The sequence below is a fragment of the Acidovorax sacchari genome, from assembly GCF_042847045.1.
In the GTDB taxonomy this organism is placed as follows: domain Bacteria; phylum Pseudomonadota; class Gammaproteobacteria; order Burkholderiales; family Burkholderiaceae_C; genus Paracidovorax; species Paracidovorax sacchari.
Map to the genome: position 1 here is coordinate 2,549,796 of NZ_AP035783.1, position 113,114 is coordinate 2,662,909.

At 69.2% G+C, this 113,114-nt stretch carries 95 protein-coding genes, 2 tRNA genes, 1 pseudogene and 1 riboswitch (2 of these 99 cut by a window edge); of the genes and pseudogenes, 54 read left to right on the forward strand and 44 right to left on the reverse strand.

All coding sequences use genetic code 11. The features are described 5' to 3' along the window. On the forward strand, positions 1–1,238 hold the 3' portion of the coding sequence (locus ACGHC0_RS11585; RefSeq protein WP_368355347.1) for a 2-isopropylmalate synthase. It extends 301 nt beyond the left edge of the window; only the last 1,238 of its 1,539 coding nucleotides appear in the window; its start codon lies beyond the left edge, outside the window; its stop codon occupies positions 1,236–1,238. Between the two features lie 116 nt (positions 1,239–1,354). After that, positions 1,355–2,470, forward strand: coding sequence for a serine hydrolase (locus ACGHC0_RS11590; protein ID WP_368355348.1), 1,116 nt, complete (start codon positions 1,355–1,357; stop codon positions 2,468–2,470). 174 nt (positions 2,471–2,644) lie between these two features. Here the strand turns inward: ACGHC0_RS11590 and ACGHC0_RS11595 are convergent, their stop codons facing one another. Then, the gene (locus ACGHC0_RS11595; RefSeq protein WP_415268275.1) at positions 2,645–4,144 is read right to left on the reverse strand and encodes a PLP-dependent aminotransferase family protein; all 1,500 of its coding nucleotides are present in this window, start codon (positions 4,142–4,144) and stop codon (positions 2,645–2,647) included. A 109-nt stretch (positions 4,145–4,253) separates the two neighbouring features. On the opposite strand from ACGHC0_RS11595, the gene ACGHC0_RS11600 reads away from it, so the two are divergent. From ACGHC0_RS11600 to ACGHC0_RS11610, 3 genes and pseudogenes are all read left to right on the forward strand, one after another. Beyond that, entirely contained in the window at positions 4,254–5,495 is a 1,242-nt protein-coding gene (locus tag ACGHC0_RS11600; RefSeq protein WP_415268276.1) for a benzoate/H(+) symporter BenE family transporter, read from the forward strand. Further along, a pseudogene (locus ACGHC0_RS11605) lies at positions 5,495–6,073 on the forward strand (hypothetical protein). Before ACGHC0_RS11600 ends, ACGHC0_RS11605 begins: the two are co-directional and overlap by 1 nt. Beyond that, positions 6,070–6,789: a glutamine amidotransferase gene (locus ACGHC0_RS11610; RefSeq protein WP_415268277.1), complete on the forward strand. Its 720-nt coding sequence runs from the start codon at positions 6,070–6,072 to the stop codon at positions 6,787–6,789. The pseudogene ACGHC0_RS11605 and the gene ACGHC0_RS11610 overlap by 4 nt, the downstream one beginning before the upstream one ends. A gap of 296 nt (positions 6,790–7,085) precedes the next feature. On the opposite strand, the gene ACGHC0_RS11615 is transcribed toward ACGHC0_RS11610, so the two are convergent. The 6 genes from ACGHC0_RS11615 to ACGHC0_RS11640 all read right to left on the reverse strand — a co-directional run bounded on the left by ACGHC0_RS11615 (position 7,086) and on the right by ACGHC0_RS11640 (position 10,299). Continuing rightward, positions 7,086–7,898, reverse strand: coding sequence for an IclR family transcriptional regulator (locus ACGHC0_RS11615; RefSeq protein WP_368355353.1), 813 nt, complete (start codon positions 7,896–7,898; stop codon positions 7,086–7,088). A 65-nt stretch (positions 7,899–7,963) separates the two neighbouring features. Beyond that, positions 7,964–8,701, reverse strand: a complete 738-nt coding sequence (locus tag ACGHC0_RS11620) for an arginyltransferase (protein WP_368355354.1) — start codon at positions 8,699–8,701, stop codon at positions 7,964–7,966. Beyond that, on the reverse strand, positions 8,698–9,459 hold the full coding sequence (gene aat, locus ACGHC0_RS11625) for a leucyl/phenylalanyl-tRNA--protein transferase (protein WP_368355355.1): 762 nt from the start codon (positions 9,457–9,459) through the stop codon (positions 8,698–8,700). Before aat ends, ACGHC0_RS11620 begins: the two co-directional genes overlap by 4 nt. Positions 9,460–9,606: 147 nt before the next feature. After that, positions 9,607–9,682 (reverse strand) — tRNA-Asn (locus ACGHC0_RS11630). Between the two features lie 59 nt (positions 9,683–9,741). Beyond that, positions 9,742–9,817: transfer RNA gene (locus tag ACGHC0_RS11635), tRNA-Asn, on the reverse strand. A 68-nt stretch (positions 9,818–9,885) separates the two neighbouring features. Then, positions 9,886–10,299: a YbaN family protein gene (locus ACGHC0_RS11640; RefSeq protein WP_107159733.1), complete on the reverse strand. Its 414-nt coding sequence runs from the start codon at positions 10,297–10,299 to the stop codon at positions 9,886–9,888. Positions 10,300–10,343: 44 nt separating this feature from the next. On the opposite strand from ACGHC0_RS11640, the gene def reads away from it, so the two are divergent. Continuing rightward, positions 10,344–10,883: a peptide deformylase gene (gene def / locus ACGHC0_RS11645; protein ID WP_368355356.1), complete on the forward strand. Its 540-nt coding sequence runs from the start codon at positions 10,344–10,346 to the stop codon at positions 10,881–10,883. Between the two features lie 33 nt (positions 10,884–10,916). Here the strand turns inward: def and ACGHC0_RS11650 are convergent, their stop codons facing one another. Together ACGHC0_RS11650 and map are read right to left on the reverse strand one after the other, a co-directional pair. Next, positions 10,917–13,523, reverse strand: a complete 2,607-nt coding sequence (locus ACGHC0_RS11650; protein WP_415268407.1) for a [protein-PII] uridylyltransferase — start codon at positions 13,521–13,523, stop codon at positions 10,917–10,919. A gap of 103 nt (positions 13,524–13,626) precedes the next feature. Continuing rightward, complete coding sequence (map, locus tag ACGHC0_RS11655) at positions 13,627–14,442, reverse strand: type I methionyl aminopeptidase (RefSeq protein WP_368355357.1); 816 nt, start codon at positions 14,440–14,442, stop codon at positions 13,627–13,629. A gap of 205 nt (positions 14,443–14,647) precedes the next feature. Between map and purL the strand changes: the two genes are divergently transcribed. The 3 genes from purL (at position 14,648) to ACGHC0_RS11670 (ending at position 19,909) form a co-directional block, all read left to right on the forward strand. Next, entirely contained in the window at positions 14,648–18,691 is a 4,044-nt protein-coding gene (gene purL / locus ACGHC0_RS11660) for a phosphoribosylformylglycinamidine synthase (RefSeq protein ID WP_415268278.1), read from the forward strand. A gap of 115 nt (positions 18,692–18,806) precedes the next feature. Then, a complete protein-coding gene (locus tag ACGHC0_RS11665; protein ID WP_415268279.1) occupies positions 18,807–19,457 on the forward strand; it encodes an N-acetylmuramoyl-L-alanine amidase in 651 nt (216 codons plus the stop codon). After that, on the forward strand, positions 19,454–19,909 hold the full coding sequence (locus tag ACGHC0_RS11670) for a hypothetical protein (protein WP_415268280.1): 456 nt from the start codon (positions 19,454–19,456) through the stop codon (positions 19,907–19,909). Before ACGHC0_RS11665 ends, ACGHC0_RS11670 begins: the two co-directional genes overlap by 4 nt. A gap of 53 nt (positions 19,910–19,962) precedes the next feature. Here ACGHC0_RS11670 and ACGHC0_RS11675 read toward each other — a convergent pair whose 3' ends face one another. Beyond that, positions 19,963–21,750 (reverse strand): putative bifunctional diguanylate cyclase/phosphodiesterase, encoded by a 1,788-nt coding sequence (locus tag ACGHC0_RS11675; protein ID WP_368355360.1) that lies wholly within the window; start codon positions 21,748–21,750, stop codon positions 19,963–19,965. Positions 21,751–21,917: 167 nt separating this feature from the next. Here ACGHC0_RS11675 and ACGHC0_RS11680 point away from each other — a divergent pair, with 167 nt between their 5' ends. Beyond that, positions 21,918–22,910: a DUF808 domain-containing protein gene (locus tag ACGHC0_RS11680; protein ID WP_415268281.1), complete on the forward strand. Its 993-nt coding sequence runs from the start codon at positions 21,918–21,920 to the stop codon at positions 22,908–22,910. 102 nt (positions 22,911–23,012) lie between these two features. Beyond that, entirely contained in the window at positions 23,013–23,615 is a 603-nt protein-coding gene (locus tag ACGHC0_RS11685) for an OmpW/AlkL family protein (RefSeq protein WP_368355362.1), read from the forward strand. A 100-nt stretch (positions 23,616–23,715) separates the two neighbouring features. Here ACGHC0_RS11685 and ACGHC0_RS11690 read toward each other — a convergent pair whose 3' ends face one another. Beyond that, on the reverse strand, positions 23,716–25,509 hold the full coding sequence (locus tag ACGHC0_RS11690) for an ATP-binding protein (RefSeq protein WP_368355363.1): 1,794 nt from the start codon (positions 25,507–25,509) through the stop codon (positions 23,716–23,718). Between the two features lie 41 nt (positions 25,510–25,550). Beyond that, on the reverse strand, positions 25,551–26,579 hold the full coding sequence (locus tag ACGHC0_RS11695; RefSeq protein ID WP_415268282.1) for a metal-dependent hydrolase: 1,029 nt from the start codon (positions 26,577–26,579) through the stop codon (positions 25,551–25,553). A gap of 249 nt (positions 26,580–26,828) precedes the next feature. Here ACGHC0_RS11695 and egtD point away from each other — a divergent pair, with 249 nt between their 5' ends. Together egtD and egtB are read left to right on the forward strand one after the other, a co-directional pair. Next, positions 26,829–27,767 (forward strand): L-histidine N(alpha)-methyltransferase, encoded by a 939-nt coding sequence (gene egtD / locus ACGHC0_RS11700; RefSeq protein ID WP_415268283.1) that lies wholly within the window; start codon positions 26,829–26,831, stop codon positions 27,765–27,767. 18 nt (positions 27,768–27,785) lie between these two features. After that, positions 27,786–29,192: an ergothioneine biosynthesis protein EgtB gene (egtB, locus tag ACGHC0_RS11705; RefSeq protein WP_368355366.1), complete on the forward strand. Its 1,407-nt coding sequence runs from the start codon at positions 27,786–27,788 to the stop codon at positions 29,190–29,192. 16 nt (positions 29,193–29,208) lie between these two features. Here the strand turns inward: egtB and ACGHC0_RS11710 are convergent, their stop codons facing one another. Both ACGHC0_RS11710 and ACGHC0_RS11715 read right to left on the reverse strand, forming a co-directional pair. Further along, positions 29,209–30,495, reverse strand: a complete 1,287-nt coding sequence (locus tag ACGHC0_RS11710) for an O-acetylhomoserine aminocarboxypropyltransferase/cysteine synthase family protein (protein ID WP_415268284.1) — start codon at positions 30,493–30,495, stop codon at positions 29,209–29,211. 487 nt (positions 30,496–30,982) lie between these two features. Beyond that, positions 30,983–32,992 carry a peptidase U32 family protein gene (locus ACGHC0_RS11715; protein WP_415268285.1) on the reverse strand — a complete coding sequence of 670 codons (2,010 nt, stop codon included), beginning with the start codon at positions 32,990–32,992 and terminating at the stop codon, positions 30,983–30,985. A 215-nt stretch (positions 32,993–33,207) separates the two neighbouring features. Here ACGHC0_RS11715 and ACGHC0_RS11720 point away from each other — a divergent pair, with 215 nt between their 5' ends. The 10 genes from ACGHC0_RS11720 to ACGHC0_RS11765 all read left to right on the forward strand — a co-directional run bounded on the left by ACGHC0_RS11720 (position 33,208) and on the right by ACGHC0_RS11765 (position 47,789). Continuing rightward, a complete protein-coding gene (locus tag ACGHC0_RS11720; protein WP_415268286.1) occupies positions 33,208–34,368 on the forward strand; it encodes a branched-chain amino acid ABC transporter substrate-binding protein in 1,161 nt (386 codons plus the stop codon). A gap of 158 nt (positions 34,369–34,526) precedes the next feature. Beyond that, complete coding sequence (locus tag ACGHC0_RS11725) at positions 34,527–34,772, forward strand: hypothetical protein (RefSeq protein ID WP_288492769.1); 246 nt, start codon at positions 34,527–34,529, stop codon at positions 34,770–34,772. A 52-nt stretch (positions 34,773–34,824) separates the two neighbouring features. Next, positions 34,825–36,279, forward strand: a complete 1,455-nt coding sequence (gene tadA / locus ACGHC0_RS11730; RefSeq protein WP_415268287.1) for a tRNA adenosine(34) deaminase TadA — start codon at positions 34,825–34,827, stop codon at positions 36,277–36,279. An 88-nt stretch (positions 36,280–36,367) separates the two neighbouring features. Next, positions 36,368–37,354 (forward strand): LD-carboxypeptidase, encoded by a 987-nt coding sequence (locus tag ACGHC0_RS11735; protein ID WP_368355372.1) that lies wholly within the window; start codon positions 36,368–36,370, stop codon positions 37,352–37,354. Between the two features lie 9 nt (positions 37,355–37,363). Then, complete coding sequence (locus tag ACGHC0_RS11740; RefSeq protein WP_415268288.1) at positions 37,364–38,311, forward strand: adenylate/guanylate cyclase domain-containing protein; 948 nt, start codon at positions 37,364–37,366, stop codon at positions 38,309–38,311. A gap of 111 nt (positions 38,312–38,422) precedes the next feature. After that, the gene (locus ACGHC0_RS11745; protein ID WP_415268289.1) at positions 38,423–40,960 is read left to right on the forward strand and encodes a penicillin acylase family protein; all 2,538 of its coding nucleotides are present in this window, start codon (positions 38,423–38,425) and stop codon (positions 40,958–40,960) included. 84 nt (positions 40,961–41,044) lie between these two features. Beyond that, positions 41,045–46,066 (forward strand): RHS repeat-associated core domain-containing protein, encoded by a 5,022-nt coding sequence (locus tag ACGHC0_RS11750; RefSeq protein WP_415268290.1) that lies wholly within the window; start codon positions 41,045–41,047, stop codon positions 46,064–46,066. 2 nt (positions 46,067–46,068) lie between these two features. Then, positions 46,069–46,539: a hypothetical protein gene (locus tag ACGHC0_RS11755; RefSeq protein WP_415268291.1), complete on the forward strand. Its 471-nt coding sequence runs from the start codon at positions 46,069–46,071 to the stop codon at positions 46,537–46,539. Next, positions 46,536–47,489, forward strand: coding sequence for an RHS repeat-associated core domain-containing protein (locus ACGHC0_RS11760; protein WP_415268292.1), 954 nt, complete (start codon positions 46,536–46,538; stop codon positions 47,487–47,489). The genes ACGHC0_RS11755 and ACGHC0_RS11760 overlap by 4 nt, the downstream gene beginning before the upstream one ends. A 12-nt stretch (positions 47,490–47,501) precedes the next feature. Further along, the gene (locus ACGHC0_RS11765) at positions 47,502–47,789 is read left to right on the forward strand and encodes a hypothetical protein (protein WP_415268293.1); all 288 of its coding nucleotides are present in this window, start codon (positions 47,502–47,504) and stop codon (positions 47,787–47,789) included. A gap of 388 nt (positions 47,790–48,177) precedes the next feature. Here ACGHC0_RS11765 and ACGHC0_RS11770 read toward each other — a convergent pair whose 3' ends face one another. From ACGHC0_RS11770 to ACGHC0_RS11790, 5 genes are all read right to left on the reverse strand, one after another. Continuing rightward, positions 48,178–49,452, reverse strand: coding sequence for an acyl-CoA dehydrogenase family protein (locus ACGHC0_RS11770; RefSeq protein ID WP_415268294.1), 1,275 nt, complete (start codon positions 49,450–49,452; stop codon positions 48,178–48,180). Positions 49,453–49,524: 72 nt separating this feature from the next. After that, the gene (locus tag ACGHC0_RS11775) at positions 49,525–50,610 is read right to left on the reverse strand and encodes a phosphotransferase (RefSeq protein ID WP_415268295.1); all 1,086 of its coding nucleotides are present in this window, start codon (positions 50,608–50,610) and stop codon (positions 49,525–49,527) included. A gap of 49 nt (positions 50,611–50,659) precedes the next feature. Then, complete coding sequence (locus ACGHC0_RS11780) at positions 50,660–51,379, reverse strand: Crp/Fnr family transcriptional regulator (protein WP_107129381.1); 720 nt, start codon at positions 51,377–51,379, stop codon at positions 50,660–50,662. 165 nt (positions 51,380–51,544) lie between these two features. Continuing rightward, positions 51,545–52,324, reverse strand: coding sequence for an oxepin-CoA hydrolase, alternative type (locus ACGHC0_RS11785; protein WP_368355379.1), 780 nt, complete (start codon positions 52,322–52,324; stop codon positions 51,545–51,547). 55 nt (positions 52,325–52,379) lie between these two features. Then, a complete protein-coding gene (locus ACGHC0_RS11790) occupies positions 52,380–53,900 on the reverse strand; it encodes a 3-hydroxyacyl-CoA dehydrogenase (RefSeq protein WP_208908930.1) in 1,521 nt (506 codons plus the stop codon). Between the two features lie 73 nt (positions 53,901–53,973). Between ACGHC0_RS11790 and ACGHC0_RS11795 the strand changes: the two genes are divergently transcribed. Next, a complete protein-coding gene (locus tag ACGHC0_RS11795) occupies positions 53,974–56,289 on the forward strand; it encodes a FimV family protein (RefSeq protein ID WP_368355380.1) in 2,316 nt (771 codons plus the stop codon). Positions 56,290–56,310: 21 nt separating this feature from the next. Here the strand turns inward: ACGHC0_RS11795 and ACGHC0_RS11800 are convergent, their stop codons facing one another. The 4 genes from ACGHC0_RS11800 to ACGHC0_RS11815 are packed head-to-tail and all read right to left on the reverse strand — an operon-like array spanning position 56,311 to position 59,368. Then, on the reverse strand, positions 56,311–57,219 hold the full coding sequence (locus tag ACGHC0_RS11800; protein ID WP_368355381.1) for a thiamine phosphate synthase: 909 nt from the start codon (positions 57,217–57,219) through the stop codon (positions 56,311–56,313). After that, positions 57,212–58,021 carry a thiazole synthase gene (locus ACGHC0_RS11805; protein WP_011796146.1) on the reverse strand — a complete coding sequence of 270 codons (810 nt, stop codon included), beginning with the start codon at positions 58,019–58,021 and terminating at the stop codon, positions 57,212–57,214. The genes ACGHC0_RS11800 and ACGHC0_RS11805 overlap by 8 nt, the downstream gene beginning before the upstream one ends. A 34-nt stretch (positions 58,022–58,055) precedes the next feature. Continuing rightward, complete coding sequence (thiS, locus tag ACGHC0_RS11810; RefSeq protein ID WP_092832248.1) at positions 58,056–58,253, reverse strand: sulfur carrier protein ThiS; 198 nt, start codon at positions 58,251–58,253, stop codon at positions 58,056–58,058. Next, a complete protein-coding gene (locus tag ACGHC0_RS11815; protein ID WP_368355382.1) occupies positions 58,250–59,368 on the reverse strand; it encodes an FAD-dependent oxidoreductase in 1,119 nt (372 codons plus the stop codon). The genes thiS and ACGHC0_RS11815 overlap by 4 nt, the downstream gene beginning before the upstream one ends. 71 nt (positions 59,369–59,439) lie before the next feature. Beyond that, positions 59,440–59,539, reverse strand: a riboswitch (TPP riboswitch). A gap of 68 nt (positions 59,540–59,607) precedes the next feature. Here ACGHC0_RS11815 and thiD point away from each other — a divergent pair. The 7 genes from thiD to ACGHC0_RS11850 all read left to right on the forward strand — a co-directional run bounded on the left by thiD (position 59,608) and on the right by ACGHC0_RS11850 (position 70,127). Continuing rightward, positions 59,608–60,507, forward strand: coding sequence for a bifunctional hydroxymethylpyrimidine kinase/phosphomethylpyrimidine kinase (gene thiD, locus ACGHC0_RS11820; protein WP_415268296.1), 900 nt, complete (start codon positions 59,608–59,610; stop codon positions 60,505–60,507). Between the two features lie 31 nt (positions 60,508–60,538). Continuing rightward, the gene (locus ACGHC0_RS11825) at positions 60,539–64,474 is read left to right on the forward strand and encodes a TOMM system kinase/cyclase fusion protein (protein ID WP_415268297.1); all 3,936 of its coding nucleotides are present in this window, start codon (positions 60,539–60,541) and stop codon (positions 64,472–64,474) included. Between the two features lie 24 nt (positions 64,475–64,498). Beyond that, positions 64,499–65,296 carry a BMA_0021/BMA_0022 family TOMM bacteriocin gene (locus ACGHC0_RS11830; protein WP_368355385.1) on the forward strand — a complete coding sequence of 266 codons (798 nt, stop codon included), beginning with the start codon at positions 64,499–64,501 and terminating at the stop codon, positions 65,294–65,296. A 9-nt stretch (positions 65,297–65,305) separates the two neighbouring features. Further along, the gene (locus tag ACGHC0_RS11835) at positions 65,306–66,157 is read left to right on the forward strand and encodes a class I SAM-dependent methyltransferase (protein ID WP_415268298.1); all 852 of its coding nucleotides are present in this window, start codon (positions 65,306–65,308) and stop codon (positions 66,155–66,157) included. Between the two features lie 121 nt (positions 66,158–66,278). Continuing rightward, positions 66,279–68,489 carry a TOMM precursor leader peptide-binding protein gene (locus ACGHC0_RS11840; protein WP_415268299.1) on the forward strand — a complete coding sequence of 737 codons (2,211 nt, stop codon included), beginning with the start codon at positions 66,279–66,281 and terminating at the stop codon, positions 68,487–68,489. A 64-nt stretch (positions 68,490–68,553) separates the two neighbouring features. Continuing rightward, positions 68,554–69,477, forward strand: coding sequence for an FHA domain-containing protein (locus ACGHC0_RS11845; protein ID WP_415268300.1), 924 nt, complete (start codon positions 68,554–68,556; stop codon positions 69,475–69,477). Positions 69,478–69,788: 311 nt separating this feature from the next. Next, positions 69,789–70,127, forward strand: a complete 339-nt coding sequence (locus tag ACGHC0_RS11850) for a hypothetical protein (protein ID WP_368355389.1) — start codon at positions 69,789–69,791, stop codon at positions 70,125–70,127. A gap of 157 nt (positions 70,128–70,284) precedes the next feature. On the opposite strand, the gene ACGHC0_RS11855 is transcribed toward ACGHC0_RS11850, so the two are convergent. The 7 genes from ACGHC0_RS11855 to ACGHC0_RS11885 form a co-directional block, all read right to left on the reverse strand. Next, positions 70,285–71,349 carry an NAD(P)/FAD-dependent oxidoreductase gene (locus tag ACGHC0_RS11855; RefSeq protein WP_415268301.1) on the reverse strand — a complete coding sequence of 355 codons (1,065 nt, stop codon included), beginning with the start codon at positions 71,347–71,349 and terminating at the stop codon, positions 70,285–70,287. A 115-nt stretch (positions 71,350–71,464) separates the two neighbouring features. After that, entirely contained in the window at positions 71,465–71,788 is a 324-nt protein-coding gene (gene fdxA, locus ACGHC0_RS11860) for a ferredoxin FdxA (protein ID WP_011796133.1), read from the reverse strand. Positions 71,789–71,851: 63 nt separating this feature from the next. Next, complete coding sequence (locus ACGHC0_RS11865) at positions 71,852–73,210, reverse strand: sulfate adenylyltransferase subunit 1 (RefSeq protein ID WP_368355391.1); 1,359 nt, start codon at positions 73,208–73,210, stop codon at positions 71,852–71,854. Then, on the reverse strand, positions 73,210–74,142 hold the full coding sequence (gene cysD, locus ACGHC0_RS11870) for a sulfate adenylyltransferase subunit CysD (protein ID WP_368355392.1): 933 nt from the start codon (positions 74,140–74,142) through the stop codon (positions 73,210–73,212). Before cysD ends, ACGHC0_RS11865 begins: the two co-directional genes overlap by 1 nt. A gap of 44 nt (positions 74,143–74,186) precedes the next feature. Beyond that, positions 74,187–74,567 carry a DUF934 domain-containing protein gene (locus ACGHC0_RS11875; RefSeq protein WP_011796130.1) on the reverse strand — a complete coding sequence of 127 codons (381 nt, stop codon included), beginning with the start codon at positions 74,565–74,567 and terminating at the stop codon, positions 74,187–74,189. 32 nt (positions 74,568–74,599) lie between these two features. Continuing rightward, the gene (locus ACGHC0_RS11880) at positions 74,600–76,450 is read right to left on the reverse strand and encodes a nitrite/sulfite reductase (protein WP_368355393.1); all 1,851 of its coding nucleotides are present in this window, start codon (positions 76,448–76,450) and stop codon (positions 74,600–74,602) included. A 26-nt stretch (positions 76,451–76,476) separates the two neighbouring features. Next, a complete protein-coding gene (locus ACGHC0_RS11885) occupies positions 76,477–77,280 on the reverse strand; it encodes a sulfite exporter TauE/SafE family protein (protein WP_288534502.1) in 804 nt (267 codons plus the stop codon). Between the two features lie 396 nt (positions 77,281–77,676). On the opposite strand from ACGHC0_RS11885, the gene ACGHC0_RS11890 reads away from it, so the two are divergent. Next, a complete protein-coding gene (locus ACGHC0_RS11890; protein WP_368355395.1) occupies positions 77,677–78,312 on the forward strand; it encodes an AvrPphF family type III effector in 636 nt (211 codons plus the stop codon). A 220-nt stretch (positions 78,313–78,532) separates the two neighbouring features. Further along, positions 78,533–79,777: an MFS transporter gene (locus tag ACGHC0_RS11895; protein ID WP_368355396.1), complete on the forward strand. Its 1,245-nt coding sequence runs from the start codon at positions 78,533–78,535 to the stop codon at positions 79,775–79,777. Between the two features lie 37 nt (positions 79,778–79,814). Here the strand turns inward: ACGHC0_RS11895 and ACGHC0_RS11900 are convergent, their stop codons facing one another. The 3 genes from ACGHC0_RS11900 to ACGHC0_RS11910 form a co-directional block, all read right to left on the reverse strand. Further along, positions 79,815–80,327, reverse strand: coding sequence for a GNAT family N-acetyltransferase (locus tag ACGHC0_RS11900; RefSeq protein ID WP_415268302.1), 513 nt, complete (start codon positions 80,325–80,327; stop codon positions 79,815–79,817). Between the two features lie 21 nt (positions 80,328–80,348). Then, complete coding sequence (gene mnmC, locus ACGHC0_RS11905; RefSeq protein ID WP_415268303.1) at positions 80,349–82,256, reverse strand: FAD-dependent 5-carboxymethylaminomethyl-2-thiouridine(34) oxidoreductase MnmC; 1,908 nt, start codon at positions 82,254–82,256, stop codon at positions 80,349–80,351. A gap of 131 nt (positions 82,257–82,387) precedes the next feature. Beyond that, positions 82,388–82,660, reverse strand: coding sequence for an oxidative damage protection protein (locus ACGHC0_RS11910; protein WP_013594657.1), 273 nt, complete (start codon positions 82,658–82,660; stop codon positions 82,388–82,390). Positions 82,661–82,867: 207 nt separating this feature from the next. Between ACGHC0_RS11910 and ACGHC0_RS11915 the strand changes: the two genes are divergently transcribed. The 9 genes from ACGHC0_RS11915 to ACGHC0_RS11955 all read left to right on the forward strand — a co-directional run bounded on the left by ACGHC0_RS11915 (position 82,868) and on the right by ACGHC0_RS11955 (position 90,585). Further along, complete coding sequence (locus ACGHC0_RS11915) at positions 82,868–83,890, forward strand: sulfate ABC transporter substrate-binding protein (protein ID WP_128098372.1); 1,023 nt, start codon at positions 82,868–82,870, stop codon at positions 83,888–83,890. 52 nt (positions 83,891–83,942) lie between these two features. Further along, a complete protein-coding gene (ssuE, locus tag ACGHC0_RS11920) occupies positions 83,943–84,530 on the forward strand; it encodes an NADPH-dependent FMN reductase (protein ID WP_368355400.1) in 588 nt (195 codons plus the stop codon). Positions 84,531–84,699: 169 nt separating this feature from the next. Further along, on the forward strand, positions 84,700–85,689 hold the full coding sequence (locus ACGHC0_RS11925; RefSeq protein ID WP_415268304.1) for a sulfonate ABC transporter substrate-binding protein: 990 nt from the start codon (positions 84,700–84,702) through the stop codon (positions 85,687–85,689). Positions 85,690–85,955: 266 nt separating this feature from the next. Continuing rightward, positions 85,956–87,134, forward strand: coding sequence for an FMNH2-dependent alkanesulfonate monooxygenase (gene ssuD / locus ACGHC0_RS11930; RefSeq protein ID WP_415268305.1), 1,179 nt, complete (start codon positions 85,956–85,958; stop codon positions 87,132–87,134). 25 nt (positions 87,135–87,159) lie between these two features. Beyond that, positions 87,160–87,534 carry a VOC family protein gene (locus tag ACGHC0_RS11935; protein ID WP_415268306.1) on the forward strand — a complete coding sequence of 125 codons (375 nt, stop codon included), beginning with the start codon at positions 87,160–87,162 and terminating at the stop codon, positions 87,532–87,534. Continuing rightward, a complete protein-coding gene (gene ssuC, locus ACGHC0_RS11940; protein WP_415268307.1) occupies positions 87,531–88,409 on the forward strand; it encodes an aliphatic sulfonate ABC transporter permease SsuC in 879 nt (292 codons plus the stop codon). Before ACGHC0_RS11935 ends, ssuC begins: the two co-directional genes overlap by 4 nt. 17 nt (positions 88,410–88,426) lie before the next feature. Further along, complete coding sequence (locus tag ACGHC0_RS11945; RefSeq protein WP_415268308.1) at positions 88,427–89,245, forward strand: ATP-binding cassette domain-containing protein; 819 nt, start codon at positions 88,427–88,429, stop codon at positions 89,243–89,245. Positions 89,246–89,320: 75 nt separating this feature from the next. Then, entirely contained in the window at positions 89,321–89,536 is a 216-nt protein-coding gene (locus ACGHC0_RS11950; protein ID WP_011796117.1) for a TOBE domain-containing protein, read from the forward strand. Between the two features lie 119 nt (positions 89,537–89,655). After that, complete coding sequence (locus ACGHC0_RS11955) at positions 89,656–90,585, forward strand: CysB family HTH-type transcriptional regulator (RefSeq protein ID WP_368355406.1); 930 nt, start codon at positions 89,656–89,658, stop codon at positions 90,583–90,585. Positions 90,586–90,616: 31 nt separating this feature from the next. Here the strand turns inward: ACGHC0_RS11955 and ACGHC0_RS11960 are convergent, their stop codons facing one another. After that, the gene (locus tag ACGHC0_RS11960) at positions 90,617–90,925 is read right to left on the reverse strand and encodes a c-type cytochrome (RefSeq protein ID WP_415268309.1); all 309 of its coding nucleotides are present in this window, start codon (positions 90,923–90,925) and stop codon (positions 90,617–90,619) included. Between the two features lie 410 nt (positions 90,926–91,335). Here ACGHC0_RS11960 and ACGHC0_RS11965 point away from each other — a divergent pair, with 410 nt between their 5' ends. The 3 genes from ACGHC0_RS11965 (at position 91,336) to alaS (ending at position 96,435) form a co-directional block, all read left to right on the forward strand. Continuing rightward, positions 91,336–92,376, forward strand: coding sequence for a hypothetical protein (locus ACGHC0_RS11965; RefSeq protein ID WP_368355408.1), 1,041 nt, complete (start codon positions 91,336–91,338; stop codon positions 92,374–92,376). A 133-nt stretch (positions 92,377–92,509) separates the two neighbouring features. Next, a complete protein-coding gene (locus ACGHC0_RS11970; RefSeq protein WP_368355409.1) occupies positions 92,510–93,655 on the forward strand; it encodes an ROK family protein in 1,146 nt (381 codons plus the stop codon). Between the two features lie 149 nt (positions 93,656–93,804). Then, positions 93,805–96,435 (forward strand): alanine--tRNA ligase, encoded by a 2,631-nt coding sequence (alaS, locus tag ACGHC0_RS11975; protein ID WP_368355410.1) that lies wholly within the window; start codon positions 93,805–93,807, stop codon positions 96,433–96,435. Positions 96,436–96,540: 105 nt separating this feature from the next. Here alaS and ACGHC0_RS11980 read toward each other — a convergent pair whose 3' ends face one another. The 5 genes from ACGHC0_RS11980 to ACGHC0_RS12000 all read right to left on the reverse strand — a co-directional run bounded on the left by ACGHC0_RS11980 (position 96,541) and on the right by ACGHC0_RS12000 (position 101,535). After that, complete coding sequence (locus tag ACGHC0_RS11980) at positions 96,541–97,584, reverse strand: GGDEF domain-containing protein (RefSeq protein WP_415268310.1); 1,044 nt, start codon at positions 97,582–97,584, stop codon at positions 96,541–96,543. A 44-nt stretch (positions 97,585–97,628) separates the two neighbouring features. Beyond that, on the reverse strand, positions 97,629–98,414 hold the full coding sequence (gene trmB, locus ACGHC0_RS11985; RefSeq protein WP_415268311.1) for a tRNA (guanosine(46)-N7)-methyltransferase TrmB: 786 nt from the start codon (positions 98,412–98,414) through the stop codon (positions 97,629–97,631). Further along, complete coding sequence (gene gluQRS / locus ACGHC0_RS11990; RefSeq protein WP_415268312.1) at positions 98,384–99,394, reverse strand: tRNA glutamyl-Q(34) synthetase GluQRS; 1,011 nt, start codon at positions 99,392–99,394, stop codon at positions 98,384–98,386. Before gluQRS ends, trmB begins: the two co-directional genes overlap by 31 nt. Further along, positions 99,391–100,500, reverse strand: coding sequence for an NAD(P)/FAD-dependent oxidoreductase (locus ACGHC0_RS11995; protein ID WP_368355414.1), 1,110 nt, complete (start codon positions 100,498–100,500; stop codon positions 99,391–99,393). The genes gluQRS and ACGHC0_RS11995 overlap by 4 nt, the downstream gene beginning before the upstream one ends. 87 nt (positions 100,501–100,587) lie before the next feature. Continuing rightward, the gene (locus ACGHC0_RS12000; RefSeq protein WP_368355415.1) at positions 100,588–101,535 is read right to left on the reverse strand and encodes a LysR family transcriptional regulator; all 948 of its coding nucleotides are present in this window, start codon (positions 101,533–101,535) and stop codon (positions 100,588–100,590) included. Positions 101,536–101,634: 99 nt separating this feature from the next. Here ACGHC0_RS12000 and ACGHC0_RS12005 point away from each other — a divergent pair, with 99 nt between their 5' ends. The 3 genes from ACGHC0_RS12005 to ACGHC0_RS12015 all read left to right on the forward strand — a co-directional run bounded on the left by ACGHC0_RS12005 (position 101,635) and on the right by ACGHC0_RS12015 (position 104,055). Further along, a complete protein-coding gene (locus tag ACGHC0_RS12005; RefSeq protein WP_368355416.1) occupies positions 101,635–102,345 on the forward strand; it encodes a pirin family protein in 711 nt (236 codons plus the stop codon). A gap of 100 nt (positions 102,346–102,445) precedes the next feature. Next, positions 102,446–103,000 carry a flavodoxin family protein gene (locus ACGHC0_RS12010; RefSeq protein WP_107132879.1) on the forward strand — a complete coding sequence of 185 codons (555 nt, stop codon included), beginning with the start codon at positions 102,446–102,448 and terminating at the stop codon, positions 102,998–103,000. 104 nt (positions 103,001–103,104) lie between these two features. Then, the gene (locus ACGHC0_RS12015; RefSeq protein ID WP_415268313.1) at positions 103,105–104,055 is read left to right on the forward strand and encodes a pirin family protein; all 951 of its coding nucleotides are present in this window, start codon (positions 103,105–103,107) and stop codon (positions 104,053–104,055) included. Positions 104,056–104,110: 55 nt separating this feature from the next. Here the strand turns inward: ACGHC0_RS12015 and ACGHC0_RS12020 are convergent, their stop codons facing one another. The 4 genes from ACGHC0_RS12020 to ACGHC0_RS12035 form a co-directional block, all read right to left on the reverse strand. Continuing rightward, positions 104,111–104,884 (reverse strand): sulfurtransferase, encoded by a 774-nt coding sequence (locus ACGHC0_RS12020; RefSeq protein ID WP_415268314.1) that lies wholly within the window; start codon positions 104,882–104,884, stop codon positions 104,111–104,113. A 42-nt stretch (positions 104,885–104,926) separates the two neighbouring features. Further along, positions 104,927–105,754, reverse strand: coding sequence for a MinD/ParA family protein (locus ACGHC0_RS12025; protein WP_019701234.1), 828 nt, complete (start codon positions 105,752–105,754; stop codon positions 104,927–104,929). Positions 105,755–105,764: 10 nt separating this feature from the next. Further along, positions 105,765–106,508, reverse strand: a complete 744-nt coding sequence (locus tag ACGHC0_RS12030) for a GGDEF domain-containing protein (protein ID WP_405045350.1) — start codon at positions 106,506–106,508, stop codon at positions 105,765–105,767. An 83-nt stretch (positions 106,509–106,591) separates the two neighbouring features. Next, the gene (locus ACGHC0_RS12035) at positions 106,592–108,319 is read right to left on the reverse strand and encodes a SulP family inorganic anion transporter (RefSeq protein ID WP_368355420.1); all 1,728 of its coding nucleotides are present in this window, start codon (positions 108,317–108,319) and stop codon (positions 106,592–106,594) included. Between the two features lie 112 nt (positions 108,320–108,431). On the opposite strand from ACGHC0_RS12035, the gene ACGHC0_RS12040 reads away from it, so the two are divergent. From ACGHC0_RS12040 to ACGHC0_RS12050, 3 genes are all read left to right on the forward strand, one after another. Continuing rightward, positions 108,432–108,908, forward strand: a complete 477-nt coding sequence (locus ACGHC0_RS12040) for a BON domain-containing protein (protein WP_415268315.1) — start codon at positions 108,432–108,434, stop codon at positions 108,906–108,908. A gap of 46 nt (positions 108,909–108,954) precedes the next feature. Next, positions 108,955–110,196, forward strand: coding sequence for a PLP-dependent transferase (locus ACGHC0_RS12045; protein WP_368355422.1), 1,242 nt, complete (start codon positions 108,955–108,957; stop codon positions 110,194–110,196). 132 nt (positions 110,197–110,328) lie between these two features. Continuing rightward, positions 110,329–110,526: a hypothetical protein gene (locus ACGHC0_RS12050; protein ID WP_368355423.1), complete on the forward strand. Its 198-nt coding sequence runs from the start codon at positions 110,329–110,331 to the stop codon at positions 110,524–110,526. Between the two features lie 37 nt (positions 110,527–110,563). Here ACGHC0_RS12050 and ACGHC0_RS12055 read toward each other — a convergent pair whose 3' ends face one another. After that, positions 110,564–111,229, reverse strand: a complete 666-nt coding sequence (locus ACGHC0_RS12055) for an arylesterase (protein WP_415268408.1) — start codon at positions 111,227–111,229, stop codon at positions 110,564–110,566. Between the two features lie 21 nt (positions 111,230–111,250). Between ACGHC0_RS12055 and ACGHC0_RS12060 the strand changes: the two genes are divergently transcribed. The 3 genes in view from ACGHC0_RS12060 to ACGHC0_RS12070 are tightly spaced (at most 60 nt apart) and all read left to right on the forward strand, a layout consistent with a single transcriptional unit that may run on beyond the window. Further along, positions 111,251–111,964: an ABC transporter ATP-binding protein gene (locus ACGHC0_RS12060; protein WP_368355424.1), complete on the forward strand. Its 714-nt coding sequence runs from the start codon at positions 111,251–111,253 to the stop codon at positions 111,962–111,964. Between the two features lie 60 nt (positions 111,965–112,024). Beyond that, positions 112,025–112,777, forward strand: a complete 753-nt coding sequence (rlmB, locus tag ACGHC0_RS12065) for a 23S rRNA (guanosine(2251)-2'-O)-methyltransferase RlmB (RefSeq protein ID WP_368355425.1) — start codon at positions 112,025–112,027, stop codon at positions 112,775–112,777. 3 nt (positions 112,778–112,780) lie between these two features. Next, on the forward strand, positions 112,781–113,114 hold the 5' portion of the coding sequence (locus ACGHC0_RS12070) for an SIR2 family NAD-dependent protein deacylase (protein ID WP_415268316.1). It continues 404 nt past the right edge of the window; 334 of the gene's 738 nt are visible here — the first part of the coding sequence; the start codon lies at positions 112,781–112,783; its stop codon lies beyond the right edge, outside the window.

Here is a 113,114-nt window from a genome sequence, read left to right on the forward strand (position 1 = left end):
CCACCAGCCCGCTGCACATGGAAAAGAAGCTCCGCATGACGCCGGAGCAGGTGCTGGAGCAGGCGAAGCAGTCCGTGCGCTTCGCGCGCAATCTCGTGGCCGACATCGAATTCAGCCCGGAAGACGGCTACCGTAGCGAGCCCGACTTCCTCTGCCGCGTGCTGGAGGCCGTGATCGCCGAAGGGGCCACGACGATCAACGTCCCGGACACGGTCGGCTATGCCATTCCCGAGCTCTACGGCCATTTCATCAAGAACCTGCGCGAGCGCATTCCCAACAGCGACAAGGCCGTGTGGTCGGTGCATTGCCACAACGACCTCGGCATGGCGGTGGCCAACTCCCTGGCCGGCGTGAAGATCGGCGGTGCGCGCCAGGTCGAATGCACCATCAACGGCCTGGGCGAGCGGGCGGGGAACTGCTCGCTGGAGGAGATCGTCATGGCCGTGAAGACGCGGCGTGACTACTTCGGCCTGGAGCTGGGCATCGATACGCAGCACATCGTGGCCGCGAGCCGGATGGTGAGCCAGACCACGGGCTTCGTCGTGCAGCCGAACAAGGCCGTGGTGGGCGCCAACGCGTTCGCCCATGCCAGCGGCATCCACCAGGACGGCGTGCTCAAGGCCCGCGATACCTACGAGATCATGCGGGCCGAGGACGTCGGCTGGACCGCCAACAAGATCGTGCTGGGCAAGCTGAGCGGGCGCAACGCGTTCAAGCAGCGGCTGCAGGACCTGGGCGTGCAGCTGGAGAGCGAGGCGGACGTGAATGCCGCCTTCCTGCGCTTCAAGGAGCTCGCGGACCGCAAGAGCGAGATCTTCGACGAGGACATCCTCGCGCTGGTCAGCGGCGATGCCACGGCCGGCGCCGGCGAGCGCTACGGCTTCGTATCCCTGTCGCAGCGCAGCGAGACCGGGGAAAGGCCCCATGCCGCGGTGGTCTTCACCGTGGATGGCAAGGAAGTGCACGGCGCATCGGAGGGCAACGGCCCGGTCGATGCATCGCTCAAGGCCATCGAGTCGCACGTCAACAGCGGCGCCGAGATGGTGCTGTACTCGGTGAACGCGATCAGCGGCTCCACCGAGAGCCAGGGCGAGGTGACGGTGCGCCTGCAGGACAGCGGACGGGTCGTCAACGGGGTGGGCGCGGACCCGGACATCGTCGTCGCGTCAGCCAAGGCGTACCTGAGCGCGTTGAACAAATTGCAAAGCAAAGCCGAACGCGTGGCTGCGCAAGGCTGAAACTGGAATTTATAATTCAGCCACTTCATTGAGAAGGTCGCGCAAGATATTGATCTTGCGCGACTTTTTTTGCTCACATACACTGTCATACAATTTTTTGCCGCTTGGAGCATCTGATGCAAGAACGCTGCCGCATCGTCCCCCGGCTCATCCATGCGCTGGCCTTTTGCGCATTGAGCCTTGCACTGGCCGTTCCTGGAGCGCACGCGGCCGAGCGCAAGAAAGCGGGAGCGAAGAAGCCGGCCGCCACGGCCGCCGCCAAGCAGCAGCGCACGGCATCGCGGTCCACCAAGGCCGTGCCCCGCAAGGCCGTGACGCGGGTCAAGGCCACGCGCTCCGTTGCCAGCAGTGCCCGGCTCGCCCCCCGCGTGGCGGCCGTGGTGCCGGAACGCCAGTCCTTCGGCCAGGTCGCCGGACTGCATTCGGTGGCCGATCCCCTCGACCTGAAGTCCAGCGTGGCGCTGGTGATCGACCAGGACACCCAGGAGGTGCTGCTCAGCAAGAACGACCATGCGGTGCTGCCCATCGCTTCGCTCACCAAGCTCATGACGGGCCTGCTGATCTCCGAAGCCAAGCTGCCCATGGATGAGCCGATCACGGTCACCCAGGACGACGTCGATACCGAGAAGTTCAGCAGCTCCCGCCTGGCCGTGGGCACCACGCTCACGCGCGGAGAGATGTTGCACCTGGCTTTGATGTCCAGCGAGAACCGCGCCGCCCATGCCCTGGGCCGTACGTTCCCCGGCGGCCTGGAGGCTTTCGTGGCCCGCATGAATGCGAAGGCCCGCCTGATCGGCATGACGGAAACCCGCTACGTGGAGCCCACGGGGCTGTCCAGCCACAACCAGTCGAGCGCGCGCGATCTCGCCACGCTGGTGAATGTCGCCCATTCCGATCCGCTGCTGCGTGAACTGACCACGTCGCCGGGCTACGAGGTGGCAGTGGGCCGCAGAACGCTGCACTTCAACAACACCAACCGCCTGGTGAAGAATCCCGCGTGGGACATCGGCCTGCAGAAGACGGGCTACATCTCCGAGGCGGGCCGCTGCCTCGTGATGCAGGCCCATATCGCGGGCCGCAAGCTCATCATGGTGTTCCTGGATTCCGCCGGCAAGTTCAGCCGCCTGGGCGATGCCGAGCGCGTGCGCCACTGGGTGGAGAAGCTGCCGTCGCTCGGCTCCGCCAGCACGCTCCATGCATCGGGCGGCACGGCGAGCGCGAAGCTGGACTGACATCCACGGGGATTCCCTCGCACGGCGGGAATCCTTGCATACCGGGCCATGCGCTGAACGGCGCATGGCCTTTTTTCATTTCACCATCGGTACGCATGAATGCGATACCTCGAGCCCGTTTCCAGCGGCGCTCGGGATCGCCGAGAAGCGGTTCTCCGGGAAGGAGTGCCGACATCAACGGCACAGCGCACGCAGCACGCTTGCCAGTTCTTTGACGGCAACATCCAGCTCGTGCGGGGCGTGGGCGGCGAATCCCATGAGGAAGCCTGCCTCGTGCCTGCTCGACGCATGCAGCGTCGTCAGCCCCAGCAAGTCGATGCCGGCCCGGCGGGCGGATTCCACGGCCTCGCGTTCGGGGATGTGGCGGATGAAAACACAGGGCATTTGCATGCCCCCGGCAGGCACCCGGGGTTCCACGAATTCGGCCAGGTGCTGGCGCACCAGTCGTGCCAGCACGTCGCGCCGTTCGGCATAGACGGCACGCATGGTGCGCACGTGGGCGCCAAAGTGGCCGCCTTCGATGAAACGCGCCAGCGTGAGTTGTGGAATCGGTGCGCTGTGCCCGTCCAGCAAGGTGCGGGCCACGGTCATGGGCGCCACCAGTTGCGGCGGCAGCACCATGTAGCCGATGCGCAGGCCAGGAAACAGCGATTTGGTGAAGGTGCCGATGTAGATCGTCCGTTCATCGGGATCGAGCCCCTGCACACATGCCGTGGGCTTGCCCGCGTAGTGGAACTCGCTGTCGTAGTCGTCCTCGATGATCCAGCCCTGGCGCTGTCTGGCCCATTCGATGACGGCCAGACGCCGATCCAGCGACAGCGTCGCGCCCGTGGGAAACTGGTGCGATGGCGTCAGGAACACCGCCCTGGCCGCCTCGCCTGGCGCCTCGCTCGCCTCAGTCAAATACTCCGCCCGCAGGCCGTCGGCATCCAATGGCACGGGCACGCACTCCAGCCCGGCAGCGTCGAACGCCTTGCGGGCGCCGTGATAAGCAGGGTCTTCGATGAAGATGCGGTCGCCAGCATCGAGCAGCACAGTGGCGCACAGTGCCAAGGCTTGCTGGGAACTGGTCAGCACCAACACACGCTCGGGTGTGGCGCGCGCGCCCCGTTCGAGATTGACGTAATCGGCGATGGCCCGGCGCAGCGGCTCCATGCCCTGCGGCGGGCTGTGCAGTAACGCCAGCGTGCCGTATTCCTTCAGCACCTGCCGTTCCAGTCGCTCCCAGGTTTGCAGCGGAAAACTGCGTGTCTCGGGCACACCAGGGGCGAACGGGCGCGGCGTCAGAAAGTCACGCACGCCGCCGCTCTGGAACATGGCGCTGCCGCGCTGGCTGAGGCGCAGCGTCGCCCTGCCTTCCACGCTGGTCCGCCGGGGCTTGCCGCGCCCCGGCAGACGCTGGGCCCGTTCCGACACAAAGCTGCCGCTGCCCACACGCCGTTCGATGAAGCCTTCCGCATGCAACTGGCTGTAGGCCGACTCGACCGTATCGCGGGACACCCCCAGCGACTTCGCCAAGGCGCGTGACGCGGGCAATGGCCTGCCCACGTCCAGCGCGCCATCGAGGATCAATTGGCGAATGGCCCGCTGCACCCGCGCGTGCAGCGGCAATGCGCCATGCGCCGGGTCACCGACCCACGCTTTGACGGATTCGAGTTGAGCGTGCTTGAACAATTGGCCGGTATGTCCACCAAAAAGTGGTGGGGAATATCCGTCCATTCTAAAACTATAAATACATCTCGCAACGTGTTCATTCCCCCGTGTCAGGAGCCGGTTTCAGGCCATGTCATCCATCCCTTCGCATTCATCCGTTCGCTGGAACGATCTCACCCATCCCGTCGTGGCCGGCCTGATCTCGGTCATCGTCAACTACGGCGGCACATTCATCCTGGTGTTCCAGGCCGCCAAGGTCGCGGGCCTCGGCCCGGAACTGACGGCCTCCTGGGTGTGGTCGATTTCCATCGGGGTGGGCGTGACGGGGATCATCCTGAGCTGGGTGTCCCGCGAGCCGATCATCACCGCGTGGTCCACGCCGGCGGCTGCGTTTCTCGTCACCGCGCTGGCGACCACGCCGTACGCCGAAGCCGTCGGGGCCTACCTGATCTCGGCCGCCGCTTTTGTGGCGCTGGGGCTGTCGGGTTGGTTCGAGCGCGTCATTCGCCTGATCCCGCAGGGCGTGGCTGCCGGGCTGTTGGCCGGCATCCTGCTGCCGTTTGGCATCAGGGCTTTCGGCGGCATGAGCATCGACCCACTGCTGGCCGGATGGCTGATCCTCGCCTACGTGGTGTTCAAGCGGTTCTCCGCACGCTATGCGGTGGTGGGAATCCTGGTACTGGGGCTGGCCTTCCTCCTGATTCAGGATCGGGTCGATCTTTCGGGGCTGCAACTGAAGCTGGCCACGCCGGTTTTCACCATGCCCGCCTTCTCGCCCAACGCCTTGTTGAGCGTGGCGCTGCCGCTGTTCCTGATCACCCTGACCGGCCAGTACATGCCCGGCATGCTGGTACTGCGCAATGACGGCTTCAGGACCAGTGCCAGCCCCATCCTGACCATCACAGGGCTGGGCTCGTTGCTGATGGCATCGTTTGGTTCGCACGCCTTCAACATCGCTGCCATCACGGCGGCCATCGCCACGGGCCGGGAGGCGCACGAAGACCCATCCAGGCGCTGGATCGCGGGCATCGCCGCAGGCGTGTGCTACATCCTCGTGGGCGTGTTCGGGGTGACGCTGGCCGCCGTCTTCATGGCTTTCCCGGCCACCTTCATTACCACGCTGGCGGGGCTGGCACTGCTGGGCACCATCGGCGGCAGCCTGGCCACCGCCCTGGCCGACGCGAAGACGCGCGAAGCCTCTTTGATGACCTTCCTGGCGGCAGCCGCCAACATCAACCTGCTGGGTATCGGCGGTGCCTTCTGGGGGCTGGTGATCGGACTGCTCGCCCATGCGGTCCTGAATGGCCGTTTGCCGCACAAGGCATCCACGCCCGCCATGGCCCCCGCGCCGATCAGCAGGGGGACGAACTGATGCCAATGCCATTCGACACGCAGACCGGCCACGACCAGCACGGCCGCTATCCCGAGGCCGCCACTGTCGAGGACTTCCGGCGCAACCTGGAGGCGGTGCAGGCGCGCATTGCGGCCGCCTGCCGCCGGGCGGGACGTGATGCCGCGACGGTGCGCCTGCTGCCGGTCAGCAAGACCAGGCCCGAGGCCAGCCTGCGCCTCGCGCACGCGGCAGGCTGCCGGATGCTGGGCGAGAACAAGCCGCAGGAAGCCCACCGGAAATGGGAGGCCATGCAGGATCTGGCCGACCTGCAATGGTCGGTCATCGGCCACCTGCAAACCAACAAGGCCAGGCTGGTGGCACGCTTTGCCCACGAATCTTCGTGCTGCTGCGCACCTTGCGCGACCGGTTGCGCCAGAGCGCACCCGCAGGCATCGGGCTGGATGGGGCTGTCCATGGGCATGTCCGGCGACTTCGAGATCGCCATCGAGGAAGGTGCCACCGTGGTGCGCATCGGCCAGGCCATCTTTGGCGCACGCGCCACGCCAGACGGCCACTACTGGCCCGGCGAACCCGGCACAGAGGTGCCGTCCTCATGAAAACCGCCATTGCCATCCGCCATCTGCACTTTGAAGACCTTGGCACGCTGGAGCCGCTGCTGGCGGCGCGCGGGTATGCCGTGCGCTACCTGGATGCCACGACCGCAGACTGGCGCACCGTCGATGCGGCAGCGGCCGATCTGCTGGTGGTGCTGGGCGGTCCGATAGGCGCCTTCGACGACGCGCTCTATCCCTTTCTCGCCGACGAACTGGCCGTGATTTCCGAGCGGCTGCAATGCCGGCGCCCGCTGCTGGGCATGTGCCTGGGCGCGCAACTGATCGCCCGTGCACTCGGCGCGGATGTCAGCGGCTTGGGGGGCAGGGAAATCGGCTTCGCGCCGCTGGCGTTGACTCTGGCAGGCGAGGCGTCACCGCTGGCGGCGCTGGGCGAGGTGCCGGTGCTGCACTGGCATGGCGACCGCTTCGAGATTCCCGCCGGGGCCACGCGGCTGGCGGGCACGCCTGTTTGCGACAACCAGGCGTTCGGCGTGGGGCACCATGTGCTGGCGCTGCAGTGCCATCTGGAGGCGGACCCGCGCCACATCGAGCGCTGGCTGGTCGGCCATGCCTGCGAACTGGCTCAGGCCGGCATCGACCCACGCACATTGCGCGCCGAAGCACGAGCCCTGCAATCCGGTTTGCCGCTGGCGGCACGAGGGGTGTTTGCTTCCTGGCTGGACGGGATCGAGGCAGCTCCACCGAGAGGGGTGGGATGAACGATTCAACAAAACCGAAGACAGGACTTTTTCCCCCATGTACGACACATCTCTCACACCGATGGACTTCGATCCCGAGCTGGCGCAAGCCCTGCAGATCGCTGTGCGACGTGCCGGATGCGCTGGAGGCAGGTGGCGATGTGCTGATGACAGCGCGGGATCAAGTGATGGATTTGTGCCATCGCCATCCCGTGTACCGATAGCGTCATCCGCATGCTTCCGGCCGTGGCTGGCTCCGATGGCATCGAGCGCCGCCACAAGCTGCTGCTGATGTCCGGTGAGTTTCCGGCGCCGTGCTACCGGTGGGTCGAGCCCGCGTCCTTCTTGGCCCGGCCGCGGTCATAGCCCAGTGCGGCGGAGATCTCGTCGGCAGTGGCCTGCAGCTTGGGCAGCCAGTTTTCGTCCAGGCGGTCGGCCGGGGCCGAGATCGACAGGCCTGCGACGAGCTGGCCCTGGTCGTCGAACACACCGGCCGCCATGCAGCGCACGCCCAGTTCCAGTTCCTCGTTGTCGCGGGCGATGCCGTGCTGCCGGGCCTGGCCCAGTTCACGTTCCAGCGCCGGCAGCTGGGTGATGCTGTTGCGCGTATGGCCTGCCAGCCCGGTGCGCACGGCATAGGCGCGCACGCGTTGCGGGTCGTCCACCGCCAGGAACAGCTTGCCGGTGGAGGTCAGGTGCAGGGGCGCGCGGCCGCCGATGGCGCGGACCACCTGCATGCCGGAGCGCTCGCTGTACGCACGCTCGACATAGACGATTTCGTCGCCCTGGCGCATGCTGAGGTTGACGGGCTGCTGGGTCAGCTTGTGCAGGCTGCGCATGGGCAGGAGCGCGGCGTCCCGCACGCTGAGCCGGGCCTTGACGAGGTTGCCCAGTTCCAGGAGCCGCATGCCGAGCCGGTAACTGCCCGATTCGGGCCGGTCCACGAAGCGGCCGAGGGTCAGGTCGTTGAGGATGCGGTGCGCGGTGGAGGGGTGCAGCCCCGTCTTCTCGCTGATTTCCTTCAGGGGAATGGCTTCTTCCCGCGAGGCGAGCACGTCGATGAGGGTGAACATGCGCTCCAGCACCTGCACACTGGGTTTGGAGGAGGCGCCTGCGTCGTCTTTTTTCATGGTTCTCGGCCAAGGCAATGTGCGGGAATTTTATCTTATGAAAAACCCGGCCGTGGCGTGGAGGCTCAGCCGCCGCGCTGCCACTCGCCGTGCACCCGCAGTTCGTGCGGGTGGAAGCGTGACTTGTAGTTCATCTTGGCGCTCTCGGCGATCCAGTACCCCAGGTAGACGTGCGCCAGGCCGAGCGTGCGGGCCTGCTCGATCTGCCAGAGCACGTTGAACGTGCCGTAGCTGCAGTCCGGATCGGGGTCGTAGAAGGTATAGACGGCCGAAAGGCCATCGTCCAGCACGTCGAGGATGGACACCATGCGCAGGGTGCCGGTCTCGCCGTCGGGCGCCGGATCGCGGAATTCGACGAGGCGCGAATTCACGCGGCTCTGCAGCAGGAACTGCGTGTACTGGTCGATGCTGTCGTGGTCCATGCCGCCGCCGGAATGGCGGGCGCGCTGGTAGTGGAGGTAGAGCTGGTAGTGCTCCGGTTCGTAGCACAGCCGCAGCACGCGGGTCTGGAGGGCGCTGTGCTGCTTCCACGCCCGGCGCTGGCTGCGGTCGGGCCGGAATTCGGCCGCCAGTACACGCAGCGGCGTGCAGGCCTGGCAGCCGTCGCAATAGGGGCGGTAGGTGAACATGCCGCTGCGGCGGAATCCGCGCGCCACCAGGTCGGAATACACATCGCTCTGGATCAGGTGGCTGGGCGTGGCGACCTGGGACCGGGCCTGCCGGTCCGGCAGGTAGCTGCACGGGTAGGGCGCCGTCGCGTAGAACTGCAGGGTCTGCAGCGGAAGGTCGTTGAGTTGCGTCATTGCGGGCCGGGCGAGGGGGGCAGCAATGCGTCCCAGTATAAGGAATCGAACCGCCAGGTGATGGGTGCCAGTGCGGTGGCGGCGTGCACGTTGCGCAGAAAGTGCTCGCGCGGGATTTCCCGGGCGCCCAGCGAGGCGAGGTGGGCGGTGTTCTGCTGGCAGTCGATCCATTCCGCCCCGTGGCGGCGGCACAGGCAGACGAGCGCCGCCAGGGCGATCTTCGAGGCATCGGTCGCATGGGCGAACATGGACTCGCCGAAGACCGCCCGGCCGATGCCGATGCAGTAGAGGCCGCCCACCAGCCGGCCATCCTGCCAGGTCTCGATGCTGTGGGCGTGGCCAGCGCGGTGGAACTCCTCGTAGGCGGCGATCATGTCCGGCACGATCCAGGTGCCGTGCTGCCCGCCGCGCGGCGTCTGCGCGCAGGCGCGGATCACGTCCGGGAAGCTGTGGTCCACGCGGATCTCGCAGCCGGGGGTGGTGCGGAAGCGCTGCAGGGTGCGCCGCAGCGACCGGTGCAGGCGGAACGACTCCACCGCGAGGACCATGCGCGGGTCCGGGCTCCACCAGAGGATGGGCTGCCCTGCGCTGAACCACGGGAAGATGCCCTGGGCATAGGCCTGGCGAAGGTGTGCCGTATCGAGCGCCCCGCCGGCCGCGAGCAGGCCGGGGGCCGGATCCCTTGGGCCCCAGGCGCGGGCGACAGGTGGAAAGGGGTCGTCGGGTTCGAGCCAGGCGAGCGGGGCGGGCGAGGGCATGGCGTGCAGATGGGCGGGCGGAATGGCAGAGTGCCATTGTGCGCCCCGGCGGCAGGTCGCGCCGTGGACTGCCGGATGCAGGGGAGGCCGGGGGGAGCGCGTTGGTGCGGAAAATAAAAAGGCCACCCCTGGGGGTGGCCTTTGATGTGGCTCCTCGACCTGGGCTCGAACCAGGGACCTACGGATTAACAGTCCGGCGCTCTACCGACTGAGCTATCGAGGAATGACTCTTCGAATGTAAGCGGGCATTATTCGGTTGCAGTGCCCGCTGCAAAAACCTTCTGGCTCCTCGACCTGGGCTCGAACCAGGGACCTACGGATTAACAGTCCGGCGCTCTACCGACTGAGCTATCGAGGAACAAGACTTAGATTATATACACAAAAAACAGCCCGATCGGGAAACTCGCATGTCCGCGTCGAAAGAGTTCACTCGGGGCGACACCAGAGCCACACCAGCACGCAGGCCATGCAGGCCGATGCGCCGATGGCCACCCACCGCGGCGCGGAGCTGACCACGAGCACGACGCCGCACAGTGCCATCATGGCCGTGGCGCTCCATTTCGCGCGGCGGCTCACGCGGCCGCCGTCGGCCCAGTTGCGCAGCATGGAGCCGAAAAGCGGATGCCGCCACAGCCAGGCATGCAGCCGCGGCGAACTGCGTGCCGCTGCCCAGCCGGCCATGAGAACGAACACGGTGGTGGGCAGGCCGGGCACGAAGATGCCGACGATGCCCAGGCCCAGGCTGAGCGCCGCGAAGGCCAGCAGCAGCCAGCGCACCGGCGCCGGCAGGGGCGCATGGGCGGGAGGCGGAGGCAGCGGATCCGTGGGCGGTGCGGGCATGGGGCGATTGTGCCTTCCGATGCGCAGGGCGATATGCTTTCCACATGGCCATCCACGACATCCTCAAGATGGGCGACGAGCGTCTTCTGCGCACCGCCCGGCCCGTCGCCGAATTCGGCACGCCTTCGCTGCTGCAACTGGTGCAGGACATGCGGGACACCATGCGCGCGGTGAACGGCGCGGGCCTCGCCGCGCCGCAGATCGGTGTGGACCTGCAGGTGGTGATCTTCGGCTCCCGGGAGCGCAACCCGCGCTACCCCGACCGGCCGCTTGTGCCGCCCACGGTGCTGGTGAATCCGCGGATCACGCCGCTGGGCGACGAAGAGGAAGAGGACTGGGAAGGGTGCCTGTCCGTGCCGGGGCTGCGGGGCGTGGTGCCGCGCTGGTCGCGCATCCACTACACGGGCTTCGACGAGCACGGCGCGCCGATCGACCGCACGGTGGAAGGTTTCCATGCCCGGGTGGTGCAGCACGAGTGCGACCACCTGGTGGGCAAGCTGTACCCGATGCGCATCCGCGACTTCTCGCGCTTCGGCTACGCGGACGTGCTGTTCCCGGACATCGCGGAACACGAGGACGACTGACGCGCGTCCGGGGCTTTCCGGCCGGGCCGCGCCTCAGCCCGACAGCGCTTCCAGCAGTTCGGTCTCGATCTGGATCTGCCGTGCGTTGTGCTGCAGCTCCGGGCCCTGGATGAGGAAGGTGTCTTCCACGCGCTCGCCCAGCGTGCTGACCTTGGCGAGCTGCACGTTGAGGTGATGGCGCGACAGCACGCGCGCGACCAGGTAGAGCAGGCCGGCGCGGTCGCTGGCGGAGATGTGCAGGATCCAGCGCTGCGCCTTCTCGTCCGGCCGCAGGGCGACGCGCGGGGTGATCGGGAAGCTCTTGACCCGGCGCGAGACGCGCTTGCGGCCGGGTTCGGGCAGTGCTCCGCCTTCCTCGATGGTGCGCGCGAGTTCGCTCTCGACCATGTGGGTGAGTTCGCGGTAGTGGCCGGCCTGCTCCGGCGCGACGATCTGGAAAGTGTCGAGCGCATGGCCGTTGTTGGCGGTGTGCACGCGCGCGTCCAGGATGCTGAATCCGGCACGGTCGAAGTAGCCGCAGATGCGCGCGAAGAGGTCCGGCTGGTCGGGGGCGTACACGGCCACCTGCAGGCCTTCGCCGGCCAGGGACTGGCGGGCGCGGACGACCGAGCGTTCCGTGCCCACGTGGCGGGCCATGTGGCGGGCGTGCCAGGCGATGTCCGCGGCCTCGTGCCGCATGAAGTAGCCGACGTCCAGCGTGTCCCAGAGTTTCTTGTGGCCCTCGAAGGGCTGGGCGTTGAGCGCGAGCAGGACCAGCGCCTCGCGCTTGCGGGCCTCGACCTCGGCGGCGGCGTCGGGAGCGCGCCCGCCCAGCGTGCGCAGCGTGGCGCGGTAGAGGTCTTCCAGCAGCTTGCCTTTCCAGGCGTTCCAGACCTTCGGGCTGGTGCCGCGGATGTCGGCGACGGTGAGCAGGTAGAGCGCGGTGAGGCGCCGCTCGCTGCCCACGCGCCGGGCGAATGCAGCGATGACGTCGGGGTCGGTGAGGTCCTGTTTCTGGGCCACCTGGCTCATGGCGAGGTGTTCGGCGACCAGGAACTCGACCAGGGCGGAGTCTTCCACGCCCACGCCGTGCTGGCGGCAGAAGTGGCGCACTTCCTCGGCGCCGATGCGCGAGTGGTCGCCCCCGCGGCCCTTGCCGATGTCGTGGAAGAGGGCTGCGAGGTACAGCAGCCAGGGCTTGTCCCATCCCCCGGCGAGCTGCGAGCAGAAGGGATATTCGTGCGCATGCTCGGGCATGAAGAAGCGGCGCACGTTGCGCAGCACCATGAGGATGTGCTGGTCCACGGTATAGACGTGGAAGAGGTCGTGCTGCATCTGGCCGACGATGCGCCGGAAGGGCCAGAGGTAGCGGCCCAGCACCGAGGTCTGGTTCATGAGCCGCATGGCGTGGGTGATGCCCACGGGCTGCTGGAGGATGCGCAGGAACTGCTGCCGGTTGACGGGGTCCCGGCGGAAGGCGGCGTCCATGACGCCGCGGGCGTTGTAGAGCGCGCGCAGCGTGCGCACCGACAGGTCCTTCAGTCCTTCCTCTGTTTCGTAGAGCAGGAAGGTTTCCAGGATGGCGTGCGGCTCGCGGTGGTAGAGGTCGTCGCTGGCGACCTCGATGAGGCCGGACTTGTCGTAGAAGCGCTCGTTGATGGGCCGCAGTTCGTGGGAGGGCGGCGAGAGGCGTTCCTCGATGTTGAGCAGCAGGATCTGGCTGAGCTGCGAGACCGCCTTGGCCGCCCAGTAATAGCGGCGCATGAGGCTTTCGCTCGCCCGCAGCCGCTGCCGCTGCCCTTCGGCGGCGGCCTGGTTGCGGTAGCCGAAGGATTCGGCCACGGCGGTCTGCAGGTCGAAGACGAGCCGGTCTTCGTGGCGGCCGGCGATGGCATGCAGGTGCGCGCGGATGAGGAACAGCAGGGCCTCGTTGCGCTCGATCTGCCGTACCTCGAAGTCGGTGGCGAGGCCGTGGGCCGCGAGTTCCTTCCAGTTGCGGCCCAGGCCGCTGGCGCGGGCCACCCAGAGCACCGTCTGCAGGTCGCGCAGGCCACCGGGCGACTCCTTGCAGTTGGGCTCCAGCGCGTAGGGCGTGTTCTCGTATTTGTTGTGCCGCTGGCGCATTTCCAGCGTCTTGGCGACCAGGAAGGCTTCCGGGTCCATCTGTGCGTCGTAGCGCTGCTGGAAATCCGCGACCAGGGCAGCGCTGCCGACGATGCGGCGGGCCTCCAGCAGGGAGGTCTGCACGGTCACGTCGGCGGCGGCCTCGGTCAGGCACTCGGCCACGGTGCGAACGCTGGAGCCGATTTCCAGGCCGGCGTCCCAGCAGCTGCCGATGAAGGACTCGATGGCCGGGCGCAGCGGGCCTTCGCAGGCGGCCTCGCAGCCGTCGGGCAGCAGCACGAGCACGTCCACGTCGGAATAGGGGAACAACTGGGCGCGGCCGTAGCCGCCCACGGCCAGCAGCGCCAGGGTGTCCGGCAGGCCGGCCCGCTGCCACAGGGTGCGCAGCAGCCGGTCGGCAAGGGCGGACAGCTTGCCGAGCAGGGGGCGCACGCTGCGGGTGGAGGCTCCCCGGGACTGCAGGCTGGCCAGCAGGGTGGCCTTGTCCTGCCGGTAGGCGTCGCGCAGGGGCTGGAGTTCCGAAAGCGTGGGCGGCATGGCGTGCGGGGAAGAGAGCGATGGGGTCATCGGGGCGCGGTCGGCAGGCATGGCCGCTCCGCAAGCAAGAACCATGCTGCGCCTGTGCGCGCCGGCGCAGCCGTCAGGTCTTCACGGCAGTGACGAACGGAGGCAGCGGAGGGGAGCCGGCAGACAGGGTGAGGACCTCATAGCCCGTCTCGGTCACGAGCACCGTGTGCTCCCACTGGGCGGACAGGCTGTGGTCCTTGGTGACGATGGTCCAGCCGTCGTTGCCGTGCTCCTTGACCTCGCGGCGGCCGGCGTTGAGCATGGGCTCGATCGTGAAGGTCATGCCCGGCACCAGTTCCTCGAGCGTACCGGGGCGGCCGTAGTGCAGCACCTGGGGCTCTTCGTGGAATTTCTTGCCGATGCCGTGGCCGCAGAACTCGCGCACCACGGACAGGCCGTGGCCCTCGGCGAACTTCTGGATGGCATGGCCGATGTCGCCCAGGTGCGCTCCCGGCTTCACCTGCTGGATGCCCAGCCACATCGCCTCGAAGGTGAGCTGGCACAGGCGCTTCGCGGCGATGGAGACGTCGCCGATCAGGTACATGCGGCTGTTGTCGCCGTACCAGCCGTCCTTGGTGATGACGGTGACGTCCACATTCATGATGTCGCCCTTCTTGAGGGGCTTGTCGTTCGGTATCCCGTGGCAGACCACGTGGTTGAGCGAAGTGCAGAGCGACTTGGGGTAGGGCGGGTATCCCGGCGGCTGGTAGCCGATGGTGGCCGAGATGGTGCCCTGCGCGGCCATGCACTCGGCGGCGAGCCGGTCCACGTCGTTCGTGGTGATGCCGGGACGGATGTGGGGCGTGATGTAGTCCAGCACTTCCGAAGCCAGGCGGCAGGCTTCGCGCATGCCGGCGATTTCCTCGGCGGACTTGATGGTGATGCTCATGGCGGGATTATCCCATCGGGGGCCGTCCGGTGCCTCCGGTGGGGCGATGGCATTGGCGGCCGCCCGAAGCTGCTGGCGCCGGTAAAATGGCGGGCTGCGCCGAACGCGCCGCGACGCCCCGGAGGCTGGCCCCATTCAGCGGCCAGCCCGCCGGCCGCGGCCTCCCGCTCCGAGCCCCATCCTTTCCCCGCAACAGGCCGCCAAAGTGACCCTGCACCTTACCTCGTTCGAAGGCAGCAACGCCCTCAGCCCCTTCCGCGTCCAGCAGCTCCTGCCCCGCCTGCAGGCCATCCACGACCGCATCGAGGGAGTCGCGGCCCGTTTCGTGCACCTGGTGGCCACCGACGCCGAGCCGACGCCGGCCGACCGCGAGCGCCTGGCGGCCCTGCTCACCTACGGCGATCCCTATGCCGGCCCGGATTCCGGCCCCGCCATCGTGGTCTCGCCGCGCATCGGCACCGTGTCGCCCTGGGCTTCTAAGGCCACCGACATCGTGCGCAACTGCGGCCTGCACGTGCGCCGCGTGGAGCGGGTGACCGAATACCGCCTGTCGCTGCGCCCGGGCCTGCTGGGCGGCGTGCCCACGCTCACCGACGCGCAGAAGCAGGCCGTGGCCGCGCTGCTGCACGACCGCATGACGGAATCGGTGCTCTGGGACCGGGCCGGGGCGGCCGACCTGTTCACCGAACTGCCTGCGGTGCCCATGGAATTCGTGGACGTGCTGGGCGGCGGGCGGGCAGCGCTGGAAGGCGCGAACACCCGCTGGGGCCTGGCCCTGGCGGATGACGAGATCGACTACCTCGTCAACGCCTTCACGTCGCTGCGCCGCAACCCCACCGACGTCGAGCTGATGATGTTCGCGCAGGCCAACAGCGAGCACTGCCGCCACAAGATCTTCAACGCACGGTTCACCATCGACGGCCAGGAACAGGACAAGAGCCTGTTCGCGATGATCCGCAACACCCACCAGCTCGCGCCGCAGCACACCATCGTCGCGTACTCCGACAACGCCTCGATCATGGAAGGCAGCGCCGTCGAGCGCTTCATCGCGCCGGCCGCCACCGGGCGCGCGGCGCAGGACGTTCCCGCCTACCGCAAGAGCGACGCCACGCACCATGTGCTCATGAAGGTGGAGACGCACAACCACCCGACGGCGATCTCTCCGTTCCCCGGCGCCTCCACGGGCGCGGGCGGCGAGATCCGCGACGAGGGCGCAACGGGCCGCGGCTCCAAGCCCAAGGCCGGCCTCACCGGCTTCACGGTATCGAAGCTCTGGGGCGGCTGGAGCGACGAGGCGGGCGGCAAGCCGGAACACATCGCGAGCCCGCTGCAGATCATGGTCGAGGGCCCGCTGGGCGGCGCGGCCTTCAACAACGAATTCGGCCGGCCGAACCTGCTGGGCTACTTCCGCGAGTACGAACAGGACGTGGCCGGCGTGCGCCGCGGCTACCACAAGCCGATCATGATCGCGGGCGGTCTGGGCGTGATCGACGCGGGCCTGACGACGAAGATCGAGTTCCCGGCCGGCACGCTACTGATCCAGCTGGGCGGCCCGGGCATGCGCATCGGCATGGGCGGCGGTGCGGCCAGTTCCATGGCGACGGGCACCAACGCGGCCGAACTCGACTTTGATTCGGTGCAGCGCGGCAACCCCGAGATCGAGCGGCGCGCACAGGAGGTCATCAACCACTGCTGGGCGCAGGGCGCGCAGAACCCGATCCTGGCGATCCACGACGTGGGTGCGGGCGGGCTGTCGAACGCGTTCCCTGAACTGACCAACGATGCGGGCCGCGGCGCGCGCTTCGACCTGCGGGCGGTGCAGCTGGAAGAGTCCGGCCTGGCGCCCAAGGAGATCTGGTCCAACGAGAGCCAGGAGCGCTACGTGCTGGCGATCGCGCCTGAATCGCTGGAGACCTTCCGCGCGTTCTGCGAGCGCGAGCGCTGCCCCTTCGCCGTGATCGGCACGGCCACGGGCGAGCGCCAGCTGGTGCTGGAAGACACGGCCGTGGAGGCGGGCGACCAGAAATTCCCCGTGGACATGCCCATGGACGTGCTGCTGGGCAAGCCGCCCAAGATGCACCGCGACGTGAAGACGGTGCGCCGCGAGGCCGCGCCGATCGAACTCACCGGCGTGCCGCTGCAGAAGGCCGTGATCGACGTGCTGGCCCATCCCACGGTGGCGTCCAAGCGTTTCCTGATCACCATCGGCGACCGCACGGTGGGCGGTCTGTCGCACCGCGACCAGATGGTGGGCCCGTGGCAGGTGCCCGTGGCCGATTGCGCCGTGACCCTGGCCGACTACCGCGGCTTCGCGGGCGAGGCGATGTCCATGGGCGAGCGCACGCCATTGGCTGCGATCGACGCGCCGGCTTCGGGCCGGATGGCCGTGGCCGAGGCGATCACCAACCTGCTGGCCGCGCCGATCGAGTTGCCGCGCGTGAAGCTGTCGGCCAACTGGATGGCGGCCTGCGGCGAGCCCGGCGAGGACGCGGACCTGTACGCCACCGTGAAGACCGTGGGCATGGAGCTGTGTCCGCAGCTGGGCATCAGCATTCCGGTGGGCAAGGATTCGCTGTCCATGCGCACCGTATGGACGAGCCCCTCCGGTAGCGGGAAGGATGACGGCGGCGCCGCGAAGAAGGTCACCTCGCCGGTGAGCCTGATCGTGAGCGCGTTCGCCACGCTGTCCGACGTGCGCGGCACGCTGACGCCGCAGCTCGATGCGCAGGAAGAGGACACCACGCTGGTGCTGGTGGACCTGGGCAAGGGTCGTTGCCGCATGGGTGGCAGCATCCTGGCGCAGGTGCTGGGCCAGGAGGGCGGCGAGGTGCCCGACCTGGACGACGCGCAGGATCTCGTGAAATTGGTGGATGCCGTGAACGCGCTGCGTGCGCAGGGCCGCATCCTGGCCTACCACGATCGCAGCGACGGCGGCCTGCTGGCCGCGGTGGCCGAGATGGCCTTCGCGGGGCATGTGGGCGTGGCACTGAACGTCGATCTGCTGGTGACGGAAGGCGACGGCATCGCCGACAGCCGCATGGAAACGGGCGACGCCAAGAACTGGGCGCAGCAGGTGAGCGCGCGGCGCGAGGAACTGACGCTCAAGGCGCTGTTCAACGAGGAACTGGGCGTGGTGCTGCAGGTGCGCACCGCCGAGCGCAACGAGGTGATGCAGACCCTGCGCGAGCACGGCCTCTCGAAGTTCAGCCACTTCGTCGGCAAGACGCGCCCGGCCGCATCCGCGATGGACGTGGGCAAGGGCGAACTGCAGGTGTGGCGCGACGTGAAGGCGGTGTTCAGCGCATCCCTGTCCGACCTGCACCAGGTGTGGGACGCCGTGAGCTGGAAGATCTGCCAGCAGCGCGACAACCCCGCCTGTGCCGATGCCGAGCATGCGGCGGCGGGCGCGCCCGAGGATCCGGGCCTGCACGTGGCGCTGACGTTCGACCCGGCCGAGGATGTGGCAGCCCCGTTCCTGAACCTCGCACGGCCGAAGGTGGCCATCCTGCGCGAGCAGGGAGTGAATTCGCACATCGAGATGGCCTATGCCTTCAACGAGGCGGGTTTCGACGCCTACGACGTGCACATGACCGACCTGCAGTCGGGCCGCGCGCGGCTGGCCGACTTCAAGGGCGTGGTGGCCTGTGGCGGCTTCAGCTACGGCGACACCCTGGGCGCCGGCATCGGCTGGGCGCGCTCGATCACGTTCAACCCGGTGCTGTCCGAGCAGTTCCAGGGCTTCTTCGGCCGCGCCGATACGTTCGGCCTGGGCGTGTGCAACGGCTGCCAGATGTTCGCCGAACTGGCCGACATCATCCCGGGCGCCGGGGCCTGGCCGCGCTTCACCACCAACCAGAGCGAGCGCTTCGAGGCCCGCCTGTCGCTGGTGGAAGTGCTGGAGTCGCCCAGCCTGTTCTTCGCAGGCATGGCCGGCAGCCGGCTGCCGATCGCCGTGGCGCACGGCGAGGGCTATGCGAACTTCGCGCGCCGCGGCAATGCCGCCCAGGCGATCGCGGCGATGCGCTTCGTGGACCACCACGGCGCCCCCACCGAGCAGTATCCGTTCAACCCCAACGGCAGCGCGGGCGGCCTCACGGCGGTGACCACGGCGGACGGCCGCTTCACGGCCATGATGCCCCACCCCGAGCGCGTGTTCCGCAACATCCAGATGAGCTGGACCAGCGGCGACCGCAGCGCGCTGAGCCCGTGGATGCGCATCTGGCGCAACGCGCGCAAGTGGGTGGGGTGACTTGGCTCTGCTCCCGACACTTGTAGCTGTTTATGTTGAGCATTCCTTAAATTGATTTCCAAAGGCACTATTCCTGATGAAAATTAGGAATCAGTGCGATTTGGAATTTTTCTTGATGTTCAATGTCAACGGTATGGGGATGATCGTGGGAGATTCGCGGGTCAAGGAGAAGCGTTTCCCCGTCATTGAGCGCTCATCAATGGAGCATGTACGTGGATTGATTATTCATCAAACGGATTCGGAGGATGAGTTCTCGGTTTTTGCCAGCTATTCCCGGAAAAATGCGAATGGTGCGCATTTTCTCATTGCAAAGAACGGGGGAATTTATCAAACCGCCTCTCTTTTTCGAACCACGAGGCATGTAGGGAAAATAAAGGCCCGCTGCATGGCTGAACATCGATGCACACCTGCAGAAGTTGTTCGGTATCGAAAGTTTTCACCCGATGGCACCAATAGGCTGGAAATGGTGAAGACTGTGCCGCAACGGTATCCTTCCAATTTCGATAGCGTTGGAATAGAGGTTGTCGGAAAATGCCGCCTGCCTGCCCATATCCACATGCCACCGGGACTTACAGATATCGAGAGGAATTCCTTTGTCGACAAGTTTGGTGTCTATGATCCGCTCACTACTGCGCAGCAAGGAGCTTTACAGTATTTGTTGAGGGAATTGGTCAGTACTCTGCACGTGCCATTGGAGGAGATTCATCGACATCCTGATGTTAGCTACAAGCAGAAAACCGAAGCTGCCACTGCTGTTCTGAGATGAAGTCGTCATACATATGTTCTCTTTGGCTTGTGTTGTCGGCCCTCTGCGCTTTGGAGGCCAAAGCGGGAACAGAAAAACCTCCCTTCGCCCACGCGAAGATTCAGAAAATCTTCATCGAACGCCCCGCAGCCCAGGCGCGATTCGCGCCAGAAGTGGATTGCCGCGGCCTGGCGCTGGACGCCAGGCGGGTGAAGTTTTTCCTGCAGCATGCCGCCCTCACGGACAGTGGTTCGTACCGGCGCAATGCCATCCTGGACGATTGTTCGGCCGATGCCAACGTGGTGTTTTCGGATGGCAGGACCGCGACCGTATCCATCGACAGCGGGACGGGATGGGGCGCGGTGAGCCATGGGCAGCGGTCCCGGTTCCTGGCCTGCGAGGCGTGCGTGGATATCCTGCAGCCGGACTTTCCCTTTGATCCGAAGCGCAGGCCCTCTGACGCGGAGCGTTAGCTGTCGGCGCGGTGCGGCGCTGCGCGGCCTGCCGGGACGCTGTTCCCGCCCGTTCAGTCCTGCTCGAGCGTGACGAGCTGGTTCCAGCGGTGCACGAAGGTGAAGGCCTCGGCGGGTGGCAGGGGGCGGCTCAGGTAATAGCCCTGCACCTGGTCGCAGCCCAGTTCCATGAGCTGGTCGAACACTTCGGCGGTTTCCACGCCCTCGGCCAGGAGGCGGTAGCCCAGGGTGTGGCCGAGCTGGACCATGCCGCGCACGACATCGAGGGCGCGGGCATCGGTGCCGATGGGCCGGATCAGGGCCTGGTCGAGCTTGAGCACCTCGGCCGAGAGGTCGTACAGGCATCCGAAATTGCAGTAGCCGGTGCCGAAATCGTCGAGCGCCACGCGCACGCCCATGGCACGGGCCGCCTTGATGCCTTCCAGGGTGGGACCTTCCGTCAGCACCGCGTTCTCGGTGCATTCGATCTCGAGGCGCGACGGGGCGAGCCGGTGCCGGGCGAAGGCATTCTGGAGCATGCCGGCGAATCCGGGCTGTTCCAGGTTGCGCGGCGACACGTTGATCGCCACGTCCACCTCCAGGCCGGCGTCTTCCCACGCGCGCACCTGGGCCAGCGCTGTGTTCAGCACCCATTCCGTGACGGCCTGGATGTAGGTGGTCTTCTCCAGCAGGGGAATGAAATCGCCGGGCGACACGGGGCCCAACTGGGGGTGGTCCCAGCGAAGCAGGGCCTCCAGGCAGGTGTAGCGTGTGGAAGCACGCTCGAACTGCGGCTGGTACACCAGCCGGAATTCTCCCGCCATCAGCGCGCGGGGAATGCTGCCCATGAGCTCGTAGGAGCGGCGGTAGCTGAGGTCCACCGCGGCGTCGTAGCTGCACACCGCCGTGCCGGACATCGGTTGATGGTAGAGCGCGGCGTTGGCGCGCCGCAGGGAGTCGACGGCGTCCGCAGCCTCCAGGGTGAAGGGGGCCACCCCGATGCGCCGCCGCTGGTTGATGACGATGCCCGAGCCCGTCGGCAGCGGCGCGACCAGGGTGTCCAGCAGTTGCTGCGTGAACTGCGCCACTGTCCGTTCGTCGGAGTCCCGCAGCACGAGTGCCAGCCGCGCGACGCCGGTGTGGTACACGCGGGACTGGCTGCCGACGAAGAAGGCCAGCCGCCTGCCGGCCTCATAGGTCAGATGTTCGATGGGCTGCATGCCGATGGCCCGGGCGGCATCCATGATGCCGTCGTGCGGCAGGAGTTCGATCAGGACCAGCACGCGCTGCTCGCCGGGCGCCGCCCTGCACAGTCCATGGAGGTCATGCAGCAGTTGCGTCCGGTTGGGCAGCAGGGTGGATTCGTCCACGCGCGCGGCGGCGCACTGCAGGTCGATCTGGGCCATCACCAGCGCGGCCAGGTCTTCCAGCTGCCGCTGCTGTGCGGTGTCGAAAGTGCGGGGAACGGTGTCGATGAGGCACAGGCTGCCCAGGTGGTGGTGGCCCCGCAGGATCAGGGGGGCTCCGGCGTAGAAGCGGATGTACGGCGGCCCCTGGACGAGCGGGTTGGCGGCGAAGCGCGGGTCCAGGAGCGCGTCTTCCACCACCATGACCTCGGAGGAGCGGATGGTGTGGTCGCAGAAGGCATCCTCGCGGCAGGTTTCGCGCACAGGCAGTCCGACCTGCGACTTGAACCATTGCCGGTCCGCGTCCACCAGGCTGACGAGCGCGATGGGGACATCGAAAAGGCGGCTGGCCAGCCGCGTGATGCGGTCGAACTCCTCGGTCGGCGGAGTGTCCAGCAGACCGGTGGCCCGCAGGGCCGTCAGCCGTTGCTGCTCTGCGCTGATCGGAGGGGTCATGAGGAGGACGCGAATACGTGGTGCCGCAGAGGATATTCAATTATCTCAGCCTTGGTTTTTGCAAGGGTGTTCCCTGGCTCCATTCCGACGCCGCGCCGCCCGCTTCCGCGCACCGCCGGCCGGGCGCAGGGCTCCATAATCGGCGCCTCTCAACCAAGGAGCTTCGCATGGCCGGCGCCAGCCTTTTGACCCTGCTCGACGATATCGCCGCGGTGCTCGACGACGTCGCCCTCATGACCAAGGTGGCTGCGAAGAAGAGCGCCGCGATGGCCGACGACGTGTCGGTGATGACGAAGACGGCCGCGCAGAAGACCGCCGGGGTGCTCGGCGACGATCTCGCACTGAACGCCCAGCAGGTGACCGGTGTGCGCGCCGAGCGCGAACTGCCGGTGGTCTGGGCGGTGGCCAAGGGGTCGCTGGTGAACAAGGCCATCCTGGTGCCGGCGGCGCTGTTGATCAGCGCGTTCGTTCCCTGGGCCGTCACCCCCTTGCTGATGCTGGGAGGGGCGTTCCTGTGCTTCGAGGGGGCGGAGAAGCTGGCGCACCGGTTCCTGCACCAGGACGCCGCAGGCAGGGACGCGGACCGGGAGGCCCATGCCCAGGCTGCCGCGAATGCCGCCGTGGACATGGCGGCCTTCGAGAAGGACAAGGTACGCGGAGCGATCCGCACGGACTTCATCCTGTCCGCGGAGATCATCGCGATCACGCTGGGCACGGTGGCTGGCGCGCCTTTCGGCCAGCAGGTGGCGGTGCTCTCGGGGATCGCGCTGGTCATGACCGCCGGGGTGTACGGGCTGGTCGCCGGCATCGTGAAGCTCGATGACGCCGGCCTCTGGCTCAGCCGTCGCTCCCTCGGCGCCCTGCGTGTGCTGGGCCGCGGCATCGTGGCGGCTGCGCCCTGGCTGATGAAGGTGCTCTCCGTCGCGGGAACGGCCGCCATGTTCCTGGTCGGGGGCGGCATCCTGGTGCACGGCCTGCCGTCGCTGCACCATGCGGTGGAAGGGTGGGCCTCGGCGGCTGCGCAAGGAGGCGGCGGGTTCCTGCAGGTGGTGGTGCTCAATCTGCTCAATGCCGCGAGCGGCATCGTCGCGGGCGCGCTGGTGCTGGCCGGCGTGACTCTGGTGCAACGCTGGCGCGGGCGCAAGGCCGGCGCGCATTGAGGGCACGCGTGGCCCTTTGATCTGTGGCAAGGCGGGCGGGGCGTTTTGGAAGCCCAATGCGTTCACGGGGGCCGTCCCCGTTCAACCGCATCGAGTTCTCCTATGAAAAAGAATCTGCTCGCCCTGGCTGCCCTGTGCGTTCTGACCTCCGGCGCTGCCTACGCGCAGGCTGCCGACGGCCAGGGCCCCTGGATGGTCCGCGTCCGTGCGGTCCATCTGGACAGCGCCAACAAGGACAGCACCGGACTGGGCCTGTCGATCAACAACAAGACCATTCCGGAAGTCGATATTTCGTACTTCTTCGACAAGAACATCGCCGCGGAACTGGTGCTGACGGTGCCGCAGAAGCAGAAGGTGTATTCCAGCGCGCTGGGGGCCCAGATCGGTACGCTGAAGCACCTGCCTCCGTCGCTGATGCTGCAGTACCACTTCGACGCCCCGGGCTTCCGGCCGTACGTCGGCGCAGGCATCAACTACACCCGCTTCTCCAGCGTGCGCCTGCCCGCCGGCGTGAGCATCGACAAGAGCAGCTGGGGCGGCGCCCTGCAGCTCGGCGTGGACATTCCGCTCACCAAGAACCTGTCGCTGAACTTCGACATCAAGAAGGTGTACATCCGCACCGATGTGGCTGCCAACGGTGCCACGCTGGGCACCCTGAAGATCGATCCGGTGCTGGCCGGCGTGGGTCTGGGCTGGCGCTTCTGAACGAACAGGCAGGATGGGGGCCGGCGCGCATGCGCCGGCCCTTTTTCTTTCCGCGGCCGGAATGCAGGCTGATGCCGCTGCGCAGGCGGCGGGCGAAGCGTCAGGCCGTGGGCGGGGGGGCCGGCACCGGCGCCGGCATGGGCAGCTCCAGCGTGAAGCAGGCGCCCTGGCCGGTTTCGGAGGCTACGGTGAGCCGGCCGCCCATGAGCTCGGCGAGCCCGCGCGAAAGCGCCAGGCCCAGGCCCGTGCCGCCGTGCTGGGTGCTCACCTCGGCACTGCCCTGGCTGAATTTCTCGAAGATGACCTCGTGCAGGTCGGCGGGAATGCCGGGGCCCGTATCGATGACCCGGAAGCGCAGGGCGGGGCCGTCGGCGGTGTCCACCTCCAGCCGCACGCCCCCGCTCCGGGTGAACTTGAGCGCATTGCTCAGCAGGTTGTTGAGGATCTGCTTGAGCCGCAGGCCGTCGCACCGCAGCATGTGGGGTACGCCGGGGGCGATGTGCTTTTCCAGCGTGAGCCCTTTCTGCGCGGCGGAGATGGCGAAAAGGTCCACGGTGGTGCCGACGAGTTCGCGCACGGCATGGTCCCCGGACACGATGGGCATGGCGCCGGCCTGCACTTTCGCAAGATCCAGGATCTCGGACAGCAGGGTGTTGAGGTGCTCCGCTGCGCTGCGGATCAGGCCTGCGGCTTCGCGGTAGGACGGCTGCTCCAGCCGCTGTTCCATGAGTTCCGCAAAGCCGTGGATGCTGGTGAGGGGCGTGCGCAGTTCGTGAGAAATGGCCGTCAGGAACTCGCTCTTCGCGCGGTTGGCGGAGCGGGCCTGGGCTTCGCTCGCCGCCAGTGCCACGTTCTTCTGCTCGAGCTGGCGCAGCCCCCGCAAAAAGCCCGCGCACAGGGCGACCAGCGCCGCGGAAAAAAGCCCGGCGAACACCATGGTGAAGTTCCGCATGGTCCGCCATTCCGCCAGGGCTTCATCGTCCGCGGTGGACACCAGGACCGTCAGCGGATACCCGGGCACGCGATGGAAGGCGGTGATGCGGCTCAGTCCGTCGATGTGGCTGACCCGCTGGTACGTACCCTGCATGCGGGTGGCGTCCTTGAGGGGATGGTCGGGCGGGAAGTCGATGACCTGGTCGATGTTGCCCGCCTGGGTGCCTATCACCCGGGCCAGCATGCCGAAGTCCGCCCCCATCAGCACGACCGCTCCCTGGGCGCCGATGTCCACGCCGCCATACACCTTGTCGAAATAGTTCGGATTGAGCGAGGCGACCACCACGCCGTGCAGGTAGCCGTTGCTGCCGATGATGGGCCGGCTCAGCTGCATGGTCCGGCGGCCCGAGACCCGGCCCGTGACGGGCTTGCCGATGAAGAGGCCCGATGCGGACATCTGCGTCCGTGCGCGGGGCACTTGCGAGGGCTCGAGGTGCACCCGGATGTGCTCGCGCTCGCTCAGGTCGGTATCCTGGTTGCGTGCGCCGGAAGGATCGAGGTTGCTGCCCACGAACCTGCCGTCGGGGCCCACGATGGACAGTTGGGTAAGGATGTCCGGCGCCAGGCCGGTCTCGTTGGCGAACAGGGCGTAGTCCTGCTCGGTGAACTCTCCGCTGCGCACTTCCGCCACCACGCGCAGCGTGGCCTGGTCGGCTGCCGCCAGGACCCGCAGCGTCTGCTCTTCCAGCACGCGGGCCAGGTTGGCATTCTGCCGTTGCTGGGACTGCACGGCATCCTGCCATTTGGTCTGCAGCGAGATGGCGACGAGCGCCCAGGTGGCCGTGAGCGCCAGGAGCAGGGTGCCGATCACCAGGGCGCGCAGCCGCCGCCCGCCCTGGGCCGTGTGCGCAGGCACTGCCGGCAGGTGCTCGGAGACCCGGGGGGATGACGGTTCGGACATGAGGGCCTAGCTTGCCACGTTCTGGTGCGTCGCGGAGCGCATCAGGGCTGGGTGGCGGTGCCGAAAATGCCGTCTCCGCCACCCTGGCCGAGGATCCGGCGCCCCAGGGCCGGCAGGGCGGTGGCTGCATCGGGGCGCTGCCATGCCTGGGCCACGGCGGCGCGGCCGGCCGCGAGATCCGCGGGCGTGCCCAGATCGAAGTGGAAGGTGTAGTCGGGCTCCTGGCCCATGCGCAGGTCCGTGACCTGGACGTGCCCGGCGTGCTCGCGCATGCGGTAGAAGCCATGGCTGAAGGCGGCCACGCGCTGCACGGGCGGCTGGGCCGCGAACTGCGCGATCAGTGCTTCGCCGCGGTCATGCACGTTGAAGTGGATGGGCCGGCCGCGGTCGGCAAGCGCGTAGAAGCCTTCCGCATACTGCCCGGGCGCCATCGCCACCACCCGCCAGGCGAGGGTGTTGAACGGCGTGGGCGTCACGAGCACCTGGTCCGCCGGCCAGCCGATGGCTGCGAGCGATGCCCGAGCGACCCCCGTGACATGCTGCTGTACCCCGAAGCCCCAGGCCAGGTAGGCGGAGCTCAGCCACAGCCCGGCCGTGTTCCAGCGCAGGCCGCGCGGGCCTGCAAGCGCCAGCGCCGAGACCACCCCGACGATCAGCGGCACGGTATAGAGCGGATCGATGATGAAGATGCTGCCGACCCCGTAGGGCTGGTCGGTGAACGGGCGCAGCAGTTGCGTGCCGTACACCGTCATCCAGTCGAGCAGCGGATGGGTGGCGAGCGCGAGCCAGAGGGCCAGCCACCAGCGCTTCCACTGGAAGCTCTCGCGATGGATGCGTGCTGCCAGCGCGCCCAGCAGCGGCGCGAGCAGCGAAAGGTAGAGCAGGGCGTGGCTGTCGGCACGGTGCAGGACCATGTTGGCGATCGGGTCGCCATGGTCGATCAGCGCGTCCAGATCGGGCAGCGTGCCCGCCACGGCCCCCCACAGCGCGGCCTTCCAGGCGGCCGTGCGGCGGCCCATGGCGGCCAGGGAAACGGCGGAGCCGAGGGCGATCTGGGTCAGGGAGTCCATGCGGTGGCGGCGTGCGTCGTGCGGGTCGGGATGTCCGTGCGGGCGGCGGGGCCGGGCTTGGCGCCGCAGCGGCCGAATTCTAGGGCGAACGATGCGCAGGCGTCCTACATGCCCGGCGGAAGCTCTCTGCAATGCTGGGCACCGGCCATCGCGCCCCAGCGCCGCAGCCGCCGCCCGGCATGGCCTGCGAATTCCGCCGGCTGCCCTGCCGCACCGGCGGCCCTTTCCCCTTCAGGAAAAGAGATCCCGATGAACGCCCATGCCCTCCAGCGGTCCGAACCCGCCCATTCCGACATCATCCCCGGGCTGCTTCGGCAGCCGGCCTGCATTTCGCCGAAGTACTTCTACGACGGGCGTGGATCGGAACTCTTCGAGGAGATCACCCGGCTGCCGGAGTACTACCCCACCCGAACCGAGCAGGCCGTGATGGCGCGGCACGGCGACGACATCGCACAGGCGGTGGGCGCGGTCGAGACGGTGATCGAGCTGGGCGCCGGCAGTTGCGAGAAGGTGCAGCCGCTGTGCCGCCTGCTGCGGCCGCAGCGTTTCGTGGGGGTGGATATTTCCGCGGATTTCCTGCGCGGCGCGGTGGCGCGGCTGCAGGAAGCGCTGCCCTGGCTGCGGGCGGAGGCCGTGGCGGGCGACCTCACGCGGCCCGTGGTGCTGCCCCAGGACATTCCGCGCGCGCGCCGGCTGGTGTTCTATCCGGGCTCCTCCATCGGCAACTTCGATCCGCCCCAGGCACTGGCGCTGCTCTCGCGCATGCGTGGCCTGGTGGACCGCGACGGCGGCGTGCTCATCGGATTCGACCTGCCCAAGGACGTGGCGGTGCTCGAGGCGGCGTACGACGACGCGGCCGGCGTGACGGCCGCATTCAACCGCAATGCGCTCGAGCACGTGAACCGGCTCATCGGCAGCGACTTCGTGGCGCAGGACTGGGAGCACCGCGCCTTCTTCGACCGCCGGCTGTCGCGCATCGAGATGCACCTGGAGACGCCCCGCGGCGCCCACGTGCGCTGGCCCGGTGGCGGACGCGTCTTCGCGCCCGGCGAGCGCATCCATACCGAGAACAGCTACAAGTACACGCTGCCGGCCTTCCAGGCCCTGCTGGCGCGGGCAGGCTTCTCCCGTGCGCGGGTCTGGACCGACGAGCGCGGATGGTTCGCCGTGGCCTATGTGCGGCCCTGACCCCCGGAGACCCCTGCCATGACCCCTCCCCTGAGCCTGGTGCGCCGGATGGCGCCGGGCGGTACGCCCGCCGTGGCGGCAGCACTGCAGGACCGTTATGCCGAAGTGCGCCGGGCCTCGCTGGCGCTGGCCTTGCCGCTGTCCGACGAAGACTGCTGCGCGCAGTCCATGCCCGACGCGAGTCCCGTCAAATGGCACCTGGCGCACACCACGTGGTTCTTCGAGACTTTCGTGCTCGAGCCGCGCGAGCCCGGCTTCGCCCCGTTCCATCCGGCGTTCCGCGTGCTGTTCAATTCCTATTACAACGGCGTCGGTGACAAACACCCCAGGCCGCAGCGCGGGCTGCTCACGCGCCCGGCGATGGCGCAGGTGCTGGAATACCGGCAGGATATCGACACCCGCATGGGACGGATCCTGGCCGGGCTGCAGGAGCAGCCGGATCCGGCACTGCAGGCCCTGGTGGAGCTCGGGCTGCAGCACGAGCAGCAGCACCAGGAACTGATCCTCACCGACGTGAAGCACCTGCTGTCGTGCAGCCCGCTCTGGCCCGCCTACCGGCTGCAGAGCGCGGGCGGGGCTCCGGCGGGGCCGCACGAGCGGCACCTCGAACCTGCCGAGGCGCCGGCCTTGCGCTGGCGGCGGTTTTCCGGTGGCGTCGCGGAGATCGGCCACGACGCTCGCGCCGAGGGCGCCGGTTTCGCCTTCGACAACGAATCGCCCCGGCACCGTGTGTACCTGCAGCCCTATGCGCTGGCCTGCAGGCCGGTCAGCACCGGCGAGTACCTGGCTTTCGTCGAGGCCGGCGGCTACCGTGATGCCTCGCTCTGGCTGGCCGAGGGCTGGGACTGGGTCCAGGCCATGAAGCTCCAGCACCCCCTTTACTGGCGCCGGGGTGCGATGGAAAGCGGCGAGGGCGCGGACTGGCACGAGTTCACGCTCGCCGGCCCGCGGCCGCTCCGGCCATCGGCTCCCGTGGTGCACCTGTCCTATTACGAAGCGGACGCGTACGCGCGCTGGGCCGGCGCCCGCCTGCCCACCGAGGCCGAGTGGGAGGCTGCTGCGGCGGCTTCGCCGGGCATGCAGGCCGCGCCGGGGCATTTCGCCGACAGCGGCGTGCTGCACCCCCGCGCGGCATCGGGCGCGGCCCGGCCGGAGCCGGACGGGCAGCCGCCGCTGGAGCAATTGTTCGGCGACGTCTGGGAATGGACGCAGTCCAGCTACGCGGCCTATCCGGGCTTTCGCGTGGCGGACGGTGCCGTGGGTGAATACAACGGCAAGTTCATGGTGAACCAGTACGTGCTGCGGGGAGGGTCCTGCGCGACGCCCCCGGGCCATGTCCGCGCCAGTTACCGGAATTTCTTTCCGGCCACCGCGCGATGGCAGTTCTCGGGCCTGCGGCTCGCGCGGGACCTGGAGAGCGCCTGACCCGCGTGGCATCGCGTCACACGGCGTCCAGCGCCTGGGCGAGGTCGGCCGTGAGGTCGTCGATGTGCTCGATGCCCACCGACAGGCGCACCATGCCCTCTGCCACGCCGGCTTGCTGCAACTCTTCCGGCCCCAACTGGCGGTGGGTGGTGGAGGCCGGGTGCGTGGCCAGCGAGCGGGCGTCGCCGATGTTCACGAGCCGCGTGAAGAGCTGCAGGGCATCGAGGAAGTGCGCACCGGCCGCCCGGGGATCCTCGCCCGGTGCGGACCGCAGTTCGAACGAGAGGATGCCGGAGGCCCTGCCGCCGAGCAGGCGCTGCGTGATCGCATGGTCGGGGTGGCCGGGCAGGGCGGCGTACCGCACCTGCGCCACCTTGGGGTGCTGCTGCAGGTAGTGCGCGACGGCCAGCGTGTTGTCGCAGATGCGGTCCATGCGCAGGGCCAGGGTCTCGATGCCCTGCAGGATCAGGAAGGCGTTGTGCGGGGAGAGCGTGGCACCGGTGTTGCGCAACGGGACGACGCGTGCGCGGCCGATGAAGGCCGCCTCGCCCAGGGCTTCGGTGTACACCACGCCGTGGTAGCTGGGGTCGGGGGTGTTGAGGCTGGCGAAGCGCTCCTTGTGCTGCGCCCAGGGGAACTTGCCACTGTCCACGATGGCGCCGCCGATGCTGTTGCCGTGGCCGCCCAGGTACTTGGTGAGCGAGTGGACGACGATGTCCGCGCCGTGCTCGATGGGACGCAGGAGGTAGGGGCTGGGCACGGTGTTGTCCACGATCAGCGGTACGCCGTGGTCATGGGCCACCTGCGCCAGCGCGGCGATGTCGGTCACGTTGCCCAGCGGGTTGCCGATGGATTCGACGAACACGGCCTTGGTGCGGCCATCGATGTGCCGCGCGAAGCTGGCCGGGTCGCGCGGGTCCGCGAAGTGGGTGGCGATGCCCTGGCGCGGCAGCGTGTGCGCGAAAAGGTTGTAGGTGCCGCCATAGAGCGTGCTGGCCGAGACGATGTTGTCGCCGGCCTCGGCGATGGTCTGGATCGCGTAGGTGATGGCCGCCATGCCCGAGGCCAGGGCCAGCGCGGCGATGCCGCCTTCGAGCGCCGCGACGCGCTTTTCGAGCACGTCGTTGGTGGGGTTCATGATGCGGGTGTAGATGTTGCCCGGCACCTTCAGGTCGAACAGGTCCGCGCCGTGCTGGGCGCTGTCGAAGGCGTAGGCTGCCGTCTGGTAGATGGGCACCGCCACGGCGCGGGTGGTGGGGTCGGGTGCCTGTCCGGCGTGGACGGCGAGGGTCTCGATCTTCATGCTGTGCTGTCTCCTCGGAAGCAGTGGGCGGCGCCGGCATCGCCCGGCGCGTGCGGGCCATTGTGTCGGGTCGCACCGCCACGCGGAACGAACCGATCGCTATGTGCTTATGCCCTCCGTGCTTCCATTGTCCAGCCCGGCGGTGGACCGGTCGGGACGGGCACGCCGGTTGCCCTGTGGGTGGAATGGAGGGCACTCCGCCCTCTGTTGACTGAAGGAGCACGACATGGCCATTCTTTTCCCCCCGGACCCACCGGCTGTGGGCAGCCCTGGCAACCCAGGCAAGAGCGATCACGCCCGGGCGCCCGAGGCGCTTCCCGACGGGCCGAACGTGGCGCCGAGCGCGCATGAGCATGAGGCTGCCCAGGGGTGCCTGCCGGAGAAGGGCGGGGCCGAAGCTGAACGCGGGCCGGCGAAGGGCTCCGCTGCAGGGTGATCCGGCGGACCTGGCACGCGCGGCGTGCGCCGCGCCGCGCCGCGCTGCGCTTCAGTGCGGCGCGCCGGGCACGGGCCGCGTGCGGTAGAACTGCATCGGCACCGCCTGGGCCTCGCGCGCCTGCTGGTTCTGCACCGACTTCTTGATCCGTCCGACCACGTGCATCTCACAGGGCTTGCAGTCGAAGCGCAGCGTGAGCTTTTCCTTGCCGTTGATCAGGTGCAGGGGCTCGGCCTTGATGGTGCCCTTGACCCCGATCACGCCCTTGGCTTGCTTGGGGCACAGGCTCATGGAAAAGCGCACGCAGTGCTTGGTGATCATCAGGCTCACCTCGCCATCCTCTTCCTGACTTTCGTAGGCGGCGTCGATCACCTTCACGCCGTGCTTCATGTAGAAGTCGTGCGCCTTCTGGTTGAACACGTTGGCCAGGTAGGTGAGGGTGTCCTCGGGGAAGGGCGCCGGCGGCTCCACGGGTTGCGCGCGGGGCAGGCGCTGCAGGCCTTCGGTGCGCGCCGCCTCCAGGGCGGCCACGGCATCGCGGCGCAGCGGATTCAGCACGGAGGCAGGCACGAACCACGGCTGCCGCATCGCGATGGCGATGTCGTGCGCGTGGAAGATGGTGGCGCCGAAGCGGCCGATCTGCTCGCGCAGGGCACCTTCCGCGCGCGCCGCATCGGTGGCCGGCTCGTGCGCATGCGCCACCTCGGCAGTGCCGGTGAAGCCGTCCTCGTCGGTCAGCGTGAGTGCGAAGCCGGCGTCGGTGTCCGTGAAATGCGCCCACAGGCCGATGCGCCGCTCGCTGGATTTCTTCTCGAGCGTGCGCACCCAGTCCATGTCCCGGTTGCGGTTGATTTCCGTGCCGCGGCGCAGGTCCCTGAAACCCTCCATCGGATCCTTGGGGAACACGCGCCAGTGGTTGCGTGACTTGCCGGGCGCCGCCTCGGCGCGGTTGATCGCCACGCCCACGAGTTCCTTCTGCAGGTCCCAGTAGCACAGGCCATCGCCGTTGTGCAGCACCGTGTCGGGCGCATGGGTTTCCAGCTCGACCCAGTTCGGGCCCACCTGCGTGACCCAGCCGATCGCCTGGCCGGGGTTCTTGGGCGTGTCGAAGGCGCCGATGTCTTCCTTGCGGCCGTTCACGAAATAGTCGGTGAACTCGCGGTTGAAGTTCTGGTTCGGATCGGGCGTGAAGGTGAAGCGCGTCTGGCCGCTGGAGGAGCGGGCCAGGGGCGCGGCGGAGGTCTCGCGCTCCTCGATGATCTCGTCGAGCAGCCGGCGGTAGTGGGCCGTGACGTTCTTCACGTAGGCCATGTCCTTGTAGCGCCCTTCGATCTTGAAGCTGCGCACTCCCGCGTCGATGAGGGGACGCAGGTTGGCCGACTGGTTGTTGTCCTTCATCGAGAGCACGTGCTTGTCGTGCGCGATGAAGCGGCCGGCGTCGTCCGTCACCTGGTAGGGCAGGCGGCAGGCCTGGCTGCAGTCTCCGCGGTTGGCGCTGCGGCCGGTGTGCGCGTGGCTGATGTAGCACTGGCCGCTGTAGGCCACGCAGAGTGCGCCGTGGATGAAGAACTCGATCGTGCAGCGCTCCGGATCGGTCGCCGCGCGGATGGCCGCGATCTCCTGCACCGTGAGCTCGCGCGCCAGCACGATCTGCGACAGCCCCGCGTCCTGCAGGAAGCGCGCCTTCTCGGGCGTGCGGATGTCCGTCTGGGTGCTCGCGTGCAGCTGGATGGGGGGCAGGTCGATTTCCAGCAGGCCCATGTCCTGGATGATGAGCGCGTCGGCGCCGGCCTCGTACACCTGCCAGGCCATGCGGCGGGCGCCTTCCAGTTCGTCGTCGCGCAGGATGGTATTGAGCGTGACGAAGATGCGGCTGTGGAAGCGGTGCGCATGGCGGATGAGCCGCTCCAGGTCGCGCAGTTCGTTGCCCGCGCTCGCCCGCGCGCCGAAGGCCGGGCCTCCGATATAGACGGCGTCCGCGCCATGGTTGACCGCCTCGATGCCGATGTCGGCGTCGCGGGCGGGTGAGAGCAGTTCGAGCTGGTGGGGCAGGAGGGACATGGGGCGCGATTATCCCAGGAGGCCGGCCCCGGGGGGGCCGGGGCAGCCCCTCCCTCCAGGGGCGGGCATCCGGGCCGGTGCCGTCCCCGTCACCCGGTGCACCGATTTGGCGCCGCTTCGCTCCGAAATGGTGCGACTGCCGGTACGATAGCCCCGGCGCCGCCCCGCGCGGGGCCTTTTTTCGCCATTCCCGAGACTGTCAGGAGACCTTCGAAGTGCCTTCCGTTTTCCGCTTCCTCCCCTCGCTGCCCCGTGCCGCGGCCGCTGCCGCCGTGCTGTCCGCCTTCGCCGCCGCGCCCGCGGGCGCGCAGGATGTGCAGACCGTCAAGATCGGCCATGCCGGCCCCGTCTCCGGCGGCATCGCGCACATCGGCAAGGACACCGAAAACGGCGTGCGCATGGCGGTGGACGACCTCAACGCGCAGAACCTCGTCATCGGCGGCAGGAAGATCCGCTTCGAGATCGCCGCGGAAGACGATGCCGGCGACCCGCGCCAGGCCACTGCCATCGCGCAGAAGTTCTGCGACCTGAAGGTGGCGGGCGTGGTCGGCCACCTGCAGTCGGGCACCTCCATCCCGGCGTCCTCGCTCTACGACAAGTGCGGCCTGCCGAACATCACGGCCGCCGCCACCAATCCCGACCTGACCAAGCCGGGCTACAAGACCACGTTCCGCCTGATCGCCAACGACAGCGCCCTGGGCGCCGCCCTGGCGATCTACGCGGCCGACCACCTCAAGCTCAAGACCGTCGCCGTCATCGACGACCGCACGGCCTACGGCCAGGGCGTGGCCCAGGTGTTCAAGGCCACGGCGCTGCAGAAGGGCCTGAAGGTGGTGGCCGAGGAGTTCACCAACGACAAGGCCACCGACTTCATGGCGATCCTGACTTCCATCAAGCCGAAAAAGCCCGATGCGATCTTCTACGGCGGCCTCGATGCCCAGGCCGGCCCGATGCTGCGACAGATGGAGCAGCTGGGCATGGGCGACGTCAAGTTCTTCGGCGGCGACGCGCTCTGCACGGAGAAGCTGCCCGACCTGTCCGCCAAGTCGGCGGCACTCAGGAACGTGACCTGCGCCACGGGCGGCGCGTCCGTCGCCAGGATGCAGGGCGGCGCGGAGTGGAAGAAGCGCTACGACGCCAAGTTCCCGGGCCAGTTCCAGATCTACAGCCCCTACGCCTACGATGCCACCATGGTGCTGGTGGACGCCATGAAGCGCGCCGACTCGGTGGATCCCAAGGTCTATACCCCCTTCATCGCCAAGACCCAGTACAAGGGCGTGACCGCCAACGTGTCCTTCACGCCCAAGGGCGAGCTGACGGCACCCGCCGTGACGCTCTACCACTACCCGGCCAACGCGCGCGTCGCGCTGAACTGAGCCGAGGCTGCCTGCGCCCGGCGCGCCGCGGCATTGCCGCCGGCGGCGCCGGTTCCGATACAGTGGCGTGCCGCGCCCGGGTCTCCGGGCGCGGCACTTCTGTTTTGGTGAGGGCGGCCATGCCGCCTGTGCAGCGGTGATGAACGAGGAGCGACGGTATGCGCATGGCATTGGGACTGGTGGGCCTGCTGGTGGCCCTGGCCGTGGTGGCCCTGCTGGTGAAGCAGCAGGTGGCTGGCACGCGCGTGGCGGTGCCGGTGGTGCCGGGCGCGCAGGCACCGGCCTCCGGCGCGTCGGCACCCACGGTGCAGATGCAAAGCCGGCAGGTGCAGGAGCAGGTGCGCCAGCAGGTGGAGTCGCTCATGCAGCAGCCGCGGCCCATGCCGGACGACGAGGCGAAGTGAAGACATCCCTGCGCACCGGGTGCGGCCTGTCGCCGGCCTCCACCGGATTTCCATGGGCCCGCTAGCAGGCCCGGGCGTCGCTCCCGGCGGTGCGGACCGGCAGGCCGACGAAGCCTGGATGCGGATCGCACTGCAGGAGGCGGCGGAGGCCGCCGCGCGGGGCGAGATTCCCGTGGGCGCGGTGGTGGTGCGCGATGGCGAACTGCTCGCGCGGGGGAGCAATGCACCCATCGCCGGCCATGATCCCACGGCGCACGCGGAGATCGTGGCGCTGCGGGCCGCGGCCGGGCGCCTGGGCAACTACCGGCTCGACGGCTGCACGCTGTATGTGACGCTCGAACCCTGCGCCATGTGCAGCGGCGCCATGCTGCACGCCCGGCTGGACCGGGTGGTGTACGGCGCCCCCGACGCCAAGACCGGCGCGGCGGGCTCGGTGGTGGACCTGTTCGCGCAGCCGGCACTGAACCACCACACGCGCATCGAGGGCGGCGTGCTGGCACAGGAATGCGGCGCGCTGCTGAGCGGCTTTTTCCAGTCGCGGCGCGAGGCCCGGCGTGCCCATGCGCGCGCCGCCCATCCCCTGCGGGACGACGCGCTGCGCACGCCGGATGCGCGCTTCGCCGGCCTGCCGGACTGGCCCTGGGCCCCGCACTACCTCAGCGACCTGCCGGCCCTCGCAGGGTTGCGCATGCACTACCTGGACGAGGGGCCGCGCGATGCGCCCCGCACCTGGCTGTGCCTGCACGGCACCGGCAACTGGAGCTACCTGTTCCGCCACATGCTGCCGGTCTGGCTGGCTGCCGGCGACCGCGTGGTGGCGCCCGACCTGATCGGGTTCGGCCGCAGCGACAAGCCCAAGAAGGAAGCGGCGCACACGCTGCCCTGGCACCACCGCACGCTGGCCGAACTGGTGGAGCGGCTGGACCTGCGCCGCACCGTGCTGGTCGTCCAGGGGGAGGGCGGCCTGCCGGGCATGGCGCTGCCGGCCGCACCACCCGAGGCCCTGCCGGATGCCGCCGGCCGGTTCACCGGGCTGCTGGCGATCAATGCCTGGCTCCCGCCCGGCGACGGCGTATCGCTGCCGCCGGGCCTGGCCGCCTGGCGAAAAACGCTGGCCGCACGGCAGGCGGCGGTGCTGCGCCCCGGCGCCGCGCCGGGCCTGGATCCCGTGGCCGCTGCGGCCTGCGAAGCGCCTTTTCCCGATGCGGGCTACCGTGCCGCCCTGCGCGCGGGCCTCCACTGGCTGCCCGCCGCGCCGGATGCCGGACCGGCCGCCATCGTGCGCGCCGGCCGCGCCTTCTGGTCGGCGCCCGGGCGCCGCAGCGCGCTCGCGGTGGGTGCGCGCGACGCGGCCTGGGGTGCTGCGGCCCTGGTGGACGCGCGCGCGGTGCCGCCGTGGCCCGCGGGCGGAGGGGAACCCTGGGTCTGGCCCGATGCCGGCCACCTGCTGCCGGAGCGCCACGGCGCGGAACTGGCGCGCCGCGCTGTGGAATACTTCCACACATGAGCGGCGCACCGCAGACGCCGCCGGCACGACCCTATCCGCCCCCCTTCATCCTGCCTTTGCCGGAGCGGGCCTGACGGCCCGACGAGCCTTGTCCGAACACGATCACGACCATTCGCATTGCGGCCACGACCATGGCCCGCGCCACATCTACATCTACTCGCCGGCCGGTGCCGTGCGCGACAAGGCCGCGTTCAAGCGCGGCGTCGCCCGCCTGCAGGCCATGGGGCACGAGGTGGAGGTGGATGCGGATGCGCTGGCCGTCCATACCCGTTTCGCGGGCGATGACGCCACCCGCCTCGCTGCCATCCACCGCGCCGCCGCGAGCGGCGCCGACGTGGCGCTCATCTCGCGCGGGGGCTACGGGCTCACCCGCATCCTGGACGGCATCCGCTACAAGGCCGTGGCCAAGGCGGTGGAGCGGGGCACGCAGTTCGTGGGCCTGAGCGATTTCACCGCCTTCCAGGCCGCGCTGCTCGCGAAGACAGGCGCCATGACCTGGGCCGGTCCGGCACTGGTCGGCGACCTGGGCTGCGAAGGCGAGCCCGACGACATCATGCTGGCCTGCCTGGACGACCTGCTCACCGGCCACGGCGAGGGCGCCGGATGGCGCATGCACAACGAGAAACCCGCGGCCGACGGAAAGCCCGCGGTGAAGGACTGCTACATCCGCAATGCCACGCTCTGGGGCGGCAACCTCGCCATGCTCTGCTCCCTGGTGGGCACGCCCTACCTGCCCCCGGTCAAGGGCGGGATCCTGTTCGTGGAGGACGTGAGCGAGCATCCCTACCGCGTGGAGCGCATGCTCACGCAACTGCTGCACGCCGGCATCCTCGCGCAGCAGAAGGCCGTCGTGCTCGGCCAGTTCACCGGCTACCAGCTCGCGCCGCACGACAAGGGCTTCAAGCTGCAGAGCGTGGTGGACTGGCTGCGCACCCGCATCAAGGCGCCGGTGCTCACCAACCTGCCGTTCGGCCACGTGCCGACCAAGGTGCTGCTGCCGGTGGGCGCGCAGGTCTCCCTCTCCGTGGAGGGGCGCGATGCCCTGATCTACTGGGGCCACGCCGCCGGCCACTGAGCACCGCCCATGAGAACCGTCCGGCATACCGTCGTGTTTTCCGACATCGTCGGCACCACGGCGCTGTTCGAAGCGCAGGGCAACACCCTGGCCACCACGGCGGTGACCGGATTGACCGAATGGATGGCGGCGACGCTCGGCCGCCATGGCGGCCGGGTGGTGAAGACGCTGGGCGACGGCGTGCTGGCCGTGTTCGGCGAGCCGGCCTCCGCCGTCACCGCGGTGGCGGACATGGCCCGGCGCCACCACGAGCGGCCCGGCAAGCCGGATGGCGCGATGGACCTGCGCGTCGGCATGGCCTACGGCGAGCTGGTGGAGGTGGACGGGGATACCTATGGCGATGCGGTGAACGTCGCCTCCCGCCTGTGCGAGCGCGCCGGCGCCCGCGAGATCCTCGCCGATGCCGCCACCGTGGAACTGGCGGGCGGCGTGGAAGGCGCGGGCTATGTGCGCATGGGTGCGCTGGAACTGCGCGGCCGGGCCGAGCCGCTGCTGGTGTACCAGGTGGACTGGCGGGTGGGCGAGGAGCACGGCCCGCTGACGCTGCGCGCCGGCCTGGCGAGCGAACTGGCGCCGATCCGGCAGCCCAACACCTGGATCGAGCTGGCCTGGTCCGGCTCCATCCGCACCTTCGGCGCGGCGGACAGCCCGCTGCACGTGGGCCGGGGTTCGCAGGCGCCGGTCCGGGTCGCCGATCCGCGCGTGTCGCGCCTGCACGCGCGCGTCGAATGGCGCGGCGGCACCGTGGTGTTCACCGACCTCAGCAGCTACGGCAGCTGGGTGCGGTTCGACGGCAGCGAAACCGTCGTGGCGCTGCGCCGCTCCGCCTGCCTGCTGCATGGCAGCGGGCAGATCGCGCTGGGCGTGCCCTTCGGCCGCACGGACACGCCCACCCTGGGATTCGGCGTCACCGACACCGAACTGCCGGAAACCTGGGACACGCTCCCGCCGTACTGATCGATTTCCCGCGCAGGGGCCGCCCACGGCCGCGTTGCTGCACGACAATCGTGCTCCATCTCGAGAGGGGGCGAAGCCATGCGGTTGCGACAGCGGAAAGCAGGATCCTGGATGCGTTGGAGTGCCGTGGCGGCGGTGGCGCTCACGTTGCTCGGCGGCGCGGTGGTCGCGTGCTATGTGCAGAGCCGCTTCCCGGCGCTCGACGGACGGATTTCCGCGCCCGGGCTCGTGGCGCCCGTGCAGGTGCGGCGCGACCCCTCCGACGTGACCCACATCCATGCCGCCTCCGCGCAGGACGCCTGGTTCGCCATGGGCTATGTGCATGCGCAGGAGCGCGCATGGCAGCTGGAGTTCAACCGGCGCCTCATGCACGGGCAGCTGTCCGAACTGTTCGGCCCCGCCGCGCTGGACACCGACAAGCTCATGCGCGCCCTGGACATCATAGGCACCGCCCGGCGCCAGTACGCCGGCCTGCCGGCCCCGGCGAAGGAGGCGCTGCAGGCCTACGCCCGCGGCATCGGCAGCTTCCACCGCAGCGGGCGGGCACTGCCGCCGGAATTCCTGCTGCTGGGCGTGCCGCCCCTGGACGGCAAGGACGGCCGCGACGCCTGGACCCCCGAGGACAGCGTGGGCTGGGCGCTGATGATGGCGCTGGACATGGGCGGCAACTGGGGCCAGGAATTCACGCGCCTCTCCCTCGCCCAGGCGCTGGACACCGACCGCCTGTGGCAGCTGCTGCCCCCGTATCCCGGCGAGCCGCCGGCCACCCGCGTGGACCTGGCGGCGCTCTACCGGGGCATGGGCATCTACCGCGGCGCGGGGCAGGGCGCTGCCGCGGCGGGCACGCCCCCGGGCACATCCACGGCAGCTTCCACCGCCGTGCCCGGCATGGTGGCGGCCCTGGCGGGCGACGGTACGCGCCAATGGCTGGACTGGTCGCGCGCCCTGGTGCGCGATGCGGGCACCAACGAAGGCAAGGGCAGCAACAACTGGGTGGTGGCCGGCTCGCGCACCGCGAGCGGCAAGCCGCTGCTGGCCAACGACCCGCACCTGGGCCTCTCGGCACCTGCCATCTGGTACTACGCCGCCCTGCATGCACCGGAAGGCCGCGCCGCCGACGGCTCGCGCATTCCTCCCCTGGAGGTGGTCGGTGCGACCCTGCCGGGCCTGCCCTTCGTTGTCCTGGGCCGCACCGCGGGCGTGGCCTGGGGCTTCACCAACACCAGCCCCGACGTGCAGGACCTCTACATCGAACGGATCGATCCTGGGAACCCGCGCCGCTACCGCACGCCCGACGGCTGGGCGGAGTTCACGGAGCGCCAGGAGACCATCCGCGTCAAGGGCCAGCCCGACGTGGCGGTGACGTTGCGCGCTACCCGGCACGGCCCGGTGCTGAGCGACGTGGTCGAATCCCACGGCCGCGTGCTGGACCTGCAGCGCGCCGTGCTCGCGCTGCGCTGGAGCGCCCTGGATGCCGACAACCGCACCGTGCTGGCCGGCCTGCGCCTGAACCATGCGCGCGACGTGGAAGAGCTTTTCGATGCGCTGTCGGACTACCACTCGCCCATGCAGAACGTCGTCGCGGCCGACACCGGGGGCCGCATCGCCTTCAAGGCCGTCGGGCGCGTGCCCGTGCGCGCCGCAGGCAACGACCTGAACGGCGTCGCGCCGGCCCCCGGCTGGGACGCACGCTACGACTGGCAGGGCTGGCTGCCCTATGCCGAGACGCCGCAGGACGACGGCGCGGCCCGGGGCTGGATCGCCACCGCCAACCAGCGCATCACGCCCGAGGGCTATCCGCATTTCCTGACCCAGGACTGGGCGCTGCCCTACCGGCACGACCGCATCGCGCAGCAGCTCGAAGCTGCCGGGAAGATCGACATGGCCGGCATGCAGCGCCTGCAGGGCGACGTCGTCTCCCTTGCCACCCTGCGCCTGCTGCCCTACCTGCAGCGCGCGGTGGCGGGACATCCGCACCCGCTGGCCGGCGCTGCTGCCGCGCAGTTGCAGGGATTCGACGGCGCCATGCGCGCCGACCGGGCCGCCCCGCTGGTCTTCGCTGCCTGGGCGGACGAACTGGCCCGCGGCACCATCGCCGCACGCATCGGCGCCGAGCGCTTCGCCGCCACCTACGGTCGGCGCGACTACCGTGCGGGCCTGGAGGGCATCCTCGAGCGCAATGACGCCTGGTGGTGCCAGCCCTCCGGCTGCGAGCAGCAGTCCGCCGACGCCCTGGGCCGCGCGCTGGACCGGCTGGCAGCGGCGCAGGGGCCCGACCCCGCCCGCTGGCAGTGGGGGCGCGCCCACCCGGCCTTGAGCGTGCACCGGCCTTTCGGCAACGTGCCGGCGCTGGCGCGGTTCTTCGACGTGCAGGTGCCGTCCCCGGGCGATGCCTATACGGTCAATGTCGGGCAGTACGACCTCGGCAGGAAGGACGGGCCGTTCGTGAACCGGCATGCCGCGTCGCTACGCGCACTCTATGACCTATCGGACCTGGAGGCCTCGCGCTTCATTTACCAGACGGGGCAGAGCGGGCTGGTGTTTTCGTCGCGGTATCGGGATATGCGCGGGGAGTGGGTGGAGGGGGGGTATCGGGCGTTGCAGTTGCGGCCGGGGCGGTGGGGGCACGCGCTGACGCTGGCGCCTTAAAAATGCTTTTAATGCGGTAGTGCCACCTTTGGCTTAGCTGGGTGATATTGATATCAAAAAATATTAAAGACCAGGGAAGATGTAATGAGGCGATTGTCTTTTTTTGTTAACGCTTGGGTTTGGTTGATTTTTGGATTTCTTCCAAGTTCTGCGGGCGCCTATAGCGTAAATATTGAGCCGGAAGTGTATTGGCTAGCGAAATGGGGGTATGGCCTGTTTCCGATGGAAGTTGAATTTGATAGTCCGTCGAAAGCTATTGATGCCGCTATAGCCATGTACCAGACTCATGCTTGTCATAAGAAAGATGACGGGACTACGGAGTGTTATGCTGCAGGTCCCGTTCAAACGAGTAACGTTAATGTGAATGGGAGGCCGGAAAAATATTTCAGCCTTGCATCCAACGAACCGCAGAGAGAAAATACTTATGCCGCTATCGCGGAAATAGGTTTGCGTTGTCCTATTGTTTATCTTGACGCGAATCAAGGTTTCCAGAAATTGGTGATGCGTGCTGAATCGATTTCGAATGGAAGGTCGGTTTATTGCGAACTGCAACTTCCTGAGGCCCAGCCTTGCGATGACTGTCAGTCCGTCCATGGCGCATTTCATCCTGGAACAGGCCAAAACATTCACAAGGAGTTGGATTATTCGGGAGGCTCTGGTTTGGAGTTTTCTAGGATATACAGAAGTGATGTTGGACAATTTTCTTCAATGATTAATGAGAGGTGGATCGACAAGCTCGACAATCCAGAGGACAAAAGATGCATTTGGGGCTATCTTCGTGATGCCAAAGGGGCGTTCAAGCAACAATGCTTCACCATTGTTCCGATGGGAAATGGGGTCAATCCACAGGTTTACGTATGGAAGACCGGGGAAGGACGGGTCAAGTTATTCCAAAAGAATGCTGCCGGGATTGTTCCGTACAAGCCTGATATGGCAGATCGGGTCTGGGAGTTGTCTGGCACAGGAACCGACAGATGGATGGTTTACTCTGGCGGAAAGGAGATAAGAGCATTCAATAAAGCAGGCCGATTGACGCGGCGCATGAATATCGATGGGAGTATGGATGTAAGGCTTAATTATCCCGCTGAAGAGGAGTTGATCGTTGGTCCGGAATATGTCTCGGATTCCTTTGGCAGATCGTTGAGATTTTCTTATGTAAACGGATTGTTGGATGGTGTGATCGATCCGGCTGGAGGGGAATACAAATACTCCTATGATGATTTAGGTAATTTGCTTTCAGTTGCTTACCCTGATGGCTACAAGAAAAATTACAGGTATGGAGCCGCTGGGGATGAGGCGGGGTGTGGACATGACGCTAAAGTCCGTAATTTGCTGGTGGGCGTTGATGATGAATCGGGTAACGTGCAGAAGAGGTTCGGTTATGACTGTTCGGGGCGAGTTATAAGTTTTGATTCGGATGCGGCGAACGGATATAAAGTCAACTACACCGGTGCGGGGCGTGAACTGATTGGGCCTTTGGGTGAGGTGGTGAATTATGATTATCAGCAGATTGAGTCTACGCCTTGGTTGGCGAGAGTTGATAGGAAGGATGTCACATCTGGTGTTAGTTATACGATGCAGAGGCAGTATGATGGTAAAGCTAATCTTCTGAGTCAGATTGATTACTCTGGAAACCAGGATTGTTATCTTTATGGACCGAGGAAGGCGGGGCCATTGGTAACAGTTCGCGGTGTATCTTCAGGGACTAGTTGCTACTATATATTCTCCAATGATGGGTATCTCCCCGCGGGCGCTGTCAAGATTTCTACTCAATGGCATCCCGACTGGGCCTTGCCGGTGGCGATAGCTGAGCCACTGCGAATAACTTATTTAATTTTTAATGGTCAGCAGGACCCGAAGACTGGTGAAGTATTAAATTGTGCGCCATCACAAGCCGTGTTGCCGAATGGGATGCCCTTCGCTGTTCTATGTAAAAAAATTGAGGTAACGACTAAGGACGGTAGTGGTGCGGCAGGATTTGCGGCCGATGTCTCGACCGATAGGTCTGAAAAGGTTTGGCTTTACAGTTACAATGAATTCGGAAAGGTAATATCGCAGGATTATCCGAATGGATTAAAAATTTCATTTCTCTATTATGAAAATACTGGCGATTCGTATTTCAAAGGAGATGTAAAGTCAGTTGCAAACAATATCGGGCAGGCTACAAACTACCTTGCATACGATAAAAACGGGAGGGTTCTCTTAACAAGCGCAGCCAATGGATTGTTGAGTTCTTATCAATACGACGCCCGCGGCCGCCTGACGCGCCTGCAGCGCGGCGATTTGGTCGCGCTCTATACCTACCATCCCACCGGACAGCTCGCCACGGCCGCCACGCCGGACGGCTACCAGGTCAGCTACGCCTACGACGCGGCGCAACGCCTCACGGACTGGAGCGACAACCGCGGCGCGAGCGCGACCTATACCCTCGACGGCATGGGCAACCGCGTGACCGAGCGCATTGCCGATGCCCAGGGCCGTGCGGCATGGCAGCTGGCGCGCAGCATCAACAGCCTCAACCGGGTGGAGCGCGTCAGCGTCGGGGGCGCGGACAGCGGACTGGCCGCGACCACGACCGGTTTCGGCTACGACGCCAACGGCGACCTGGTGCGCAGCACCGAAACGCTCGATGGAGTCGCCCGCAACACCACGCTGGCGCTCGACGCCCTGCGGCGGGTGAAATCCATCACCAATGCGCAGAACGCGACGGCCACGCTGGCCTACGACGGCCAGGACGCGGTCACCAAGGCGACGGACTTCAAGGGCGTGGCGACCAGCTACACGCGGGACGCGCAGGGCAACGCGCTGCAGGAATCCACGCCGGACGCCGGCACGCTGGCCACCACGTACGACGCGCTGGGCCTGCCCAAGTCCATCACGGACGCGCTGGGCCGGGCCACGGCGATCACGCGCGATGCACTGGGCCGTCCTACGCAAATCGTCAGCAGCGCCGCGGGCGGCGGCGCCAGCCGCACCACGGTGCTGCGCTACGACCTGCCCGGAGCCGAGTACAACGCCGAAGGCGCGCCGCAGGCGAGCGTGGGTTCCCTGAGCGAGATCCAGGAGGCGGAGGTCACCACGCGCTACCAGCGCGACCTGCTGGGCCGCATCACGCGCAAGACGGAGATCCTCGCCAATGGCGACACCCGCACGCTGGGCTACCGCTACGTGCCCGCGGGCGGCGCGGGGGCTGGGCAGGTCGCGGCCATCATCTACCCGAGCGGCCGGCAACTGCAGCACCAGTACGACACTACGGGCCAGCTCACCGGGCTGCAGTGGAACGGGCAGCCGCTGCTGTCGTCCATCACCTGGAACCCCCTGGGCCAGCCGACGGCCTGGCAGTGGAGCGGCGGCCTGGGCACGGCCCAAGCCGAGCAGCGCAGCTACACGACGGCCGGACAACTGGCCTCCAGCCGCCTGCTGCCGCAGCTGGTGTGGGACGGCGCGGGCCGGGTGGCGCGCATGCTGCAGCGGCACGCCCTGCCGGGCATGGGCACGCTGGCGCAGGACATTGCACTGGCGAGCGTGTTCACCTACGACGCGGCAGGCCGGCTGACGGCCAGCGCCCACAGCGCGCCGGCGGACCTGGCGCTGCCGCAGGGCTGGGGCCTGGGCGACACGCTGGGCGCGACGGCCAGCGGCTACGCATGGGATGCGAACGGCAACCGCACGCAGGTGCACCACACCAGCGCGACGGGCGCAGGCGCGGCGACGCTGGAGCGGGTGTTCGCGCAATCGGCGGACAGCAACCGGCTGCAGGGCTACACGGAGCGCTTCACGCCCGCAGGCGGCGCGGTACAGACCACGCAGGTGGCCTACAGCCAGGATGCTGCAGGCGCGCTCACCAAAAAGGGCGACACGTACCTGCACTACGGCGTGGATGGCCGCATCGTGAAGGTCGGCGCCAGCGCCGATGCCTCCGATGCCCTGGCCGTGGGCTATGTGACGAACGCCCTGGGCCAGCGCGTGCTCAAGCGCGACGCGCGGCTGTCGGGGCAGGACCACCCGGCCATCACGCAGCAGACGGTGTACGCGGAAGACGGCATCGGCAGCACGGTACTGGGCCAGTACGGCAACCGCCGGAGCAGCGACAGCGCGGCGCCTGCGGGCGAGATGGACAGCACGGAAGTGATCTGGCTGCCCACGGCGACGGGCCCGATGCCGGTGGCGGCGCAGATCAACGGCCGGCTGTACGCGATCGACGCGGACCACCTGAACACGCCGAGGCGGCTGACCAATGCACAAGGGCAGGTGGTGTGGCAGTGGCTGATCGCGGGCTTCGGGGAGGCGAACCCGACGACCGGGGCGACGGGCTATGCGCAGGAGGGTGCGGCCAGTGGCCGCAGCTATGGCGAGGCAGTGCGGTTCGACCTGCGGTATCCGGGACAGTCGTGGGACGAGGAGACGGGGCTGAGCTACAACCTGCACCGGTACTACGATGCGGGGACGGGGAGGTATGTGCAGGCTGACCCGATTGGGTTGGAGGGCGGGTGGAATCGGTTTGGGTATGTGGAAGCCGACCCTCTCAATGCGAGAGACCCGGATGGATTGCACCCCTTGTTGATGGGTATGGCCAATGCCGCTGTGCGCGTGTACGGTGCTGCCCAGGGGGCGTTGTACCGGTACGCGCCAGCACTGACGGAATTCATTGCTGGAGCGTCTGGAGTCAACGGTACGGTAGTGGCGCCCATGAGCCCGTTGGTGGCACAGATTCCGACGGCAGTATCGCGTATGACGCCTGTGGCACAAGGGATCGCGCAGGGGGTGGAGTCGGGTGCTTACTGTGCACCTGCTGCATTGGCGACATCCGGGCTCGAGCCGAGTGCAATTCTTTTATCGGCGCAACAGGTATATAAGGGCAGCACTGTTGTAGGTCATGCGCTGTCTAAACATGCTGGCCGAAATCCCGGGAGGTGGGGGGTGATGACTGGCTCTATGAAAACATGGAACGATCAGGGCGTGGCACATTTGAATGACGTACTTCGCGGACCCGGAGCATTTGCGCAGGTGAATAGTAATGGTATTTATTTTTTAGAGAAAAGGCTTGGCGATGGGCGTGGTGTGCGGCTAAATATGGATGGTTCCTTTAAAGGTTTTTTGGATTGATCATGAGTGGTTTAATTGAATTGGTTTTTGAAGGTTTATCAGCAGATGATGCCTGCAAAATTTTATATAAAATAATCGAGCCAAAGAACGTTCTTGAAGTCACTAGCACTGAATGGGGGGTACTTGAATATTGTCAATTGCCGAAGATCTTGGTGAATTCGCTTGAGAATCGTTCGGCGCCAGCATCTATATTCGTAAAAGCTGAATCTGCCAGTGTTGGGGAAGTTTGCTTGTCAAAGCCTCTGCTGCGATTGCTGAGCTTCGAAGGACTATGCGATTTTGCTATTATTTTCGAGGCTTCCGATATTTTCGGTACATCGAGAGATGAGGCAGCTATGAAGCTCTCTGAAGGCGCTAGATTGTTGGTGGCCGATGTGACTTTGCATGACTATTATTGTGGAATCGAGCCAGCTACGGATGAAGAGACTAGATTCTTCTCATCTAAAGACTTCGGGCCGTTGCATAAGTTTTGAATGAGTTGTTTGCGGTCGCGTCGAATATCGCCGGCCACCAGCAGACGGTGTACGCGGAAGATGGCATCGGCAGCACGGTGCTGGGCCAGTACGGCAACCGGCGCAGCGCCGACAGCGCGGCGCCGGCCAGCGAGATGGACAGCACCGAAGTGATCTGGTTGCCCACGGCAATGGGCCCGATGCCGGTGGCGGCGCAGATCAACGGCCGGCTGTACGCGATCGACGCGGACCACCTGAACACGCCGCGGCGACTGACCAATGCGCAGGGGCAGGTGGTGTGGCAGTGGCTGATCGCGGGCTTCGGGGAGGCGAACCCGACGACGGGAGCCACGGGCTATGCGCAGGGCGGTGCGGCCAGTGGCCGCAGCTATGGCGAACAGGTACGGTTCGACCTGCGGTATCCGGGACAGTCGTGGGACGAGGAGACGGGGCTGAGCTACAACCTGCACCGGTACTACGATGCGGGGACGGGGCGGTATGTGCAGGCTGACCCGATTGGATTGGAGGGAGGGTGGAATCGGTTTGGGTATGCAGAAGGAAACCCGGCGTCCTATACCGCTCCAACCGGCCAGTTCGCGGTCGTTATTCCATTTATCCCTGCGATAGTTATCGGGACTGATATTGCGGTCGGAGTGGGGTTGGATGCGCTAGGTTACGGGTTGGATCGCATGTTTGCGAAGCCGCCAAGTAATGCATATGACCCAACCGGGCCTACGGCGCCTGGCAAGCCAGGTAGCGCAGAAGGATTTAAAGATCCCAAAGGGGGCGAAAGTTGGGTTCGCAACCCCAATGGGCGTGGATATGGTTGGCAAGGTGCTGACGGTGGGGTTTGGTGTCCCACCGGGCCCGACTCCGGTTCCACGGGCGATGCCCATGGTGGCCCTCACTGGGATGTAGAGTACCCTGGTGGCCGTTATACCAACATTTATCCTGGCGGTCGTCGTCGATAGGAGATATTTGAGATGATTATAAAAATAGCCTTGGGCAGCTTTTATTCAAGAGGTGATGAGAAACGCCTTTTTCAGGGGTTTGGGGAAATAACCGCAATACGCGATATAAAAGGTGTTGGTAGAGATTTGTTGTTGAGCGTAAATATTGCCGCCTTGAGCAAAGAGCAGCTGCGAGAATTGCTCGCATTGCTTTGGCGTTATGACTTGCCGCTCACCCCCCTGCGGGTGCTTGCGGAAAAGAAGAAATTCGATTGGCTTAACGATTCACAGGGGTATTGGCACGAAGCAATGTTTAAATGAATTATTTGAATATCTTGAAGAGGGCGTGCTGCTACCACTTCATGCGTGGCTTCTGTAGCAGCCGTGTATAAAGGACTACCTTGCAATGCAGTGCTGAGTAGTATGGGCGCCGCGATTGGAAAAGTGATCTGCCTTGGCCACGTTGTCGGGCTCAGGTCAAGGGCTATGCTCTATGTCACTGACCCGGCTCATACATATGGGTACTTCATGCCGGATTCTTGAAGCAGGCCCAACCGCCCTCGCCAGATGCTATGCGCATAGGGGCAGGGGTATGGCAGCCAAATTCGCATGATTCAAATTTCGATATTTGGTAGATGGGAAGAAGAGCGCCGTCACGTACTGCGGGCCGAGGTTCTGCTCAATGAACCTCGGCCTGTGCACATAGTGCTCAGCAGCCGCGCGTGACCGGCACCTCGGCTCCCCGGCCGTATTCCGAGTACTTGCCCAGCTCCCACTTCGCGATGGCGTTACGGTGCACCTCGTCCGGGCCGTCTGCGAAGCGCAGCGTGCGCGCGCCGGCATAGGCATAGGCGAGCGGGAAGTCGTCGCACATGCCGCCGCCGCCGTGCACCTGCATGGCCCAGTCGATCACCTGGCAGGCCATGCTGGGGGCGACCACCTTGATCATCGCGATCTCGGTCTTGGCGACCTTGTTGCCGGCCACGTCCATGAGCCAGGCGGCCTTGAGCGTGAGCAGGCGGGCCATGTCGATCTTGCAGCGGGCCTCGGCGATGCGCTCCTGCGTCACGGTCTGCTGGGCCACGGTCTTGCCGAAGGCGACGCGCGAGGACGCACGGCGGCACATCAGCTCCAGTGCGCGCTCGGCCAGGCCGATCAGGCGCATGCAGTGGTGGATGCGCCCGGGGCCCAGACGGCCCTGGGCGATCTCGAAGCCGCGGCCTTCGCCCAGCAGGATGTTGCTGGCCGGCACGCGCACGTTCTCGAACACCATCTCGACGTGGCCGTGGGGCGCATCGTCGTAGCCCAGCACGTTGAGCGGGCGCAGGATGCGGATGCCGGGCGTGTCCGCGGGCACCAGGACCATGCTCTGCTGCGAGTGCTTGGGCGCTTCGGGGTCGCTCTTGCCCATGGTGATGAAGACCTTGCAGCGCGGATCGGCCGCGCCGGAGATCCACCACTTGCGGCCGTTGATGACGTACTCGTCGCCCTGGCGCTCGATGCGGGTGGAGATGTTGGTCGCGTCGCTGGAGGCCACGTCGGGCTCGGTCATGGCGAAGGCCGAGCGGATCTCGCCTTCCAGCAGGGGGCGCAGCCAGCGGGCCTTGTTCTCCTCGCTGCCGTAGCGGGCGATGGTTTCCATGTTGCCGGTGTCGGGCGCGGAGCAGTTGAACACCTCGCTGGCCCAGGGTACGCGGCCCATGATCTCGGCGAGCGGCGCGTATTCCTGGTTGGTGAGCCCGGCGCCTTTATAGCCCGAGGCCGCGGCGGAATCCACCGGCAGGAACAGGTTCCAGAGGCCGGCCGCGCGCGCCTTGGGCTTGAGTTGCTCGATGGTTTCGAGTGCGGTCCAGCGCCGGCCCGCGGCCGTATTGGCGGCCAGTTCCGCGGTGTAGGCGGCTTCGGACGGGTAGATATGCTCGTCCATGAACTTCAGCAGGCGCGCCTGCAGGTCCTTGGTCTTGGGGGAGTAGTCGAAATCCATCGCGGTGTCTCCGGTTGAAATCGGGCCGCGCGGGTGCGCGGAAAGAGGGCAGCGGGGCGTGCCTGCCGGTGCCTACATGCGCTGCGCGAATCCCCAGGCCATCTCGGCCAGGGGCCGGGCGCCTTCGCCCGAGGCGCGCGCCTGCGCGCTGGACGCGGTGCCGTCCTCCACGCGCTTGGCGATGCCCTGCAGGATGGAGGCGAGGCGGAACAGGTTGTAGGCGAGGTAGAAGTTCCAGTCCGCGCGCAGCGCTTCGGGCGTGCCGAAGCCGGTGCGCTCGCAGTAGCGGCGGATGTATTCGTCTTCGGTGGGTATGCCCAGGGCGGCGTGGTCCAGGCCGCCGATGCCGCGGAACATGCCGGGCGGGATGTGCCAAGCCATGCAGTGGTAGCTGAAATCCGCGAGCGGATGCCCGAGGGTGGAGAGCTCCCAGTCGAGCACCGCGATCACGCGCGGCTCGGTGGGGTGGAACATCAGGTTGTCGAGTCGGAAGTCGCCGTGCACGATGGAGACGCGGCTTTCGTCGCGCGCGCTCGCGGGCATGTGGGCGGGCAGCCATTCCATGAGCCGGTCCATCGCCTCGATGGGCTGCGTGATGGACGCCACGTACTGCTTGCTCCAGCGGCCGATCTGCCGCTCGAAGTAGTTGCCCGGCTTGCCGTAGCCCGCGAGGCCGCGCTCGGCGAAGGGCACGGTGTGCAGTGCCGCGATCACGCGGTTCATCTCGTCGTAGATGGCCCCGCGCCCGGCGGGGTCCATGTCCGGCAGGGCCTGGTCCCACATCACGCGGCCCTGCAGGAACTCCATGATGTAGAACGCGCGCCCGATCACGGATTCGTCTTCGCACAGCGCGAACATGCGCGGCACCGGCACGCCGGTGCCGTCCAGCCCGCCCATCACCTGGAACTCGCGCTCCACGGCATGGGCCGAGGGCAGCAGCTTGGCCACCGGGCCGGGCTTGGCGCGCATCACATAGCTGCGCGCCGGCGTGTTCAGCTTGAAGGTGGGGTTGGACTGCCCGCCCTTGAACATCTCCACCGCCAGCGGGCCCTCGAAACCTTCCACATGCTCCGCCATCCAGGCCGAGAGGGCATCCGTGTCGAATGCATGCTGCTCGGAAACGGGGCGGGTGCCGGTGAAGTGTTCGTAAGAGGGCATGGGCGGTGGTTCCGTGGCAGGTGGTGCGTGGTTGGCAGGGAGGTCGGCGTCAGTGGTCGGCTTCGGCGATGCGCATCAGGGTGTCACGGTCGCGCACGACGAGGCCGCCCGGCTCGATGCGGATGGCGTCCTCGCGCTCCATGGCCTTCAGTTCCTGGTTCACGCGCTGGCGCGAAGCGCCCAGCAGCTGCGCCAGTTCTTCCTGCGCCAGCTGCAGGCCGATGCGGATCTCGTCGCCCTGCGACAGGCTGGGGATGCCGTAGCTGCGCACGAGGTGCAGCAGCTGCTTGGCCAGGCGCGCGCGCAGTGGCAGGGTGTTGAGGTCTTCCACCAGGCCGTAGAGCTGGCGGATGCGCCGCGCATGCAGGCGCAGCATCGCTTCGTAGAACTCCACGTGCGTGGCCAGGATCTTGCGGAAATCCGCCTTGGCCACGCAGAGGATGGTGGTGTCTCCGTGCGCGTAGGCATCGTGCGTGCGCCGGTCCCCGTCGAAGATCGACACGTCGCCGAACCAGATGCCCGGCTCGACATATGTCAGCGTGATCTGCTTGCCGGAGATCGACGTGGAGCTCACGCGCACGGCACCCTTCGCGCAGGCGATCCACTCCTCGGGCGGATCGCCGCGGGCGGCGATCAGGCCGCCATCCTTGAAGCGTTTGACGTAGGCGCATCGGAGTATGTCGTGCCGCAGCGAAGGGGAAAGGGAGGAAAACCAGCGACCGGTATTGATCGCCTCTCGTTCTTCGATGGTAAGAATGGGGTCGTCCATGGTCTGTCTTTTGCGTGACTGGAAGCGGGAGCATTGTCGCCCGCGGGACCGGGCCGCCCGGCGGCCGCGGGCCCGGGGATGTCGCGCGCGTGTCTGTGCGTGCCCGCGCCGTGCGGCGCGGGACAGCGGCGACAGCCACGGCAATGGGGCCGGGCCGGGGCGCGCTCAGCGGTAGCGCGGCGTGCGCTTGTCCAGGAAGGCGGCGATGCCTTCGCCGGCGTTCGGGTGCTGCAGGTTGCGCACGAACTGGTCGCGCTCTTTCTCGAGCTGCCGGGCGAGCGTGTGCATGGGCGCCTCCGAGAGCAGTTCCTTGGTGCCGGCGATGGCGTTGGGCGCGCGGGCGTTGAGCGTCTCGGCCAGGGCGAGCGCGCAGGCCAGCGCCTCCTGGGGGCGCGCCAGCCGGTTGACCACGCCCAGCGCATGCAGGCGTTCCGCGCCGATGCGCTCGCCGCACAGCAGCAGTTCGGCGGCGAGCTGGCGCGGCAGCGCCTGCGCGAGGCTCCAGCTCGCCCCGCCATCCGGCGACAGGCCGATGCCCGCGTAGGCCATCACGAAGACGGCGTCGCGCGCGGCCACCACCATGTCGCAGGCCAGCGCCAGCGAGAATCCGGCACCCGCGGCGGCGCCCTCCACCGCGGCGATGACCGGCTTGGGATAGGTGCGGATGGCCTCGATCCAGTGGTGCAGCCCTTCCACGGCACGCCCCTGCGCCTCGGCGCCCTGCTGCCGGAGCGCCTGCAGGCCTTTCAGGTCGCCCCCTGCGCAGAAGTGCCCTCCGGCGCCGGTGATGACGACCGAGCGCACTTCGGCCGTGCGCTCGGCGCCGTTGAGCGCTTCCACGCCGGCCGCGTAGATGGCGTGATCGAGCGCATTGCGCATCTCCGGGTTGTGGATGGTCAGCACGAGGGTCTGGCCGTGGCTGGTGCTCTCGAGTCTTGCGGGCATGGGGCGGATTCCGGGCTGCGGGCTGCGGGCGGTGGAGGGAAGGGCGGGGCGGCCGTCAGGCCTCTTCGTGGAGCAGGCTCAGCCCGATCGCGCCGCGGCGGCGCAGCCAGGGGCTGGGACGGTAGCGCGGGTCGCCATACACCGTCTGCAGGTTGAACAGCACTTCCAGCATGTTCGCCGGCCCCCAGCGGTTGCCCATGGCCAGCGGGCCCAGGGGATAGCCCAGGCCCAGCGTGACGGCCGATTCCAGGTCGGCGGGGCTGCAGATGCCCTGCTGGCAGATGTCGCTGGCGATGTTCACGATCGTCGCCACCACGCGCTGCGTCACGAAACCGCCGCTGTCGCGGATCACGCTCACGGCCTTGCCGTCGCGCGCGAAGAGGGCGTGCGCGGCGTCGCGGATGTCGATGCGCGTGGCCGGGTTGGTGGCCAGCACGCGGCGGCGGGTGGCGGCGTCCTCCACCAGCATGTCGATGCCGATGGTGCGCGCCGGGTCCAGCCGTTCGACCACGGCCACGGTGGTGACGTCGAAGCCCAGCGGTGCCACGAGGGAGATCGCCTGCGGCGACGGGGAGGTGCCGGTCTCGATCCGGGCGCCCAGGTCCTTGAGCAGCTGGAACACCTCGGCCCGCCGCGCGGCGCGCGACGACACCCACACGGGCGGGATCTCCGCGACCGTGGGCGCGGGCGGCTCGGCCGGCACCTGCGCCTGCCCGTCCACGTAGCGGTAGAAGCCTTCGCCGGTCTTGCGGCCGAGCAGGCCGGCGGCGAGCCGCTGGGCTGCGAGGGCGCTGGGGCGATACCGGGGCTCCTCGTAATACTGTCGATAAACGGATTCCATGACCGGCTGCGAGACATCGAGCGCGGTGAGGTCCATCAGCTCGAACGGGCCCAGGCGGAACCCGACCTGGTCGCGCAGGATGCGGTCCACCGTGGCGAAGTCGGCCACGCCCTCGCTGACGATGCGCAGCGCTTCCGTGCCGAATCCGCGCCCGGCGTGGTTGACGATGAATCCGGGCGTGTCCTGCGCGCGTACCGGCGTGTGGCCCATGGCACGGGCGAGAACGGAGAGCCGGTCGCACACCGCCGGGTCGGTCTTCAGGCCGGCGATGACTTCCACCACCTTCATGAGCGGGACGGGATTGAAGAAATGGAAGCCCGCCAGGCGTTCCGGATGCTTCAGCGCCGCACCGATGGCCGTCACGGACAGCGAGGAAGTGTTGGTCGCAAGCACCGCCGCCTGCGGGACGATGCGTTCGAGTTCGCTAAAAAGCGCCTGTTTGGCGTCCAGGCGCTCCACGATCGCTTCTATGATGAGGTGGCACCCGGCGAGGTCCTGCAGTGCAGCGGCCGGAGCGAGCCGGCCGGCCAGCGCCGTGGCCTCGTCGCCCGAGATGCGGCCTTTGGCGGCAAGGCGTTCCCACTGCTGCTGAATGTTGCGTTGCGCGGTGTCGGCCGCGCCCGGCCGGTTGTCGAGCAGCAGCACCTGGCTGCCGGCCTGCGCCGCCATCTGGGCGATGCCCTGGCCCATGGCGCCCGTGCCTATGATGCCTACGATAGGGAAGGGGTTGGTCATGGAGCGCGATTATGGCGGTGAGGGAGCAGGCGGCTTTATGTGCAAGAATGAACCGAATAAGAATGCAACTATTGTGAAGATCAGTAACGCGATACTCGGAGCGAGTCTTTCCGCCCTGGCCACGGGGGCATCGGCGCTGTCGCTGGGCGCCAGCCACGGCACGGTGGTGCTGGGCGCGCCGGTGGACCTCGTGTTCGACGTGCAACCCGATCCGGGTGGCGATGTCGAGTCTTCCTGCGTGCGGGTGCGCCTGATGTCCGGAGATACGGCCGTGCCGGACTCCAAGGTGCAGGTCACCCCGGTTCCTGCCGCCGGCGGGCGCAACCCGGCCGTGCGCGTGCGTGCATACATCACGGCGGACGAGCCGGTCGTCACCGCGACGGTTTCCGCCGGTTGCAGCGGCGGCGTGACCCGCCGCTACACCTTTCTCGCGCAACTGCCCGAAGCGGTGGCTGCGGCGTCACCGTCCAGCCCGGTGGACATCGGCCGGCTGGCTGGAGCGGGAGCTTCCGCGGCGGGGTCGGCGGCCGGTGCCGCCGGTGGCGCCGGTGGCGCCCAGGGCATGGGCGGGCGGGGCCCCCGGGCGGCCGCTCCCGGCGCTGCGCCTGCCCCGGCGCCGCGTGCCAGCCGCCAGGCAGCGGCGGCAGCGCCTTCAGCCGCGTCCCGGCCGCCGAGCCGCGCGCTGAAGCCGGCGCCCACGGCCGCCGCATCGCCCGCGGCAGAGCGTGCCCGGCTGGTGATGGAGCCCCTGGACGTCTGGCTGGATGGGCCGCTGCCGCTGCGCCAGTCGCCCGAACTGGCCCCTGCCGCGGAGACCACCTCCCCCGAGCAGCGCGCGCAGGCCGCGGCCCTCTGGAAGGCGCTCAACACCCCCGTGGAAGATGTGCAGCGCGCGGCCGGCCAGGTCGCTCAGCTCGAAGGGGCCGTGGCGACCGAGCGCGCGCGCGCCGCATCCGAGCGCGCTGCGGCTGCCGAACTGCGGCAACGCCTGGACAGCGCCGAGTCCGAGCGCTTCCCGGCCGTCCTGGTCTATGCGCTGGTGGGCCTGCTGGTGCTGCTGGCCTTGCTGGCCGCCTGGCTGTGGGGCCGCGCCCGCAGGGCGGCGGCCTCCGCCTGGACCGAGGCCGTCGCGGCCAGCAGCCAGCCCCGGGAGCCCGGCGGCGAGCCGCTGGCGCCGGACGGCTCCGCGCTGGCGACCCGTCCGCAGGCGGATGCGCCCGCAACCCGTCCGAAGCGGCTGCCCGTGATGCCCAGCCGGGCGTCGGCGTCCGCGGCCAGGGTGCCGCCGGTGCCCGCCGAGCCGCCGGCCCCCGTGCCGGCAGCCGCCCCGGCCCCGCGCGACAGTTTTCACCTGCCCGCGTTCGCGGACTCTCTTTCCAGCGCGGTGCTGGTCGAGGGGCCGGTGATGACGCGCAATGCGCCGCTGGTTCCCGAGCCTGCGCCCGCGCCCGGGCCTGCACCGGCCGCGCTGGCGCCTGTCCCCGTCGTGGCACCGGCACCGCTGGCGCCGCCCGTGCCCGCCGCGATGCCCCGCATGGCAGGGCCGCAGCCCGAGGACCTGTTCGACATCCAGCAGCAGGCGGAATTCTTCGTGTCGGTGGGCGAGCACGACCAGGCCATCGCCGTGCTCCGGCAGCACATCGCCGCCCACGGCGACACCTCGGCGTTCGCCTACCTGGAGCTGCTGCGGCTCTACCACACCCTCGGCCGTGTGGAAGGCTTCCACCAGCTGCGCGAGCAGTTCTGCGCGCAGTTCAACGTCTCGGTTCCCGAATTCGGCAATTTCCACCGCAGCGGCAAGACCCTGCAGGGCTTCCCCGATGCCCTGGCGGCGATCGAGGCCGAATGGTCCTCGCCGGCCGTGCTCGGGGTGATCGAGGGATTCCTGTTCCGGCAGGCCGACGCGCCCCGGGCCACGCAGTTCGACCTGGCGGCCTTCGACGACCTGCTGCTGCTGCTGGCCATCGCGCAAACCACGCCCGCCAGCGCCCGCGGCCCGGCGCCTCCGCGCCCTCGCACCACGCCGGGCGAGATCCCCGCCGACGAAGTGCAGGCCGCCGCCGCGCCGGTCCGTGCCGCCAGCGCCGGGCCCGAGGAAGAACTGCGTTCGTTCGACACGCTTTCGGCCGGCCTGACCTGGGAATCGCTGCCCGCGCCCTTGCCGCGGGCCCCGTCCACCGCGCCGTCTCCCCTGCACGAGGATCCGGACGCGATGCTCGACATCGACCTGTCCGATCCGCCCCACCTCACGCTCAGCGACCTGCCGCCGGTGCCCGTGACGCCGCCGCCGGCGCCCGGCCAGTCGGTGGGTTTCGGCATGGACGAAAAGATGGAATTGCGCCTGGAACTGGACGAGTTCGAGCGCAAGAACCGCACGCCCAAGGGCTGATGCGGTGCCGGCGGGGGCGGCCTACCGCCCCATGCGCCGCATGAGGTCGTGCGCCGCGGCCTCCGGATCGGGGGCGTTCACCAGCGCGCGCACCACGGCGACCGATCCGACGCCGGTCGCGAGCACGTCGGCGAACTGCTCCGCGCCGATCCCGCCGATGGCCACCTGCGGGTAGCCGCGCATGAGCCGCGCATAGCCCGCGAGGCGGGCCAGGCCCTGGGGCACGGTCGCCATCTTCTTGAGCGTGGTGGGGAAGACCGCGCCCATGGCCACGTAGCTGGGAGCCGCCGCGTCGGCGCGCACCATCTCGGCGTACCCGTGCGTACTCACCCCGAGCCGCGATCCGGAGGCGCGCAGCGTCTCCAGCGAGCCGGGGGGCAGCGCATCGAGGTCTTCCTGCCCCAGGTGGACGCCATAGGCACCGGCATCGATGGCGGCCTGCCAGTGGTCGTTGATGAAGAGCAGGGCGGAGGTGCCCCGCACTGCCTCCACGGCGGCCCGCACTTCGCGTTCGACGGCCGCGCCGTCTTCCGACTTGAAGCGCAGCTGCACCGTCGGCACGCCGGCCCGGGCCATGCGGCCCACCCAGTGGGCATCGGGCAGCACGGCGTACAGGCCGAGCCTGTCCGGGCAGGGTGCGAAGGGGCGGGCATGGGGGCGGGGCTGCAGGCCGAAGTCCACGGGCTCGTCGGGCCAATGCGCTGCGTCGAAATGGCCCGTGCGGTCCGTCCGGGCCTGCCAGGCGCGCGCGAGGCAGTCGGCGTCCACGGCGATGAAGCCGAGCTGGCTGCAGGCTCGCAGGGCGGCGCCATAGGCCGCTCCCCCGTGCGCAGGGGCCGGCCCGGGCTGGGCAGGGAAGCCGGCGAAGGCCGCCGCGTGGGCCTGCACGATGGCATCGGCCATCGCCTGGATGGTGGAATCTTCAGCCATGGTCGTGGTGCCAGAAAGGGGTGCCGAGCACGGGCGTGCTCGGCTGGGCCGCGTCCTGCGCGGACATGGCGCCGGCTTGCCGGGCGGTGCGTCCGGCCTGCACCGCGTCGGCGAAGGCGCCGGCCATGGCCACCGGGTCCTGCGCCAGGGCCACGGCGGTGTTGAGCAGCACGCCGTCGTAGCCCCACTCCATCACCTGGCAGGCATGGGACGGCAGGCCCAGGCCCGCATCCACGAGCAGGGGCACGTCCAGCCGCTCGCGCAGCGTGCGCAGCGCGTACGGATTGACGGGGCCGCGGCCGGTGCCGATGGGCGCGGCCCAGGGCATGACGGCCTGGCAGCCCACGTCCACCAGGCGCTGGCAGAGCACGAGGTCTTCGGTGCAGTAGGGCAGTACGTGGAAGCCGTCGCGCACCAGCTGGGAGGCGGCTTCCACGAGGTTCAGCGTGTCGGGTTGCAGCGTGTAGTCGTCGCCGATCAGCTCCAGCTTGATCCAGGGCGTGCCGAAGACCTCGCGGGCCATCTGGGCGGTGGTGACGGCTTCCTGGATGCTGTGGCAGCCGGCGGTGTTCGGCAGCACCGGAACGTCCAGCCGGCGCAGCAGTTCCCAGAAGCCGCTGCCGGCCTCTGCGGGGTTGCTGCCCTGGCGCCGCAGCGAGGCGGTCACCATGGCCGGGCGGGCACGCCGCACGGCGGCCTCCAGCACGCTGGGCGAGGGATAGCGGGCGGTTCCCAGCAGGAGCCGGCTGGCGAAGCGCTGGCCGTAGAGGACCAGGGCGTCATCGGATGCGGTGTCGGGCATGGCGGATGTCGAAGGGAAAAAAGGCTGGCGTGGGTCAGCCGCCCGTCACCGGCGCGATGATCTCCACCCGGTCGCCGGGTTGCAGCGCGTGGCCGGCGTGGCGGGCCTGGGGGACGAACAGGGTGTTGACGGCCACCGCGAAAGGCGGGCGGGCGGCAATCGCCGCGATGGCATGGGCCACGGTGGCGCCCTCTGGCAGTTCGGTGGCTTTCTGGTTGATGACGACGTTCATGGCAGTGCGGCGGCGGGCTCGAGGTCGAGCGCCAGGTCGAAGCGGGAGGCGAGGGGGGATTGTCCTTCGTTCAGGCATTCCATCACCACGTCCAGGACGGCCGGGGAAATCATGAAACCGTGCCGGTACAGGCCGTTGACCTGCAGCACGCGCGGCGCGGTGCGCCGCACCGCGGGCAGGTTGTCGGGCAGGGTGGGGCGGCACTGGGTGGCGATCTCGAGGATGCGCGCCTCGGCGAAGCCGGGATGCACGGCATAGGCCGCGCTCAGCAGTTCCAGGGTGGAGCGCACGCTCGCGGGCGAAAGGTCGTCCGATTCGATCTCGGTGGCCCCGATCACGAAGATGTGGTCCTGCTTGGGGGCGATGTAGATGGGGTAGCGCGGATGCACCAGCCGGGTGGGGCGGCGCAGTGCCACGCCAGGCGCGTGCAGCCGGACCACCTCGCCGCGCACGCCGCGCAGTTCGGACCACTGCGCCCGGGCGCCCAGGCCCCGGCAGTCCAGCACCCAGTCGGGTTGGCCGGTCATGCCCGGCGTGAAATCTTCCGGCGCGCGCGGGCTGTGCCAGTGCACCCGGACGCCGCGGGCGCGCATGGCGTGCTCCAGCGCCGCGAGCAGCTGGCGATTGTCGAGCTGGCCTTCGCCGGGCAGGTACAGGCCCTGGTGGAAGCGCTGGCCCTGGAGGGCGGGCTCGGCTTCCTGCAGTGCGCTGCCGTCCAGCACCTGCAGGGCAGGCAGTTCGGGCACGGTGCGGGCCGTGCGCTCCAGCACGCCGCGCAGCCGGGCGGCCTCGGCGGCATCCTGGCGGTGCCAGAGGATGAGGGTGCCCTCCTGCTGGAAGAACACGGGCCACTCGAGGCCGGCCAGCAGCTGGGGCCAGCGCGACAGGGCATGGTGCCCCATGCGTACCACGCCGGCTTCGGTGATGGCGGACTCCGCCAGCGGCGCGAGCATGGCGGCGGCGATGCGGGCGGCCGCGCCCTGGGCGTCGGGGCCCTGGGCCTCGTACACCTCCACGGCGTGCCCCTGCCGGGCCAGTTCGGCGGCCAGCAGCCGGCCCATGAGGCCGGCGCCCAGGATGGCGATGGAGGAATGCGGGGACAGCAGGGCGGTCATGGGCGGGCGGTGGATGCGGTTCTCGTCGGTCGGGCGCTTGCGCGCGAAGGCGCGGCACGGAGAACAGGCGGCGGTCCACCGTCGAAACTCCCCACGCCAGCATGACCTGGATCGGGTGCCGAGGGTCTTTCTCAGCCGCGCCCGGCGGGCGCGGCACCCCTGTTTCGTCCGTTCCCTGAATTACAGCACAGCGCTGCGGAAGGCGTATTTGACATCGCGCATGCGCCATAATTTTTGCCATGAATTCCAAGCCTCTCGAACCACGGCCGGCGGCGTCCGCCGTGGAAGGATCCCGCTACGTGCGCATCCTGTCCATTGCAGGGTCTGACAGCGGAGGCGGGGCGGGCATCCAGGCCGACCTGAAGACCTTCGCCGCCCTGGGTTGCTACGGCATGACCGCCATCACGGCCATCACTGCCCAGAACACGCAGGGCGTACGCTCCATCCATGGCGTGCCCGCCGCCATCCTGCGCGACCAGATCGACGCGGTGGTGGAGGACATCGGCGTGGATGCCGTCAAGATCGGCATGCTGCATGCCCCCGAGGTCGCCGAGGTGGTGGCCGATGCGATCCGCCGGCATGCGCTGCCGCACGTCGTGCTCGATCCCGTCATGGTGGCCACCAGCGGCGACCGTCTCATCGCGCCGGACACCGTGCGCGTGCTGGTGGAGGCGCTGTTTCCGCTGGCTGCCGTGGTGACGCCGAACCTCGACGAGGCGGGCATGCTGCTGGGCCGTGCCATCCGGGACGAAGGCGCCATGGATGCCGCGGCGCAGGAACTGCTGGGCCTCGGCGCCCCGGCCGTGCTGCTCAAGGGCGGCCACCTGCCGGGCGACGCGCTGGTGGATGTGCTGGCCGTGCAGGGCATGGCCCCGCACCTGCACCTGCGGTCCGCGCGCATCCCGACGCGCAACGGCCACGGCACGGGCTGCACGCTGTCGTCCGCGATCGCCGCCCACCTCGCCCTGGGCCGCAGCCTGCGCGACGCGGTGGCTGCCGCGCATGCCTACGTGCAGGCGGCGATCACGGCCGGGGCGCCGGTGCGCACCGGCCGCGGCGCAGGCCCGCTCGACCATGGGCACGCGCCCGTGGCGCAGCGCATCCACCGCGACCCGGCCGCGACCGGGGGCGCCCTGTGAGCGGCCGCCTGTGGCGCCAGGGGGAGGGCGCATGAGTCTCCGCGCTCCCGACCCCGGGCACATCCGGGAAGCCTTCTCCGCGCAGGACGCGCTCGTGCAGCGCTACGTGCTGCAGGATGTGATCGGCACGGGCTCCTACGGCATCGTGTTTTCCGCGGCCCATCGCCAGACCGGCCAGAAGGTGGTGCTGAAGTTCGTCCGCATCGACGAGGACGAGCGCCTTTTCAAGCGGTTCCGGCGCGAGATCGCGGCCTGCGCCCGGCTCCACCATCCGCACATCGTGCAGCTGCTCGACGAGGGTGTATGCGGCCCGTTCGTCTTCGCGGTGTTCGAGTTCGTCCCGGGCCTGACATTGCGGCAGGTGCTGCAGAACCAGGGCGCGCTGCCCGCGGCCGAGGCCGGCCGCCTCATGCTCCAGGTGCTGGACGCCATGGCCTGCGCGCACGATGCGGGGATCACGCACCGCGACCTCAAGCCCGAGAACATCATGATCAGCGCCTCGGGGCTGACTTCGCATGCCAAGGTGCTGGATTTCGGCATCAGCACGCTGCTGCCCGGTGCCGGCGATGCCCTGGCCACGCAGCTCACGCGCGAGGGGGAATACGTCGGCACGCCCGCCTACAGCTCGCCGGAGCAGTTGCGCGGCGAAGCCGTGACCCCCCAGGCCGACCTCTATGCGTGGGGACTGATCTTCCTGGAGTGCCTCACCGGCAAGGTGGTCACGGGCGAATCCACCGCCGAGATCTACCAGCGGCAGCTATCGCCCCAGGAATTCAGCCTGCCCCAGGCGATCCAGGGCCATCCGCTGGCCGAGGTGCTGCGCAGCGCCCTGCGCAAGCGCTGCCAGGACCGGGCAGCCTCGGCGCGCCAGCTCTGGGAACGCTCGGCCGCCGTGCGCCTGGACGACCTGGTGGGCATCCTGAAGACACGCCCGGGCGCCGGCCCGAGCGCCATCGCGCCCACCGTGGCCTTCGGCACGCCGCACGAGGAGAAGCGGCAGCTCACCCTGCTGTACTGCGGCGTCTATTTCTCGCAGCCGCCCGAGCCGGCCGACGAGGAGGCTGCGGAGCGCCAGGAGATGGCCCAGCGCGGCGTGCTGCGCCGGCTCATCGACGTCGCCGTGCAGCGTGGCGGTACGCTGGGCGGCACCCTGGGGACGCATTTCCTGGTCACGCTCGGCTACTCCTCCCACGCCGAGGGCGATGCCCGCCTGGCTGCCCAGATCTCCCGCGAGCTGGTGCGATCGGCAGAGGATGCCGGCCCGGAGGTGCGCTGGCAGGTGCGCATCGGCCTGCACACGGGCTCCGTCCTGATCGAAAGCGGTTCGGTCGTGCCGTGCCGTGCGCTGGACATCGCCATGCGGATGGAAGCCGCGGCGTCCGACGGCCAGGTGGTCGTCAGCGAGGCGGCGCGCCAGCGCCTGCGCCACCATGCGCGGTTCGTCCCGCAGGGCGGCGTGCGCCTGCCGGGCGCCGCTTCCGAAATACCATCCTTCGGCATGCTGCCCGAGGAGGCCGCGCGGCAACCGCTGCGCGAGGCCGTGGGCCGGTGGCGCGAACTGCTGGCGCTGCGCCGCCGCTGGCGGGACGCGGCCGCAGGGCGGGGGCGGGCGGTGCTGGTGCGCGGCGAGGCCGGTATCGGCAAGTCGTGCCTGAGCGAAACCTTCCTGTCGCAGGTGGAGGGGCGCGAGGGGCTGGTCCTGCGCACCGCCTGCTGGCCCGAGCAGGAAAACAGCGCCCTGGCGCCCATGCTCGCCCTGGTGCGCGCGCAGTGCGGCGATCCGGAGGCCCCCGACGATGCTGTCGTCGAGCGCCTGTCGGCCTTGCTGTCCGCGGCCGGCTGCGACGTGGAGCGCGTGCTGCCGATCTTCTGCGTCTGGCTGTCGCTGCAGGTCGGCCGGCACGAGGTGGTGGACATCGCCCCCGCGCTGCAGAAGGCGCTGCTGATGGAGGCCGCGCAGCGCTGGCTCCAGACGCAGGCGCGCTCTGCTCCGGTGCTGCTGTTCGTCGAGGACCTGCACTGGGCGGATTCCGCCACGCTGGAATGGCTGGCGGCGCTCACGGGCGCCATGGCGGACCAGCGCTGGATGCTGCTGCTCACGGCCCGGCCCGAATGGGAGGCGCCCCCGCCCATGGCCGGTATGCTGCAGCGGCTGGAAGTGGGCCGCCTGGGCCCGGCCGAGGCTGCGTCCATGGTGCGGCACGTGCTGGCGCCGCGCCGCGTGTCGCAGGCGGTCATCGACCACGTGGTCGCCCGCACGGATGGCGTCGCGCTGTTCATCCAGGAGCTGGCACGCACGCTGCTGGAAACCTGCCTGGTCGAGCGGGACGGCCTGTGGGACTTCCAGGAGCAGGCCGACCTGAAGGGCATTCCGATCACCCTGCGCGACTCGCTGGAAAGCCGTTTCATGCAGCTGGGCCCGGCACGCGAGGTGCTGCGCTGGGCCTCCATCTGGGGACGGCGGTTCGATGCCGAATGGCTGCCGGACTGCGGCATGCAGGACGTGGAGGACAGCCTGCGGTCCCTGGTGGACGTGGGACTGCTGATGCCGGCGGATGCCGCGGGCCACTACCTGTTCCGGCACGCGCTGATCCGCGACGCCGCCTACGACAGCATGCTGGCGACGCAGCGCTCGCACATGCACGGCGTGGTCGCCACGGTGATATTGAAGCGGCGTCCGCGCGTGCGGGACGAAGAGCCCGGCCTGCTCGCGCACCACTATGCGCTGGCGCGGGATTTCGCGAACGCCGTGCCGGCAGGGCTCGCCCAGCTGCGCATGACCCAGCACCGGTCGCTGAACGACGAGACCATCACCTACTCGCGCACGGTGGAGGAGTGGATCGACCGGCTGGACGAGCCCGACCGCTGGGAGCCCCGGCTGGCGCTGGACGGCTACGTGCTGCAGGCGCTGATGAACAAGTACGGCTGGGCGCATCCCCAGGTGGAGCAGCGCATCGAGCAGTCCCGCGGGTTGGTGGAGCGCGACATCTCGGTGGACCTGCGCGTGCAGCACATCTGGCTCATGCTCACCTACCACCATGTGGCGAGCCATCGCGCGGAGGTCATGCGCCTGAGCCTGCAGCTGGAAGAGCTGGCGCGCCGGCAGGGGGACGCGGGCATCCTGGTGGCGGCCAGCACCTGGATCGGGCTCGCGTTCTATTCCGAAGGGCGCTTCGAGGAAGCGGAGCGCTACCTCTCCGAAGCCATCGACGAGCGCCATGCCGATGCCTCGAAGCACCACGCCGCGCAGCTGGGCTTCGACACCGTGTCGTGGGCGCTGGCCGCGCGGTCCCTGGTCCGCTGGGGTGCAGGCCACGACGCGCTGGCGAACGAGGATGCCGTGCGCGCGGTGGAACGCGCCCGGGCCCTCGCGCACATCCCGTCGATGGGGATCACCATGCTCTACCAGGCGCTGGGCTACGTGGGACGGCAGGACGTCGAACGAGCCCGCCAGGTGGTCGATGAACTGATCGAGCTGTCCGGGCGCTACGGCCTGCCGGCCTTCCGCGGGTATGCCGAGGTCATCCGCTGCTGGGTGGTGGGCGACCTCGCCGGCGCCGATGGAATGATCGAGGCGCTCTGGGGCATCGGCTGCAAGTACTGCCAGACCTACTACCGCGCCTTCTGCGCAGAAATCCTGGCGCGGCAGGGCCTCTGGGCCGACGCTGCCGGCCGCCTGGAACACTGCATCGAACTCACGCGCGAACTGGACGAGGGCATATACACTGCAGAACTGTGGCTGCAGAAGGCCAACTGCCTGCTGCAGGACGGTGCGCGTGCCGCAGAGGCCGCCGCCAGCCTGCGCCAAGCCGTCCAGGTCGCCCGGGAGGGCGGCAAATACCGGGTGGAGGTACAGGCGCTGTCACGCCTGCGCCATGTGGATCCCGCATCCTGCACTGCCAGCGACGAAGAGCGGTTGCAGTTCTTGCTGGGTATGCGCCCCGAGCTCGGGGCTTTCGTGTGTTGATTCGATGATGAGGGGAGGATTCCAATGAGTTCCATTCAGCAACAGCCCGGTGATCCCTTGCTGGAGTTCCGGCTCGCCTATCTGCGCGCCATCGCCAAGTCCTGGTACGAACCCGACTACCGTGACCGCCTGCTCGCGCAGAAGGACATCCAGCCACAGCTCGCCAAGGACTTCGGCCTGAAGACCATCTGGCCCTGGCTCGACGTGTCCCTGGAGCGCAGCGACAACCCGCTCGACCAGACCCTGTGGAAGCCCGAGCTGACCGCGGGCTGGATCGGCCTGGACGACGCCTTCGAGATCGTGTTCCCCGAAGCGCCTTCCGACCGGGCCGCCGAGGCGCTGGCCAGCTATTACCAGCTGTTCCCCACGCTCATGGGCGCGACCGCCGACGTCGGCAGCCAGGAGCACCAGCCACCGCACATCGTGGGCGGCGCGCTGCCCACCGGCCTGGGCATCCCGGGCGGAGACCCCGGCTCCCTGCTGGCCTTCGGCGGCGTGGTGCTGCGCGCCATCGCGCTTGCCTGGCAGTCGAAGGAGTTCCGCGACGAACTGCTGAACCCCCATTGCAGCGATGCGGCCGGCCTGCTGAGCCAATGGCTGGGCTACAACAACCCCTTCAACTTCTCCATCCGGTTCACGCCCAACAAGGCGCTGACCTGGGATGCGGCCAAGGGTGGCTGGAACCAGCACAACCCGGACGGCAGCAAGATCAAGAACCGCATCGTGCTGAACTATCCGAACGCACCGGAAGCCCGCGATTTCTGGCCGATCTCGCTCACGTCGTACAACAACACCGGCAGCGCCTACCCGTTCACCTGCTGAGTGCCAGCCGTGCCACCTGAAGGGGCGGCCGGCCTCGCCGGGGCCTGGGAGGCCCTGCGGGGCAGTTCCGCCACCCTGGCGCTCACCCTGAGCGCACGGGCCTCCCCGCTGGCACGCGAGGCCGACGCCGGATGGCTGGATCCGTGGGCCGCGCCGCTGCTGGCGCAGTGCCCCTGGGACCTGCGCCGCGCAGCAGACGACGCCGCGCTGGTGCGGGCCGTGGTGGTGCGCAGCCTGGTCTTCGACCGCCTGGTGCGGCAGGCCTGTGCCGAACGGTCCGTCCACGCCGTGGCCAGCCTGGGCGTGGGGCTCTGCACCCGGCAGGGCCGGCTGGCGCCGTCCTTGCCCGGTGTCGGGTGGATCGATGCGGACCTGCCGGAAGTCATCGCCCTGCGGCGCCTGCTCCTGCCTTCGGTCGCGGCGGACCCGGGCCGGCAGGTAGCCAGCGCCCTGCAGGACAGTGCGTGGCTGGACGCCATGCCCTGGCAGGAGGGCCGGCATTTCATCGTGCTCCTCGAAGGCGTGGCGCCCTATGTGCCACCGTCGGACATCCGGCACCTGCTGGAGCGGCTGGCGGTACGTGTGCGCCGCGAAAGCTGCGGCTGCCGCGTGGTGCTGGATTACCTGCATCCGGATTTCGTCCCGATCGCCGCCTGGCAGGCAGGCCCCGCCATGCTGCCGGTGGTCAGCGGCTTCCGCGATGCCGCTGCGCTGGTGGAAGGAGACACCGGCTTCCATGTGCTCCAGGAATGCCAGCCCTTCGGCCTGTTTTCCGAAGCGCACCGCCGGTTCGAGGACGAATTCCGCGGGCGCCATGGCCACGTGCCCTATGCCGTGGCCTGCCTGGAGCAAGGCCCCTGATCCGTGCCCTGGCTGCGGTCCCTGCGCAGTGCGCGATACGGGCTCCATGCCCTCGCGCCCCTGATGCCTTGCCTGGTGCCGTCCGTGCGCCAGCCACACTCCCGATACTTCCTGGATGCCCATGGATTGGTTTCATGCCGTGCCTTGCTGGCACCCCCGCTTCCGCGCGGTAGCGCGCCCTGCGGCCCTGTCCGCCTCCGGCCCCGGCCTCGGCCCCGGCACGATCCTGGTCGAGGAGGCCGGCGCATTCCTGCTGCCCTTTGCGGAATCGGCCATCCTCGCGCAACTGGTGGGCGATGCGCTCACGCCTGCGGACTGGTGCGCGGCCGGTGGCGATATGCTCCACCTGCCCGGCCTGCTGTCGGCGATGGAGGCGCTGGCACGCCGTGGCGATCTCGTCGCGCGCGGCGCGACTCCCGGCGGCTGGGCCGTTCCCCGCGTGGATGCCGTGCCGGTGCGCGAAGAGGGCGATGCCGGCAGCGTGACCTGGCTGGCGGAGCCCGGTGGACTGCCGGCCTGGAGCGCCGCGGTGGATGCGGCCGGTGGAGGGGCCATGGCGGGGGTGGACCTCGTGCTGTGCGATGACTACTTCGATCCCCGGCTGGCGGGGGAATGGGACCGTGCGCTCCAGGCGGGCCGGTCGCGCTGGTGGATGCCGGTACGGCTGGGCGGCGCGCAGTCCATCGCCGGCCCCCTGCTGCGTCCAGGCGGGCCCGGGCCGTGCTGGCACTGCTTCCTGCACCGCCTGCGGCGCAACAGCCCGGGGCGCACCTGGCTGGAGCGGGAGGTTCCGGGCTCGCACGGGCTGGTGCCCCTGTTCAGTGACCCGGCGGGCCGGGCGCCGCGCTGGCGCCAGGCGCAGGAAGCCGTGCGTCGCCTGCTGGCCGATGCCGGGCCCGGGCGGTTCGCCGTGCTCGGCGGTTCCGGGACGCCGGGCGGCGGCAACGACGATACGGGGCCGTGGCAGGCGGTGCCGCGGCGGCCCCAGTGCCCGCAGTGCGGGGACGCCGGATGGATGGCGCGGCAGGCCCGGCAGCCCGTGCAGCTGCGCGATGTGCATGCCTTGCCGGGCGCGCGGGGCGGTTCCCGCACGGTGCCCCCGGAAACCACGGTCCAGGCCGTGCAGCCCTCGGTCGGCGCGTGGGCCGGCGTGGTGACGGAGTGCTCGCCGCTGCCCCTGCCGGAAGCCGGCGCCATCACGGTCTATCGCAGTGCCTTCCATCCGGCCGGTCCGCAGGAAGGCGGCCCGGTGGCAGCGCGCTGGTGCCTCGGCAAGGGCATGACCGCCGCCCAGGCGCAGGCGAGCGCGCTGTGCGAGGCGGTGGAGCGCTACGCCGCAGGCTTCCAGGGCGACGAAGCCTGGACCGAGGCGCGTGAGGACGCGCTACCCGCTCCGGCCTTCGGGCCGCGCGCGCTGATCTTCGTGAGCGAGCGGCAGCGAGCGCGGGGCGGGCCGGGGGACGACCGGGTCCTGCGCACCCACGTCCATCCTTCCGGGGCACCGCTGGCCTGGACCCCCGCCTGGTCCCTCACGCGCGAGGCACCGTGCTTTCTGCCACTCGCCCACTGCTATGCGGGCGTTCCGGAACACTGGTCCCGCTACGGCGAGTGGAATTCGAACGGCTGCGCTGCCGGCAACGGCGTCGAGGAGGCCGTCCTGCAGGGACTGCTGGAGGTGGTCGAGCGCGACGCCACGGCGATCTGGTGGTACAACGAACTGGCCATGCCTGCGCTCGACCTTGGTCGTGCCGACCCGGATCATCTCCGCCGCGTGCGCTCCACCCTCGGCAGCGGCTGGAGCTTCTGGGCGCTGGACCTGACCCACGATCTCGGCATTCCGGTGGTGGCCGCCGTGGGCCGCCGCGCGGACGGCGACTGGGCGCTGGGTTTCGGGTGCAGCCTGGATGCAGACATGGCCTGCGAGCGGGCCTTGACGGAACTGGTGCAACTGGTGGCGGTGGGCAAGACCCTGCCTGCGCAATGGAACGGTCTGCGCAGGGCATCCCCGCAGTTCCTCCTGCCGGAAGGAGGGGATAATCGCGCCATCGCGTCCTTCGTCCGCGCCCGCGCGGCAACGGATGGACGCGGCGGTATCCGTGCGGACATCGCGGCCTGCGTGGAGGCGGCCCGGAGGTGCGGCCTGGAAGTGGTGGTGCACGATTACTCGCGCCCGGACCTTCCGCTGCGCACCGTCAAGACCACGCTTCCCGGCGCCTGCCATATCTGGCCGGAGCTCGCGAATCCCCGCCTGTCGCGCGTACCCGTGGCGATGGGATGGCGCGATGCCGCGCGGGATGAGGGCGACCTCAATCCCTGGCCTCTCTACGTCTGACCTGAAAGCGTTCCTGCGGAGCACGATGGCGATTTTGCGCAACCTTTCGAGCGGCCGGAGCATCGTGCTCCGTCCCCTGCATACCTTCGGCCGGCATCCGGATTCGTGCCGGACGGTACTGCAGGAGGCCGATGTGTCCAAGCTCCATGCCATCGTGCGCTGGTCCGGCATGCGCTGGGAGGTCGCCGACCAGAGCCGCAACGGCACCCTGCTGGACAACGTCCGGCTACAGCCCGCGCACTGGCATGGCCTGGCGGAGGGCTCCGAAATCCGTTTCGGCGCTTCCGTCGGTGCCGTCTGGACCCTGGTCGATGCATCGCCGCCCAGGACCGGCCTCTGGCCGCTCGGCGGCGAGCCCGTGCTGCGCGTGCTGGACATCCAGGAAAACCTGCTGCCCCATGCCTCCGAGGCCGAATCCAACGTGTTCCAGTCCGAAGGACGCTGGTGGTGGGACCGCATGGACCAGGTGCAGCCGCTGCTGGACGGCCACATTGTCCAGGCGGGCGGCCAGCGCTGGGAGTTCGTGCTCTGCGAGGACCTGGGCGCCACGCAGGATGTGCCGCGCATGCCGTCCGCCGCGGCGCTGCCGGCTCCGCTGTTCGATTTCGACGTGAGCCAGGACGAGGAGCATGTCTGCCTCGACATCCAGCTGGGCGGCCAGTCGCTGTCCCTGGGCGAGCGCATCCACCACTACACCCTGCTCACGCTCGCCCGCCAGCGCCTGCAGGATGCCGGGCGGGACGTTCCCATGGCGAGCCAGGGCTGGCTCGCCATCGACGCCCTGGCGCGCATGCTGGGGGTGGATGTGCCGTACCTGAACATCCAGCTGTTCCGGGCGCGGCGGCAAGTCCAGAACACCCTGGGCGCAGTGGGCGACACGGTGTCCGTGGTGGAGCGGCGCCGCGGGGAAGTGCGGTTCGGCGACTATGCCTTCCGCATCCGCAAGGGGGGGCGCCTCGAAGGCGAACGGCCCGGAGCCCGGCCCTGACCCGGCGATCTTGTAATCGCATGTAATGGGTCGTTGCACGACTTTTCTCTAGATTACGGTCATCGCGCTGCAATAGCAGTCGCTACAAGAACCACCGTCATCAGAGAGGGAAGACCCGGCTGGTCACCGGCCAGGGTCGCCAATCCTTCGAGAGAACCGTCATGCAGCAACCGCAAAGCCACCGGCAGATCGATGGAGTCCCTCAAGGGACTTCCGCCCACGGCGCGGGCCGGCCCTGCCACCTCCGGGCAGCGTGGACGGGGCAGCGTGCCGGCCGGGCGGGTACCTGAGCAGGGCCAGGGAGTCGGCACATGCGATGCATCACCCTCTCTTCCGGCGTGCAGGCCTCTTCCAGGCGCGCAGCGGCGGGTGCCGTGTGGCAGCCGCGGACCCTGTGGGAGTCCTACTACCAGCACGTGATGGGCTCGGCACCCGAACAAGGCCATCTGTCCGCCTTCTGGCGGCACTACCACGGCAGCTGCGCCGAAATGTGCGTGCACGGGCAGGACCTGCTGCGCTGGAGCAGCGAGTGCGACGGCGTGCTGCGCCGCCTGCCTTATACGCCGCTGAGCGACTTCCTTCGGGAGCTCAAGGCGCTTTGCACGCATGCGCACCGCGTGGGCGCGGCCGTGCAGGTGATTGCAGATTGAAACCACGAGAACATGGCCGCCACGGCCAGGGAGGAGAAGCGAGTCCGTCGCGATAACAACAAGAGAGAGAGAAGACGCGCCACTTCTGGGAGGGAGACGGCGCGGGGCGAAGGCCCCTGGCAGCGGTGCCAGGGGCCTTCGTCTTTCCTGCAGTGCGTCAGCCCGCGACGCCCAGGCGTTCCCTGAGCCGGGTGCTGGTGGTCGTGTACTGCAGGGCGACCGGCGCACCGGCGAGGTGCTCGGCCGCGGCGAAGGCGGCCAGCGTGGCCTCGTGGAAGCCGCAGAGGATGAGCTTGCGCTTGCCTGGATAGGTGTTGATGTCGCCGACGGCGTAGAGGCCTGCCGCCCCGGCCGAGAAGGTGGCCGTGTCCACTTTCACCTGCTTGCGCTCCAGCGCCAGCCCCCAGTCGGCGACGGGGCCCAGGCGCGGCGAAACGCCCAGGCACAGCAGGAGCGTATCCAGGGGCAGGGCGTGCTCCGAGCCGTCGGACGCGAGGAGGCGCACGGCCACGAGCCGGTCCTCCGCCTGCGGTGGCTGCGGTTGCGTGGTTTCGATGCCCGTGGCCTGGGCGGCCAGCACCTGGATGCGGCCGCTGTCGCGCAGTGCCTGCAGCCGGGCCAGGTCCTGCGGAGCCGCCTGGAAGGCGTCGCGGCGATGTACCAGGGTGACGCCCGCGGCGGCCTCGGGCCCGGGCTCCGCGCAGGCGATGGCGCGTGCGACGGCCGTTTCCTCGCCTCCCAGGACGACCACCTGCCGGCCACGGGTGGGCGCGGGCTCTTCGTGGTGGAACACCTGCGTGCCGTGAAAGCGTTCGATGCCATCGATCTTGAGCGTGCGCGGAACGAAGGCCCCCACGCCGGCAGCGATGAACACGGTGCGTGCATGCAACGTGGTGCCGGCATCGGTGGCGAGCAGGAAGCCGCCGTCGGGGGCGGGCTGCAGCGTCTCGACGCGCTGGGAGAGGTGCAGCTGCGGGGAGAACGGCGCGATCTGCCGGGCCAGCAATGCCACCAGCTCGCGGCCGGTGCACACCGGCACGCCTGGAATGTCGTAGATGGGTTTGTCGGCGTAGAGCTCGGCGCACTGGCCGCCGACGTGGGGCAGTGCGTCCACCACATGCGCGGCGATGCCCTGCAGGCCGAGCTGGAAGACCTGGAAGAGCCCCACGGGGCCCGCGCCGATGACGACCGCATCGGCTTCGACGGGGCGAGCGTTTTCCATCACGGACGCAGCGCAAGGGCCGCCCCGCCGCGCTGGCGCCGCCCCCCTTCCGGCCAGCGAGGCGCAGCCAGAGAAGGGGGGAGCGGCGCAGCCGCCCGGGGGGATGTATCCATGTTCAGCGGATGAGGTCGGCGATCTTGCCGGGCTTGCCGTTCCACTCGTCGGCGTCGGGCAGCGAGGCCTTGCGCTTGGTGATGCTCTTCCATTGCGGGGCGAGCTCGGCGTTGAGCTTGATGAAGGCCTGCTGGTCTGCGGGCAGGTCTTCCTCGGCGTAGATCGCGTTGGCCGGGCACTCGGGAATGCACACGGCGCAGTCGATGCACTCGTCGGGGTCGATCACGAGGAAATTCGGGCCTTCGCGGAAGCAGTCCACGGGGCACACGTCCACGCAATCGGTGTACTTGCACTTGATGCAGTTTTCGGAGACGACGTGAGTCATGAGAGGCAGTCTTTGGGTCGGGGGTAACCCGCAATTTTAGGGCGGTTCGGGTCCGAGGCGGTTTCAGTTCACCAGCACGGCCGCTGCGGTGCGGTGGCTCGCGGTGTCCACGAGGATCAGCGAGCCCAGCACGCGGGCCTGGCCGAACGGCGCGGCGGGCAGGGCCTCCTGCAGCAGCAGGTCCACATGTCCGATGGCGTTGGGCTCCAGCTGCGCGGCCTCTTCCTCGGCCAGCGTGTGGATGTTCAGGCGGTGCACCACGCGCTGCGCCTTGGCCTTGACCCAGCGGTGGCCATGCAGCGCCCAGTACACGCGTCCGGCCACCAGGGGCTCGTCGTCCATCCAGGCCACGGTGGCGCGGATCTCGCGGCGCGCCGGCCAGGCGGGCACCGGCGCCGGGGTGTCGAAATCGTCCGCGGCGGCTGCCGCCGCCGGTGTGGGCGCTGCCAGGATCCAGTCGCCGCGCGAGACGTCCACCTCGCGGTCGAGGATGATGCCCGCGCTGGTGCCGGCCTGCACGGTGTGCGGCCGGCGGGCGTGGTCGAGCACCTGCGCCACGCGGGCGAGCTGGCCGCTCGGGAACACCTGCACTTCCGTGCCGGGCGCGACCTGGCCCGCGGCGACGCGGCCCCAGAACACGCGGCGGCCCTGCGTGGTGTCCGCCGAGGACGAGAATTTCTCCACCCACTGCACCGGGAAGGCCAGTGCCAGCCCGGTGTCTGCGGGCGTGTGGGGCAACTGTTCCAGGATCTGCAGCAGGCTCGGGCCTTCGTAGCCGCACCAGCCGGGCTGCGCATCGACCACGTTCCAGCCCTTGAGCGCGGACACGGGCACGGTGGCGCGCACGGCGATGCCGGCCGTCCGGGCGAAGGCTTCCAGCGCCGCCCGGATGTGGCGCCAGGCGAGGGCGGGGTCGTCCACCGCGTCGAGCTTGTTCACGGCGAACACCAGGGAATGCACGCGCAGCAGGTGTACCAGCAGGGAGTGGCGGCGCGTCTGCGGCAGCAGGGCGAGTTGCGGGTCGCGCCAGTCGAGCTTGGTGGCATCGACCAGCACCACGGCCGCGTCGGCGCTGGAGGCGGCCGTGACCATGTTGCGGGTGTACTGCTCGTGGCCCGGCGCATCGCCGATGATGAACTTGCGCGTCTCGGTCGCGAAGTAGCGGTAGGCCACGTCGATGGTGATGCCCTGCTCGCGTTCGGCCGAGAGACCGTCGGTGAGCAGCGCCAGGTCGGTCTCGCCGCCGCGCGTCACGCCGGCCAGGTGGTCCTGCAGCACGGCGCGGCTGTCCACCAGCAGGCGCCCGATCAGCGTGCTCTTGCCGTCGTCCACGCTGCCGCAGGTGATGAAGCGGAGCGCTGACTGGTGATCGTTCTGGCCTGCTGCGTCTGCGCTGGCAGCTATCGAATTCATGGTCGTCATCAGAAATATCCGTCTTTCTTGCGCTTTTCCATGGAGGCGTCGGACGTCTTGTCGTCCATGCGGGTGGCGCCGCGCTCGCTCACGTCGGCGGCCAGCGTCTCGATCACGATATCCGCCGCCGTCGCGGCGTCGCTGGCCACGGGGCAGGTGCAGGTGATGTCGCCCACGGTGCGGAAGCGCACCTCGCGCGTCACCACTTCCTCGCCCTCGCGGGGCGGCGTGAGGTCGGTCACCGGCACGAGCAGGCCCTTGCGCTCGACCACGGCGCGCTGGTGCGCGTAGTAGAGCGAGGGCAGGGCGATCTGCTCGCGGTCGATGTACTGCCACACGTCGAGTTCGGTCCAGTTGCTGATGGGGAACACGCGGAAGTGCTCGCCCGGGGCCAGGCGCGTGTTGAACAGCGTCCACAGCTCGGGCCGCTGCGCCTTGGGCTGCCACTGGCCGAAGCTGTCGCGGTGGCTGAAGATGCGTTCCTTGGCGCGGGCCTTTTCCTCGTCGCGCCGCGCGCCGCCGATCAGCGCGTCGAAGCGGAATTCCTCGATGGCCTCCAGCAGCGTCACCGACTGGTGCACGTTGCGGCTCTCGCCCGGGTGCGCCAGTCGCACGGTGCCGCGCGCCATCGAATCCTCCACGCTGCGCACGATCAGCTCGGCGCCCAGTTCCTTCGCGCGGAAGTCGCGGAAATCCGTGACTTCGGGGAAGTTGTGGCCGGTGTCGATCATCAGCAGCGGGTAGGGGATGCGGCCCGCGCCGAAGGCCTTCTCGGCGCACTTGAGCATCACCAGCGAATCCTTGCCGCCCGAGAAAAGCAGGGCGGGGCGTTCGAAGGCTGCGGCCACCTCGCGCAGGATGAAGATGGTTTCTTCCTCCAGCGCGTCGAGATGGCGGTTGCTGAGCTGGTTCAGCACATGGGGTTCGGTGCGGGCGTTCATGCGTCGGCTCGTGGAAGCTCGTGGAAAAAGGGGCGGCGGCCGCGTCAGGCGGCGTCCCGGAAGTGGGGCAGGGGGTGCGCCGCGTCGCCCTGGTAGAAGGCGTGGAAGCGGTCGAACTGGCGCTGCGCATCGGCCAGGTCCACGCCTTCGCGCAGCACGGCCACGTCGAAGCCGCAGCGCGCCATCTGCACGAGCTGGTCGATCAGCACGTCGCCCGTGGCGCGGATCTCGCCGCGGAACCCGCGCCGCTGGCGCAGCAGGCGGGCCTGGCTGAAGGCCCGGCCGTCGGTGAACTTGGGGAAATGCAGGTCGATGCGCTCGATGCCCGCCAGGTCCTGCACGAGCGGATCGGCGTCGTTGGGCATGGCCAGCACGTGGTGCCCCGGCTCGGTGGCGGCCGGATCGTGGGCGGCGATGATTTTCATGGTGTCTCTCGTGGGAATGCGGTGCTCGGGGCTCAGGCGGCCACGCTCTCGGCGGGGTGGCGGGCGGCGTTGGCGGCGGCCTTGAAGGGCTCGATGCCGACGCGGCGCACGGTATCGATGAAGTGCTCGTGCTTCTGGCCCCGGGCACTGCCGGCGGCCTCGGGCGACAGCGGCTGTCGCTGGTCGCGGTAGGTGGCCAGCAGCGCCTCGATCACGCCGGGCACCTCGGCCGCGCTGAAGGACGGCCCGATGATCTTGCCGGGCACGGCCGGGCCCGACAGGTCGGTGCCGTCGGCGCCGCCGAGCGTGATCTGGTACCACTCCTTGCCGTCCTTGTCCACGCCCAGGATGCCGATGTGGCCGCTGTGGTGGTGGCCGCAGGAGTTGATGCAGCCGCTGATGTGCAGGTCGATCTCGCCCAGGTCCCACAGCTCGTCCAGGTCCTGGTAGCGCTCGGTGATGGCTTCGGCGATCGGCAGCGAGCGCGCGTTGGCGAGCGAGCAGAAGTCGCCGCCGGGGCAGGCGATCATGTCGGTCAGCAGGCCGATGTTGGGCTGCGCCAGGCCCAGCGCACGCGCTTCCTTGTAGAGCGCGGGCAACTGGTCGGCGCGCACCCACGGCAGCACCAGGTTCTGCTCGTGCGTCACGCGGGCCTCGCCGCAGGAATAGCGGTCGGCCAGGTCGGCGGCCGCGTCCATCTGGTCGGCCGTGGCGTCGCCGGGCGCATGGCCGACGCGCTTGAACGACAGCACCACGGCGCGGAGCAGCGGATGGCGGTGCGGCAGCACGTTGCGCGTGAGCCAGCGGCCGAAGCCCTGGTCGCCTTCGGCGGCCGCGCGCAGCAGCGAGAGCGTCTGGCTCTCGGCGTCCGCGCCGCCCACGTCGGGCACGGGGTCGTGGAAGCAGGCGGCCACGCGGTCGTACTCGGCCTGCGTGATGGTGTGGGGGCCTCCCTCCACCTCGACGATCTGGCGGAATTCCTCTTCCACCTGGTCCACGTAGGTCTCTCCCTCGGACTTCACGAGGATCTTGATGCGCGCCTTCCAGAGGTTGTCGCGGCGGCCGTAGCGGTTGTAGACGCGGATCACCGCCTCCAGGTAGTTCATGAGCTGGTTCCAGGGCAGGAACTCGCGCACCACCGGGCTGATGACCGGCGTGCGGCCCATGCCGCCGCCCACGCGCACCTGGAAGCCCAGCTCGCCGGCCTCGTTCTTCACCAGCTGCAGGCCCACGTCGTACCAGCCGAGCGCGGCGCGGTCTTCGCGGGCGCCGTTGAGCGACACCTTGAACTTGCGCGGCAGGAAGGCGAACTCGGGGTGGAGCGTGCTCCACTGGCGCAGGATCTCGGCGAAGGGCCGCGGATCGGCGATCTCGTCGGCGGCGATGCCGGCCAGTGCGTCGCTGGTGATGTTGCGGATGCAGTTGCCGCTGGTCTGGATGCCGTGCATGTGCACGGAGGCCAGCAGGTCCATCACGTCGGCGCTCTTGTCCAGCGGGATCCAGTTGTATTGCACGTTCGTGCGCGTGGTGAAGTGGCCGTAGCCGTACTTCAGGTGCGTGCCGATGCGACGGCCGTCGGCGAGCGGGATGTCGCCGAGCTTCTCCTGCGTGGCCTGCGCTTCGGCCAGCAGTGCCGGCTCGGGGATGTCGTATTCGCGGGCGATGCGGGCCAGAACGCGCAACTGGCCGCTGGACAGCTCACCGTAGGGCACGGCCACGCGCAGCATGGGCGCATAGCGCTGCACGTACCAGCCGTTCTGCAGGCGCAGCGGCTTGAACTCGTCGCCGGAGAGCTTGCCGGCCTGGAAGCGCTCCAGCTGGTCGCGGTACTGGTCCGCGCGCTGGCGGATGAACTGTTGGTCGAATTCTGTGTATTGGTACATGGTGGGGCTGTGCGCGTGGGGCGCACTCAGATCAGAACCAGTTTGGCGCCCGCCCAGGCGAGCAGCACGGAAAGGGCCGAGCGGATGAACCGCTCCGGCGCGCGGGAGACGAGGCGCGAGCCGAGCCAGATGCCCGGCAGCGAGCCAGCCAGCAATTGTGCGAGAAGTGGCCAATCCACGGAGCCGAGGGTGGCATGGCCCAGCCCCGCCACCAGCGTCAGCGGCACCGCATAGGCGATATCCGCGGCGATCACGCGCGGCAGCGGCAGCAGGGGGAACACCATCAGCAGCACGGTGACGCCGATCGCGCCCGCGCCCACGGATGTGAAGGTGACCAGCGTGCCGATCAGCGCGCCCAGCAGCACGGGCAGGCTCCAGTGGCGGGGGCGGTCGGCCTGTGCGCCTTCGCTCTGGCGGGCGGCGCGTTCGGCGGCCTGGCGGGCCGGGGAGAAGACGAAGGCCTTGTACAGCGTGGCGGCGGCCGTGAGCAGCAGGGCGCCGCCCAGGGTGGTGGTCATGAGGTGCTGCGCCGTGGCGCTGGCCGGGCCGATGGTGCGCAGTGCCCACAGGGCCAGCAGGGCCGAGGGGATGCTGCCCGCGCACAACAGGGCCACCACGCGCCAGGGTACGAGGCGCTGGCGGGCCAGGCTCACCGTGCCGCCCATCTTGGTGAAGGCGGCGAACAGCAGGTCCGTGCCGATGGCCAGGTGGGGCTTGACGCCGAAGAAGAAGATCAGCACGGGCGTCATCAGGGAGCCGCCACCGACCCCGGTGAGGCCGACGATCAGGCCCACCGCGAATCCCGCGAAAACGAACGCCAGGTCATGCATGGGCGTGACTGTAGGGGCTCGCCTTATGGTTTCAAACTATTGTTTGTTCCTGCAGGTATATCGATATATGTATATTGGTTTTCGGGCGCGCTTTGAAGCGGCATTCCTCTATCGCGAGGCTCAGGTTTTCGCAGTGCCTGTCGCCGCTTCGCATGCTTTGGTTAGCCAGGGGCTTGGAGCAGGTACAAGCTGGACCGTTCACCCGTTGGTCGTCAGCGGTAGCCACAGTTGCGGTTCGACTGGGCAACATGTCAAGTCAGCTTTTGATCGAGGAAGAAAATGGGATGCGCAGGATCCAAATCGGTGGCCACACGGTCGTCGCTCAGTGCTTCAGGGTTTGGAGCGGCATATGGATCGAACCAGGAGCAGGAAGCAGGCAGCTCACGATCCGGGGGGATGATCCAGCATGACGTTCTATCACCTCGGGGCGGTCACGCCTCTGGTGCCTCCAGCTCGGCGCTTCGCGCAGCGCTTCCTTCGCCGCCCAGGAACCACCCCTCTGGCATCGGGCTGCAGGATGGGTCGTATGTGCTGAAAAACGGGCGAGTCTTTCCGTCGGTCAACACCCTTCCTCCGGCAGAGCGCGCGGCGTTTCTAAAAAAGCACCACCCGTGCAGTCAGTTGAAACTGAATGATGATTCGTTGCTCTTCCGGGTGACGGATAGGCAGTGGGTCCAGGATGGAACCCTGAGCGGGCATCCCCAGTCGGGCGCCAGGATCAGGAACCATTTCGCTATTGCCGGGAACCCGTACATGCCGGGATCATTCAAGCCTGTGGAAATGGATGCGATGCATTTACCGGATCCTGTCCTGAATGTGATGTTCGGGCCGGACGCCTACGCAGGCGCGATGAATTACGCAACAAGCGACTCTCACGTTCCGGTCATGATGACACTTGGCGCGCTGCGCGCGGCCGGCGGGGGAGAGGTGTTCCTCGACATAAGCGCCCGGTACGGCCAGGACAACGATTCTCGGGCGCTGATCGTCACCCTGCCTGAAGGCGCCAAAGTGCCGGTCACCATTCTGGGTTGAGCAGACATTCGCAAAGCGCGACGCGCGAGAGCGTCGCGGCTTGTTCATCTACCCGGGTACGCAGGCTGTCAGGTCAGGGACTGGCGCTCATGTGACCGCTTGCCCGCACTCGCCAGTGTGGAGCTCCATTCCACCATGCCGGCCGGCGCGGCGCATGGAGTTGGCGTATCGTTGGCGCCGGGCGTCCGCCGCCCTTGCCGCCTGCCGCAGCGCCTTGCCCATGAACGACTCCACACCCCCCGCTTTCCCACCCGCCGCCAGTGCCGGCGCCGATTCCTTTTCCTGGCGCCGGATCGCGCTGCCGGCCTTCGGGCCGTCGCTGCTGTTCGGGGTGGGCGAGGGGGCCATCCTGCCGATCGTGCCGCTGCTGGCCCGGGAGCTGGGCGCATCGGTCTCGATGGCGGCCTTCGTGGTCACGCTGATCGGGCTGGGCTCGCTGCTGAACAATATTCCCGCGTCGTACATCACGATACGCTGGGGCGAGCGCTGGGCGATCGTCGCGGCAGGCCTGTGGAGCGCGATCGGGATGGCGCTGGCCGTGCTGTTGCCGGGCGTCGTGCCGCTGGCGATCGGCTGCTGCATGGTGGGCATGTCCCAGGCCATCTACAACCTGGCCCGCCAGAGCTACCTGACCGAGGCCGTGCCGGCCGCCTACCGCGCCCGGGCCCTGTCCACGCTGGGCGGCGTGATGCGCATCGGCATGTTCATCGGGCCGTTTCTTTCCGCGGCAGCCGTACATGCCTTCGGGCTGAAGGCGGCCTTCGCCGTCGGCATCGCGGGCGTGCTCGCGGCGGCGGCCGTCGGGGCCCGCCTGCCGGACCTCGTGGCCCCGCCGCATCCCGCGGGCGCGCCGGCCCCGGCGCCCGTGGGCCTGGGTTCCATCCTGGCGGACCACCGGCGGGTGTTCCTGACGCTCGGGCTCGGGGTGGCGCTGGTGAGCGCGGTGCGCGCCTCGCGCCAGGCGGTGATCCCGCTGTGGGCGGACCACCTGCTGCTGGCGCCGGCGGTCACTTCGGTGATCTACGGTATCGCCGGGGGCATCGAGATGCTCCTGTTCTACCCGGCCGGGCGGGTGATGGACCTCAAGGGCCGCCGCTGGGTGGCCGTGCCGTCGATGGCGATCATCGGGCTGGCATTGCTCGCGATGCCGTTCACCGGTGGTTTCGTGACGCTGCTGATCGCCGCGACGGCGATCGGTTTCGGCAACGGCATCGGCTCGGGCCTGATCATGACGCTGGGGGCGGACTTCGCGCCGCGCCATGGCCGCCAGTACTTCCTGGCGGTGTGGCGCTTCCTGTCGGACCTGGGCGGCTCCTGCGGGCCGGCGCTGCTGTCGGCGCTGGTGGCCACCGCCTCGCTGGCCGGCGGCATCGCCGTCACCGGGCTGCTGTCGCTCGCGGCGGCGGCCATGCTCGGCGTGTGGATTCCGGCGCGCAAGGCGAAAGCCGCCCCCCACACCCCTTGAGCACCCGGGAGTTACCGCCTGCCTGGCGCCGGGCTGGTCAGTGCCTGGCCGGAATCCGGTAGACCACGGTGTCGTACTTCGTTCCCGGCCGATGGGAGACGGGGACGCCGCCGAGCGACTCGGCGATGCGGCGGCTGGGCGTGTTGGCTTCCGCGACGGGGTAGAGGAATGCGGCGGGGCCGAAGTGCCTTGTACCCCAGGCGAAGACCGCCCCCACGGCCTCGCGTCCATAGGCATGGCCGTGCTCGCCCTCCCGCACCCAGATGCCCAGTTCAGGTTCCGGCTCGGAGGTGCGGTGCAGGCCACACAGCCCGATGAACGCCCGTGTGGAGCGGCTCCGTACCGCGAAAACGAAATCCCGTCCTGCCGCGATGTCATCCAGCCATCTGCGCCAGATGGCTTCGAACGCCGACGTCGAAGGGGGCGGATCGAACGACATGTAGCGTGTCAGCGTCGGGGTGATGCACGGGAATGCCTCGTCGGCATCGGCTGGCGAGAACGGCTTCAGCAGCAGCCGTTGCGATGGGATTTCAAGCTGGCTCCATTGCATGGTCGCGTTTCTCCGAAAGTCCTAGGTCCCTTGAAGGCGCTCGGTGGCGAGCGCCCGCGCCAGGCGCACTTCCACGGGCAGGGGTTCTCCCATCATGCGGGCCGCCAGCAGTTCCCCGCACAGCTGCGACAGCGTGAGCCCGCGCGCGCCCATCGCGGCGCAGACCCAGAGCCCCGGTTGCAGAGCGGCATCGACCGGTCCCACAAAAGGCAGCCGGTCGGGCGCGGTGCAGCGAACGGCCGCCCAGTGGCCGGGCGCGGCGCCCGGGCCGGCGATGGCGGGTGCGAGCCCCCGCGCCAGCGCCGGCAGCAGCTGTTCCAGCTTCGCGGCATTGGCCGCATGGGCGTGCGCCTGGTCCTCGGGCGCGGGGGGCAGGTCCGTCTGGCCGCGCTCGAAGGTCGAACCCATCACCCAGATGGCTTTCCCGGCCATGCCCGCATGCGGCACGAGGTTGCCGTGGCCGTTGACGGGGAAGGGCGGCCAGGCGGCTGCCGGGCTGTCCGCTCGCGTTCCCCAGCTCACCTGGCCCCGCAGTGGATGGATCGGGTAGCGGGCGGGCAGCCACGGGCGGCTCCCGTAGCCGGCAGCCACCACCACGTGGGGCGCTTCGGCGAGCAGCGTGCCGTCGCTGCCATGCGCTTGCCAGTGCGTGGTGCCACCGGGAGCGGCCACGGGTTCCAGCCGTGCCACGGCACTGCGGCCCTGCCAGTGGATGGCAGGGTGCGCCAGCAGCGCGCGCACCAGCCGGGCCGGCCGCAGCCACCCGCCGCGCGCATGCCAGGTGGCGACGGTGGTGCCGGGCAGGCCCGCGGCCTCCAGTGCCGCGGCATCGGCGGGGCGGCTCCATTCGGCGCCCGCCGCGGCATCCCCGGCCCAGGCGGGCGGCAGGCGGTGCCTGCCATCCACCTCGTGCTCCAGCACGCCGCAGGCGCTCCAGTCCTCGCCCTCCACCAGGCCCGATGCCTCCAGGGCCTGCAGCGTGGCCCGCACGCCGCAGCGCGACAGGCGCGAGAGCAGGCTGTCGTCGGGCGACACATGCGGCGCGAACACGCCGGCCGGCAGGCCCGATGCACCGGCCGCGGGTTCCGCGCCCTGGTCCAGCACCCGCACCTGCCAGCCGCGCCGCGCGAGGCTCGCCGCCACCGCGGCGCCCGACAGCCCGCCGCCGATGACCAGCGCGCTCGACGGTCCGTCCGCCACGCGAATGTCGGGCAGCTCCGGCTGCACGGGGCGCGGCTCCCAGGCCGGATCGAACACCGCCTGCAGATTGCTGCGCTTCGGGGGCAGTCCGGGCACCTTCTGCACCCGGAAACCGCACTGCGCGAGTCCTTCGCGCACCGCGCCGGCCACGCTCCAGGTGGCCAGCCGGGTGCCGCGGCGGCAGCAGCGCGCCACGGCCTTGAGCGTGTGCACATCCCACAGCTCCGGGTTCACCTGCGGGCTGAAGCCGTCCAGGTACACCGCATCGGCCACCGGTTGCTGCTGGCGCAGCATCGCCTGCGCATCGCCGATGTAGAGCGTGAGCAGCACCTGGCCGCCCTCGAAGGCGAGCCGGTGCACGCCGGGCAGCAGGCCCCAGTACCGGGCATGCAGGGCGCGGGCCAGGGGTTCCAGCTCGGCATGCCCCTGCATGGAGCGCAGCAGGTCGTCCGCGGAGACGGGAAACGCTTCGCAGGACACGAAATGCAGCATCCGGGGCCGCGCCGGGTCGGCCCGCCAGGCGGCCCAGGTGGCGAGGAAATTCAGCCCGCAGCCGAAGCCGGTCTCCAGCACCCGCCACATCGCCTGGCCGGCCCACGCCTCGGGCAGGCCGCAGCCGCGCAGGAAGACCTCGCGCGCCTGCGCGAGCCCGGTATGGCTGTGGTAGCGGTCGCCGAAGCGCGGATTGAACGGGGTGCCGTCGGGGAGCCAGTCGATGGGTTCGGACATGCGGCGATTGTCGGGGCGCGGCGGGGCCCGGGAGGTTGCGCCGTGTCAGCCGCATGGCGGTAAACGGAGGCGGGGAAAAAAGAAAGCCCGGCGGGGCCGGGCTTGCGGAAACGGTGCGGGCGGGGCGGCCGTCAGGCGCTGGGCGGCACGTAGCCCGCGGCGGCATCCGCGCCGCCGCCGAAGAAGTGCTGCTCCATCTGGCGCGCCAGGTATTGGCGCGCGCGCGCATCGGCGAGGTTCAGGCGGTTTTCGTTCACGAGCATGGTCTGGTGCTTGAGCCAGCCGGCCCAGGCTTCCTTGCTCACGTTCTCGAAGATGCGCTTGCCCAGGTCGCCCGGGTAGGGAGGGAAGTCGAGTCCTTCGGCTTCCTTGCCGAGCTTGATGCACTGGACGGTACGGGGCATGTGGATTTCCTTGTTCTGGCGGAATGGAGAGGGACGAAAAGCGGGAAAAGGGCGCCGTGCGCTCCCGCTTGCGAAGGTTCTACAGATATTTCTGGAATTTAGAACTGAAATTTCAGTAGTTTCAGTTTTGAACGGGGGCTTTCAGAATGCGCTGCATCGGTGCCGTGCTCTACCGCACCGTCCACGGATCTCCCAGGAAAGCCCCTCATGAACCTTCGCCGCCACTTTATCAAGTTTCCCGCCGCAGCCGCCCTGGCTTCGCTCGCCGTGCTGTCCGTGCCGGCCATCGCCCAGCAGCCGGTGCAGCTGCTCAACGTGTCGTACGACCCCACGCGGGAACTGTATGTGGACTACAACCAGGCGTTCGCGAAGTACTGGAAGGGCAAGACCGGGCAGGACGTGCAGGTCAAGCAGTCCCACGGCGGCTCGGGCAAGCAGGCCCGCTCGATCATCGACGGCATCGATGCCGACGTGGCCACGCTGGCCCTGGGCGGCGACATCGATGCGCTGGTGAAGAACGGCGGCCTGGTCAAGCCGGACTGGCAGAAGCGCCTGCCGCACAACTCCGCCCCGTACACCTCCACGATCGTGTTCCTCGTCAAGAAGGGCAATCCGAAGGGCATCAAGGACTGGGACGATCTCGTCAAGCCCGGCGTGCAGGTGATCACCCCCAATCCCAAGACCTCCGGCGGCGCACGCTGGAACTACCTGGCCGCCTGGGAATACGCCAAGCGCAAGTACGGCGGCGATGCGCAGGCGAAGGAATTCGTCGGCAAGCTCTACCGGAACGTGCCGGTGCTCGATACCGGCGCGCGCGGCTCTACCATCACCTTCGTGCAGCGCGGCGTGGGCGACGTGCTCCTGGCCTGGGAGAACGAAGCCTTCCTGGCCCTGAAGGAATTTGGCGCGGAGAAATTCCAGATCGTCGCCCCCTCGCTCTCCATCCTGGCCGAGCCGAGCGTCGCCGTGGTGGACAAGGTCGTGGACAAGAAGGGCACGCGCGCCGTGGCCGAGGAGTATCTGAAGTACCTGTACTCGGATGAAGCCCAGGACATCGCCGGCAAGCATTTCTACCGGCCGACCGCCGAGAAGGCCAAGGCCAAGTACGACGCGCAGTTCCCCAAGCTCACGCTCGTCACCATCGACCAGGCGTTCGGCGGCTGGGGCAAGGCCGACAAGGACCACTTCGCCGACGGCGCGAGCTTCGACCAGATCTACACGAAGAAGTGACCGCGCAGCCGCCGCGCCCCGCCCATCGACCTCTCCACCGCAAGGCCCGCCCATGTCCGTCCTCCTGATCGCCGGAAGCCCTTCGGAGCGCTCGCGTTCCGCCGCCTTGCTCGACGCCACGTCCCTGCGGCTGTCGGTGCGCGGCACGGCGATCCACCGGCTGCACATCCGCGACCTGTCGCCGCAGGCGCTGCTGCTGGCCGATACGGGGCACCGGTCCATCGCCCACGCGGTGGAGCAGGTGGCCGAGGCCCGGGCCCTGGTCGTGGCGACGCCGGTGTACAAGGCCGCCTACAGCGGCGTGCTGAAGGTGTTCCTCGACCTGCTGCCGCAGGAGGCGCTCAGGGGCAAGGCGGTGCTGCCGCTGGCCACCGGCGGCAGCCCGCACCACATGCTGGCGCTCGACTACGCTCTGCGGCCCGTGCTGCAGTCGCTCGGGGCCCGGCACATCCTGCCCGGCGTCTATGCCACGGATGCCCAGGTCGCCCTGACGCCCGAGGGCGCCCACACCCTGGCGCCCGACATTTCCCGCCGGCTGGACGAAGCGCTCGACCTGCTGGTGACCGAGGCGCTGCGCCCGCCGGTGCAGGCGGCGCGCTTTCCGCCGATCCCCTTCGAGCAGGTGCGATGTAGCGTCTGACCGGTCCGCGCCGCCGCCGACGCCGCGCGGCCCGCGCGCCGACCTGCTCCACACCCCGTTTGCCTTCCGCCGGCCTTGCCGGCCCGCTGGGCGAGGCCGCCGTGCCCGCCCTTCGGCGGAGCGCTGCCTGCCCGCCACCCCGACATACCGCAGAGATTGGAGTTTTCCCATGGTCCCGCTGTCCGAATCGTCCACGCACACCGCACCATCCACCACCCGCCGCCGCTGGCTGGCTGCGGGCGCGGGCGCTGCCGCTCTCGCAACGCTGCCGGGCTGGGCACAGCCTGCCGGCGCCGCACGCACGCTGCGGGTCGGCCACCAGAAGGGGTGGCTCTCGCTGCTGAAGGCGCGCGGCACCCTGGAAAAGCGCCTCGCCCCCCTGGGCGTGAAGGTGACCTGGACGGAGTTCAACGCCGGCCCGGTGCAGCTGGAGGCACTGAACGTCGGTTCCATCGATTTCGGCGACGTGGGCGAGGCCCCGCCGATCTTCGCCCAGGCCGCGGGCGCGCCGCTCGTGTATGCCGGCGCCACGGTGCCGCGCCCTGCGCTGGAGGCGGTGGTGGTGCCCAAGGGCTCGGCCATCCGCAGCGTGGCCGACCTGAAGGGCAAGCGCGTGGCCTACAACAAGGGCTCCAACGTGCACTACTTCCTGGCGAAACTGCTGGAGAAGAACGGCCTGCAGTACCGCGACGTGCAATCCGTCTTCCTGGCGCCGCCGGACGCGCGCGCCGCGTTCGAGCGCGGCGCCGTGGATGCCTGGGTGATCTGGGACCCGTTCCTCGCGGCGGCGCAGAAGGCGCTGGACGCCCGCATCCTGGCCGACGCCACGGGCGTGGTGAACAACCGGGCCTTCTATTTCACCTCGCGCGACTTCGCCGGCCGCAACGCGGACGTGCTGCGCATCGCGATCGAGGAGGTGGACGGCATCGACCAATGGGTCTCGGGCCACAAGGCCGAAGCCGCGGCGGAACTGTCCCAGGTGCTGGGCCTGGACCGTGCGGTGACCGAGCTCTTCGTCGGCCGCGTGGGTTACGGCACGCGGGCCGTGACCCGCGAGATCCTGGCCGAGCAGCAGGCCATCGCGGACACCTTCTTCGCTCTCAAGCTGATACCCAGGAAGCTCGACGTGCTCCAGGCCGCGCCGGTGGAGTTGCTGTAGCCGGGGTCCGGCCCGTTTGCCCGAAGGAGCACCACCCATGTCCATCCTGCCATCGTCCACGGCCCCCGGGCCGGCAGCGCGGCGCCTGCTGTCGGTGACCGCGCGCGCCTGGGGGCTTCGCCCCACGGTGCGCGTGCCCGGCCCGGCGGTCCCGCATCCGCACCTGGCGCAGCGCGCCGCGCGGCCGCGGTGCCCCCGCCCGCGTCCGGGCCGCGCTTCGCCATTTCCTACTGACCTTCGTTCCCCACTGATCGAGAAAGCCTCCCATGCACGTGTTCTGGTTCATTCCCACCCACGGCGACAGCCGCTACCTCGGGACGTCCGAAGGTGCCCGCGCCGTCAACTACGACTACCTGCGCCAGGTGGCCACGGCCGCCGATACCCTGGGCTACGAAGGGGTGCTGATCCCCACGGGCCGCTCCTGCGAGGACCCCTGGGTGGTCGCCTCGGCACTCGCGCCGGTGACGCAGCGCCTGAAGTTCCTGGTGGCGGTGCGCCCCGGCCTGCACCAGCCGGCCCTGGCCGCGCGCATGGCCGCGACCTTCGATCGCCTGTCGGGCGGGCGCCTGCTGATCAACCTCGTGACGGGGGGCGACCGCACGGAGCTGGAGGGCGACGGCGTCTTCCTGGACCATGCCCAGCGGTATGCGCAGTCCGAGGAGTTCATCCGCATCTGGCGCGAGATCCTGTCGCGCAGCCATGAGGGCGGGACGTTCGACTACGAGGGAGAGCACCTGTCGGTGAAGGGGGCCAAGCTGCTCTATCCGCCGGTGCAGAAGCCCTATCCGCCGGTGTACTTCGGCGGCTCGTCCGAGGCGGCGCACGACCTCGCGGCGGAGCAGGTCGATACCTACCTCACCTGGGGCGAGCCGCCGGCCGCGGTCGCGCAGAAGGTGGCCGACGTCCGCGCCCGCGCCGCGAAACGGGGCCGCACGGTGCGCTTCGGCATCCGGCTGCACGTGATTGTGCGCGAGACCGATGCGGCCGCATGGGCAGCGGCGGAGGAACTGATCAGCCGCGTGCAGGACGAGACCGTGGCCCAGGCGCAGGCGGTGTTCTCGCGCATGGATTCCGAAGGGCAGCGCCGCATGGCCGCGCTGCACGCCGGGGGCACCCGCCGCTCCCGCGCGGACCTGGAGATCAGCCCCAACCTCTGGGCCGGCGTGGGCCTGGTGCGCGGCGGCGCGGGCACGGCGCTGGTGGGCGATCCGCAGACCGTGGCCGCGCGCATGCAGGAGTACGCGGACCTGGGCATCGACACCTTCGTGCTGTCCGGCTACCCGCACCTGGAAGAGGCCTACCGCTTCGCGGAACTGGTGTTCCCGCTGCTGCCGGCCGAAGTGCGCGAGCGCATCGGCGGCAGTGGCCGCGCGGCGGGCCCCCTGACCGGCCCTTTCGGCGAAATCGTGGGCAACCAGTACGTGCCGCGCGCGGCGCAGAGCTGAGCGGCCCGCCCAACAGGAGATTCCCATGGCCATCCATTCCATCAACCACGTGCAACTGCCGTTTCCCGCGGGCGAGGAGGGCGCCATGCGCGCCTTCTACGCCGGCCTGCTCGGCCTGGCCGAGGTGCGGTATCCGGCCGAGAACGCCCTGCATTTCGCGGCTGGCCCGCAGCGCATCGCCCTGGTGCCCACCACGCGCTGGCAACCGGTGCCCGCTGCGGCGCACCTGGCGTTCGAAGTGGACAACCTGCCCGAACTCCGCGGCCGCCTGCTGCGGGCCGAACTTCCCCTGGTCGAAAACCGGGCGCTTCCGGGCTACCTGCGCTTCTACGTGAAGGACCCTGCGGGCAACCAGCTCGAGTTCCTGGAGCCGGACGCGGAGGCGGGAGCGCTCGTATGACGGGCCCCGCCATTTCCCCCGCGGTGCGCGAACTGCAGGTGTCCGCCGCCACCGACACCCCCGAGGAACCCGGCACGGGCCTGCCCGCGCCCGTGCGGCAGTGGGCCGCCGCGGTGGGGCAGCGCCTGCTGCCCTGGCTGGTGCCGGTGGCGCTGATCGCGGTCTGGCAGGTGGCCGCGGCCCAGGGGTGGCTGTCCAGCCGCGTGCTGCCGGCGCCGTCCGACGTGCTCAAGGCCGCCTGGCAACTCGGCGAATCCGGCGAGCTGTGGACCCATGTGAAGGTGAGCGCGGGCCGCGCGCTGGCAGGGCTGGCGATCGGCGGCGGCCTGGGCCTGCTGCTCGGGCTGCTCACCGGCTCGCTGCGCTGGGCGGAGACGCTGCTGGATTCCACCGTGCAGATGGTGCGCAACATACCCGCGCTGGCGCTCATCCCGCTGGTGATCCTCTGGTTCGGCATCGACGAATCGGCCAAGGTGTTCCTGATCGCGGTGTCGGTGTTCTTTCCGATCTACCTCAATACCTTCCACGGCATCCGCAACGTCGACCCGGGCCTGATCGAGATGGGCCGCACCTACGGGCTCTCGCGCTGGCAGCTCTACCGCGAGGTGATCCTGCCCGGCGCGATGTCCTCCATCCTCGTGGGCCTGCGCTTTTCGCTGGGGCTCATGTGGGTGATCCTGATCGTGGCGGAAACCATCTCGGCGCAGGCCGGCATCGGTTACCTCACGATGAACGCGCGCGAGTTCCTGCAGACCGACGTGGTGCTCGTGGGCATCCTGCTCTATGCGTTGCTGGGCAAGCTGGCGGACGTGTTCGCGCGCGGCCTGGAGCACTGGTGGCTGCGGTGGCATCCTGGCTACCAGGCCAAGGCATGAACGAAGGAGACGGCACCATGTCCGCCCCCCATACCGCTTCCTCCCCCGCGCCCGGCCTGCGCCTGCAGGCGCGCCGGCTGACCAAGCGCTACGGCACGCGCGACGTGCTGCGCGAGGCGCAGCTCACGATCGAGCCCGGCGAGTTCGTCGCCATCGTCGGCCGCAGCGGCTGCGGCAAGAGCACGCTGCTGCGGCTCGTCGCCGGCCTGGAGACCGCCAGCGCAGGAACGCTGGAGATCGACGGCAGGCCCGTCGATGGACTGCACGGCGGCACCCGCATCATGTTCCAGGAGGCCCGCCTGCTGCCCTGGCGGCGCGTGCTGGACAACGTCACCCTCGGCCTGCCCGCGGGTTCGCAGGAGCGCGGCCGCGAGGTGCTCGCCCAGGTGGGCCTGGCCGACCGCGCCGGCGAGTGGCCGGCGCGCCTGTCCGGCGGCCAGCGCCAGCGCGTGGCCCTGGCCCGCGCGCTGGTCCACCAGCCGCGCCTGCTGCTGCTGGACGAGCCCCTGGGCGCGCTGGACGCGCTCACGCGCATCGAGATGCAGCGCCTCATCGAAGGGCTGTGGCTGCGCCACCGCTTCACCGCACTGCTGGTCACGCACGACGTGCAGGAGGCCGTGGCCCTGGCCGACCGCGTGGTGCTCATCGAGGACGGCCGCATCGCGCTGGACGAGCGCATCCCGCTCGCGCGCCCCCGGTCGCACGGCGACGCGGCGTTCGCCGCCCTCGAGAAACGCATCCTCGACCGGGTGCTGCAGAAGCCCGCGGCCGAACCCTCCCACGGCGACGGTGCGTGGCCGGGCGTTCCGGCGCATGGCCTGCGCTGGGCGATCTGAGCCGCCCCGCCGCCATCCCCGTCCCCCTTTCGCTGCTTCCCTCTTCACTTTCCAACCACCACAGGAGTCCATCCCATGTCCATCCAGGCCATCAACGTGCGCAACCAGTTCAAGGGCAAGGTCCGCGAGATCATCCGCGGCGACGTCGTCTCGGAGGTCGATGTCGAAACGCCCTGGGGCATCGTCACTTCCGTCATCACCACCCGCTCGGTGGACGACCTCGGCCTGCAGGTCGGCTCCGACGTGGTGGCGCTGGTGAAATCGACCGAAGTGTCCATCGCCAAGCTCTGACGTGCAGCGGCGGGGGGCAGCGCGCCGCTGCCGGCCCCTGCCGCGCGCGCATTGCTCCCCACGCGTTGATCCCCTACGCGTTGATCGGCCGCATAACAACAGGAAAGCCCGGCGAATCCATGAATTTCCAGCAACTGCGTTCCGTGCGCGAGGCCGTGCGCACGGGTTTCAACCTCACCGACGTGGCCCGCATCCTCCACACGTCCCAGCCCGGCGTGAGCCGGCAGATCCGCGAACTGGAGGAGGAACTGGGCCTGGAAATCTTCGTGCGCGCGGGCAAGCGCCTCACGGGGCTGACCCCGCCGGGATCCACGCTGCTGCCCATCGTCGAGCGGCTGCTGCTGGAGGCGGAAAACCTGCAGCGCGCCGGGCACGATTTCCGCGCCAGCGGGGAAGGGCGCCTGTCCATCGCCGCCACCCACTCCCAGGCACGGTACGCCCTGCCGCAGGTGGTGCGCGATTTCCGGGCGCTGTTCCCGCACGTCTCGCTGCACCTGCACCAGGGCTCGCCCCGGCAGGTGGCCGAGATGCTGCTCTCGGGCGAGGCCGATATCGGCGTCGCCACGGAGGCGCTGGCGGGTTATGGCGAACTGGTCACGCTGCCCTGCTACCGCTGGTCCCACAGCATCGTGGTGCCGCCCGGGCATCCGTTGCTCGACCTGCCCGAGCCGCCCACCCTGCGGCAGCTGGCGCGCTTTCCCATCATCACCTACGAGCTGGGCTACACCGGCCGCGCCCATATCGACGAGGCCTTCGCCCGCGAAGGCCTGCAGCCGGACGTGGTGCTCACCGCCATGGACGCGGACGTGATCAAGACCTATGTGGAACTGGACATGGGCGTGGGCATCGTCGCCTCCATCGCGCTGGACCCGGAGCGCGACCGCCACCTGCGCATGATCGATGCGCGCCATCTCTTCGAGGTCAACCTCACCCGCCTGGGACTTCGGCGCGGCAGCTGGCTGCGCGGCTACGCCTACCGCTTCATCGAGGCCTTCGTGCCCACCCTCACGCGCGACGCGGTGGACGAGGCGCTGCGCGCCGAACGCTGACCGGGGATCGCTGCGGCGCCACCTGCCGCCCCTAACTTTTGCGTTGGGCGAGGATCCACCGGGCCAGGGTCCGCGCCTCTTCCTCCCCGATGCGCGGGTGCCGCGGCATGAGCGCGCGGCCCCATTCGCCCGCGCCGCCGTTGCGGATCTTGCCGGCAAGGTAGGTTTCGGCATTCCTGTCGGCGCGGTAGCGTTCGGCGATCTCCGCGAACCCGGGGCCCACATAGGTACGCACCAGGGCATGGCAGCGCATGCAGCCGTGCTCGCGCACGAGGTCGCCGGCATCCGCCCGGGCAGGTGCCGGCACGGCCGTGGCCAGGCAGAGGGCGGCCGCGGCCAAGGCCCGCGCAGTGCAGGGGAGGGCGGTGGATGGCGGGGGCATCGTATCGACGGAAGCGCTGGGGCGGGCGGGGGGCCGGGAAGGGCAAGGCGCCGAGTATGCCGCCATCGGCGGCCTGCGCCTGGGATGCATGGCATGCCCGCCAGGCTCCGGCATTTTCGGTCCGCGCATAAGCAAGCGCGATCTGGTCGCTTGGCCCTGCCGGCGTGCAGCCCTACATTGGATCCATCGCAGTGCCGCGCAGGGCCTTCCGGCCCCCGGCCTCCGGTTTGTCAGTAGGGGGTCTCCTTTCACAGCCCGCATCGCGCGGGCTTTTTTTTGGCCGTTGACCCACCCACGCAGCGCCGCATGCGCCGCGTACACTTTCCTCCAGGCGCCGCGCCGTCCCCGCGCCCAACGGAGTCCCATCGATGAGAACTGGAACATGGCCCTGTCTCGTGGCGGCATGCCTGGCCGTGTGGATGGCACACGCCGCCGCACAGCCTTCCGATTGCACCGTGGCGGCCGGCCCCGCGTGCTACCAGCGTTTCGAGCCGCCCGGGGCCGGAGGAACGCTGAACTACTACGCATCGCTGGCGCCCGGCGAGGGCGCGGCGCCGACGCAGGCGCTCATTGGCCTGCACGGCCACCCGCGCGATGCCGGCAAGACCTTCGGCGCCGCGCTGCGGGCCGTGCGCGATGCCGGCGCGCTGCGTGACACCCTGGTGGTGGCGCCCGTGTTCCAGGTCGCGGCGGACCAGGCCGCCCGGTGCAGCTCCCCGGGCGTCCCCGCCGCGCAGGCCGGTGACCTGCTGTGGAGCTGCAGTTCCTGGATCGAGGGCGGGCCATCGGCCAATGGCGCACGCGTCTCCTCGTTCGCGGCGATGGACGCGCTGGTGGCCGAACTCGTGCGGCGCTGGCCCGGGCTGCGCACCGTCACCGTCGCGGGCTTTTCCGCCGGCGGGCAGATGGTGCAGCACTACATCGGCTTCGCGAACCCGGCCCCGGCCGGCACGTCATCGGCCTCTGCCTCCGCCGTCGCCCTGCGCTACGTGGTGGCGGACCCCGGCACCTGGCTGTACTTCGACGCCTGGCGCCCCCATCCGCCTGCCGACGGCACCTGCCCGGGCGTGAACCGCTGGAAGTACGGCACCGACGGCCTGCCTGCCAGCCTGGGGCGCAGCGCCGCCCAGGCGCGCGAGCACTACGCCGCCGCCGATGTCCACTACCTCGAAGGGGCGCTGGACAGCAGCGACGCCAGGGGCACTTACTACGGCATCCTCGACAAGTCGTGCGCGGCCATGGCCCAGGGGCCGTACCGCCTGCAGCGCGGCCTGGCCTACGCGGAGTACGACCGGACGCTGCTGGCGCCCGGCCGGCGGCGCGAGGTGGTCGTGGTGCCCGGCTGCGCCCACGACGTGGCGTGCGTGTTCCCGTCGGAGGCGGCGCGCGCGGTACTGCTGGGCCGCTGACCGCCGTCTGCCGCCCCTGCTACCTCCTGTCGCGCGGTTTGGCGGTGTTGGCTGACGCGGCCGCCCCGTCCGGCGGGGCAACATCGGGGCAGGGCCTGCGACGCGGGCCCACTCCCTCCCTACGAACACGACCATGGCATCCAAAGAGAAGGAAGAAGCGCCCGTGTCCGCTGCCGCGGCCGAGCGCGAGGAAAAAGCCCGGCTCGCCCTGTGCGCGGCGGGCCCGCACGGCGACATGGAGCTGGCGTCCGTCACCATCGACGACTACAGCCTCGAATTGCGCGACGGTGACGGCTTCGCGGGCGACAACGCCAGCCGTACCGCGTTCCGGCACATGCTGGATGCCTGGCGCACCCTCTACACCGACATGGCCGGCAAGGATCCGCTGGGCGACAAGCCCACGCGCGAGATCAGCAAGCAGCGTCTGGACGAGATGCTCGCCAAGGACGGCGTGGCGGCCCGGGCGATCGAGGCCGCCTCGGAAGACTATGCGCAGCAGTTCGCCCACGTGGTCCTGCGCTTCCTGCAGCACAAGACCTGGAAGGGCGTGGAGCGCGTGATCGTGGGGGGCGGCTTCCACCAGAGCGAGGTGGGCGAGCGTGCCATCGCCCGCGCGGCCGGCCTCGTCGCGGAGGAGCTCCAGCGCAAGAAGAAGGACCCGGTGGAACTGCGCCTGCTGCACCACCATGCCGACGAGGGCGGCTTGATCGGCTGGGTGCACCTGGCGCCGCCCGCGCTGCTGCAGAGCTACGACGCGATCCTGGCGGTGGACATCGGCGGCACCAACGTGCGCTGCGGCATCGTGCAGACCCACCTGCACTCCGCGCCCGACATGTCCAGGGCCGAGGTGCTGCGCCGCGAGAAATGGGGCCATGCGGACGACGCTCCGCGCCGCGACGAACTCGTGGACGGCATCGCCGGCATCCTGGAGGACCTGGTCGAGCATGCCCGGAAGAAGGAACTGAGCCTCGCGCCCTTCGTGGGCGTCGCCTGCCCGGGCCTGGTCTGCGAGGACGGCTCGCTCGCCGGCGGCACGCAGAACCTGCCGGGCAACTGGGAGAGCATCCGTTTCCACCTGCCGCGCGACCTGTGCGAGCGCCTGCCGGCCATCAACGGCGGCCGCATCCAGGTCTGCCTGCACAACGACGCCGTGGTGCAGGGCCTCTCGGAACTGCCCTTCACCCAGGACGTGGAGCGCTGGGCCGTGCTCACCGTGGGCACGGGCCTGGGCAACGCGAGCTACACCAACCGCACCCCGCACAAGCGCGCCCGGCGGTGAGCGGCCCCGCGCGGGGCAGGGGCGGCCCCCGCGGCGCGGCGAACGGCGGGTCCGGCTCGATAGAATCGGGGGTTACGCTTTCATAACATCCCGCGGCTGCGCCCATCGCAGCGCGCTCCACGCACTCGAGGCTCGCAGCCCTTTCGCCCATGACGAAACCGACCCCGCCGTCGTCCGTTGCCGACATCCGCAAGAGTTTTCTGGACTTCTTCGCCTCCAAGGGCCACACCGTGGTGCCGTCCAGCCCGCTGGTGCCGGGCAACGACCCCACGCTGATGTTCACCAACTCCGGCATGGTGCAGTTCAAGGACGTGTTCCTAGGCACCGACAAGCGCCCCTACGTGCGCGCCACGTCCGTGCAGGCCTGCCTGCGCGCGGGCGGCAAGCACAACGACCTGGAGAACGTCGGCTACACCGCGCGCCACCACACCTTCTTCGAGATGCTGGGCAACTGGTCCTTCGGCGACTACTTCAAGCGCGAGTCGCTGAAGTGGGCCTGGGAGCTGCTCACCGAGGTCTATGGCCTGCCGAAGGAGCGCCTGCTGGCCACCGTGTATGCCGAGGACGACGAGGCCTACGACATCTGGACGAAGGAGATCGGCCTGCCGCCCGAGCGCGTGATCCGCATCGGCGACAACAAGGGCGGCCGCTACAAGTCCGACAACTTCTGGATGATGGCCGACACCGGCCCCTGCGGCCCGTGCTCCGAGATCTTCTACGACCACGGCCCCCACATCCCCGGCGGCCCCCCGGGCAGCCCCGATGAGGACGGCGACCGCTTCATCGAGATCTGGAACAACGTGTTCATGCAGTTCGACATGGCGGAAGACGGCTCCGTCACGCCGTTGCCCGCGCCCTGCGTCGATACCGGCATGGGCCTGGAGCGCCTCGCGGCCATCCTGCAGCACGTGCACAGCAACTACGAGATCGACCTGTTCGCCGCGCTCATCCAGGCGGCCGCGCGCGAGACCGGCACCGCCGATCTCTCCAACCCGTCGCTCAAGGTGATCGCCGACCACATCCGCGCCACCGCGTTCCTCGTGAGCGACGGCGTGATCCCCAGCAACGAAGGCCGCGGCTACGTGCAGCGCCGCATCGTGCGCCGCGCCATCCGCCACGGCTACAAGCTCGGCCGCAAGACGCCGTTCTTCCACAAGCTCGTGAAGGACCTCGTGGCCCAGATGGGCGACGCCTATCCGAAGCTGCGCGAGCAGGAGCAGCGCATCACCGAGGTGCTCAAGGCCGAGGAAGAGCGCTTCTTCGAGACGCTCGCCAACGGCATGGACATCCTCGACGCGGCTCTGGGCGGCGGCGCGAAGGTGCTGCCCGGCGACGTGGCCTTCAAGCTGCACGACACCTACGGCTTCCCGCTCGACCTGACCAACGATGTCTGCCGCGAGCGCGGCGTGACGGTGGACGAGGACGGCTTCAAGGCCGCCATGGACCGCCAGAAGGCCCAGGCGCGTGCCGCCGGCAAGTTCAAGATGGACAAGGCGCTCGACTACGCAGGCGAGGCCAACCGCTTCAGCGGCTACGACGGCCTGACCGAAAGCGCCAGGATCGTGGCGATCTATGTGGACGGCACGAGCGCCCAGGCGCTGGAGGCCGGCCAGAACGGCGTGGTGGTGCTCGACAACACCCCGTTCTACGCCGAGAGCGGCGGCCAGGTGGGCGATCAGGGCGTGATCCACGCCGGTGGCGCGCGCTTCGCCGTGGACGACACGCTCAAGATCCGCGCCGACGTCTATGGCCACCACGGCCGCCTGGAGTCCGGCACGCTGCGCGTGGGCGATGCCGTGCAGGCCGAGGTCGATGCCGCGCTGCGCGCCGCGACCATGCGCAACCATTCGGTCACGCACATCATGCACAAGGCCCTGCGCGAAGTGCTGGGCAGCCACGTGCAGCAGAAGGGCTCGCTGGTGAATGCCGAGCGCACGCGCTTCGACTTCGCGCACAACGCGCCGGTCACCGACGCGCAGATCCGCGAGATCGAACGCCGCGTGAACGAGGAGATCCTCGCCAACACCCCGACCGGCGCCCGCGTGATGGACATCGAATCCGCCCAGAAGACCGGCGCGATGATGCTGTTCGGCGAGAAGTACGGCGAGACCGTGCGCGTGCTGGACATCGGCACCAGCCGCGAGCTGTGCGGCGGCACGCACGTCGCCCGCACGGGCGACATCGGCCTGTTCAAGGTGGTGGGTGAGAGCGGCGTGGCCGCGGGCGTGCGCCGCATCGAGGCGGTGACGGGCGCGGGTGCGCTGGCCTACCTGCAGCAACTCGAGGACACGGTCGCCAAGGCGGCGGGCGCGCTGCGTGCGCCGGCTGCGGAGATCACGGGCCGCATCGGCCAGGCGCTGGACCAGGTCAAGGCGCTGGAGCGCGAAGTGGCGGCCCTCAAGGGCAGGCTGGCGTCCAGCCAGGGCGACGAACTGGCCGGCCAGGCGGTGGACGTGAAGGGCCTGAAGGTGCTGGCAGCCACGCTGCCGGGCGCGGATGCGAAGACCCTGCGCGACACCATGGACAAGCTCAAGGACAAGCTCAAGAGCGCGGCCATCGTGCTCGCGGCAGTGGACGGCGCCAAGGTGCAGATCGCGGCGGGCGTCACGCCGGACGCGATGGCGAAGGTGAAGGCCGGCGAACTGGTGAACTTCGTCGCCAGCCAGGTGGGCGGCAAGGGCGGCGGCAAGCCCGACATGGCGATGGCCGGCGGCACGGATGCCGCGGCGCTGCCCGCGGCGCTGGCCTCCGTGGCCGCCTGGGTGGGCGAACGGGCCTGACCGGGCCGTGCCCCAAGCAAAAGGCCCGCTTGCGCGGGCCTTTTGCATTTCAGGGGCACCAGGAGTGCTGCGCGGCACTGGCCGGCGAGTGGCCAGCCGGCCCGGTCAGAAGAGCTCGACGTCGTCGTTCGCGACCTTGGCGTGCAGATGGCCCTCGCGCACCAGGTCGTCGTAGTAGCACACGCGGTTGCGGCCATGTTCCTTGGCGTAGTAGAGCGCCTGGTCCGCCTGGCCCAGGATCTCCACGGGCGCGCCGCGCTCCGTGCTGGCGAAGCCCAGGCTCACCGTGACGCGGCCCACCTGCGGGAAATCGTATTCCTGCACGGCGGTGCGGAACCGGTTGAAGGCCTTGTGGGCGGTGGCGAGCGTCGTCGAGCGCAGCAGGACCACGAACTCCTCCCCGCCGAAGCGGAAGATGCGGTCGTGCCCGCGGAAGGAGTTGCGCAGGATGTTGGCGATGAGGATCAGCACCTCGTCGCCGTACAGGTGCCCGAAGCGGTCGTTGACCTGCTTGAAGTGGTCGATGTCCACCACGGCCAGCCAGTGCTGCAGCGGCTCGCTGCGCGGCTGGGGCGCATCGGCCGCATCGGTGACCGCATCGGCCACCGCACCGCTGGGCACGCCGGCGCGACGTGCGAACTGCTCGTCGAAGGTCTTGCGGTTGAAGAGGCCGGTGAGCGCGTCGCGCTCGCTGTAGTCCAGCAGGCTCTGGTAGTTCTGGTAGACGAAGAAGACGCTCTGGATCACGTCGAGCTTGTGGGCCGAGAAGGGCCTCGACTGCGTGACCTCGATGCAGGCATGGACCTTGTCGTGCAGCCATACCGGCAGCCACAGCATGTGCTCGCCGCGCCGCACGGACTGCAGCACGTGCGGCCGGCGCTGCGCGATGCATTCGTGCAGCGCCGGGAACGCCGACAGGGGCTCGCGGCGCGGATCGACCGGGGCTTCCCAGTCGCTGGTGACCATCTGCCCGTCCTTGTGCCAGGTGCGCGGCCGCACGTAGGCCTCGCTGCCCGACTGGAAGATCTCCAGCGCCCGCACCGCCTTGATGGAAGGGAGCTTGTGCAGGGTGGACAGCACCGACACTTCCAGCCGCAAATGATCGCGATGGCCGGTCATTTCGACCAGGTTGTCGAGGATGGGCTTCATGGGTGCGGTGCTGGGCGTTGCGAGAGTGCGGGGCGCGCTGCCTGTCAGGCCGCGCGCCGAAAGAGGATATCCCATACGCCGTGGCCCAGGCGCAGGCCCCGGTTCTCGAACTTGGTGAGCGGGCGGTAGTCGGGCTGCGGCGCATAGCCGTCGGCGGTGTTGGCCAGCAGCGGCTCGGCCGAGAGCACCTCCAGCATCTGCTCCGCATAGGGCTGCCAGTCGGTCGCGCAGTGCAGGTAGCCTCCGGGCTTCAGCCGCCGGGCGAGCTTGGCCACCAGCGGTGGCTGGACCAGCCGCCGCTTGTTGTGGCGCTTCTTGTGCCAGGGGTCCGGGAAGAAGATGTGCACGCCGTCGAGGGCGCCTTCCGGCAGCATGTGGTCGATCACCTCCACGGCGTCGTGCTGCAGGATGCGGATGTTGGTGAGGCCCTGCTCGCCGATGCGCTTGAGCAGCGCGCCCACGCCGGGCTCGTGCACCTCGCAGCAGAGGAAATTGTCCTGTGGCCGCACGCCGGCGATATGCGCCGTGGCCTCGCCCATGCCGAAACCGATCTCCAGGATGAGCGGCGCGGCGCGGCCGAAGGCTGCTTCGGCATCGAGCGGCTCGGGGGCGTAGTCGAGAACGAATTGCGAGCCGAAGGTTTCCAGGGCCTTGGCCTGTCCGGTCGTGGTGCGCCCGGCGCGGCGGACATAGCTTTTGATCGCCTTGGGGAATGCAACGTCCGCGGGCGGGGAACCGTTGCCGGCAGGCGCGGGCGAAAGGGCGAGGCCGGTATCGGCCGGGGTGGGATGCGTAACTGTCACGATGGCCGATTGTAGATTCGCGACCATGCCTGCGCCCACCAAGCCAGCGCCTCGCCGACGGTGGTGTCGTGCGGATGCTGCAAAGCCGGCAGCCCCAGCGTGCAGGCCGCGGCCCCTAGCGCCTCCAGGGGATGGGCGGTGTCCACCGCCGGCGCGCCGTGCTGCTTGGACAGCTTCTCTCCATCCGGCGCACGCACGAGCGGCGTATGCAAATAGGCCGGGGCGCGGATGCCCAGCGCATGCTGCAGCAGCAGTTGCCGCGGCGTGTTGTCCAGGAGGTCCTCTCCGCGGACCACATGTGTCACTCCCTGGTCGGCATCGTCCACCACCACCGCGAGCTGGTAGGCCCAGAGGCCGTCCGCCCGGCGCAGAACGAAATCGCCCACGGCTTCCGCCACGTCCTGCCGGCGCGCTCCCAGGCGCCGGTCGGTCCAGGCCACGCCACCGGCATCGATGGCAGGGCAGTCCGGTGCTCGTGCGGCACCCGCTGCCGGCGCAAGTTCTTTCTGGTATTCCGTTGTCCGGAATCGCCAGGATCGCGGAGGCCGTCCGCCCAGTCCGGCGCGGCAGGTGCCCGGGTAGGGCAGTTCCGAATGGCGGTCACGCGCCCCGTGCGCGTGGCGATGGGCGCGTTCGATGTCCGCGCGCGTGCAGGCACAGGGGTAGGCCAGCCCCGCGCCCACCAGGCGCTGCAGCTGTTCCGCATAGCGTGCGTGGCGACCCGACTGCCACCAGACCGTCCCGTCCGGCACGAGTCCGCAGTCCGCCAGCTGCCGCAGGATCGTCTCCGCCGCGCCGGGCTGGCAGCGGGGCGTGTCCACATCCTCGATGCGCACCAGCCAGGTGCCGCCGCGGCCCCCGTCCGCGGAGCGCGCGTCCAGCCAGCTCGCCAGCGCGGCCACCAGCGAGCCCGCATGCAGGGGGCCGGTGGGCGAGGGCGCGAAACGGCCGACATAGCGTCGGCCCGCGGCGGTTGCTTGCGTGGACGCGGCCGGGAAGACGCTCATGCCACCGCGAGCGCGAGTTCGAGCCCCGCGACGAAGGCATCCTCGACCCGGTGGCCCAGGCACCAGTCGCCCGCCAGCCCGATGCCGGCAGCGGTGTCCCACAGGTGGCTGCGCCCCAGCGGCCGAGTCGTCTGCGCGTCGGGCCAGAACAGCACTTCCGCATGCGTGGGCGTGGCGCGCAGGCCCGTCACTTCCGCGAACGCCTTGAGCAGCTTGGCCTGCACGCGGGCGGGCGTGTCGTCCCGGTGCTCGGACGACCATGCGGGGCTGGCCTGCACCGTCCAGCGTTCCACCGAGGCGCGTCCCGGCTTCGACGATTCGCGTGCCACCCACGCGATGCGGTGGTGCGTGCTGCGCGCGGCGTTCCATTGCGGGCCCAGCGTGGTGAGGCCGGGCTGTACCGCGTGGGGGTAGGCCACCATCAGCGTCCAGCAGGGGGCCACCTCGACCGACTGCAACTGCTGCGCGAACGCCGGGGCGATGCCCGAGGTTTCCAGCAGGGCGCGGGCCTGCGCCGCCGGAACGAGCAGCAGCACTGCATCGAAGCCGGCATGGACCTGCTGCGCCCCGTCCTGCGAGCGGGTCTTCAGTTGCCAGTGGCCCGGCTGCAGGGGGTCGGGGCCGATGCTGAACACCCGCGCGTCCGCCAGCAGGCGGCCGGCCTGCGCCAGCGGCCCGGCCCACGCGGCCAGCAGGGACTGCATGCCCGGTGTGGCCACCCAGTGCGGCTCGCGCGGCGGCGGTGCGGCGGCGGCCGTGCGGCCCGCGGCGTCCAGCACCTTGACGGTGGTCGCGCTCCAGGGGCGGCACAGCCCGGGCACGGTTTCCAGGGCGCGGGCGAAGCGCGCATCGCGCACCGTGAAGTACTGGGCGCCGGCATCGAATCCTCCGAACGGCGACTCCACCGTCGCCATCCGGCCGCCTGGCTGGGGGGCCTGCTCGAAGACGACCGGCGCATGTCCGGCCTGCGCCAGCGTGCGCGCGCAGGCGATGCCGGCCATCCCCGCGCCGACCACGGCGATGCGCCGGGCGGACGGCGGCTGCCCGCCGGGGCCGGCGGGAGCGCCGCGGGAAGGAGTGCGGGAACGGGAGCGGGAAGAGGTCATGGTCCGGCCTTTCATGGATGCATGGGTGCGAGACGCCGCGGCGGGCGCGGATGGATCCACTCTACACGGCGCCTGCGGCGGCGCGGCTCAGAATGGGTGGTGGTTTTCCAGCAGCGCCGCGCGGGTGGCGGGGCTCTCGAGTTGCTGCAGCCACCATGTCAGAGCGCGGCCCGGCGGGGCGTGCCCGGGGCCGCCCCAGGCATAGTGCAGGCGCACGCGGCGCGCGGGCCGCGCGACCTCGCGGACCACCAGCCGCCCGGCCTCGACGTAGGGCCGCACCATGGGCTCGGGAAGAAACCCGGCGCCCAGCCCGCGCAGCTGGGCCTGCAGCTTGGTCTGCATGCTGTCCACCGTGAACACGTCCTGCCCGCCCAGCAGGCCCATGGTCACGCCGCCATGCTGCGCCGAATCGGCCACGGCGATGGCCCGGTGCTGGCGCAGCACCGTGTCGGTGAGCGGGCCGGGCGCGGAGGCGAGCGGATGGTGCGGCGCCACGGTGAAGAGGAACAGCAGGTCGCCGATCACCTGGCCCTGCACGCCGGAGGCATTGGAGGCGTTCACCGCCACGCCCAGCGCGAGATCTGCCCGGCCGGAGGTCAGCGCCTCGAGCGTGCCCGTGAGAATGTCGTCGCGCAGCTTGAGCCGGGTCGGCGGCGACTGCGCATAGAAGGCCTCCACGAGTTCCAGCAGGGTGGTGGGGGAAATCACGCCGTCCACCGCGATGGTGAGCTGGGGCTCCCACCCGGTCGCCACCCGTCGCACGCGATGCGCGACGGCCTCGACCTCCTCGAGCAGGCGGGCACCCTCGCGCAGCAGTTCGCTGCCCGCCTCGGTGGGCCGTGCCTGGCGGGCGCTGCGGTCGAACAGCAGCACGTCCAGCGCCTCCTCGATCTGCCGCACCCGGTAGGTGAGCGCACTCGGCACCACGCCGAGTTGCCGCGCCGCCGCGGCGAAGCTGCCGGTTTCCGCGATCACCTGCAGCATGGCCAGGCTGTCGGGCGTGAGGGCGTCGCGGGCGGGAGGAGGAACGGTCATCGGGGAAGGCTTCAAAGGTTTTGAATGATGCCTTCAATCGCACTGCGCCCGCAAGCCGCGTCCCGCTCCTAAAGTGCCAGCACTGTCCGAAACCCGCCCATGCTGACCGTCCGCAAATCGTGCGACCGGGGCCACGCCGACCACGGCTGGCTGCGATCGCTCCACAGCTTCTCCTTCGCCGGCTACCACGACCCCCGCTATATGGGTTTCGGCAACCTGCACGCGCTGAACGAGGAATGGATCGCCCCTGGCGCCGGGCTGGGCCTGCACGGCCACCGCGACATGGAAATCCTCAGCTACGTGCTGTCCGGTCGGCTGGGCAGCCGGGACTGCAGCGGCCGGGTGCAATCGGTCGCCGCGGGCCGTGTGCAGCGCATGGCGGGAGGCGAGGGCGCCACCCATGCCGAATTCAACCCGCTGCCCGACCAGCCCGCGCACTACCTGCAGATATGGATCGCGCCGCAGGCACCGGGCAAGGCGCGGGAATACGCGCAGGTACCCGGCCCCGCGGACCGCGGGAGCGGCCGGCTGCATCTGCTGGCGGCGCCGCAGGCCCGGCCCGGCGTGCTGTACCTGCAGGCCGATGCCTGCGTCTACGCGGGCCTGTTCGACGGCGGGGGCGGCGACGAACTGCCGCTGGATCCCGCCCGCAAATGCTACGTGCACCTGCTGCGCGGCAGGCTGCAGGCCAATGGCAGCCCGCTGGCCGCGGGCGATGCCGCCTTCGTCGAGCGCGAGCGCCGGCTGGCCCTGGAGCAGGGCTGCGGCGCCGAGGTGCTGGTGTTCGATCTCACGGCCCGGGAACGCTGATGCGGTCCGGGCGCGGCATGGACACCGCATATTCCAGTCCCCCGGGCGTGGCCGGCATCGCCGGCCCCGTCCACCCTTCCCACCACTAGGAGTCATTTCCATGGCAAAGATCGCAGTCGTCTTCCATTCCGGCTACGGCCACACCCAGCGCCTGGCCCAGGCCGTCGCCGAGGGCGCCGGCGCCCAGCTCATCGCCATCGATGCGGACGGCAACCTGCCCGAGGGCGGCTGGGAGACCCTCGCCGAAGCCGACGGCATCATCTTCGGAACCCCGACGTACATGGGCAGCCCCAGCTGGCAGTTCAAGAAGTTCGCGGATGCCTCCTCCAAGGCCTGGTTCGGCCGCGCATGGCAGGACAAGGTGTTCGGCGGCTTCACCAACAGCGCCAGCCTGAACGGCGACAAGCAGGTGACCCTGATCGCGCTGCAGACGCTGGCCTCGCAGCACGGCGGCATCTGGGTGAGCCTGGGCATGCTGCCGGCCAACAGCAAGGCGGCCTCGCGCAACGACCCCAACAACCTGGGGGGCTCCGTGGGCATGCTGGCGCAGTCGCCGTCGGACGCGAGCGTGCAGGAAATGCTGCCCGGCGACCTGGAAACCGGCCGCGCCTATGGGGCGCGCGTCGCCCGCATCGCGCAGCAGCTGCGCGGCTGACCGCGCCGGCGCCCTGCGGGTGCCCGGAGGCAATGCGGCGCGTGGCTTTTTCCGTGCTGGCGGGTTACGCTGGCGCCGCCCCTGTTCCCGAAAGGACTCTGCCCGTGGATACGAATGTGCCTCATCCTCCGTCGTCCGGCGATGCAACGCCGCCGTTCCTGCTGCTCGGCGGCCATGCCAAGGACCTGGGCGGCGGCTTCGTGGTGCGGCGGCTGCTGCCCTCGCTGCAGCGCCGTTCCATCGGCCCGTTCGTGTTCTTCGACCATTTCGGCCCGGTCACGGTCGAGCCCTCGTCCGAATACGACGTGCGGCCGCATCCGCACATCGGGCTGGCCACGGTCACGTACCTGTTCGAAGGGGCGATCACGCACCGCGACAGCCTCGGCTCCGTGTGCGAGATCGCTCCTGGCGCCATCAACTGGATGACCGCGGGCCGCGGCATCGTGCATTCCGAGCGGCGCCCGGAGCGGCTGCGCAGCGCGGCCTATGTGAACCACGGACTGCAGCTGTGGGCGGCGCTGCCCGAGGCGCATGCCGAGGTGGAACCCTCGTTCGTCCACACGGCCGCGGAGGCCATCCCGGAGATCCACGATGGCCAGGGCGTGCGCGTACGTGTGCTGGTCGGCAGCGCCTTCGGGGCCACGTCGCCCGTCGCCACCCTTGCGCCCACCCTCTATCTCGACATCCTCCTGCCGGCGGGTGCCGAACTGCTGCTGCCGCCGCTGGCCGAGGAAATGGCGGTCTATGCTGTGGAGGGCGCCTGCCGGCTGGAAGATGGCGAGGGGCGCCCGGCCGACCTGCCGGCGGGCATGCTCGCCATTGCGCAGGCCCCCGGCCCGGTACGGCTGCAGGAGGCCACGGGCAGCGGGCCTGCGCGCTGCGTGGTCATCGGCGGCGCGCCGCTCGACGGCCCGCGGCACATCTGGTGGAATTTCGTGTCCTCGCGCAAGGAGCGCATCGTCCAGGCGGCCGACGACTGGGACGCCATGCGCATGGGCACGGTACCGGGCGATCACGAACGCATTCCGCTGCCGGAGCGGCACTTCAAGCGCTGACTTTCGCGCGCTGGCCCGGCTGCAGGCAGGGCCAGCGCCGCGTGCCTGCTGCGGCCTATGCGGCGGCCGGCCCGTCCACAGGGCCCGAACCGGATTCCGACAGGTCGGGCGCCAGCACTTCGCGCTCGTCGAAGACGAAGCACCCGCCCCGGTAGTGGGCCCCGTCGGTCTGCTCGAAGTATTTCAGGATGCCGCCCTCGAGCTGGTACACGTGCCCGATGCCCTCCTCGCGCATGAGGATGGCCGCCTTCTCGCAGCGGATGCCTCCGGTGCAGAAGCTCACCACCGTCTTGCCTTCCAGCTCCGCCTTGCGGGCGCGCAGCGCGGGCGGGAATTCGGTGAACTTCGCGATCCGCCAGTCGATGGCGCCCTCGAAGGTGCCGTGATCCACCTCGAAGGCATTGCGGGTGTCCAGTGTCACCACGGGGCGGCCCGTGTCGTCGTGGCCCTGCGCGAGCCAGCGCCGCAGCGTGGGCGCATCCACGGAGGGCGCGCGCCCTTCGGCGGGCCGGATGGCGGGGTGGTCCATGCGGATGATCTCGCGCTTGACCTTCACCAGCATCTTGCGGAAAGGCTGGGACGCCGACCAGCTCTCCTTCGGTTCCAGCGCGGCGAAACGCGCATCCGTGTCCCTCAGCCACTGCACGAAGCCCCGCACGGCGGGCGCCGGCCCGGCCAGGAACATGTTGATGCCTTCTTCCGCCAGCAGGATGGTGCCCTTGAGGCCGTCTTCCATGCACCGCGCATGCAGGCGGTCGCGCAGCTGCCCGGCATCGGGCAGCGGAACGAACAGATAGCAGGAGATGTTGAGAACGTCGTCGTGGTGCATCGCGATGGAGGTGCCGGGCAGGCGTGCCGCCTGCCGGCCCCTTCAGGCCGCCGGCGTGAGCAGCGTGGAATCGATCTTGTTGGCCAGCTGCGCGATGGCCAGGGCGGCAGGGCAGCCGGGCATCTGCATCAGCAGCAGCTGGCGCCGCATGACGGCATCGCGCACGGCGGTGTCGGCCGGAATGTCGCCCAGGTGCAGCAGGCGCATCGGACGGCCCGAATCCGTGCTGACGAAGCGGTCCAGGACCTGCTGGAGCTGGCCGGTGATCGCCCGGCCATCACCCGGCCGTGCAGCCTGGTTCACGATCAGGCGCACGTACTGGCGCTTCTGCTGCGTCGCCAGCACCTTGATCGCCGCATACGCGTCCGTCAGGGAGGTGGGCTCGGGCGTGGCCACGATGAGCACCTCCGAGGCGAGCGAGACGGAGAACAGCACCACGTCGGAGATGCCGGCGCCGGTATCGAGCAGCAGCACGTCGTAGCGCGGCGCGAGCGTCTGGATGACGTTGAGGAATTCGCTGCGCACCTCGGGGGTGAGCCGCGAATACTCGACCATGCCCGACCCGGCGAGCACGACGGAAAACCCGCCGGGCGCCTCGATCACGGCATCGTCCAGTTCCGCCTTGCCGACGAAGACGTCGTGCAGCGTGACCTTGGGATGCAGGTTCAGGACCACGTCCAGGTTCGCGAGGCCGAGATCCGCGTCGAGAACGAGCACGCGGTAGCCGCGCCGCGTCAGGGCCGCGGCGAGGTTGGCGGAAACGAAGGTCTTGCCCACGCCTCCCTTGCCGCTGGTGATGGCAATGATGCGGGCGCCGGCTGGCGCCTGGGGCGCAGCGGGCGTGGTGCGGGGTGACAGCGCGTCGGTCATCTCTTTGCTTTCAATAGGCGCTGCCTGTGGAATCCAAGGGCGGGGGAAGGTCGCCCCAACCCGAGGGAGTGTACAGCGGGCCGAAAAGCAGGCTCTTCTCTTCGGCGGTCACCGTGCTGTCCGGCTGTTCTTCGATGCTGACCCGGTTGCGTCCCGCCAGCTTGGCCTTGTAGAGCTGGCTGTCGGCGCGCTCCGTCCACAGCAGCGTGGTGCTGCGGATCCACTGGAGCGCGAAGGCGCCGCCGATGCTCACGGTGACGTTGAGTTCGACCGTCGGCGAGATGCGGACCGGCGTGCGCTCCACCGCGCGGCGGATGCGCTCGGCCACCACCTTGCCGAAGCCGGCCTGGCAGGCGGGCAGGACTACGGCGAATTCCTCGCCGCCGTAGCGCGAGAGGGTGTCCATGGGCCGGACGCAGCGGCTCAGCGTGCGCGCGATCGACTGCAGGACGATGTCGCCGGCCATGTGGCCGTGGGTGTCGTTGACCCGCTTGAAGTTGTCGATGTCGAGCATCAGCAGCAGCGCCGCCTCGCCCGCGCGCGTGACGCGGTCGATCTCGCGCTCGAGCACGGTCCGGAAATGCCGCCGGTTGGCCAGGCCCGTGAGCGGGTCCTTCAGCGACAGTTCGCAGAGGCCGTCGATCAGGCCCTGCAGGTACTGCCGGGGCGATTCCCTGGGGATGGCGGCTTCGGAGCCCAGTGCCTGCGCGACCAGGGCGTGCGCCGTCGTCAGGCGCAGGTCGCGCAGGTCCACAAGTGGGGGGGTCGCAGATTCAGACACAAAATGCAACAAACAGTGTTCAGGAAGTGTATCAGCGGCTGCCCCGCCATAGGTAACTACAAAGGTAAACGTTGCAACGCCAGAAGGGCTTCGGCATCGGTGCGGTAGAGCACCAGGCCCGGGCCCTCCAGCAATCCGGCGCGTCGCAGCACCTGCTCGACGGGGAGCTTCATGCCACTCACATGCAGGGCTCCACCGTGGGTGCGGGCCAGGGCCCTCAACCGGCCGAAGCACTCAACGCCGGTGACGTCGATACGGTTGATCGGGAGTGCGAACAGGCAGATGTGCCGCACCTCGGAATATGCCGCAAGATGTTCCGAGATGCGTTGCTCCAGCGCAGCAGCGGACGCGAAATCGAGCTCCGCATCCATCCGCACGCCCAGCAGTCCGGGCGCGAGCGGCGGCAATTGCCACAGGTGGCGGTCGCGCAGGCTGCCGTCCGGGTGCAGCCCGACTTCGATGATGCGCGGGTGCAGCCGCTGGTAGAGGAAGTGGCTCAGGTTCAGCACCAGTCCTGCCAGCACGCCCCAGTACATGCGCGGCGCGGTCGCGAGCGTGAGGAAGAACGTCAGCCCGCCGATGAGGGCCTCCACCCGGGAAATGCGCCACAGCCGCAGCAGCACCGCCGGCTTGATGAGGCTGGTGACCGCTGCCACCACCACCGCGGCGAGCACCGACTGCGGCACGTGGTAGAGCGCGGGCGTGAGCCACAGCAATACCGCCAGGACCAGCGCCAGCGCGAACAGCGTGGCCCAGCCGCTTTTCGCGCCCGCGTACAGGTTGATCGCGGAGCGAGAAAACGACGCGCTTGTCGCGAAACTGCCACAGAAACCCGACCCCATCTTCGCCAGGCCGTGCGCGATCAGGTCCTGGTTCTCGTTCCAGCGCGTGCCGCCCTGCTGGTGCTCGACCTTGGCCGAGGACGCGGTCTCCAGGAAGCTGACGAGCGTGACCACCAGCACGGGCATCAGCAACTGGCCGAACTGGTCCCAGCCCAGCCAGCCCGGCCAGTAGAAGTGCGGCAGCCCGGAGGGCAGGTGGCCCACCACCGCGCCATCGTGGTCCGCATAACCAAGGGCCCGGCTGGCCAGGGCCGCCACGCCGACGATGACGATGGCCGAGGGAAAGGTGGGCCGCCAGCGGCGCGCCAGGGTCAGCAGGACCAGGCTGCCGAGCCCGAAGGCCGCCGCCGTGCCGTCGAAGTGGTGGATGGACGGGGCGCTGGCCACCGCATGCCACGTGGTGCGCAGCCCCAGCAGCGCCGGCAGCTGGGATGCGAGGATGAGCAGCGCGGCGGCCTGGGTGAATCCGTTGAGCACGGGCGACGTGACGAGGTTGAGCAGCCAGCCGAAGCGCACGGCGCCCAGCAGCAGTTGCACCAGCCCCGACAGGATGGCCATCCAGGCTGCCAGGGCCACCCATTCGGCGCTGCCCGGTTCCGCCATGCCGGTGAGCGAGGCCCCGATCAGCAGGGCGGTGAGGGCCGTGGGGCCCACGCCCAGGCGGGTGGACGAACTCCACAGCACCGCGATCAGCGCGGGTACGAGCGACGCGTAGATGCCCGTCACGAGCGGCATGCCGGCCAGGGCCGCGTAGGCCACGCCCTGGGGCACCAGCATCAGCCCCACCGTCATGCCGGCCCAGAACTCTCCCCGCAGCAACCGGGCGTCCGGCCGGGGCCACGCGAGAAAGGGGAACCAGCGGTGGAGCATGCGCTGGCGGCCGGAGGCGCCGGCATCCGTCGGCGGCGCTGGGGAAGGTGCGGGGGAAGGCGCGGGGGACATGGGGAGGATTCTCGCCTCAAGCGTCCTACGCCAGCTTAGGCGTTGTCCGACCGGGGCGCGCTACGGTCGAGTCTAGAGTTCGTCATATTCCCGACGCTCCAAGGAGATCGCCATGACGCACGCCCACACCCATTCTTCCAGTCCCGCCCGCTGCCCGCGTGTCATCGCCATCCTGTCGGCCACCGCCCTGGCATTCGGGCTGGCGGCCTGCGACCGCAACGACGGGCAGACCGTCGGCCAGAAGCTCGACGCGACCATCGAGCGCACCGGCGAAGCCGCCTCGGATGCGCAGCGCCGCATGGAGGCCGCGGCCACCGAGGCCAGCCAGGCCTCCCGCCAGGCTGCCGCGCGCGCGGCGGAAGTGATGGACGATGCCGGCATCAGTGCCAAGGTGAAGGCAGGTCTCGCCGAGGATGCCGAACTGAGCGCCATCCGCATCGACGTGGACACCCGCAACGGGATCGTCACACTGAACGGCCCGGTGAAGAACGACGTGGCCCGCGAGCGTGCGACCCGCATCGCCCAGGGCGTGAAGGGCGTGAACTCCGTGGTGAACCAGCTGACGATCACCCAAGGCACCACGGGCTGATCCGGGGCTGATCCCCGGCGGAGGCGGGCGGCGATACCATCGCCGCATGACTTCCTCCGCATCCGACGCCACGCCGGGCTCCGGGCCCGACACCCGCCTGATCCACCACGCGTACACGCCGCCGGCCGGCTTCTGCGCACCGCAGCCGGCCGTGCACAAGGCCTCCACCGTCATCTTCCCGGACGTGGCCGCGATGCGGTCCCGCGAATGGAAGGACAAGACCGGCTACACCTACGGCCTGCACGGCACGCCCACGACCTACATGCTGGAGGAACGCCTCTGCGAACTGGAAGGCGGCCTGCAGTGCGTGCTGATGCCCAGCGGCCTCGCGGCCATCGCCAACGTGGCGCTGGCTCTGTTGCGCAGCGGCGACGAGGTGCTGATCCCGGACAACGCCTACGGACCCAACAAGGCGCTGGCCGAGGTGGAACTGGCGCACTACGGCATCCGCCATGCCTACTACGATCCGCTGGATCCCGCCGACCTGGCCGCCCGCATCACGCCCGGCACCCGGCTGGTGTGGCTGGAGGCCCCGGGCTCCGTCACGCTGGAGTTCCCTCATCTCGCTGAACAGGTGCGCATCTGCCGCGAACGCGGCGTGACCACCGCGCTCGACAATACCTGGGGCGCCGGCATCGCCTTCCAGCCCTTCGACCTGCTCGGCGACGGGCAACTGGGCGTGGACATTTCGGTCCATGCCCTGACCAAGTACCCCAGCGGCGGCGGCGACGTGCTCATGGGCAGCGCGATCACCCGGGACCCGGCCCTGCACCTGCGCATCAAGCTCACGCACATGCGGCTGGGCCTGGGCGTGGGGGCCAACGATGCCGAGGCGGTACTGCGTTCGCTGCCCAGCGTCGGATTGCGGTACCGCGCGCATGACGCGGCGGCGCGCGAGCTGGCCGGGTGGATGGCCACGCAGGCTGCCGTCGCCCAGGTGCTGCACCCCGCGCTGCCCGGGTCGCCGGGGCATGCGCACTGGGCCGCGCTGTGCGCCCGCGGCGCGGGGCAGGGCGCCGCGGCCGGCCTCTTCAGCGTGGTCATCGACGAGCGCCATGGCCAGGACCGTGTCGATGCCTTCTGTGACGGCCTGAGGCTCTTCAAGCTCGGCTACAGCTGGGGCGGACCCATGAGTCTGGTCGTGCCTTACGAGTTGCGGACGATGCGCGCGCGCCCCACGCAGCACCTGCGGCCCGGCACCGTGGTGCGCTTTTCCGTGGGGCTGGAGAACGTGGAAGACCTGCGCGGCGACATCGCGCAGTCGCTCGCGGCCGCGTTTCCGGCCTGAGGGGCGGCCCTGCGGTCCTGCAGCCCGCCCGCGCGCCCTGGCGGCGTGCCATGCCAGGGCGAGGCCAGGGGTCTTGCCGGGCGTGCTGCTACATTGGACCTCCGAACTGCATCCACAAAAGGGGGCTCCACCTTGGCAACACCCAACTACGGCTACGAAAAGCGGCAGCGAGAGCTCGCCAAGAAGAAAAAGAAGGAAGAAAAGGCACTGGCCAAAAACCAGCGCAAGACCGGGGAACATTCCCCGGAATCCGGAGAGGACGGCGAGGCTGTCTCCGGTGGCGGGGAGGGCGGGACCACCGCTCCGCAAGGCAGCGGACCGTCCGCCTGACGGGCACGGCGGTGGCGCCGGAAGGCGCCCGCCGGCCTCAGCGCAACAGCTTGCGCAATTCGGGCCAGACGTTCGCGAGCATGGCCGGGTGCGCCTCGGCCAGCGGATGGATCCGGTCGGCCTGGAACAGTGCCGCGGCATCGGGCCGGTCGGCCACGCCCTTGAGCAGGAAGGGCACCAGCGCGGAATCCGTGGCCTTGGCCACGGCCGGAAAAACCCCCTCGAACCGCCGGGTGTAGTCCGATCCGTAGTTGGGCGGCACCTGCATGCCCACGATCAATACCTTCGCGCCGGCCTTGTGGGATGCCTCCGCCATCGCCTTGAGGTTCGCCTCGGTGCCCTGCAGCGGCAGGCCCCGCAGCGCGTCGTTGCCCCCCAGCTCGATCACCACGACGGCGGGCTTGTGCTGGGCGAGCAGGCCGGGCAGGCGGGAGCGGCCGCCTGCCGTGGTGTCGCCGCTCACGCTGGCATTCACGACGGTGGCGGGGATCTTCTCCGCGGCCAGCTTTTTATCCAGCAGCGCGACCCAGCCGGAGCCGCGGGCGATGCCGTATTCGGCGCTCAGCGAATCCCCCACCACCAGCACGGCGGGTGCTGCACCGGAAGCCGCGGGCGCGGCCAGCGCCGCCGGGGCGCAAAACCCCAGGAACGCGGCCCCCGCGGCCGCCACGATAAAGTCACGCCGGAACGCATCGCATCGCATCACTGCCACAAAGCACCTTTCATGTCGGAAACACCGCCGGACACCCCAGCCACCCCCATCGCCGCCCCGGTCATCGCCGTGGAGCACGTCCACAAGTCGGTGACGGATTCGACCGGCACGCTCGACATTCTGCGGGATATCGATTTCCGGCTCGCTCCCAGGGACACCGTGGCCATCGTGGGCGCCTCGGGCTCGGGCAAGAGCACGCTGCTGTCGATCATCGCGGGGCTCGATACGCCCACGCGCGGCACCGTGCGGCTGGCCGGCGAAGACCTGTTCGCGCTGGACGAAGACGACCGTGCCGCGCTGCGCGCTCGGCGCATGGGGTTCGTCTTCCAGAGCTTCCAGCTGCTGGGCAACCTCACGGCGCTGGAGAACGTGATGCTGCCGCTGGAGCTGGCGCAGCGCCGCGATGCCCGGCCGCTGGCCACCGAAATGCTGGGCCGCGTCGGCCTGGGCCAGCGCCTGGGCCACTATCCGAAGGTGCTGTCGGGCGGCGAGCAGCAGCGGGTGGCGCTGGCGCGGGCCTTCGTGGTGCAGCCGGACGTGCTCCTGGCCGACGAGCCCACGGGCAGCCTGGACTTCGCCACGGGCGAGACGATCATGCGCCTGATGTTCGACCTCAACCGCGAGCAGGGGACCACGCTGGTGCTCGTCACGCACGACCGCGGGATTGCGGCGCAGTGCGACCGGCGCATCACCATCGACGCCGGCCGGATGGTGGCCGGCGCCTGAGGCGGCCGCCTTCTCCGGGCCGCTGGAGGGGAGGGCGCTGGCGGGCGGATAATCGTGCGCATGTCCTCCAGCCCCAAAGTGCTATTCGGCTTCCACGCCGTGGGCGTGCGCCTGAAGACCGCGCCGCAATCCATCATCGAGATCTACTACGAGGCCACGCGGCGCGACGCGCGCATGCGCCAGTTCCTCGAGCGCGCGAAGGAGGCGGGAGCGCGCCTCATCGAGGCCGATGCGCTGCGCATCGCCAAGCTCGCCGGCAGCCACGGGCACCAGGGCGTGGCCGCCCGCGTGGAGGCTGTCGCGCAGGTCCATTCGCTCGATGACCTGCTCGAGCAGTTGGAGGCCGACGGCGTCGAGAAGCCGCTCCTGCTGGTGCTCGACGGCGTGACCGATCCGCACAACCTGGGCGCCTGCCTGCGCGTGGCCGACGGCGCCGGTGCGCATGCGGTCATCGCGCCCAAGGACCATGCCGTGGGCATCAACGCCACCGTGGCCAAGGTGGCCAGCGGCGCGGCCGAGACCATGCCGTACTTCATGGTCACCAACCTCGCGCGCACGCTGGGCGAACTCAAGGAGCGCAACATCTGGTGCATCGGCACCAGCGACGACGCTCCGCGCACCCTCTACGAAGTGGACCTGAAGGGCCCCGTGGCGCTGGTGCTGGGTGCCGAGGGGGCCGGCATGCGGCAGCTCACGCGCAAGACCTGCGACGAGCTGGTGTCCATCCCGATGCGGGGGGCGGTCGAAAGCCTGAACGTGTCGGTGGCCAGTGGCGTGTGCCTCTACGAGGCGCTGCGCCAGCGCGGAGGCTGAGCCATGCTCCAGGATGCCCTCGAGCGCTTGCGGACCTGGGTGGCCGAGGCGCAGCGCATCCTGGTGCTGACCGGTGCCGGCATGAGCGCGGAATCCGGCGTGCCCACCTTCCGCGATGCCCACACCGGCCTCTGGACGAAGTTCCGCCCGGAGGAGATGGCCAGCGAGGAAGGCTTCCGTGCCCATCCCGGTACGGTGTGGACGTGGTACGAACACCGCCGGGCCCAGCTGGCCTCGGTGCAACCCAACGCCGGCCACCGCGCGCTGGCGGATTTCGCGCGCCGCCATCCAGAGCGGCTGACGATCGCGACGCAAAACGTGGACGGCCTGCACCAGA

Bases quoted from the DNA above. Each gene is read 5' to 3' on its own strand.
- ACGHC0_RS11590 (WP_368355348.1), top strand. From the start codon at position 1,355: ATGCAAGAACGCTGCCGCATCGTCCCCCGGCTCATCCATGCGCTGGCC.
- ACGHC0_RS11600 (WP_415268276.1), top strand. From the start codon at position 4,254: ATGTCATCCATCCCTTCGCATTCATCCGTTCGCTGGAACGATCTCACC.
- ACGHC0_RS11610 (WP_415268277.1), top strand. From the start codon at position 6,070: ATGAAAACCGCCATTGCCATCCGCCATCTGCACTTTGAAGACCTTGGC.
- ACGHC0_RS11615 (WP_368355353.1), bottom strand. From the start codon at position 7,898: ATGAAAAAAGACGACGCAGGCGCCTCCTCCAAACCCAGTGTGCAGGTG.
- ACGHC0_RS11620 (WP_368355354.1), bottom strand. From the start codon at position 8,701: ATGACGCAACTCAACGACCTTCCGCTGCAGACCCTGCAGTTCTACGCG.
- aat (WP_368355355.1), bottom strand. From the start codon at position 9,459: ATGCCCTCGCCCGCCCCGCTCGCCTGGCTCGAACCCGACGACCCCTTT.
- ACGHC0_RS11640 (WP_107159733.1), bottom strand. From the start codon at position 10,299: ATGCCCGCACCGCCCACGGATCCGCTGCCTCCGCCTCCCGCCCATGCG.
- def (WP_368355356.1), top strand. From the start codon at position 10,344: ATGGCCATCCACGACATCCTCAAGATGGGCGACGAGCGTCTTCTGCGC.
- ACGHC0_RS11650 (WP_415268407.1), bottom strand. From the start codon at position 13,523: ATGCCGCCCACGCTTTCGGAACTCCAGCCCCTGCGCGACGCCTACCGG.
- map (WP_368355357.1), bottom strand. From the start codon at position 14,442: ATGAGCATCACCATCAAGTCCGCCGAGGAAATCGCCGGCATGCGCGAA.
- ACGHC0_RS11665 (WP_415268279.1), top strand. From the start codon at position 18,807: ATGTTCAATGTCAACGGTATGGGGATGATCGTGGGAGATTCGCGGGTC.
- ACGHC0_RS11670 (WP_415268280.1), top strand. From the start codon at position 19,454: ATGAAGTCGTCATACATATGTTCTCTTTGGCTTGTGTTGTCGGCCCTC.
- ACGHC0_RS11675 (WP_368355360.1), bottom strand. From the start codon at position 21,750: ATGACCCCTCCGATCAGCGCAGAGCAGCAACGGCTGACGGCCCTGCGG.
- ACGHC0_RS11680 (WP_415268281.1), top strand. From the start codon at position 21,918: ATGGCCGGCGCCAGCCTTTTGACCCTGCTCGACGATATCGCCGCGGTG.
- ACGHC0_RS11685 (WP_368355362.1), top strand. From the start codon at position 23,013: ATGAAAAAGAATCTGCTCGCCCTGGCTGCCCTGTGCGTTCTGACCTCC.
- ACGHC0_RS11690 (WP_368355363.1), bottom strand. From the start codon at position 25,509: ATGTCCGAACCGTCATCCCCCCGGGTCTCCGAGCACCTGCCGGCAGTG.
- ACGHC0_RS11695 (WP_415268282.1), bottom strand. From the start codon at position 26,579: ATGGACTCCCTGACCCAGATCGCCCTCGGCTCCGCCGTTTCCCTGGCC.
- egtD (WP_415268283.1), top strand. From the start codon at position 26,829: ATGAACGCCCATGCCCTCCAGCGGTCCGAACCCGCCCATTCCGACATC.
- egtB (WP_368355366.1), top strand. From the start codon at position 27,786: ATGACCCCTCCCCTGAGCCTGGTGCGCCGGATGGCGCCGGGCGGTACG.
- ACGHC0_RS11710 (WP_415268284.1), bottom strand. From the start codon at position 30,495: ATGAAGATCGAGACCCTCGCCGTCCACGCCGGACAGGCACCCGACCCC.
- ACGHC0_RS11715 (WP_415268285.1), bottom strand. From the start codon at position 32,992: ATGTCCCTCCTGCCCCACCAGCTCGAACTGCTCTCACCCGCCCGCGAC.
- ACGHC0_RS11725 (WP_288492769.1), top strand. From the start codon at position 34,527: ATGCGCATGGCATTGGGACTGGTGGGCCTGCTGGTGGCCCTGGCCGTG.
- tadA (WP_415268287.1), top strand. From the start codon at position 34,825: ATGGGCCCGCTAGCAGGCCCGGGCGTCGCTCCCGGCGGTGCGGACCGG.
- ACGHC0_RS11740 (WP_415268288.1), top strand. From the start codon at position 37,364: ATGAGAACCGTCCGGCATACCGTCGTGTTTTCCGACATCGTCGGCACC.
- ACGHC0_RS11745 (WP_415268289.1), top strand. From the start codon at position 38,423: ATGCGTTGGAGTGCCGTGGCGGCGGTGGCGCTCACGTTGCTCGGCGGC.
- ACGHC0_RS11750 (WP_415268290.1), top strand. From the start codon at position 41,045: ATGAGGCGATTGTCTTTTTTTGTTAACGCTTGGGTTTGGTTGATTTTT.
- ACGHC0_RS11755 (WP_415268291.1), top strand. From the start codon at position 46,069: ATGAGTGGTTTAATTGAATTGGTTTTTGAAGGTTTATCAGCAGATGAT.
- ACGHC0_RS11765 (WP_415268293.1), top strand. From the start codon at position 47,502: ATGATTATAAAAATAGCCTTGGGCAGCTTTTATTCAAGAGGTGATGAG.
- ACGHC0_RS11770 (WP_415268294.1), bottom strand. From the start codon at position 49,452: ATGGATTTCGACTACTCCCCCAAGACCAAGGACCTGCAGGCGCGCCTG.
- ACGHC0_RS11775 (WP_415268295.1), bottom strand. From the start codon at position 50,610: ATGCCCTCTTACGAACACTTCACCGGCACCCGCCCCGTTTCCGAGCAG.
- ACGHC0_RS11780 (WP_107129381.1), bottom strand. From the start codon at position 51,379: ATGGACGACCCCATTCTTACCATCGAAGAACGAGAGGCGATCAATACC.
- ACGHC0_RS11785 (WP_368355379.1), bottom strand. From the start codon at position 52,324: ATGCCCGCAAGACTCGAGAGCACCAGCCACGGCCAGACCCTCGTGCTG.
- ACGHC0_RS11790 (WP_208908930.1), bottom strand. From the start codon at position 53,900: ATGACCAACCCCTTCCCTATCGTAGGCATCATAGGCACGGGCGCCATG.
- ACGHC0_RS11800 (WP_368355381.1), bottom strand. From the start codon at position 57,219: ATGGCTGAAGATTCCACCATCCAGGCGATGGCCGATGCCATCGTGCAG.
- ACGHC0_RS11805 (WP_011796146.1), bottom strand. From the start codon at position 58,021: ATGCCCGACACCGCATCCGATGACGCCCTGGTCCTCTACGGCCAGCGC.
- thiS (WP_092832248.1), bottom strand. From the start codon at position 58,253: ATGAACGTCGTCATCAACCAGAAAGCCACCGAACTGCCAGAGGGCGCC.
- ACGHC0_RS11815 (WP_368355382.1), bottom strand. From the start codon at position 59,368: ATGACCGCCCTGCTGTCCCCGCATTCCTCCATCGCCATCCTGGGCGCC.
- thiD (WP_415268296.1), top strand. From the start codon at position 59,608: ATGAATTCCAAGCCTCTCGAACCACGGCCGGCGGCGTCCGCCGTGGAA.
- ACGHC0_RS11825 (WP_415268297.1), top strand. From the start codon at position 60,539: ATGAGTCTCCGCGCTCCCGACCCCGGGCACATCCGGGAAGCCTTCTCC.
- ACGHC0_RS11830 (WP_368355385.1), top strand. From the start codon at position 64,499: ATGAGTTCCATTCAGCAACAGCCCGGTGATCCCTTGCTGGAGTTCCGG.
- ACGHC0_RS11840 (WP_415268299.1), top strand. From the start codon at position 66,279: ATGGATTGGTTTCATGCCGTGCCTTGCTGGCACCCCCGCTTCCGCGCG.
- ACGHC0_RS11850 (WP_368355389.1), top strand. From the start codon at position 69,789: ATGCGATGCATCACCCTCTCTTCCGGCGTGCAGGCCTCTTCCAGGCGC.
- ACGHC0_RS11855 (WP_415268301.1), bottom strand. From the start codon at position 71,349: ATGGAAAACGCTCGCCCCGTCGAAGCCGATGCGGTCGTCATCGGCGCG.
- fdxA (WP_011796133.1), bottom strand. From the start codon at position 71,788: ATGACTCACGTCGTCTCCGAAAACTGCATCAAGTGCAAGTACACCGAT.
- ACGHC0_RS11865 (WP_368355391.1), bottom strand. From the start codon at position 73,210: ATGACGACCATGAATTCGATAGCTGCCAGCGCAGACGCAGCAGGCCAG.
- cysD (WP_368355392.1), bottom strand. From the start codon at position 74,142: ATGAACGCCCGCACCGAACCCCATGTGCTGAACCAGCTCAGCAACCGC.
- ACGHC0_RS11875 (WP_011796130.1), bottom strand. From the start codon at position 74,567: ATGAAAATCATCGCCGCCCACGATCCGGCCGCCACCGAGCCGGGGCAC.
- ACGHC0_RS11880 (WP_368355393.1), bottom strand. From the start codon at position 76,450: ATGTACCAATACACAGAATTCGACCAACAGTTCATCCGCCAGCGCGCG.
- ACGHC0_RS11885 (WP_288534502.1), bottom strand. From the start codon at position 77,280: ATGCATGACCTGGCGTTCGTTTTCGCGGGATTCGCGGTGGGCCTGATC.
- ACGHC0_RS11890 (WP_368355395.1), top strand. From the start codon at position 77,677: ATGATCCAGCATGACGTTCTATCACCTCGGGGCGGTCACGCCTCTGGT.
- ACGHC0_RS11895 (WP_368355396.1), top strand. From the start codon at position 78,533: ATGAACGACTCCACACCCCCCGCTTTCCCACCCGCCGCCAGTGCCGGC.
- ACGHC0_RS11900 (WP_415268302.1), bottom strand. From the start codon at position 80,327: ATGCAATGGAGCCAGCTTGAAATCCCATCGCAACGGCTGCTGCTGAAG.
- mnmC (WP_415268303.1), bottom strand. From the start codon at position 82,256: ATGTCCGAACCCATCGACTGGCTCCCCGACGGCACCCCGTTCAATCCG.
- ACGHC0_RS11910 (WP_013594657.1), bottom strand. From the start codon at position 82,660: ATGCCCCGTACCGTCCAGTGCATCAAGCTCGGCAAGGAAGCCGAAGGA.
- ACGHC0_RS11915 (WP_128098372.1), top strand. From the start codon at position 82,868: ATGAACCTTCGCCGCCACTTTATCAAGTTTCCCGCCGCAGCCGCCCTG.
- ssuE (WP_368355400.1), top strand. From the start codon at position 83,943: ATGTCCGTCCTCCTGATCGCCGGAAGCCCTTCGGAGCGCTCGCGTTCC.
- ACGHC0_RS11925 (WP_415268304.1), top strand. From the start codon at position 84,700: ATGGTCCCGCTGTCCGAATCGTCCACGCACACCGCACCATCCACCACC.
- ssuD (WP_415268305.1), top strand. From the start codon at position 85,956: ATGCACGTGTTCTGGTTCATTCCCACCCACGGCGACAGCCGCTACCTC.
- ACGHC0_RS11935 (WP_415268306.1), top strand. From the start codon at position 87,160: ATGGCCATCCATTCCATCAACCACGTGCAACTGCCGTTTCCCGCGGGC.
- ssuC (WP_415268307.1), top strand. From the start codon at position 87,531: ATGACGGGCCCCGCCATTTCCCCCGCGGTGCGCGAACTGCAGGTGTCC.
- ACGHC0_RS11945 (WP_415268308.1), top strand. From the start codon at position 88,427: ATGTCCGCCCCCCATACCGCTTCCTCCCCCGCGCCCGGCCTGCGCCTG.
- ACGHC0_RS11950 (WP_011796117.1), top strand. From the start codon at position 89,321: ATGTCCATCCAGGCCATCAACGTGCGCAACCAGTTCAAGGGCAAGGTC.
- ACGHC0_RS11955 (WP_368355406.1), top strand. From the start codon at position 89,656: ATGAATTTCCAGCAACTGCGTTCCGTGCGCGAGGCCGTGCGCACGGGT.
- ACGHC0_RS11965 (WP_368355408.1), top strand. From the start codon at position 91,336: ATGAGAACTGGAACATGGCCCTGTCTCGTGGCGGCATGCCTGGCCGTG.
- ACGHC0_RS11970 (WP_368355409.1), top strand. From the start codon at position 92,510: ATGGCATCCAAAGAGAAGGAAGAAGCGCCCGTGTCCGCTGCCGCGGCC.
- alaS (WP_368355410.1), top strand. From the start codon at position 93,805: ATGACGAAACCGACCCCGCCGTCGTCCGTTGCCGACATCCGCAAGAGT.
- ACGHC0_RS11980 (WP_415268310.1), bottom strand. From the start codon at position 97,584: ATGAAGCCCATCCTCGACAACCTGGTCGAAATGACCGGCCATCGCGAT.
- trmB (WP_415268311.1), bottom strand. From the start codon at position 98,414: ATGGTCGCGAATCTACAATCGGCCATCGTGACAGTTACGCATCCCACC.
- gluQRS (WP_415268312.1), bottom strand. From the start codon at position 99,394: ATGAGCGTCTTCCCGGCCGCGTCCACGCAAGCAACCGCCGCGGGCCGA.
- ACGHC0_RS11995 (WP_368355414.1), bottom strand. From the start codon at position 100,500: ATGACCTCTTCCCGCTCCCGTTCCCGCACTCCTTCCCGCGGCGCTCCC.
- ACGHC0_RS12000 (WP_368355415.1), bottom strand. From the start codon at position 101,535: ATGACCGTTCCTCCTCCCGCCCGCGACGCCCTCACGCCCGACAGCCTG.
- ACGHC0_RS12005 (WP_368355416.1), top strand. From the start codon at position 101,635: ATGCTGACCGTCCGCAAATCGTGCGACCGGGGCCACGCCGACCACGGC.
- ACGHC0_RS12010 (WP_107132879.1), top strand. From the start codon at position 102,446: ATGGCAAAGATCGCAGTCGTCTTCCATTCCGGCTACGGCCACACCCAG.
- ACGHC0_RS12020 (WP_415268314.1), bottom strand. From the start codon at position 104,884: ATGCACCACGACGACGTTCTCAACATCTCCTGCTATCTGTTCGTTCCG.
- ACGHC0_RS12025 (WP_019701234.1), bottom strand. From the start codon at position 105,754: ATGACCGACGCGCTGTCACCCCGCACCACGCCCGCTGCGCCCCAGGCG.
- ACGHC0_RS12035 (WP_368355420.1), bottom strand. From the start codon at position 108,319: ATGTCCCCCGCGCCTTCCCCCGCACCTTCCCCAGCGCCGCCGACGGAT.
- ACGHC0_RS12040 (WP_415268315.1), top strand. From the start codon at position 108,432: ATGACGCACGCCCACACCCATTCTTCCAGTCCCGCCCGCTGCCCGCGT.
- ACGHC0_RS12045 (WP_368355422.1), top strand. From the start codon at position 108,955: ATGACTTCCTCCGCATCCGACGCCACGCCGGGCTCCGGGCCCGACACC.
- ACGHC0_RS12055 (WP_415268408.1), bottom strand. From the start codon at position 111,229: ATGCGATGCGATGCGTTCCGGCGTGACTTTATCGTGGCGGCCGCGGGG.
- ACGHC0_RS12060 (WP_368355424.1), top strand. From the start codon at position 111,251: ATGTCGGAAACACCGCCGGACACCCCAGCCACCCCCATCGCCGCCCCG.
- rlmB (WP_368355425.1), top strand. From the start codon at position 112,025: ATGTCCTCCAGCCCCAAAGTGCTATTCGGCTTCCACGCCGTGGGCGTG.